The sequence below is a fragment of the Siminovitchia terrae genome (assembly GCF_003605405.2).
Lineage (GTDB): Bacteria > Bacillota > Bacilli > Bacillales > Bacillaceae_C > Siminovitchia > Siminovitchia terrae.
In genome coordinates this window covers 115,344-208,738 of record NZ_QYTW02000005.1, presented here as the reverse complement: position 1 = coordinate 208,738, position 93,395 = coordinate 115,344, and the positions used below count along the sequence as shown (strand labels likewise).

The following is a 93,395-nucleotide window of genomic DNA, read 5'->3' as shown; positions in this document are numbered from 1 at the left end:
CGTTTCGTTTCGTTCAGTTTTCAAAGATCAAACTTTAAGTTGCTCTCTCGAGCAGCTTTTCTATTGTATCGCGTTCGTTTTTGATTGTCAACAACTTTTTTGAATTGTTTTTAATCTCGTTTGAGGCGACTTTTTAAATATATCATTTTATCATTCTATCGTCAACACTTTTTTTCAATTATTTCTTCGTTTGAAAAATAATTAAGTTTGAGTATTGCCAGTAGAGATATACTATCATCATATATTCTTTACGTCAATGCTTTCTTTTTCTATTATTCTATTTAAAAAACAGTCTCCTAATTAAAAGAAAAAACACTGTCCGAAAACAATGTTTTGGTTATTGTTATTGTCGCTGTTTTATCTCTCTTGGATCCAATCATGCACCAAAGGAGTTAATAAATACTGCTTCCTATACTTGAAGTCTCCACCCTTTTGCTTCCAATTGTTCATGATACATCGACGCGTAGCGGTCATTTAATGCTATCAACTCTTCATGCGTCCCTCTCTCTCGAATCGTTCCGTTTTCAAGAAGTAGAATTTGATCCGCATGTTGTATTGTGTTCAATTTATGGGCAATGACGACAACGGTCTTTCCCTCCACTAATTCATCCACAGCTTCTGTAATTCCCATTTCATTATAAGGGTCTAGCGATGCAGTCGCTTCATCAAGCAAAATAATTGGCGCATCTTTTAAAAATGCACGCGCAAGCGAAATCCTTTGCTTCTCTCCACCCGATAAAGTCGAACCTCCTTCTCCAACAACCGTGTCGTATCCATGCTCTAATTTCATAATAAAATCATGACAATTGGCACGTCGGCAGGCTTGCTCCACTTCTTCTCGTGTGGCGTTCGGCTTACCAATAATAATGTTTTGTAGTATTGTATCATTCAACACATATACATTTTGGAACATTATACTCATCTGTTCCAACAGAGCGTCCGGTTTAATCTCTTGAATATTTTGTCCGCCAATGCGGATTGCACCGTCGTCGATATCCCAAAAGCGTGCTAATACATTCAGAATCGTACTTTTTCCCGATCCTGATGAACCGATTAAAGCAGTCATCGTATTCGGCAGCATTGCAAAGGACATATCCCGTAACACTGGCTGCCCTTTTTCATATGCAAACTGCACATGATCAAATTCAATTTCGTAATGCGGAAAGTCTGCAGTCTCTTTTGTATAAGGCGCTGTATCCATTTCGTAGAGTGACACAATATGGTTAATCGTTACAGACAATACTTTATACTCCGTATACAATACGCTAAACGGGCGAAATAAAGTCGAAACCCCTAACGAAATGATAATGAAGATTACCATCGCTTCCATTTGAATCTCGCCTGCCAACAACATATATGAACCTGCAATAAAAATAATCGGCACGATGAAGTCAATGATAATAAAAAATATAAAGTTAAGTGGTACTAACTTCACTTCAAGATGAATACTTTCATCACGATAACGTTTGAATGACTCATTCAACCTTCCAAAAGCCATTCCTGTTTGATTATAAGAACGGAAAATGCGAATCCCATCAATATATTCCATCACACGTGCTAATACATCGCTAACGACAACCTTTTTCTGCAGTCCGCCTTTTTCACCTAATTTCCCAATCCACACGATGAGCGGCAACGAGAGCATTACTAATATCAATTGAATGAGCGCGAGCTTGGGCTCGACCAAAAAGGATACGATCAAAATGTACCCCGTAACAAATGTCACTTTAAGCATATCTCCGATCAAATGAGTAATGACACGCTCAGCTTGTGTCATATCAACAGTACACGTATTAATAATCGTACCGATACTTTCTTTTGAGAAATATCCAAGCGGTAATTCTTTCAAATGATTGGAAATGTTAAGACGTGCATCACGAATTAACATGGCTCCTCTTATTTGGAATAAGTATTGTGAAAAGCCCACTGCCAAGAGACGAATGACATAACCAATCCCAAGAATAAACATGGTAGTTTTCAATGTACCTGATGTAAATTGCCCTTCAATCAAATGAAGTAAAACATAATATACACTACCGAAGATGCTTGCTGTCCCAAACGTATCCAAAATGGTTAACAGAACCGGTAAGTAGAGGCGATTCAATTGTTGATTAAAGACGAGCTGAAGTTTTTGATACAATGAGATCCCCTCCTTCCTCAAATTTTGTATACGCAGCCCACATACCTCGATAACGACCTGTTTGTGCTATTAACTCTTCATCTGTGCCTTCTTCTACAATGCGTCCGTCCTCAAATACATAGATGCGTGTCGCATGTTGAATCGTATGCAAACGATGTGCAATAATAATTGCCATCTTATCTTGTAATAAGTGATCCAACGCTTTTTGAATTTTGCGCTCGTTTTCGACATCTGCATGTGAAGTGGCTTCATCTAAAATGATAATCGGCGCATCTTTTAAAATCGCTCTCGCAATCGTAATTCGTTGTTTTTGACCACCGCTCACTTTTACACCCGCTTCTCCTAACCTCGTATCATACCCTTTTGGCAAGGACGCAATAAACTCATGGATTTCTGCTGCCTTGCATGCACGCTCTACTTCTTCTTTCGAATAATCGCCACCCATCGAAACGTTATTCCACATGGTATCATCCATTAAAAACGTATCTTGAAAAACAAAAGCGATATTGTCCATTAGTGAATGTTGATCAATCTCTTGTAACCTCGTATCATTCATATAAATGGCACCTTCTTCCATATCGAAAAACCGCGCCGCTAATTCAGCTGCCGTTGACTTCCCCGCACCAGAAGGCCCAACAAACGCAATAGTTTCTCCACGTTTAACTTCAAGTGAAATATTTCGCAGGGTATATTGTTCATCATATTTAAAAGATACATTATCAAACCGTAAAGATTGAACCTCTGCTTTTCTCAACTTAACATTTCCTATTCTTTGGGCAGGTGTTGACCAGATCAGCTTTAGTCGCGACATTCCCTCTAATATCATCGATAATCCTCTCCCCAAATCCAACAACTGTTTGAGAGAAGCTAAAAATGTCATACTCAATATAAGGAAAAATAAATACGCACTCACATCCAATGTACCTTGGAGTACACGATATCCCCCTACAGGGATAACAAATAATGGTGCTGCATCTGTCATCACAATGAATAATGAATAAAAAAATGATTGTTCTTTCGTCATCTTGATCCATATTTTTTCATAACTCATAATGGCTTGACGCAGTTTTTGAAAAGAGGCTCCAGTCATATTGAATGCTTTAAAGACGGCCATTCCCCGAATGTACTCAATAAAAGATGAGTTCATCTCAACCAAATGACGATGGTAGAGCTTCATGTTTTCTTCTACATTTCGAAACATCAACATTTGAATCCCATAACTTAAAACTAGAGGAACTAGCAATAATAAACTCAACTTCCAATCCACTGTTAATAGGTATATAAAAATAACTGCAGGCGCAATAAATGCAGCTGATAAATCAGGCAATTGATGTGCCAATGAATTTTCTACTTTTTCAATATCCTCATTAATTGTTTTTTTCAAATCACCTGATGTCGTTTTTGTAAAGTAGCCTAGTGGCAGTTTCCCTAGATGCGCCACCGTCTTGGCACGCAGTTGGTATAAAACATTGTAAGCAGCAATATGTGAGTACACTCCTGACAATCCTAAGAATAAAAATCGCAAGAGAATGAGCCCTGCAACGATGAATGCCCATGATTTCACTTCTTGGAGACGAGGATCAGGTTGTAATAATTCATTTAAAATAAAGTACGCCACTAAAAATGGCGCATACGTCAATATCGTACTTAGCGCGCTAAATATGACTGCTGCTAACAGTTTACCGCGCTGGCCTTTCGTTTCGCCCCATAAAAATGCGAAATTCGACTGCTCTTTCATCTCCAACTCCCCTTTTTCATAACCTATATCCTTTATAATTGAAAATAATTATCAATCGCCACTCTAAAAAAATAAAAACAATCCAAAAAGACCTTTTCAAAAGTATTTTTCTTTTGAAAAGGTCTTTTACTTAATGAGTTGAATCCATAAAATTCTTTTATAAAAAATGCAATATTCACAATCTATGATTGACCCAATTGTGGACTTCGCCTATTTGTTTTTAACAGGATTGCTCGCAGCATGGACTAGGATTATCTAGAAGCAGCCCTTCTCAAAAAACATTTTGTAAAAGCAGGATACATTCAACTTAAGGGGTAAAATCATGTAAAGAATGGTAACGATACTTTCTTCGATAATGAAGAGGTGTCTCACCGTACTGTTTTTTAAATACCGTTGCAAACTTGCTTGGATTATCATAACCAACTTTGATTGAAATGTCTGTTATGCTTTGGTCTGTTGTGAGTAACGCTTTCATCGCAGCGTCCATTCGTCTTTTTTGAATATATCGGTAAACTGTACAACCGTAGCTTTGTTTAAATTGTTTTTGAAGCGTCATTGGTGGAATATTGAATTCTTTCGCCAATTGATTCACTTGCAATGGTGAATCATAGGATGCATCTATTTTTTCTTTCACTTTGCGTATGCGGGCATCAGGACAAAAAGTAATCTCCTCCCCCAACTCATCGTTCACACAATGTGATAAAAACTCCAAAGCTTTTGATTTCAATAGGAAATGATTCATCACATTTTCCTCATATGGCACCATAAGCTGCGTTGTAATAGAACGATGGATGGGTGAGCTTTTTCTTGCATAGACGCGCACATTTGTTTTAAACAACCGCTCCAACAACTGCACCCAACTTTGACTGCCCGAAATTCCATTCGTCAGCAAGTCCATATTTAAATACAGTCCAATACCGTCTGCTTGTTTGCAGCGAAAATCATAGTACTTAAGTGGCTTTGACCAACTAAAATAAATGAGCTGCTGATTGTCGCATTTCGTCCATTCATCCGCTGGGTCATAGCGTACATATAACTCACCTTTGGCAAGTGACGTAATTTCAATCATATTCTTTTGATGATAAGGCAATGATTCTGCTAGTCTTTCATGCGTGCATTGACGGAATATCGCTAGTTCAATTCCAGGTTCTAAAATATAACGTTCAAGCGTTCCCTCACCATAACGAGGTGAATATTCATATATTTCACCTAACCATACATCGCGTATCTTTTGAATGTATACACTTTCGAGCGCTTCGTAGCTCTGATTTAAAATATCATTCTTCAAGTGAAACATCCTTTCTAAATCAAATGCGCCTTGGCGTATTTGCGCCCAGATTTTATCGAACTCTGCTCGATAAATTTTGTAAATCTGTGGCATCCGCCGGAGGCTTTGACTTTATTCAGTCGGGGTTTGAACCCCCACTGAATGGAATACCAATATGCTTTCATCTCACCATTTATAGAAGTGGGAGATTTCTGCTGAATGAAGTTAAACTTTGCGATCCGATTGGATTATTTCAAAATTAATGGAGTAGTTAATAGTAATGATAATCGTTATCATTTGGTTTAGCAATAGAAGAAAAGGAGCTAAACATGATGAAAACAAAGAAATTACTAGCCAAAGATTTCATTACGATTGGTCTATATACGATTTTGATTTTTATCGTACAAACCATTGTCAATATGATCATGACTCCATTCACGGCTGTTGCAATGCCCTATATTTCTGGTACGAGCCTTTTCGTTACGAGCTTAGTGTATATGTTGATGGCGATCCGCGTTGGTAAAGGTGGCACGTTATTTTTTATGGCAATTGTGCAAGGCCTGATTTATACACTTATGGGTGCACCACTGATGCTGCCATTCTTCGCCATTGCCGGTTTGCTTGGCGAGCTTACACTTATCAAAGGCAACGGCTCACAGTACCGCAATGTCTCACGCCAAGGATTGGCGTTCGGTTTATACGGTGCTATTTATGGAACAGGCGGCGTGATGAACATTTATGTCTTCGGGAAAGAAAGTTTAGATACAATGCAATTTTCACCTGAAACAATTGATCGAATGGTAAGTTATGCTTATTCGCCAATATGGCTTTCCATCGGAATTGCTTTTTCCTTCATGATGGCGATGATTGGTTGTCATTTATCGAAGAAATTACTCAACAAACATTTCATCAAATCAGGTTATATCCAATATCACTAACACTTCCGACATCCTATCTCTTTCCATAAAGAGACTTGCGAAGGAATCATTAGGAGAGTTTTTATGTTTGATGTCCGTTTACAGTTTGGTTTGTTACTTATTTGTGGATGTTTGGCAATTTTCGTCAATGAGACAGGTTCACTTGTCCTGGCCGCGATTGCCATCCTTCTACTCGCCTGTCAAAATCAATACCGATTAGGAATCAATTGGTTTCTCATGTACTGCGGGCTGTTACTTGCAAGGTACCTTATTACAAATTATTTGAGCGATACATTTTTGAATGTCTTTTTATTAATGTTATTAATTGCACTTAAAACTTTACCGACAATCATCATCGCTTCTGGCTTAGCAAAAGTACCTTCTGGAAAGCTCATTGCAAGCCTGCAAAAACTGAAGGTCCCTGAAAGTATTCTACTTACCTTTACTGTGGCATTGCGATTTTTTCCAATCTTGCGCGCAGAATCTAAAATAATCGGTGAAAACGCGATGATTCGCGGAATTTCATTCAAGCAAGCCAAAAACTGGCTGCATCCTCTGCAAATGTTCGAGCATTCAATGATTCCACTTCTCATGCGAACCATTCGACTAGCAGATGATTTAAGCGCTTCTGCCACAACACGAGGTATTGACGCTCCTTGTAAAAAAACAAGTCATTATGAAATTGCTTTTCAACCAAAGGATGCTGTTGGCTTGGCAGCAGGACTCGGAATGCTTAGTACATTGTGGATTGTCTAGGGAGAATAACTATGATTACACTTAAAAATGTTCAATTTGAGTATCAACCAGGAAAGACTCTTTTACAAAATATTAATCTCCATATAAAAAAGGGGGAATGTGTTTGTATTACAGGTCCATCTGGATCCGGCAAAACCACGCTTGGCCGCATCATCAACGGGCTGATTCCCCATTTTTATGATGGACATATTACAGGGAGTGTAGCAATCGACGGACAAACGACACAAGCTTTGCCCATTTGGGAATGGAGCAAAAAAATTGGCAGTGTCTTTCAAGATCCGAAGTCACAATTTTTTACATCCATTGTTCAAGACGAGCTAGTCTTTGAACTGGAAAACTACGGAATTGAACGATCACTTATTCAACAGCGCTTGGAGGAAGTGATTGACCAAGCAAACTTACAGCCGATCCGTTACCAAAATGTCATGAGTCTATCCAGTGGTCAAAAACAAAAAGTAGCCATTGCGGCTACACAGCTCATTGAGCCGCCAATCTTTGTAATGGATGAACCCTCTGCCAACCTTGATTTGCCGGCTACACAAATGCTACAAGATGAGCTTTTTGAGCTGAAAAGACAAGGAAAAACGATTGTCGTTATCGAACATCGCCTCTACTATCTTATGGACATAGTGGATCGCATCATTTATATGGAAAATGGTCAAATTACAAAAGTTTTCACACCCACTGAACTGCGAAGTATGTCCTATCATCACATTCAGCAACTTGGGCTGCGCTTGCCTTCTCTTCAAGCAGGCGAGATGAACACATGGTCACTTCCAGAGCCGAAACCAAAAATAAGAATAGACAATCTCTCTGTGCGCCACTCTAGATCCAAAAGCTTTGTATTGAAGAATGTAAATCTCACCTTAAATACACATGAGGTAACTGCACTGATTGGTAAAAATGGTGCTGGTAAAACAACGCTTGCCCGTACATTAATCGGACTTACAAAGGAAAAATCCGGGAAAATATTTGTAGATAACCGCGTGCTAAATCGTAAACAGCAGATGAATCATATTTGGTTTGTTATGCAGGATACAGTCTATCAACTGTTTACTGACAGTGTTTGGAACGAAGTAATACTGCATCAACAAGATAGCGAAGAAGAGGCTTCCCGTTTGCTGAATAAACTTGATTTATGGCATCTGAAAAACCACCATCCTGCTACATTATCAGGGGGTGAAAAACAAAGACTCGTCCTTGCCATCGGCTTAATGCAAAAGGCCTCTATCTTCATATTAGACGAACCAACATCAGGACTAGACGGCAAGAATCTCCAGCGCGTTATTGACATGATTCATCAGCTGAGCCGACGCTCCTGCTCCGTCCTTGTCATTACACATGACCACGAGCTTGTCTCAGGGGCATGTCAGCGAGTCCTCAAACTTGAAGATGGATCAATTACAATGGACGTAGCAACAAACGAACTAAACTTTCAAGAAATTGTTCACCTAATGGAAAAATCATAAAACCTAATTAGAGAGATTCATCAATTAATGAATCTCTCTTTCTACTACAACCTTAAAATAAATTTGATTTGTAAAAGAAGGTGTCATCTAAGTGGATAATCCTCAAACACGAACAGATAAAAAATATTTGTATGTATTTATTTTTCTTGGGATGGGATTACTGATCACAACAACAGGCTTTGGGCGAATGGCCTATGGTGTGATTCTACCATTTATGCAAACTGACCTCGGTTTGACAACGACAGAAGCTGGCATGCTTGGCACGTATTTATTCCTGGGTTATTTAGTTACGGTAGGATCATCTGGTGTGATGACTGGAAAGATTGGTGCAAAGAATACAGTTGTAATTGGAAACATCGCTGTATTAATCGGGCTATTTTGTTTAATGTTCGTCAACAGTTATTTATTCGCAGCAATCAGCGTGTTCTTATTAGGTTTGGGGAGCGCATTAGTATTTACTCCGCTCATGTCTTTGGTCGTCACTTCATTCCCGGATAAACGCGGGATGGTCATGGGTTTTTTAATGAGTGGTGCAGGAATTGGTATCCTTCTCAGCGGCTTAATTGTTCCGAGCGTTGTTAAGGTATTTTCAGGAGAGGCATGGCGTTATGCCTGGTTCATTTTTGCGCTCATAACGTTAGCGATACTTTTATTGACATTATTATTTCTAAAAGACTTATCATCAAAAGAAAAAACATTTGGTTCTAAAGAACCGTCAAATAAAGTCTGGCGTTCAAAACCACTTTATTTGCTCGCTAGCATTTACTTTATTGTTGGCTTAGTTTACTTGGTTCCGAGCCTCTATCAGACAAGCTATCTTATTGATCTAGGTGAAACAGAATCGCTCGCTGGTTCAATATATTCTTTTGCTGGGTTCGTCTCTATATTCGGACCGCCACTGTGGGGATGGATTGCAGATCATTTCGGTATTAAACAAGCATTAGTCACGGTCTTGTTACTATCTGCTTTCGGAAGTTTTATTCCGGTCATCCAGACTGCCCCGCTATATTTTACATTAGCCTCATTTATTTGGGGCACATCATTGGGCGGAACACTCGTCTTAATCCAGCTGCAAGTGGCCAAGCTTGTGGAACAACAATACGTTGCTTTAGCCATTAGTTTTATTTCTGTCTTTTATGGTATCGGCCAGATGATTGGTCCTGGTTTTTCTGGTTGGATCATCGACCACTTTGGCGGATTTAGCGCCGCCTATTTGTTTAGTCTGAGTGGATTTTTAATCTGTGCATTTCTCAGTTTATTTCTACCTTCAAGCAGAAAAAGACATGCTGAAAAACGGGTAGAAAATGTAAACGATGAGGCACTATAAAAGTTTTTAGTTGGCACAATTTTGATTCACCTTTATCAAATGCGCCTTGGCGTATTTGCACCCAGAAAATCTGTGGCATCCGCCGGAGGCTTTAACTTTATTCAGCCGGGGTTTGAACCCCCACTGAATGGAATACCAATATGTATTCATCTCCCACTTACAGAAGTGGGAGACTTCTGCTGAATGAAGTTAAAAACTTTTTACGCACTAGTCCAACATAAAACTATGGTTTGTTTGTGCCAGGACTACTAGACATCCAAAATATCAAACCGCGTTTTTGCTAATAAAAATGCATTTTTATTAGCGGGGGAAGTTGAGGATCATTTGATATTCTATAATGGGATGAGGAAAATGTATATTACAGCACCACAAATATACGGCCAGTAGAATGAAATTCAGATGAGACTATTACTAGTAATTGCCCCCAAATATCTCTCAAGAACATTAAACAGCAGGCTTTTATCAGCATGCTGTTTTCAAATGTAAGTTTATGAATTACTGCCTCGATAGCAGGCTATCCAATCTATTAATCGGGATTAAACAGACAGTATCGGCTGTCTGTTTTTTTTGAAAAAAAAATGACATTTGTCATATGAACTCCTTACATTTACGTCTAATCAAGACCTGAGTAAATCCCTATACTTGATTTATCAAGTGAAAAGAGGAACGGAAGATGAAATTATTATCAATTAATCAATTAGGTGTTAACTATCATAAAAAAGAAGTTTTAAAGAATGTCAGCTTCTCTTTGAATCAAGGAGAAATCGTTGGCTTAGTAGGTTCAAATGGTGCAGGGAAAACAACTCTGATGAAAGCTATTTTAAAATTTATTCCACTAAACTCCGGAAGGATTACTTTTCAAACTGACATTAAAAATGTTGGAGCTTTGATCGAACATCCAGGACTCTACCCGTTCTTAACCGGATATGAGCACTTGGAACTTTTTTTAGCGATACATAGTACTGAACAGGAAATTCAAAAAGTAGTACATCGTTTAGACTTAAATGAATTTATCAATCTAAAAATTAAGGATTATTCTTTAGGAATGAAGCAGCGCTTAGGGGTTGGGATGGCACTGCTCAATAATCCGCAACTAGTTATTTTGGATGAACCGATGAACGGACTCGATCCCCGTGCAAATAAGCTTTTGCGAGAAACAATCCTTACTTATGCGAAAGAGGGTACGACTTTTTTAATCTCAAGCCATATTCTGAGTGAATTAAAGAAAATTATTCATCGTACACTTTTATTAAAAAATGGAACGATTGAACAAGATATTCAAATGAATGAAGTAAATAACGAAGAATTTGAAGATTTATTATTAAGTTATTGGGCATAAGAAGGGAAAGATTCATGATGAAAGAATTGATTAAACAAGAGATATCTAAACAAATCAAACAAAAGAGCGTTTTGATCCATACAGTACTAATTATAATCAGCACAACCATTGTAAGCTTATTTATCAAATATAGCGATACAGAAATTTTATTACTGGAAAAGATACTTCCTGCACTGTTTGGTGTATCTGGTTTAATTGTTTTTTGCTTAGTTTATTTTGCAAGTCAGTTAGTTTCGATGGAGTTTCGTTATGGTACAATCAAAACGATTTTGATGCAAGGCTATACTCGGAAACAAATTCTGACAAGTAAAACTTTCGTTATATTAATCTACTCACTCTTTTTACATGCAGTGGCCTTCATTGCAACGATGATCTTAAAGATGATCTTATTTCCAGAATTCCACTTTGATGGTGCCATAACACAAGGACATTCTTTGTTTGAGATGATGATATTAAACACGCTTGGGAGTTTCATCGCTTCTTGGTTATTTATCAGCGTCGTGATTATGATTACGTGTTTAGTAAAAAAAGATGCGATTGCAAGTCTAATTGGGGTCGTAGCTTATTTTCTAACTTCAATGTTAGCCGGAATTCAATTCTCGCTACTTAAGGAATATTCGTGGTTAAAATGGAATCCGTTTAATATGTTAAATCTCAATAATCAGCTCACAAATTTCGAAATGATGCGAGACCTCACTCAATTAACGACCAGTTCTTTGCTTATTGGAAACTGTGTCTATGTTATAATTTTTCTGTTCTTAGGTTATTTGACTTTTAATAAAAAGCGAATATAAGAATATTTGATCAGTTAGTTTAGAGGTGTGAATAAGTTGATATGATAAGAAAGTTTACTTTGTTCCCAAAAGATCAGGGCTTTACGCCACTGATTTGGTTATGTTTTTTATTAATCCCGTTGTTTAGTATGTATCCTTATGACTCTCTTGATAAGGTATGTATGACAGGATTGATTATTATATTTGCAGTTTGTTATCGCAATAGTCTTTTTGCCGAAAAATATTATCCATTTTGGATCAGTATTCAATATTTAATCAGTTTTATTTATTTGGTTCATTTAGGCTATGTTTATCTATTTATGTTTCCGGCATGGCAAATCGGTTTTTCTAAATTAACGACAAAACGGTTTAATTGGTTTTATAGTGCATTACTTATCTTGATTATGACAGGGTCACTTATTGTTTGGATGAAAGGGTTAAGATTTAACAATGAAAACTTGATTGCATCAGGAGCTTTTACTTTATTCACTCTACTGGCCCCTTTTGGTGGACGTGAATTTTTAAAGCAGCAAGAACAACGTAAACAAATGTACCAAGCAAATGAAAGACTGGAAAGTTTGATTGTCGGCAAAGAACGTAATCGTATTGCCCGAGAATTGCATGATTCATTAGGACAGTCACTATCTGTTATGACGATAAAACTTGATTTAGCGCAAAAGCTATTTGATCACGATCTTGCTGTATCAAAGAAGGAAATCAATGAAGTTCAACAACTATCTCGAGAAACTTTGACAATGGTTAGGGAAATAGTTTCTGATATGCGCCGAAAGACAATAATGGAAGAACTGGTAGAAATCAATCGTGTTCTTTCTGCTGCTAAAGTCATCCTGACTACGGAGAATGAAAGTGTCGTACAAGGCGTGCCATTAAGATTACAAAATGAAGTAAGCTATTGTCTTCGTGAAGCAATTACCAATATTATCCGTCATAGCCAAGCTACCTATTGCAAAATAACTTTTTTATTAAAAGAGGATGTATTTACTTTTTCGATTCAAGATAATGGTATTGGAATAAAAGACTTAAAATTTGGGAATGGGTTAGTTGGAATGCGTGAACGGGTGGAACAACTCAATGGACATTTATTGGTTGCAGATCGCAAGGGGATGTGTTTGACGATTACGATTCCGCTAGAGGAGGATCACCATGATTAAAATTTTGATTGCGGAAGATCAAGGCTTACTGTCTTCAGCGTTGGCAACAATCTTAAATCTTGATCAGGACTTGTCTGTAGTTGGCACCGCAGACAATGGAAAAACGGCTTTGGAACTCGTTGAAAAGCTTAAACCAGATGTTATCCTAACAGATATCGAGATGCCTGACTTATCAGGTTTAGAAGTTGCTGAAAAATTATCGGATAGTGAAATAAAAGTTATAATCTTAACCACTTTTGCTCGTGATGGTTATTTTGAACGGGCAGTGAATGCCAAAGTGTCAGCCTATTTGTTAAAAGATACCCCGAGCGATGAATTGATTGCTTTTATTAAAAATGCCATTCAGGGAAAGACTTATTTTGAACCATCTTTAATTACAGGATATATGAGCAGCCAAAGAAATCCTCTATCCCAGCGTGAACAGGAGATTCTAATACTAATTGAACAGGGATTAACTTCAAAAGGAATTGCCCAAGAATTATTTTTAACAGATGGAACCATTCGCAATTATATTTCGGAAATTATTAGCAAATTAGAAGCAAAAAATCGAATTGAAGCGGTTGCTAAAGCAAAAGAGAATGGCTGGATGACAGAAAGGTAATTAAGATAAATGGCTGTCACCGCGCTACTACAAAAGAGTCTCAAAGTCCTTGATATCAAAGGATTTGAGACTCTTTCGGTATCTACTCTCATCTTACTGAGGAGCTCTATTTTTATCAAAGCCCAAATTTAACGATCTACAGGAATGCTATAGGGCAATAATGACGTTACGCGCCCGTATGATTTATGGTTTTTAGATCAATTGACAGTAAGAAAAGCCGTCTCGCCAACAAAAGCATGATGATCACCCCTTTAAAGTTTTGTTATTATGTTTGATAAGTTACGTTAGAGTTAGAACGCTTTGTGTTGATAAATAAATTGACTAACCATCCAAGAAATAAAATACAGACCAATAGCAATTCCTGCGCCACTAAAGTAAAGGATCGTTGTGGACAAGCTTGTAAGAAACTCCGTAATAGCTGTGAAATGTTTTGCTAAGAATTGAACAATAGGAGGCAGAATCAATACTGAGACTATAAACCCGATCATAACCGCCATTCCTATATAACCAGGTTTTAATATATAAAATAACGGAAAAACTAAAGCCGCAAAGACGAAGAACAGACCTGCAGCAATGGCTATATCCCTTATCATATAGTCATAATTAAATAAATATAGAATAATACCAGCTACACCAATTGATAAAATCATATATACAATTGCTCCAATATATTTTGCAGCAACAATCTCTTTTCGTGTATACGGTAAAGAATTAAGAAGAATATTTGATTCTACCCGTTCATCATATATATATCCATTTATTGGTATATAAGTACTAGCTATCAAAAAAATGAAGGCTGGGCTCATATGCTGGCCAAAAAGAGCAAAGAAAACAATAAATGGAATAAACAGTAAAACTTGTGATTTTTGTATAATGATATCTTTTTTTATCAGATTAAACATGTTGATGACTCGCTCCTTTCACATAAAACATAATATCTTCCAAGGTAGCTTCTTCAATAACGACACGGTCTCCAAATAGCTCCTTCACTCTCTTTACATCATCTGTCAGAGCTTGAAATCCAGTAGAAGAATGCTCTACCTTTATAAAACTTTTTTCTGTATCACGATTGATTAAATCAGTACTTCCCTTGACTAAAGCATACCGCTCCTGCACTTCATCCATAGAATCATTGAAAAGAATTTTCCCCTTTTGAATGAACGTAATATAATTAGCAATATGATTTAAATCACTAGTTATATGTGTGGAAAAGAAAAGTGTTCTCTTTCCACCCTCCATAATATCTTTTAAAATATCTAACAGCTCTCTCCGGAAAACTGGATCTAATCCGGCTGTCGGCTCATCCATCATAATGAATTCGGCATCATGAGATAAAGCCATTGCTAAAGAAACTTTCATCTGCATCCCTTTCGAAAACGTTTTAACTGCTTTATTTAATGGCAGTTCAAACTTCTTGATATAATCATAAAATTGCTCGTCACTCCAATTTTTATAACTAGGTGCTACAATTTGGCGAATATCTTTTATGTTTAAACCTTCATAAAACACATTACTATCGTAGACAAACCCTATGCGCTCCTTAATCTCTTTCTCATGGCTCGCATAATCTAATCCAAATACTTTTATTTCACCTGCATCTGCTTGTAAAAGATTCATCATTAACTTCATTGTTGTCGATTTTCCCGCTCCATTTGCCCCAATAAACCCAGTCACATAGCCTTGCTTAATTTGTAGATTGATATTTTCTAAGGAAAAACCTTTAAAACGCTTCGTTACACCTTTGAACTCCACTATATTTTCCATACTACCATTCCTCACATAATAAATTTTCAGTAATTTGTTTCGCTACAGATCAGCTCTATCAATGCGCCTTGACGTATTTGTGCCCAGATTTTATCGAGTATCGCTCGATAAACTTCTCTGAAAATCTGTGGCATTCGCCGGGGAATTCAGTCGAGTTTGCCCTCATTGAATGAAATACCAATATGTATTCTTCTCACCACTTACAGAAGTCGGAGACTTCTACTAAATGAAGTTAAAACAAGCTACAAACCTTATCCTCCATTCTTTCTGTCACAAACCTACTTCTTTTGTAATTTCATATCCTCCATCTCAATATAGAATATAGTATATAATAACATTATATACTATATAAACACTATATACATTATTGAAACATTATTTTATCATTTTATCAACCATTTCCTTATCTTTCTTTTATAAACAAAAGAGAGACCTTAACGAAATGTTTAAGATCTCTCCTGGAATATTCAAAAGTAAAATTCTTTCAGTCTTCATTATTTGCTTTGTTTCTGCTTTTAACATAAAAATGTATTAATAAAACAGTCAAGGGTATGAACAAAAGTAGCTATACCTTACTTGCGTGCTCCTTTCACATAAAACATAATTTCTTCTAAAGAAGCCTTCTCAATCACAACATGATTACTGAAGATTTCTTTTACTTTTTTTACATCATTTGTTAAAGCTTGAAATCCGCTTTGGGATCGATCTATTTTAATAAAATTCGCTTCAGTATCTCGATCAAGCAAATCGATACTGCCTTTCACCAACGCATACTGATCCTGCAGTTCGTCAATAGACTGATTAAAGAGAACTTCCCCTTTATCAACCAGTACAATGTAATCCGCAAAACGATCCAAGTCGCTTGTAATATGCGTCGAAAAGAAAATACTCCTTTTTTCATCTACCATCTCTTCTTGACAAATGTCTAATAACTCTCTGCGAAAAGTCGGGTCTAATCCAGCTGTTGGCTCATCCATTATGATTAATTCCGCATCATGGGATAAAGCAATCGCTAAAGATGCCTTCATCTGCATGCCTTTAGAAAATTTTTTAATCGGTTTATTCATAGGTAATTCAAATTGATCAATATAAGCTTTGAATTGATTATTATTCCATCGTTGATAAGCTGGTCCAACGATTCTGGTAATATCCTTCAGGTTCAATGATTCATAAAATATATTGCTATCGTAAACAAAGCCGATGCGTTCTTTTATTTCTTTCGCATAACTCGCATAGTCTAGTCCAAATACGTTCACTTCCCCTTTATCTGGCTGTAAAAGATTCATTATCAGCTTTATTATGGTCGATTTTCCCGCTCCATTCGCTCCAATAAATCCTGTTACATACCCTTGTTTTATCTGTAAATCAAGATTTTCTATAGAGAATGCCTTAAACGCTTTAGAAACGCCACGGAATTCTATCACATTTTCCATCCAGATCACTCCTCGTACAACAACTTTAACAATTCCTGCAGTTCTCCATAAGATAGTCCAATTTCTCGACTATTGAAGATAACCGCACTTAATTGCTCTTCAATTACCCTTAACTTTTTCTCACGAATTACATCTAAATTTTGTTCTGCTACAAACGAACCTTTCCCAACAATCGAATAGATAAATCCTGATTTCTCCAATTCTTCATATGCCCGTTTTGTAGTGATTACACTTATTTTTAAATCCTTAGCCAGCTGTCTCATGGAAGGCAATGTGGTTCCTTCCTCCAGTTCTCCTGACAATATTGACGTTTGAATTTGCTTTACAATCTGCTCATAAATTGGCTCTTTCGAACTGTTTGATATAATAATTTGCATGCCGATACCTCTTTTTTATCATTGTATATCTCTATTATACACAGTATAGAAAAGCTTGAATAATCTCATCAAGATAAGCTATTTTCTTCATGTCTTTTTAGAAATAGAAGCGAGGTCATTATGTTCTATTCAGAAACCTTCTTTTGGAAAACTTAATATGATGTGCCACAATCAATAATAAAGTCCTAAAACCCCTATGTTACTAAGGTTATTAGGTTACTGTTACCATTATAAATAATCAAATGCGCCTTAGCGTATTTGCGCCCAGATTTTATCGAGCTCCGCTCGATAAATTTCCTCTGAAAATCTGTGGCAACCGCCGGAGGCTTTAACTTTATTCAGCCGGGGTTTGACCCCCCACTGAATGGAATGCCAATATGCATTCATCTCACCACTTAAAGAAGTGGGAGACTTCTGCTGAATGAAGTTAAAAGTCATTATTCAAAAAGGTGCCCCCTATTTAAATCAGGGCACCTTTTGGAATGCGTCTTGTACAGTTCAATGGATTAACCTTTCCTTTATGTCTTTAATATTCCCGTCCAAATGCTTTGGTGTGAATCTTCTTCTTATCAAGGAATTCTTCTATTTTTTTCTGTTCTTTTCCATTGACCACACCGCTTTTATCAATGAATGATTCAATGTCTATTTCAGAAAAGTTTCCTTCAAGCATTTCATTTAATTCTTGAATATACTCATTTGAAGCTGTAATGTAACGACTAATTCTCTCTGACTCTTCTTGATAGCCTTCAGGCAAGGTATTGTTCAAAATATAATTAGAGAAATTCTCATCATTCTCTTTTACAAGCTTATTAATTCTGTTAAATTTCTCTAATTCACTTTCATTTAGTTCCTCATCTTCATCGATAATCTCTTCAAATGGATAAATAGCATTATCTAATTCTTCGCTACTGTCTAAATATGTTTTTATGCTTAACTTCATTTCCTCTTCGTCAATTGTACTATTGTTTTTTTCAGAGGTGAAAATAGCACTAGGGATTTCTATGTTCGTTGTAAGAGGAGTCTCATCCTCTGTAGCGTCAATATTTTCTTCCTGGGAACATGCACTTAATACAAAAATAATGAAAATGCTATAAAAAATTTTTCTCATAATTAATTTCTCCCCCTTGAAATAGAGATGTTCCATTTCAATTGTTTAATAAATAATCTAACAAAAAACTTCCCGATATAATATCACAGTATTATTAGTAAAGAACCAAAAATAAGACCTTTTACGACCTGAAAAATTTCCCCTACCCCTATTGTATCAAATCCATTAACAAATCCCATTACATATTCCACCAAATAATCCAATTTATAATTTAATTGTTATCGAGCTATTAAAATAGTAATTCCACTAAATACTTTGAAGCCCCCTATTTTATTACTTCTTTGATGTCGAATTTAAGTTTGGTTTAATTCCAAATGAAGTTGATAAAATATTCACTTATTTTAATTCGCGTTTTTTCACAAAAAAATGCTGCACAAAAGTAAAAATCATAAATGCAATGCCGACAAGTATACCACTTATTAAGCCTACATAGTCTATAGAACTTATACTTATTACTCCTCCGCCTATAACAGCTCCTAAACCAATTCCCAAGTATAAAGCCGATGCACTAAAAGAGAGAATCATGGAAGCATGATGAGGGCTTAATGAAATCAGGTACGAATTGAGTGCTGGATTCATACCAAAACCGGGAATTCCCCATAATAAAGCAACAAGAGAAACGAGAGCAATGGACAATGCAGACGGGTTTAATAGGGTTAACATCGAGAAAGCTATTAGTAGCATCCCAAATCCAGCAAGGGTTAGCATCAGTGTTTTAGGCGCGCCTATACGATCTGTGAAATAACCTCCAACAAGATTACCAAAAAGGGCACCAATTCCTAGCAACAGTAAGAAGATACTAATATTCTCAATATCAGTGATGGTTGTTATGATAGGCGCTATATACGTATAAGTCATAAAGCCACCAGTCGTAGCAATAATACTAACACTTAAGGTTAACAATATTGTTTTATTAAAGCTTTTCAATCGTTCTTTTAAACTTATATAAGCTTCCCGTTCAATTTTGGGTAACATGATAAATACGCCAATTGTAGTGATTAAAGAAACTAAAGAAACTAGCGCAAAAGAATAACGCCAAGATATTGTATTTCCAACCCAGGTTCCAATAGGTGCACCTAGTATTAATCCCACAGTAATTCCAGTGATGATAAAGGATAAAGCCCTCCCACGCATTGTAACAGGGACTAAACTTGCAGATGCCGCCATAGCCAAAGGAGTAAATAACGCAGCAGCAAGAGCAGCCACTACCCTTGTGACAAATAACCATCCAAACGAGGGTACTATTGCAGAGAAACCATTAGCAATTGTAAAAATGAGCATAGACACTACCAGCAGTGCTTTTAGAGGTATATTAAATGTTATCGTTCCTAAAACAGGAGCACCAATTGCGTAGGCAATTGCAAAGGCAGTAACTAATTGTCCTGCCATAGCAATAGAAACATTCATATCTTCTGCTAGACTTGTTAATATACCGGCAATGACAAAATCATCTGTACCAATAATGAAAGTCCCAAGTACTAAAATGAAAATACGGTAATTCATTTTACGTCACTGCCTTTACCTTGATTTTCTACATTGGTCCAAAAGTCAATTAAGTTTTCTAATTCTCTTTCAACTTCCTGTAAATTATTTATTTGTTCACGTGTTTTTTCTAATTTTTTTCTGTAAAGAGAAAGTGCAGTAGAAGCACAGTCAGAGTTATTATCGACGGGATGAAAAGATCCACAGGATATAACAGGAGAAATCTCATCCGTATTTAAACCCAACTCTAAAAAAAGTTGAACTGCTTTTACACGCTCCACATCCTTTTCGCCATATACACGGTATCCATTTTCTAATCGCCTTGGATAAATTAAGTTTTTTTCCTCATAGTATCGAATAGATCGGATGCTGACTCCGGTTTTTGATGATAATTCGCCTATTTTCATAATAATTTTCCCTCCCAAGTTACTACGTTATAGCCATATTAAAGTATGACATGGTGTGAGGGTCAATATCTAAACTTAAGGTAAGGCCACCAATAATAAACATCAATAAAACGAATGTTTTGAATCTTCCCCGTCTCTATTAAACAAGTTGGTGAAAATTAATTATTCTAAAGGACGGGTTCTACATTAGAACAAACTATTTTTTAAATTACTGGTGTTATGGCATCTGAAAAATCAACAATTGCGGAACTGCTTGCCTCAAAAATGGGAATGAGTGAGCATCTGCGCAATGATGTGTTCCTCCGAATGATTGTCTCAGGATGTGAAAATATGTCTGTACAACCTTCTAGGGAGAAAATAAGTTACTTTCCTAAAATGTACTATCGGCTTGAAAAAAGATTGCTTCATATTTAAGTAGACATCACGCTCGGAAATATCAAGAACCGATATTAGAAAAGAAACTGTAAAGCAGTTTTGTACTATTGGTTAGCCCTGTCAGAACCTATCGAATATCGGAAAGCGGGGAGTTCTTGCAAAAAGTCAATCGAGTTTGTTTTATCAAGCAATACGGATTTATCGAAGAAATGCGGTGTGCAACAAATAGATCATATCCAGTTATCGCTGTTTTGGAAAATGTTATTGGGGCATTTTCATCAAACAACTGGCTGGATTTTAAAGCCGTGTTGGAATCATTTTAATTTCACCCTATACAGATTTTTTTCATCAAATACCGTAGACTTATGGTCATTTAATGGAACAAAGCGACTTAAACTAAATCATATAATTTTTCAGCTTAATTTTAATGATAATTGGTGGTATTGGCTCAGATTAGTTAAAAGATCAACATGTTGAGGTGAATAAACTTTTTTCATCTGTAAGAGATTAGGCGTATTATTCCCCATGAAATTCGACCTCTTTTTGCAGTTTTAGTCATTTATGCCGTGAGAGTTGGGATTGAAATTAGCTTTTTCCCCAGGTGTTCTTTTTGTATTTGTCCAAGCCCAATATGCATAATTTAAGAATAGATCAAGATAGGAAGGAATTATGGCATGAAAGCCAGTACTTGTGATAGGCACGTCATAGCTTTTCAGATATTTGGCAATGTGCGGGCAAATAATAGCTGTGGCGAAAATTCAAAAAACGGGGGAATCTGGATGAGTATAGATGATGATATTTCACCCAACTTGCACAATTTAACAAGGAACTGCACCAATCCATACTGTAATAATCCAAATTGTCGATGCGGTGAACAATGTAAATGCACATCTGGTAACCAATGTGGCGCGATGGAAGACAATTCTCCCGAAATAGGTCTCTCTAAATTTGTAGACGAACTTCCCATCCCACCTGTTTTACAACCCCGCTGGAAAAATAAGTTTTATACTTATTACGAAGTAAATATGACAGAATTCAAGCAATCACTTCACAAGGAATTAAATGATACAACGGTTTGGGGTTACGAAGGCAGTTATCCGGGGCCTACAATTGAAGTAAACAGCGGAGAAATCGTGTTTATTAAATGGATGAACGACCTTCCAGATAAGCACTTGTTCCCTATAGACTATACAGTACATGGTGCTGGTATGGAGGTGCCGGAAGTACGCACAGTAGTTCACCTCCACGGTGCTTGTGTGGAGTGGGAAAGCGACGGTTATCCGGAGGCCTGGTTTACAAAGGGATTTCAGCAAGTCGGCCCCTATTTCAGAAAACAAATCTATCGATATGATAATTGCAACTCGGCTTGCACACTCTGGTATCATGATCATGCTCTCGGTATTACCAGACTTAATATTTATGCCGGATTAGCAGGATTTTATTTTATTAGAGATCAACGTGAGCGATTATTAAATTTACCATGCGGCAAGTATGAGATTCCTCTTATGCTACAAGATAAGTCCTTAAATAAAGGTGGCTCTCTTTTTTATCCGAAGCAGCCGGACTCACCTGTCCCAGAATTAGAAACATCGATTATTCCTGAATTTTTTGGGAATACAATTGTAGTAAACGGCAAAGTACATCCGTTTTTAAAAGTTGAACCGCGTAAATATCGCTTCAGACTGCTAAACGGATCCAACAGCCGTTTCTTTAGGATTAAGCTCGATTCGGGACAACTTCTATATCAAATTGCAACAGATTCAGGGTTCATGGAATATCCGATAGGTCTCAAAGAAATCTTATTAGCGCCTGCAGAACGAGCGGAGATAATAATTGATTTTACAAATCTCGAGGACAAACATATTATTATGATAAACGATGCACCTACCCCTTTCCCTACAGGAGCCCCGCCTGATGAAGATACTGGAACAGTCATGCAGTTTTCAGTAACCCTTCCCCTTTCTAGTGTAGATACCAGCGTTATTCCGGCTAATATGGCGCCTTTTCCCCAAATAAATGAACAGTTATCTTCAAATTCAAGATACCTTACATTAAATGACACCAGAGACCAGTATGGCCGCGAATTCATGCTGTTGGATAATAAGGAGTGGGGAGCCCCCATATCTGAAAATCCAAAACTGGGATCAACCGAAATATGGTATCTTATTAATTTGACTGGCGATTCACATCCTATTCATCTTCACTTAATCGATTTCCAAATAATAGATCGGAGAAATTTCGATGTAGACAAGTATAACAAAGAGGGAGTGATCCATTATACGAGTCCAACGATACCTCCCGAGCCGCAAGAACGAGGATGGAAGGATACCGTAAGAGCCAATCCCGAACAAGTCACTCGAATTATTATGAAGTTTGGTCCTTTCACAGGACTATATGTTTGGCACTGTCACATCTTGGAGCATGAGGATTATGAAATGATGAGACCGTATATTATTGTCCGCTGACGAATCGAGTGAACTTATAGAATAAGACAGTGTTCCTTTCTTTAATATGACGCGATTGTGAAACGAGGAGAGAAAGAGAATATCCATATCTTGTATAATATCGATGAGATTCACTCACCGCTTCTACCTCTCACCTTTATTAAATAATCGGTCAACTCCTTCAAGTAACCCAGCGGCACACCACGTTCCAGGAAGTTCGTACGGCCAGCGAGCACGTCCTAACCGTTCTTTTAAATCTTCAAGGGTGACTTTTAAAACCTCCTTCAACATGGGAAAGGTCGCCATAAAAATAAACACTATCTTTATTAGAGATAGTGTAGGTTACAGATATTCAAATTCATTATCTGATAATGCCGCTTTCTGTAACACCGCCATGATGGATCTGCATAGATCATGTTGTATTTCACTTTTACCACTCTAAATCTTCACAACTTAAAAACGCTTTTTGGCGGTGATTCTGGCGGAACTTATCTTTTTTATTGCTTGATTACCATTATACGAATGAAGAATCTTTACAATTATTAGCTGGTTCGTAAAAGCTTAAGTATATCTGTTCCTATCTGATTAGGGTTAGTGGCAAATAATCGAGATCGATAATTGGATAAAACAATTACACCTATTTGTTGCGCTGGATCAAAACCTAAAAAACTCGAAAATCCTTGTGTTGAACCATTATGCCAAACTATCTCATCTTCTAGGAACCACCCTAAACCGACATTCATATTTTTGGCAATTTTCAATGTGGCTTTCTGTGTTAATTGATAGCCTTTGTTTTCACTGCTTATATGTGCTTTCATAAATTTCAACATATCATCAACAGTTGATCGTAAAGCGCCGGCTCCCATAAAGTCACTCATATGGAGCGGTTGCTGCTCTCGCCCTTTTACATCATGCCCTTGCAGCACACGTTGTTTTTTTTCTGAAGGAACCAAAATAAATGTATCTTCCATATGTAAGGGATCCGTTATGATTTTTTTAATAGCTGTTTCATAGTCGGTGTTTAGTTTCATGGCTAAAATATGTCCTAACAACCCCATGCCAGCATTAGAATAACGAAATTTTAATTTAGGTTCTTTACGATGCTTATAAAAATAATCAATGACTTCACCTAGGGAAAATAAACAATAGGGATCGCGAGGTGTTTTTGAATCAAAAAGATTGGTAATTGATTTCCATAGGCCTATCCCTGGTATCCCCGAAGTATGATTCGCCAAATGACTTAACGTAACGGGATGATTATCGGATAATTTTGGGATATAACGGCCAATGGAATCGCCCTTGGAGAGTAGATCCTTCTGTATCATTTCCCCCAGAACCGTAGTTGTAAAAACCTTAGAAATAGAACCGATTTCATAAATAAAAGGTTTGTCTTCCTCTTTAAAACTTGTATCAGAGCCAGTATAAAGTAAAGTAGTAGATTGATTCTTGTACACAATTCCAATGGATAATAATAAATATTTCCGAAGTTTAACGTATGGTTGTACAATCCTAAATATTTCCTGTTGTAAAGTATCACTATCCAAAACAAACCCCTCCAATTAATCTATATAAATAATTTATCTATATTAAATATTTGTCGAAGCAAAAATGAAATGAGCTCTATTTATTTTGCTCCTGCACAACGATTTTTTTAAATTTCGAGAAAATGTCTTTTAAATGAATCAGGTCATCCATTTCTAATTTTGAATAATATTTATCGATGATCGCCAGTTCAATCTCCTCTTGCTTGTGAAAATAAGAATGACCCCGTTTATCAAGCTCAATGAGAACTTCCCTTCTATCCTTTAGATTAACAGTTCTTTTGATGTAGCCATCCTTTTCTAATCTATTTACCAATTGGCTTATAGCACTGGCAGAAGTCCCCATCAGTTTGGATAGTTCATAAGTTTGAAGGGCTCCTTTTTGATGCAGAAAATTTAAAAATACAGCTTGTTTATCAGTAATTTTATCGTCTAAAAGCGATGAAAATTCTTCCGTCAACAAAAGGTTTGTTTCATATTCAATCTGATTAATTTCTTTCACTAGCTGAACTAATTGCTGTAACATTTTTCAAATCACCCCAAATCATTAATACACATTAATTATTAATGAAAATGAACTAAAATGCAACCTCATTTTTTCTAATTGCATATAGATTGATTGAATATATCCTCCAAAACACCTAAAGAGACTTAATTGCAAACTGCGGTGATTCTCCTTTACAACTTTTTGGGTAAAAGAATCAAGTAGTTTGTGATGTTCATTCGAAGATAATCTCCAAATGTTCATACGGATACCGAAGGTTCATCCCCTTATAGGCGCGACAAAAAATCAATGGTAAACCAAAAAAAGAATTTGGGTGTTTGGGTTTCTTGTTTCGGGAAGGCAAAAGAAAACCAAACATGTTAGTTTAAAATAATGTTTGATCAAAATGCTGAGTGTCTTAGAAGCCTTGAACCTCAAGGGCTCTAAATTATGAAATTAACTCAAGGATAAAAAAATTGGAAGTCTTGTTGGGGAGGAAGAGGTTCACCCCAACATTTGACATAGAACTTTTTTAAAATTGGACAGTACAGTCAACAGGGATTGCTCAATTTGCTGTATGATTAGCCTTGCCAAGAAGAGTATAGGGCATCTTTACAACATTATAATCCGTTGATTGATAATGAAGTGAAGGAAACGTGGAAAATGCCAGAAGCTTGGATTCTAATGCCTTTTGGAGGAATAGAATCTAAACCAAATGAAAAAGAATTTATTCCAGGTGTAGAGAGAATAAAGATATTTTCATAAAGAATAAAACATCATTCTTTCCATAAATAAATTATGGATAAAAACAGTTTCTTAAGACTTGTAGAGATTCATGGAATTTTATGTTCTTCCTTTTTAAGATAAATAATTATAATCAACTATTTTCCTTGTTCTCTACAAAGTAAAATGCCTTACAACAATGAAACTTGTCTCTATTGGTTTTCTTTTTCAATTTGGATAATCTTTTTCACACATTCAATAAATTTCTCTGTTGCAGGAGACGCATTTTTAATGGATGGTAACACAATGCCTAGTTGACGTTTGCAATAAGGTTCTAATGGTAAAGTTTGAACTCGACAATGTATATAACCCTGAAGTACCATTTGGGGAAGTATACTTAATCCTAATCCCTGCTCAACCATTGAAATAATGGTATAGTCATCTGTTGAAGAAAATTTAATATCGGGAGTGATACCATGTGTTTCAAAAACACTTTGTACTTCCCGATCAAAATATTCCGGCAGAGCAATAAATGGAGATTGATCAAAATGCTTTATTGAAAAATGTTCTGCACTATCTAGCTGAAAGGTCCTAGGAATAACAGCCATGAGGCAATCTTCAAATAAAGGAATCCAATCCACATTAATCTCTGTCGGGCGAAGTCCAAAACCTATATCAATCAAGCCGTTTTCTATTCCATAAGATAATGATTGACCCCCGCCTTCAACCAACTCAATCACAATATTAGGATACTGATTTTGAAATGCTTTTATAACTTTTGGAATCCAATGCACAGACATACTTGTGAATGTTCCTACACGAACTTTTCCTATGGTTATTCCATTTATGGAAGCGATAATTTGTTCAAGTTGTTCATTCCAATTAACCATTTGCCTTAATGTAGGTATCATTCTTTTACAATCATCCGTTGGTTCTACTCCTGTTCGATTCCGTTTCAGAACAGGAAAGCCGAAATCCCTTTCAATAGACTTAATCATATGACTTATACCTGATTGTGTATAACCTAAATCTTCACCAGCCTTTGTTATACTTCCGTACTCAATTACCTTAAGCAGAGTTTCAAGTTTTTTAGTGTCCATTATCATTCCTCCGATAGTGAGATATGCAATTACGTCATATCCTTCATTAAAAACTTTCGTTTTACAAGTGGCTGTATAATAAATAAAATTAAAACATGAGAAATTGTCATGTCAATTACAAAATAAACGTTTTTTTTAATGCGTAACTAGGATAAAATACCATATTCTCAAATCTATAACAAAGGTGAAATGATATGAATCAAGTGGAAATTATAGATATGTTGAACAAATTACAAATGAAATATAGTGTGGTAGAACATCCACCTGCTAATACAATCGATGAAATTGATAGCTTCAGACTACCGAAGGCCGACTTGATTGTGAAAAACCTTTTTCTTCGTGATGACAAGAAGAAAAATTATTATTTGTTGGTTATTAGCAAGGATAAGGTAATAAACTTGAAAGACTTACGTTTGTTACTTGGCTCACGGCCACTTAGCTTTGCATCAGAAAATGATTTATTTCGCTATCTGGGTTTAAAAAAAGGATCAGTTACTCCTTTAGGTATACTGAATGATATGAAACGAAAAGTTGAAGTTTTCATTGACGAAGAATTGATGAGGTTTCATACTATCGGAATTCATCCAAATGAAAACACAGCTACTTTATGGCTTTCTCCACAAGACTTACAAAGTATTATAGAAAAGCATGGAAATACTGTTCGTTTTCTAAAAGTATAAATAATAGGAAACATATTAATGAGCTTAACTGGAGTATTTGGAAGCCTTTTGAAGGAAAGTATCTCGGAGAAAATAAAGAACACATTGATGATGGGAGTAGGACTTTGCGTTCTCTATATAGGTATCAGTGGGATTTCAACCAACACCAATATTATGATACTTATTATTTCTATTACAATTGGTGCAATTGTAGGAGATATTATTGATATTGATTATAAGCTCAATCGGTTTGATACATTTATTCAGCAGAAAGTAACCTACAAAGATGATAAAGTACGTCTTTCCTCCGCCAGTACCACCAACAATCAATATATGAGGTAATTCATCGAATTTCCATTCAATATGTTCCACTAGTTTCATAGAACCATTTTGAACTGTCACATCATCAATGCACAGTGGAAACTGTGATAGAAGTAACCGGTAAGGGATGGTTGAAAATATAGTTAGCGAAGTAAAGGAGAGTAGTGGAAGGACAACATGTAAAGTTCTCCGAATAATTCTTCTTGAGCTCCGTCAAATAAAAGGACTTTATTCCAACTTTGAATTCTGGCAAGTCAATCTTAAAATTTATAAAAGAACAAATTGAGACACACATAAATCACCTTTTTAGGCTACTTGCTCCCCATATTCGAGGGGGTATTTTTCTTGTATTCGTTCCTCATTATACTCTCTCATAACATGTAATTTTGTTCCCTCATTTGTAAAAGAAGGGTGCTTCATTCGCAAAAATGCTTCTGTTTTAATAGTCAATTTAGATTCATTGCCTTTAGCACTAACTGAATATCTCTGGGGCTTTTGATGGTCGGATACTGTAGTTTTCAATTTACTGATTCAATGTTGTAACAAAGTCTATTTTTTTTGCAACAAAACGAAAAATCATCGTAAGTTCTGAGAAGTGTTGCTACGATATAAACAGAAAGGAGATCAACATGAAATTCAACTATATTTGGAAAAACAATAAACCATCTTCTGAAATTGAGATTATTAGTAATCCATCGAATAAAGAATTGCTTTCGACATTTGAACAGCATGTTTTTCAATCTATAACATTAAGCGCAACAGATTTCAAAACAAATCGTCAGGTTATGATTGAACTCAATGACATCGAAGCAATTGAAGCATCTGGTCATTTTACCAAAATCTTTTTAATAGATGGTACAGAGCTATTGCTGAATAAGATTTTAAAAGAATTATCTTACTTGGAATCATTCGGATTGGTTAGAATCAACAATTCGATGATTTTGAATTTGAATCAAATACGCTCATTTGCTTCGGGAAGTCATGCGAGATTGGAAGTTATTACAAAACAACAAAATAAGTATATTGTCAGTAGACATTATGCAAAGTCTATTAAGGAGAGATTGATATGATAAAAGACCTAAAAAATAACTTTTTGCAGGTTTCATTTTTAGGGATGATTTGGATTGTTTTTTTAATTACTATTTTTAATCTTCATGAAGAAATAGTCCCATTTCTTTATATTTGGAATTTAATTGGAATCAGTATTCTAATGGGGATTGTTTTTGGTATAGCTTATCCTTATTTGTGGAACTACTCTACATTCAAAGTAACAACTAAAATTATTATTAGTACTTTTTTGAATTTCTTCTGTGGTATAGAAAGCGTATATCTTTTTTCACCGAAAGTATTTGAATTTGTCAAACCCTATTTGTTCCTAATTTTATTGATAACGTTGATCGGTCATATCATCGGATTTTATTTTTTCTCAAAATATGAAAATAAAAAAATAGCGGATAGTTTGAATAAAGCGCTAAAAAATTAAGGAGTCGGAAATGAACATCAATACTAGCTTACAAGTGTTATTAAATGATATTGCAAAGAAGCAAAAGAAGGGTCTTCCTTTTATTATGGCCTCGATATTTATTTGGGGAGTTATTACAATAATCACTTTGCTGCCTTTAGATTTAATAATAAAGAATATTGGCATTTTATCTTGTGGTGCATTGCTGTTTCCTGTTTCAATTCTTTGTGCCAAAATATTAAATGTTGATTTATTTTATAAAGAAAATCCATTAATTAATGGACTATTGATTGCAACAAACAATCAAGTCTTATATTTAATTATTTGTATTCTTCTATTAGTTAAAGCACCTATGTGGTGCTTACCTGTATATGCAATAATTTACGGTGCACATTTATTACCATATTCATTCTTTTATCAATCAAAAAGCTATCGATATAGTTCAATATTTATTTGTATAGCCATTTTGATAAGTGTGATTTTCCTCCATTTAAATATTATTTTTGTCCCGCTGATCGTAGAAGTCGGTGTAATTTTCTTATTTTTAATGCTGAAAAAGGAAATTAAAAGCTAGTCTGAAAAAAATTAGACTGGCTTTTTGATTGAGGCAAGCTTAAATACATCAAACAAGGGAATTACTCCCACTCCATTTCGGAGTGATTTTCTTTCCAGCCACTTGAAAACTTTGCCCTTCTTCTCCTTCATAATGCTTATCTAAGATATAAAGTTGATTTGTTAAGTCGCGTTCTAATTTTTGAAACCAGTATAGTTTCAGTCATCAGAGAGTAATTTACTTATTCTCTTGAAATTGCTCTGTTCATTGAATATATCTTCCTTTTTGGCTTTCCTGGATTATAGTTAGATAACCTAATTAAATGACTATAAGAGAAACTGTACTATCATTGCTACAGTTTAACGCTCCACTCCAAGTCTTTTTTGCATAGATTTTGTTAGTTTTTTTATTATTTTCTCAAATACTTTACGCTCATCAGAATTCAAATCTATCATGCTAGAAGCACAAGATGACCAATAAGTTGGCAAAACTTTGTTTACAAAAGTATGCCCTTCTTCTGTTAAACTTACATAAATTCTCCTACGATCTTGCGTACTGTGGTTTCGGATGACTAGATTTTTCTTTTCTAACCAGTCAATCATAGAGGTTGCCGATGCTCTTGCAATTCCTAAGCGTTCTGCTATTGCGGATGGCGTCGCTCGTCTTTCACCATGTAAAGTAAGTAATATTAATAAGTCCAATTTACTTTCAGTAATTTCAAATGGAGCTAACTCCATATCCACTACATCTAAAAAGTAGTCACTTAACCATAGCAACATCAATCCGATCTTTGCATCTTCAGTATTGGTATCAATTGATGATGATTTATTAATAAGTTCTACATATGGCTCTAATCCCAATTTAGGTAAAGTATCTTTATCTATGAATCCTCGATCAAATTTAGACATTTTATCACTCCAATAATTAGATAATCTAACTATATAAGAGTCTAACTATAAAAAGATGTTTATGCCTTCTCTCTGATTTCCACATAAGATGCTTGTAATTCAAAGAATGCTCAACAATTTTAAATATTTCATAATACGGTACAATAATAAAAAAAGCGCTTCTTTCTACCGTTAAAGCGCCCATTAATGGAACATTGATTGAGTATTTACCAAGAAAATATTTTGTCTCTATTAAACTGACACATCAAATGATAAAAACTCAGGCAGTTGATCTTCACGTTTGTCGAGCATAATCTGTTCCGGCTTGATGCACTGCTCACGCAGTACTTCAATGTTCTGCATGAGGAATTCGTCACTGCCAACAATATAGAAGAGTCCTTCCTTGTCTGCAGCAAGGTTTTTCACTTCGTCATAGTAGTCTTTTCGGTTATCGACAAACTGTGATGTGAATTTTTTATCAGGTGCGGATTCAAAAATATTAGTGAATAAGAAGTTTTTGGATGAATCGATGTTTAGGGAATGAACTTGATTGACGTTGTCAGCACGTTCGAAATAATCAAGTACAAGCGGTCTGAAAGTGGCTAGGCCAACACCTGCTGACAGCAGATAAACATTTTTGTCTTCTCTTTTAAGCGGTACATTCGAATGAGTTTTAAATAATGCAACTTCACTGCCGACTTCAAGATTTCTTAAAATCGTTTTATACTCAGAGCACTGCTCTCTTATGCGTGTTGTGATACCAATTGAATTTTCATTCGGTAATGTGGAGATTGACATATGTCGAACCAGGCTGCGATTTGGTTTATCCCCTGCATTAAAACCTTCCAGCGCGAAGTGAGTGTGGGAACCTTCTTCCCATGTAAAGTCTTCCGGACAGTCGAGCAGGTACGTTTTAACCTCAGGTGCTTCTTCAATAATCTTATTTATTTTAGTCCAATATATTTTCATTATCTATTCTCCTCTACTCAATTATATTTATCGTTACTATCTACTATACAATAAGTGACAATGATTCTCAATTAGGTGGTATCAACACCTTTTTTACGTCCAAATTGTGCATAATAAAATGTGACCATCACAACAACTAGAACGGCTAGTAACAGCAAAATATTGCCATATACAAAAGTAATGCTATTTTGATTTATCGGATTCAAGCGAATGGTTGATGTGCCAAAATCAAGTACCTTGCCGATTGAAGCTGTTGATACAGCTGCTGAAATAAAAGTGATCATGGTAAACAACCCCATTCCTACTCCCGTATGTTTTTTTGATAGCGTTTGTGAAACAGTGTTCGACATAGCGATTAGCATGAACGATTGACCTAGGACAGCGAAAATAAGAAAGATTGCAATAAGGACCGGCGACATGCCGACGACTGAAGACAAACAGATAAAACCGATAATAAGAAGTGTTGCTGCAGTATACACAAGAAACGGATTTCCCTTTTCATCAGCCAACTGTCCTCCCCTCCGTCCCAATAATGCAGCCACAAGGGCTGCCGGGGACATAACAATTCCAATGAAAGCCGCTGACAATTGGTTTATAGAAGAGAGTAACTGAGGTGTAATAAATGGAATAGCAAAGCTAACTCCAATCATTACGAAAGCAATAATAAGACTGAATGAAAACGATTTGTTTCGAAATATAGCCGGATCTATAAATGGCGCTGAAGCGTAGAAAATACGTAATAAGAACAAAATAAAGAAAATGGTCCCAGTCGTAACAAACAATATATTCCCATTTGTTAAAGCCAGTAACAGGGTGGCTACTGTACCTGCCAAAAGTGTTCCGCCGATAAAATCCATTTTGCCGGCACTCCGCTTTTCATCATTTAAATATTTACGATACATTGGCAACGTCAGCAACGATAGAAGGGAAACCACAAATAAAACTCTCCAGTTCCACGTACTGCTTGTCACCCCGGCAATAATCGGACCTAATGCCGAACCTAGCGCGAACCCGATTGCAATGGTACCCAAAGCACGTCCACGCTTTTCGGGTGAAAAGTAACGAACCGGAACGATCATTGAAATCGCCGGAATGACTGATGCACCAGCTGCCTGTACAATTCGTCCCACAATAAGCATCCAAAATTTAATAGCCACCAAACCAACAACTGATCCAATTGCAAAAAGTAATAGACCAAAGGTCAACAAATTCTTTAAGCTATAAATGTCTGACAATTTCCCGTAAGTTACTGAGCCGATTGCATAGACAATCATATAACTCGTGACGATCCAGCCTGCTTGTGATAGTGAAAGCTGAAACTGTTTACTGATATCTGGAAGTACAACATTAAACATGGTTAAATTCATGACGGCGATAATGAGCGTAAAGACAAGAACGCCTAATAACAACTCTTCATTATTCCTTTGAATTCTATGATTGGTTTGCATTAAGAGACACCTCATTTCTTTAGTTAAGCATTGTTGAAGCAACGCTCTTTTATTTCTTTGATGATTAATTTATCGCTCAGATATGTCTGTGATACGAAAAACATCGCCGTCATTTAATGTGGCGATGTTTTTCTGCGATTCCGCTAGACAAACTTCAAAATCTACTGTTCGAATTTTTTCGCTCCTCTTCCGGCAATATGGTTTCGATTACGTCCCAATGCTCGGCGATTTTTCCATCCTCTACGCGGAACAAATCATAGAAAGCAGTTTGTTGACCATTAAATATACCTTCACTCACCACAAGAACAAAATCACCTTGTCCGATAATCTGATGAACTTGAGTGTATTGAAATTTAATACCTTTCTCCTCGAGCTCCTGCATTGCAGCGTGAAGACCGGAAAGGCCATCTGCAATATGTGGACTATGCTGAATGTAGTTATCCCCATCAAAGTAAGAGGTAAGCAGATCTGGGTTCTTCCCAATTAAGATATTCTCCACAAAACTTTTAACATATTCTTTGTTTGCATCAGTCTTGTCTATATCCTTAATTGTGGTCGGTCCATCAATCATCGTATGATTGCTTGGTGTCTTTTCTACCTTTTCTTGCAAATTATCCCAATGTTCAACGATCAGTCCATTCTCAAAACGAAATATATCAAAAACGATTTTGGGGCCGAAAAAATCATATTCAGAATGAAGTGCAACATAATTTCCGTCGACTAACGCACGCTTAACACTTACCTTTGTACCTATTTCCTTTAAATGATCAAGTGCGCCAAGCATGGCATCACGACCATCGAGTAAGGACTGATTGTGCTGAATATATTTGTCTGGATTAATATAAGCGGTAATAGCTTCAGGATTACCGTTCTCTAAACTTTCTATGACTGCGATTGCTTTAAGAACAAGCTCATTTTTAGTATTTATTGTCATTTCAAAAACCTCCGTATTTATTAAATTTCACATTATTTAAGTTAGATAAGTATAATCCCTGATTGACCAATTCCTAACTATTAACTTTTACTTTATTTCCCCTCCTTCAAATTTATAGGCATTAATGAACAATATGTTGTTTATTTATCTAATGCCCATTATAATAAGAGGAAATACCATATACAATATCCAATATTTTTGTTTTTGATGGATAATATACAATTCGTAGAAATTTGTCGCTTAACGATCTAAATTTTTTTTGAGAGGAAACGAAAAAATGAATAAGAAAACCGATCTAAGGGTATTGCGGACGAACCAATCGATTCGAAAGGCATTTTATGAACTTATTCAGGAAAAAGGCTATGAAGCCATAACGATCCAGGATATTGCCGATCGCGCAATGATCAATCGAAACACTTTCTATCTCCATTACCAAGATAAGCCTGATTTATTAGATAGATGTGTGGAAGAGTTATTGGAGGAAATAAAAAACGCCATCGTTCAATGTCCTATCAGCATGAGACCTTTTAGTATTTCTACACTTGAGACCGTCATGCAGACTATATTGGAACACATTTCGCATAATACCTCTTATTATCAAGCGATGTTAGTTGGAGAGAATAAAATTTATTTGTTTCAGTCAAAAATGGAGAAGATTATTAAAGATAAGTTAAATGAGGGCTGGACTTCTTCTCAGGGAAAATCTACTTTAAAAATATCGAAAGAATTGCTACTCGAATATCTCGTATCAGCTTTTATGGGGGTCATCATTTGGTGGATCAAAAACGATTTGCCCCTTCCTGTGGAAGAAGTTTCATCACAATTTAGTAAAATCGTTGCCTATGGACACTTCAAAGCTGCTGGAATCGCCGTCGAAGAATAAAATTAGTAAGAAAGAAATAGCCTAAGTACTGAGTATAAATATTTTGCCGTATAGAAATATACTAGCGATAAACCATGTTGGAACTGAGCTCATTGGTAATGACTCGCTAATTCCAGTTAACTCGATGGATGTAAGCAACACGCGGCCTGCAACATCAAAAGAAACATGAACGCCCTGTTTACTTATCAACTGAATATTGCAGATGAATTGAGCCACATGTGCGTACTTTTGAGCCGGTCATTGCGGAAAAAAGAGCCACCTCTTGCGGACTGGAGAGCCATCACGATAAATAGAATAACCTCTTGTGTAATGAAAGCTGCATGCAAACAGGCATGACACTATTATACAGGAGGTTTTTTTATGGTTAATTGCCGTAAAATAAAGATCCTTTTAGTGTTGCTGTATTAAAACGAATAATTCGTCTGATGAAAGTAACTCTCTCAATCCGACTCCAACCCAAAGATAGAAGTAAGTTAATAATATACAGGAGTGTAACGGTGTTTCGTAAAAAAACAATGAAGCCTTATTATATCAATCCTTTAATTACTTCTACTCATCTCCCCTTGACAGCCACGATACATACTCCACATGCATGGGATTGGTTGCACAAAATAGAATATACATTTTATATGACTCATAAATTTCTTGCCACACCTCGTCCTTTATTTTGTCGATATTGCCATAGATAATGTTATATTTCCTCTTCTACCACTCCAAGGTAGGTTTAACCATACCCAATAAAGTACCCTTTTGGCGGAGATAAACCTTGAAAGGACGTTTAGATATGTTAATAAAATTTTTAATACTTATCCCACCTTCTAATAATTAATGTGAAGAACCTTGATAATCAGTGAGTTCAAGAAAATTAGAAATAAAAAAAGAGATATTGCTTTTACACAATATCCCTCATTTTTCTCCGTTTCCCCTGGCGGAATCTTGGCGGAGAACCTATTCATTTTTAATTGTTTTATCCATTCTACGTACCATCGAAATGCAGTCAAATCAACGTTTTCACTTCAAATGCTCTTAGTGAATTACTCCCACTCAATCGTCGCAGGCGGCTTACTTGTAATATCGTATACCACTCTGTTGACATGCTCCACTTCATTAACGATCCGTCTAGAAATGGTTTCAAGAACTTCCCATGGTATACGTGCCCAATCGGAAGTCATTCCGTCAATGGAAGTAACAGCTCTGATTCCGATGGTGTGATCATATGTCCGAGCATCCCCCATTACTCCGACGCTTCGAATGTCAGGCAGCACTGTGAAGTATTGCCAGATGTCTCTATCAAGACCAGCCTTTTTTATCTCTTCACGTAAAATATAATCGGATTCTCGAACGATTTCGAGCTTATCGTCTGTGATTTCTCCTAGAACCCTGATTCCAAGACCAGGTCCCGGAAATGGCTGACGCCATACGATTTCATCAGGGATTCCCAGTTCTGTACCAAGTGCTCTTACTTCATCTTTAAATAAGGTATTTAATGGTTCAATTAATTTAAATTCCATATCTTCTGGCAATCCGCCGACATTATGGTGGGACTTAATAGTTTGTGCAGTTGCTGTTCCACTTTCAATAATATCGGTATAAAGGGTTCCTTGAGCCAAGAAATCAATGCCTTCCAATTTTGCCGCTTCATCGTCAAAGACATAGATAAATTCGTTTCCGATGATTTTTCTTTTTTTCTCTGGATCAGACACACCCTCTAATTTAGATAAAAAGCGGTCTTTCGCATCAACTTTGATGACATTCATGTGGAAGCCTTCGCGGAATGTTTTCATGACGCTGTCGGCTTCGCCTTTTCTAAGTAAACCATGATCGACAAAAATACAAGTCAATTGATCACCGATTGCTTTGTGAATAAGAACCGCTACAACAGAAGAATCCACACCGCCGCTTAGTGCACATAAAACTTTCTTATCTCCGACTTCTTGACGGATTTTTTCCATTTCAACATCAATGAAACTGCCCATTGTCCACTCGCCTTTACAGCCGCACACATCAAAAACAAAGTTTTTCAACAGTTCATTGCCATATTCAGAGTGTTGAACTTCCGGATGGAATTGTACGCCGAAAAACTTTTTCTCTTCATTACTGATGGCAGCAATCGGGCAGGAAGAACTAACAGCATCCACAACAAAACCTTCAGGTACTTGTTTGACCAGATCGCCATGGCTCATCCATGCCACTTGCTCTGCAGGAAGGCCTTTGAAAAGGGGAGCCCCTTCTCTTACTTCAATAGAAGCTTTTCCGTATTCTCTTCCCTTCGCTCTTTCGACAATGCCTCCAAAATGCATCGTCATTAGTTGCATTCCGTAGCAGATCCCAAGAATAGGAATTCCCAATTCAAAGATTTTCTCGTCAGCACGAAAAGCATTTTCTCCATACACGCTATTCGGTCCACCGGATAAAATTATACCCGCCGGTTTAATAGCTTCAATCTCTTCAATAGTGATGGTGTGCGGATGAAGCTCGCTGTAAACACCGAATTCGCGGATTCTTCGAGTAATCAACTGATTATATTGACTTCCGAAGTCCAATACCATAATCATTTCTTGATTTTGCAGTTCTGTTTTTCCTGGCATGTAGGCACCCTCCATATCTAAACTCCGTCCTTGCAAACATTCGACAGAGTCCTTCTCCACTCATCATATCATGATTTCCAACCGTCGTGTTCCCACCAAGAACGGTTCATATGATTGTCAATTTTTTTCATTTTATACTCGTTTTTCTTCATGGTCAACCAGTTCTCTTTATGATTTAATTTTCCATTAAATCACTTATGCTTCATTCAAAAAAGCTTGCAGATAAGAGAGACCTTACTCTGCAAGCTGCAGCCGATATTATTTTATAAATATGAAGTAAAGAACGAAGATCACGAAAAAGAAATACATAATTGGGTGAATTTCTTTCGCTTTTCCTTTAACGATCATTGTAATTGGATAAAAGATGAAGCCTATTCCGATACCGGTAGCAATGGAATACGTCAATGGCATGGAAACAATTGTAAAAAATGCCGGAACAGCAATTTCAAATCTCTTCCAATCAATTCCACCAATTCCGGACACCATCAATACTCCGACGATGATCAGCGCCGGTGCAGTGACAGATGCAGTGATAACACCCAACAATGGGTAGAAAAACAGGGATAGCAAGAATAAAATCGCTGTAACGATATTAGCAAAGCCTGTCCTTGCACCTGCAGCCACTCCAGCCGTTGATTCAACATAAGAGGTTGTCGTGGAGGTTCCCAAAATGGCACCTGCCACAGTCGCTGTAGAGTCAGCCAATAGAGCCTTGCCAGCACGCGGAAGCGTATTGCCTTTCATCAATCCAGCCTGCTGCGCAACAGCTACAAGTGTACCTGCTGTATCAAAGAAATCAACAAATAAGAAGGTCAATACAACAACAAGCATTTGAAGTGTAAATACCTCGCCCGGCGTGTTAAAAATTGGTTCCAATGCGACCCCGAATGTAGGAGCAATGCTTGGTACGGAACCAACAATTGCATCCGGCTTAGGAACAACACCTGCTATCATACCGATGATTCCGGTAATTAAAATCCCGAAGAAAATCCCGCCTTTGACACCACGTGTCATTAAAATCACCGTAATAGCAATTCCAACAATCGCCAAGATGACATTTCCGTCTCTCAAGTTTCCAAGACCGACAAGAACGGCATCATCATTCACAATCAGGCCTGCATTTTGCAGTCCGACAAAGGTGATGAACAATCCGATTCCGGAGCCGACTGCGATCTTTAATTCAGGTGGAATCGAGTTAATTAGCATTTCCCGGATACCAGTTAGTGTTAAACATATAAATATGATTCCTGAAAATAGTACGCCGGTTAAAGCCGTTTGCCATGGGATTCCCATTGTTAAAATTACAGTATAAGCAAAGAACGCATTTAATCCCATTCCCGGAGCAAGAGCAATCGGATACCTTGCAATAAGGCCCATCAGAAGTGTACCAAGGGCAGCAGCCAAAGCAGTTGCGACGAAAACTGCCCCATGGTCCATCCTCAGAGCATCTGGAAGATCTTTTACGGTTTCAAGGGATAGTGTGATTGGATTCAAAATCAGGATATAAGCCATGGATAAGAACGTTGTGATTCCGCCAATCGTCTCCCTGCGGTAATTTGTACCTAAATCATCAAACCTAAAATAATTCTTCAATTATTCTTCCTCCAAAATGAGGTTGATTGTCAAAACCCCATAATATAATCTTTCTCATTAAATAGCTTTTTATAATTCAAAGACTGTGAAACCAGCTTGATTCCAAATCTTTCTAGTATGAACACACCCTCTTTCAGAACACAGAAAAACGCCTAAGCAACTACGACTTAAGGCGTTGACTGAGATTGATCTACAATAATAAGGGATTATATGACAATGAAGGAAAATCCCCAACTTTATCTCGTAGTCAAGCTATTTACGGCAGCCTGGTAGAAACTTGCGGGCCATATTCCCGCGATTATACGATATAATACGACAAAATTCTGTTTACTTTACTTTATCAAGATTGGAACAACCAGTCAATATTTTATCACTGAAGCAAGATGCTTTGCGGTTTCTTCTCATCTATATAAGTAAAATTAAAGTTCCTCATGGAACTGCTACACAAGATTAGATTCAGTTACGTAATCAATCAAAGATTTTTCGTTCAAACTATATTGAATATGACAGTACTGTCCGATGTTCGGCTTTACTGTCCAAAATACAAAGATACTGTCCGGAGTTCAGCATTACTGTCCAGATTACGAAGATACTGTCCGTAATTCTGCTTTACTGGCCAGAATACAAAGATACTGTCCAATGTTCAGCGTTACTGCTTAAAATACGAAGATACTGTCCGTAATTCAGCATTACTGTCCGGATTACAAAGATACTGTCCGAAGCGCAACATTACTTTGCACATGTTTAAATTCGCTCCGAAATAAATCACAAATTTATCGTTCAGCTTATCTATTCTTTCTTCACTCTATTCATGGTCTTTTTAATTAAATTTTCCCATAGCTCTTTGCTATATTCCCAATTTGTCGAGTTTTCATTTCTGGCGTAAGCCAGCCTCTCGTACCGTTCCGTCAAATGGCTCATATCGGTAGTGTCAAAGTGATTGTCAACATCAGCCGCATAACTGCGGAGCGTCTGTCCCGGATGTCTCTTTAAACCAACACTGTCCAGCCTATTGAGTAATATTTCGTACGCACCGGTAAAAGCCTCATCTTCCTGTCTATTTTTATATGTCCATATCACAAGGCGCGGTATCCAATAATTCCGGCTTAATATTAACCCACCAACTGCTAGACCAATCAAAATGACCGCAAACCCAACACCAGCCCAATACTTATAAAAGAAGTTGCCCGCTTTAGCGTCTTTTTCAATTACATTGTCTGGATTTTCTTTTTCTTCCGCTTCTTTTTCATCCGGCTGGCTTTCTTTAGTCTCCATAGACTCTTCTTCAAAAGCGGCCGCAGATGCTGATCCTATCTGTTCATCATGCATGATGTTGACAGGGTTGTTAAAGCCTTTGGTCGGCTCGAACGGAAGCCATCCCAATGAAGGAAAATACACTTCAACCCATGAATGAGCGTCGTTGTTCGTTATTTCATAAATCCGGTTATCATCGCCGGAAGTCCCTTTATATTGACCGGGAGCATATCCTTTTGCCCATCTTGCGGGAATGTCCAGCGATCGTAGCATGACAACCATGGACGTGGAAAAATTATCACAATATCCCCTTTTGGTATCAAAAAGAAATTGATCAACATAGTCCTGACCAGCCTTTGGAACTGCTACCCGTGTTTGATCGTATGAAAATTCGCCTGTCTGAAAATGACTTTCTATTGCCAGAGCCTTATCGTACCAGTTATCATATTCGCCTGTCAGTTCCAGAGCCAAGCTGCGGACCCGCTCCGGGAGTTTTTCCGGCAATTGAGTATACTGTTCACGAAGTATGGAAAAATCTGCTCCGCTAGGAATGCCTTTCGTTGCTCTCAATTCCTGCAAGCTATATGATGGCGCCCTGTATTTAATTGTATAGCTTGGTAAACGTACCTCATTCATATCACCAGTGTAAGAGGTCAGCTTGTCCAAACGCGGGTCATAACGAAGAAAACCTGATGCTTCGCCTTTTACGGATAAAAACCCATAGGGCCTGACAACATGAGGATAGCCGATTTCAAAGTTGAACATTGCTTCCTGTATCTCATTGCTGATAGATCCAGTGTCATCAAGGAGTCGCTCCTCGCCATATTGGATGTCCTCTACTTCCTTGCCTGCTTGATCGGAGGCAATCCATCCTTTTCCGGTATAAGTATCTTTAGTTTCAATCTTCCAATATTGTCTTGTCGAGGTTGTGACTGTGAAAACGAGCCTATCATCGTTGAGGAAGGGTCCACCCAATTGAGAATCGTCTACCCCATATCCGATTTTTGAAATTCCGCCCCTTCCCATATTTTCTGCCTTCGACTCAATAAAAGGAACGGGGTCGGGCCAAATTGGGGCAGCTTTAGGTGACAGATAACCGATCACCACTCCAAAGCAAATCATAGAAGCTAGCGGAATCATCCAACGCCGCAACAGCAAATGCTGACCGTCCATTTTCTCCGCTTCAAGCACCCTTTTGAAAAAGAGTAAACCCAATAGGATGAATCCGATGAAAACAATCCGGACAATAGCATGTTCTCCATTATATTGCGTAAATGTATCCAGCAACGTGATATAAAAAATGGTCATGAAATAAAAAACAAAGATTTTCCTTTTAATCATCAGCCAATACCTAAGCAAATACGTGATTTGCCAAAGAAGCAGAAAAAAGAGCAGACTTCTGTATAAAGGAGAAAGGTCGAGCCAATCCCGTGAGAGAACCATGGAGGTATTAACCCTGATTTCCCCCAATAATTGAGATAACCATAAAATAAATTCGATACTTTCAGAAAATATCGCATAAAGTGCATACAAAATAAAAGCTGACTTGAGCGGCCATGTGATATACCAAGGAGAATGAAAGAAATTCAGGAGCAAAGAAGCGACTACAAAGATAATAAAATATTGGACTTCACTCGTTTTTGTCACTTGCTCAAGCGGCAAAAGCCATTCCCAGAGCAGTAAGAAACCGAGGGCGTAAAGGATGAATGAAAACATTTTACTCCTGCCCATCATGCCTGTTTCACCCCCGCAAAAGCCATTTGAAAATCGTGTTCAACCGGCTGGACGATCAGTCCTTTTCTGACCGCTGCAGCTATTAGCTCCGTTTCCTCTATCGACCATCCCTCCCCCTTTATGAGAAAAAAGATGACCCGATTTTTCTTTCCACGCAAACGCTCCGCCCCATCTATCATTTGTTTCGTTAATTTGGAGGTAACAATCATATAAACAGCGGATTGTCCAGAAAATCTCGGATCTTCAAAGAGATTTTCCACTGATTGCGATCCATCCTCACTTACTTTTGCCAAATGGTAAAATATAGCTTGCAGTTGGTCCGCTCCACTGCTTGGTGGAATGAACAAACTCTCTTTTCCACCAAGTAAAATCCCAGCTTTCTCACCGTTCTTGATGACAGTCCTTGCAGCCGACGCAGCAAACTTCACTAAAACTTCGAATGTTTCCGTAGGCATCGTATCTAAAACAATCAGAAAATCATCAGACTCTCTCGTATCAAATTCCTTTGTCATCATTTCGTTTACTCTTGCGGACGCTTTCCAATCTATCCAAGAAAAGCGATCCCCCGGCTCATATTCCCGGATTCCCGCCACCAGAGAAGGATCATGGCTTGATAAGGGCGATACGATTCCTCCCTGATCGAACATATTGCGGATGGATCTGTAAAAAATAGCTTCATGCGGAGGGTAAACCAATATGGCCTGTTTGCAGGGAATCCTTTTTTCTTTTTCCAGTAGTCCGAGTGCATCCCCCGTCTTCAGCCTGACATTTTGAAAAATGTGCTCTCCGCGGGAAGCATTTCCGATTGTATACGTCATCTTGAATTTCTTTTTAAATCCCGGAAAGAACATCTGCTTTATTTCTTTTTGCTTAAGTGAACCTGGTATGACATCTTCGACTACAAGAAATAGAAGGGGAAATGGAAACCTCCTTGTCAACGTCACATTCACTTCAATATCGTCACCTGCATTGTAAGTTCGTGGGGAAATGGTTCTTTCTGCCGTGAAGTTCACAGGGTAATAGAAAAGGAGAATGGGGTACAAAGCAAATGGCAAGAAACTGTAAAATAAAAACCAACTGACGAACCCGCCTTGAAACATAGCATAGGCGAAAGCAGCGGCGAGTAAGATCAAAATACCGGCGAAAGAAATAAATCTTTTTATCTTTATCCACTTCGACAGACCCCTAGGCATGTTATTTCACTGCCCTTTTCACTGGTACATGAACATTCGGAAGGATGGTTTCCAGTATATCACCCGCTTTGGTTCCTTGATATTTTGCTTCCGGCTTTAAAATAAGACGGTGACCAAAAACAAATGGAGCCAAATATTGAATGTCGTCTGGAAGGACAAAATCGCGGCCTGACATGAATGCCAGTGCTTGAGATGCTTTCAGCAAAGCAATGGATGCCCGCGGAGAGACACCAAGCTGAACCTGTGAATCCACCCTGGTTTTATTCGCAAGCTCTACAATATATTGTTTCATTGCCTCTTCGACGAAAACATCCTTCACATAATCCTGAAGGTTCCTTAGGTCATCCAGGGAAATCACCGGCTGCAATTCATCAATCGGGGATGTTTTTTGACTCAGCGTCAACATTTCCACTTCTTCTCCCTCACTTGGATAACCCATTTCAAGCTTTAACAAAAAACGGTCCAGTTGGGCTTCAGGAAGCGGGTACGTTCCTTCATACTCAATCGGATTTTGGGTGGCCATTACAAAAAAAGGTTTCTCCATTTCCAAAGTGACTCCATCAATTGTTACACTGTGCTCTTCCATGGCTTCCAACAAGGCAGACTGTGTCCTTGGCGAAGTCCTGTTAATTTCATCTGCCAAAATGATATTGCCCATGATTGGGCCGGGACGGAACGTGAATTCCATTTCTTTTGGGTTATAGATAGAGACACCGAGAACATCTGAAGGCAAAAGATCCGGGGTAAATTGAATTCGCTTGAACTCAGCGTTAACAGACTTTGACAAAGCTTTGACCATCATCGTCTTGCCTACGCCCGGGACATCTTCCAAGAGCACATGCCCTTCAGCCAATAGAGCTACCAGGCAAAGTCTGGCCACCCCACTTTTACCAATCATGACCTTTTCGATATTTTGAATAATTTTTTTAATATGCTTCTGAGTGATTTCGACCGTCATGTTCCTCACCTGCCGCTCAAATTTTTCTCAACCAATCTATCAAATGCGCCTTGGCGTATTTGTGCCCAGATTTTATCGAGCTCCGATCGATAAATTTCCTCTGAAAATCTGTGGCATCCGCCGGAGGCTTTAACTTTATTCAGCCGGCGTCTGAATCCCCACNTAAATTTCCTCTGAAAATCTGTGGCATCCGCCGGAGGCTTTAACTTTATTCAGCCGGCGTCTGAATCCCCACATACCAATATGCTTTCATCTCACCACTTACAGAAGTGGGAGACTTCTGCTGAATGAAGTTAAAACTATTGAAATTATCTTTTAATTTAAGATAGTCAAGAGAAAGTGAACAAGAATCATCCATCCCTGTTCACTTCCATTTTATTTCCAAAAATCGTCGAACACTGTAATCGGCATATGCCGCTTGTGCTCCGATTTCCGGTATAAAGCTTCGATTGTATTCTTTGCTGTTTCCGAAACCTGCTTTCCTTCCAGATAATCGTCTATATCGTCATAGGTCACACCGAGAGCCACTTCGTCCGCAAGCATTGGACGGTCATCCTCCAGGTCTGCCGTCGGAACTTTTGTATATAGATGCTCTGGGCATCCCAATTCTTGAAGCAGCATTCTTCCTTGTCTCTTGTTTAGCCTGAAAATCGGCACTACATCAGAAGCACCATCTCCGTATTTAGTGAAAAATCCCGTCAGGGCTTCAGCAGCCTGGTCCGTCCCCAATACAACACACCCATTCATAGCGGCAATGCTGTACTGTGCTTTCATCCGTTCACGTGCTTTCTCATTTCCTTTTGTAAAATCGGAAATGTTGACTCCTGCTTTTTCAAGTGAAGCCACACTAGCATCCACCGCTGGCTTAATGTTCACTTCATACGTAACGGAAGGCTTGATGAATTCGAGTACATCATCCACATCTGACGCATCGCTTTGAATCCCATACGGAAGTCTGACAGCGATGAACTTATATTTGTTCGTACCGTGCGTCTCGTTCAGTTCATCAACGGCTATTTGAGCAAGCCTGCCTGCAAGCGTAGAATCCTGTCCGCCTGAGATGCCAAGTACAAAACCGTTAAAAAAATCGTGCGCTTCTAAATAATCCTTAAGAAAATCCACACTTAAGCGAATCTCTTGCTTCGGATCAATTGTCGGTTTCACTTTTAATGCCTCAATGATTTTCTGTTGCAAATCCATGATGAGGTATCCTCCTTCATGAGCCCATATCTACTTTTTCAACTGATCAGTCTTTTCTTTTACTGCCGCTATATTTTTCATTTTATTGTCCCAGCACTTCTGGCTAAGGTCAACTGGATATTCTTCCGGATTAAGCATACGCCGATATTCGTCCCACAAAACATTGAGGCTTTCACACGTGTATGATTTAATCTGTTCAAGCTCAGGAAGCTCGTAAACCATTTCACCCTCCACAAAAATGTCATGAAGTAGATTTTTCGCTTCAAAATTTTTAACAAACTTGCTAATGAATGTATGGACAGGGTGGAACATTTTCAACTTTTTTTCTTCTTGTGGATTTTCATCCCATAATGTAATGTAGTCGCCTTCTGATTTATGATTTAACCTATTCATGATCCTGTAAACCTTTTTACGGCCCGGTGTCGTAACTTTTTCTGCATTTCCGGAAATTTTGATTGTATCCTGCCAATCGCCGTGTTCATCTTGAATGGCGACAATTTTATACACAGCTCCAAGGGCCGGCTGGTCGTATGCTGTAATCAGCTTAGTTCCGACACCCCAAGAGTCGATTTTTGCTCCCTGTGCTTTCAGGTGAAAGATGGTATACTCGTCGAGATCGCTTGACGCCACAATTTTTGTGTCGTGGAACCCTGCTTCATCAAGCATTTTTCTCGCCTCTTTTGATAAAAATGCCATATCCCCGCTATCAAGCCTGATCCCTTCAAACTTGATCCGGTCCCCCATTTCTTTTGCCACTTTAATGGCAGCCGGCACGCCGGACCTCAACGTGTCGTATGTATCGACAAGAAAAACACAATTATAGTGGCTTTCCGCATATTTTTTGAATGCGGTATAATCGTCTTTATAAGATTGTACTAGAGAATGGGCGTGTGTCCCGGCAACAGGCATACCGAACAGTTTTCCCGCTCTGACATTGCTCGTTGCATCGAAGCCCCCGATATAAGCAGCACGCGTTCCCCATAAAGCGGCATCCATTTCCTGCGCACGTCTTGTTCCGAATTCAAGAGCGGCTCCATCGCCGACAATCTCTCTAATACGGGATGCTTTTGTCGCTATCAAAGTTTGGTAATTGATTATATTTAAAAGCGCAGTTTCAATCAGCTGTGCTTCAGCAAGCGGAGCTTCTATCTGCATAATCGGTTCGTTGCCAAAAACAATTTCACCTTCCCGCATCGAACGAACCGTGCCGGTAAAACGCATATCAGCCAGATAGTCGATAAACCTGCTATCATATTCCAGTTCCTCACGTAAATATTTGAGATCACTGTCCGTGAACCGGAATTCTCTTAAATAATGGATCGCCTTTTCAAGCCCTGCAAATATAGCATATCCGTTTTTGAACGGAAGCTTTCTGAAATACAAATCGAACACTGTTTTACGCTCATGTATTCCGTCCTGCCAGTATGTTTTAGCCATGTTGATTTGATATAGATCGGTATGAAGCATCAAGCTATCATCCGGATAATGATATTTCATTTGTTGTCCACTCCTCTACTAAACGACCTCTGCACCAAGCGTGTTTTCAAAATGGGACAATGCCCATTCATGACCCGCTTCATTGAAGCTAGCTACAGCCGCTCTATAAACCACGATTTTAAAGCCCTTATTATAGGCATCTACGGCTGTGTGCAGCACACAGATATCCGTGCAGACACCGCATATATGCACTTCTTCTATTCCGCGTTCACGCAATTTGATTTCCAGATCCGTCCCCGCAAAAGCGCTGTACCTAGTTTTATCCATATAATGTACATTCGCACCATCTTTATGTTGTTCATACAAATGTTTCAAGGAACCATAAAAATCGCGTCCTAATGTCCCCTCTATGTTATGTGGAGGAAAGAGCTTTGTTTCCGGGTGCAGCTTGTCCCCCTCAACATGCATGTCAACAGCAAACACGACAAAGTCGCCCTCTTCCAAAAATTGTTTCGTTAAACCGACAATCGCCTGCTCAATATTCTGTCCTGGCTTCCCGCATGTGAGCTTTCCATCCTCCGCCACAAAATCATAAGTATAGTCGACATTCAGCAAAGCTTTTTTCATCTTGATCGAAACCTCCATATTCACATTTTTTCACAGGATGACTTTTTCTATATGCTTTAAGCCTTCTTTTCTCGCCAAGTTCGATAAACTCTGGGATTCAATAAATCGGCCAACATCAGCCGGGTTCGTCTTCGAATATTCCCTCAAGGCCCAGCCAATCGCTTTTTGAATGAAAAATTCTTCAATATGTTTTGTCCGTTCGATGATAGAAAATAATAATTCCTTGTCGGTCTTTTCCTTGTATTTCAGTTGAAAGAGAATCATCGACCTTTGGAGCCAGATATTTTCAGAGTTTACCCAGTCTGTTCCTCTTCTTTGAACCAATGCCGGACTTTTCGAAAATATCGCTCCGACTAAATGCGAGGCAATCGGATCTACTGTATCCCACCATGATTTTGTAAGGATTAAACTTTCAATCAGATCAACATGACTTTCATCCAGAAGCTTTTTCTTTTTCACTAGAAAATCAACCGCAACATATTGATACTCTCTTTCAGGCAGCTCCCACAAGTTTAAAACATACGATTCAAAGTCTTTAATCGCACAAAGCTCTTGGATGAAAGTCTTCGACAGCTTTTTGCGCTCCGACGCCTTTATTCCAAGAAAAGGGAATAGATTTTTCATATATTTTTTCATAGCTGCAGCATTTTCAGGATTACGGCTTTCTTCCATCTGCATCAAAAATGAAGATACCATTTTTTTATCACCTATCATTTTGTCTCCCTGACTGTTATTCCAGGACTTTCAAGCCTACCGCTCCTGCTATAATAAAGGAAAGAAACAGCATACGCTTCCAACTCGCAGGCTCCTTAAAAAACAAAATGCCCATCAAAACAGCCCCCGCAGCGCCAAGCCCAGTCCAAATGGCATACGCGGTTCCAAGCTGAATCTCCTTCATTGCTAACGATAAAAAATAAAAACCGAACCCGAAGGTCAATATCATGATAAGAAGCCAGAAAAACGACTTTCTTTCATTGTAAATATTAATTGTCATGACGCCAAAAATTTCTCCAAAACTTGCAATGACAAGAAATAGCCAAGCCATTTTATTTTCCCTCCGCTGATGGAGTATTAGTCTTCGATTCTTCCTGTCCGTCTGTTGTTATTTTAATTCCCACTACACCAACGATAATAAGAGCAATTAAAAACACTTTAGATAAAGAAAAGCGCAAGGCGCCCGTCTATCGGCGACAAGCACAAGGCGAATTGCGAGGAGGCAGTTCCTCAGCCACCACAGCAATTTGACTTGTGACCTCGAGCCGATGGCGCCTGTAGCTAGACATATTAAATCTTAATTCGAAAAACATATTTCATCTGTTTTTATATTTTCTTACTCTTTAAAGAAAAGTCAGCTCCGAAAAATATAAAATCAATGAGGACAATCACCGCTGCCCCGGAACCCGTAAATATTGCATACACCGTGCCGGAGGGCAATCTTTTACATGCCTTAATAATAAAATAGAAACTGAAAATGATTGCAACAACTGTTCCAAGCCACTCCCATATTGTTTCGGAATATCTTAAACCGATTACCCAGAACACTTCCACGATTGCCGCACAAAGGACATAGATCCAGGCCATTTTCTTCCCCTTTCATTATGATCTCCCAACTATATATTATCACAGAAGCCGCGGCTATGTTACGTTCTGCACAATATACACAATCGAGTTAGAATGGTGAGATGAAGGATTTGTTGATACCTGAATTAAGAAAGGGATAGACGAGCATCATTCTTATCAGCTGGAAAAAGAGGATATCACGAAAGAAAGCAGCCAAGGCACCTGAAGCGATTGCCGCAAAATGGAAGGTGGAGAATCAACTCCCTCATCAGAGCATCAACTCCACATGCTTGAACTGGCTGAGTTTGTGACAGTGGAAATAAAGAACGGAGATGGGAACGCACGGTATAAGCTGGAATGGAGAGAAGAATAAGAGCGGAGAATGTAATAATCGATTGAGTAACGGCCCTGCTACTCAATCGATTCAGTTTTCCTGTAAATCTGATACATCTGCTGAAGGCAGGATCACCTCAACAATAGTCCCTTTTCCGATTTCACTTTCGAAAGTAACGGTCCCTTGGTGGTTTTTGATGATCTGTCGGCTGATCATAATTCCGAGGCCTGCCCCTTCCTCTTTGTTCGAATAAAAGGGTATGCCCAGACGGGACAATTTCTTAGGTGAAATTCCTGTACCTTCATCTTTTATCATGATCGAGACACCCTCATCCACCTTAGCTACTGAAATGTACAACGTTCCACCAAGCGGCATAGCTTGAATTGCATTTTTTATCAAGTTCAAGAGAGCTTGCTTGATTTGTTCAGGTGAACCATTCACCGATGGAAGATTCTTACCACCGGTCATGAAAACTTTGATGTTGCTTTCCGAAGCTTGTGGATTGATCGTAAGGAAAATGTCACCCACGATGTCCTTTACATTAATCAAAATAAAATCCTGTCCTGGATAAGGCTGCGCAAGCATTAAAAACTCATTAATGATGGATTCGATTCTTTCCGTTTCCTGAATGATCATTTGTTGATATATGTCCGATTTGTCCTGATACATCAACTGCAGGAAACCTTTAATCGTTGTCAGCGGATTTCTGATTTCATGGGCAAACCCAGCCGCAATTTGGCTGCACAGATTCATCTGATTTGTCTTTTCTGCATATTGGCCTCTTTTTCTCCAATAAGTGATTTCACGTGTAAAATTAAGGACTTTCAATACATTTCCAGAAGGATCAGTAATAGGGATAAAGGTTGTCCTTAACCATCTCTCTTCCCCTTTAATCTGATAGTCCATTTCACAAGGGGATGAAGAGGGAGACTCAAATAGCTGAAAAAGCCGATCAGCATCCTCTGGATACAATTTTTCCCTTATAATTGAAGGATTTTTAATAATTTCCTCCATATCTATTCTCCTGTGTCCAGGGAGGGGCGGACTAATATACAGAATTTTTTTGTTCAAAACGTCATATAAACTAATTATTTCACTAGTCTGCTCGGGCACATTCATATCGTTACTTCTATCTTTGGACTCCTTGGCAACCATTGTGATCCCTTCTTTCAGGAAGCTCTTCCTATTTGTTCATTTTAACAGAAAAGAAGGAAGAAAATAACAAATATTGTTTATGTATCGGGAAAAATGATATTCGAAAGTTAATGCTTTTGGTAGTTAATTTTTTAACAAAAATATAATGCGGAGGAAGAAATTCAATTTGTACATATTCTGATCCCATCGGCGTCTGAATGACAGGGAGAATAAGGGAAAAGAGCGTAAAATCCTCAAGAATTTACGCTCTTATTTTTCAATCAAATGCGCCTTGGCGTATTTGCGCCCAGATTTTATCGAGCTTCGCTCGATAAATTTCCTCTGAAAATCTGTGGCATCCGCCGGAGGCTTTAACTTTATTCAGCCGGGGTTTGCCCCCCCACTGAATGGAATACCAATATGCTTTCATCTCACCACTTACAGAAGTGGGAGACTTCTGCTGAATGAAGTTAACTGTTGTCAGAGAAGCTTTTATAAAAACCAACAGCGGAAGAATGAATATTCATATTTACTACTTTCGTTTCTGTGTATTCCAATAAACTGTTCTTACCAAGGTCTCTTCCAAAGCCGCTTTGTTTAAATCCACCCCATGGCAATTGATTATTAACAGAATGGTATTTATTAATCCACACAGTACCTGCCTTCATGCTTTTCGTGACCCTTAAGGTTCTAGAAAAATCATTTGTGAATACTGCTCCAGCTAGGCCATATTTCGTACTGTTTGCTAATCTTACAGCTTCTTCCTCCGAGCTAAACGTTTGAACTGTAACAACCGGGCCAAATATTTCTTCCTGAACAACACTCATGTTATTAGAAACATTTGTGAAAATAGTAGGCTCTATAAAATAGCCTTTACCATAATTCCCTTCAACAATCCGCTTTCCGCCAGTTGCTAAGGTCGCCCCTTCTCTTTCTCCTGTTTGGATAAAGTCAAGCACCTTATGCATATGCGCTTCAGATGCCACAGGTCCCATTTCTACCCCTTCATCCAGCCCATTTCCTACAACAATTTGTTCAGCGTGTGCCGTCATTTTTCCGATAAACTCCTGATAGATATCCTCATGAACTAAAATTCGTGAGCCCGCTGAGCATACTTGCCCTGCTCCTAGGAAAATTCCAAATAAAGCATATTCCACAGTTGTATCGATATTAACATCTGAAAAAACGACAACGGGTGACTTTCCACCAAGCTCCAGTGTTACTTTTTTCATCGTCTCAATGCTATTTGCCATAATCTTTTTCCCAGTTACAGTGCCGCCCGTAAAAGATACCTTATCCACATGTTCATTGGATGTGAGTTCATTTCCAATCACTCTTCCAGCTCCAAGAACCAGATTGACAACACCTGGAGGAATATCTAATTCGGACATAAGTTCAAAAAGTCGTATCGCTGACAACGGTGTAGTCTCTGCAGGTTTAAATACAGACACATTACCGGCTGCAAGACATGGAGCCAGTTTCCAAGCTGCCATTTGAAGCGGGAAATTCCACGGGACAATTTGCGTGCAAACACCAATCGGCTCCTGAATAACGATGCTATCTATTGTTGAATCAAATGTTTCACCTAATGAAGTTCTGACTAAGCCAGCATAATAACGAAAGGCATCGGAAGCCGTTTCAACATCGGAAAGAGCCTCTCTGAGAGGTTTTCCGTTATTCATCGTTTCTAGTTTAGCCAGTTCTTCTTTATGTTCGTCTATAAGACTAGAAATTTGCAATAATAGACTTGCCCGATCCTGTGCGCTAAAGCTTCTCCATGGCCCTTCATCAAACGCTTTCCGAGCTGAGTGAATCGCATGTTTGACATCTTCAACTGTACCTTCAGCTACTACAGCAATTACCTCTCCGGTTGCAGGGTTCAAGATTTCACGTGATTGATCAGCTTGGCTGTTGACCCACTCGCCGTTGATATACATTTTTTTAACGTTAAATGGCATGTTATTTCCTCTCTTATTCTGTTTTGGCCTTAGTAATGTCAAATGCGTAAATAAACTCATCCATTCTCGCTTTGAAATTCCATGCACTATTTAATCCATAGAGGTCAAATTGTTGAAACAACGGTATCCAAGGAAGTTCGTCCCTGAAAATGCTAAGTGCCTCAGAATATAGTGTTTTTCTCTTATCCTGATCTAATGATAAGCTTGCTTCTGTTGCAACCTCGGCCAGTCTCTCATGATGGAAATGTGTAGGATTCCAAGGCTTAGGATGGATAAAAGCATTTCTATATACTTCATCAGGATCAAAGGTGAAATTTCCCCATCCTACATAATACATTTGATCGTACTTATGATCTCTGAAGCGTGATATAAATGGTCCCCAAGGCTGGACATCTACTTCCAATTCAATCCCAATTTCCTTAAGCTGTTCAGCTATGCTCCATGCAATTTCTTTATCCTGTGTAAACCGGCCATCGGGAACTTCTAATTTTACTTTTACTCCGTTCTCATAGCCTGCCTCTTTTAATAATTCCTTCGCTTTTTCCGGATTGTATTCAATTGGTTTTTGATCCTGATCCACTCCAAAAGCTTGTGGATAGACTGGGCCATTAAGCGGGTAACCGCATCCCAATAGTTCTTCGTCTATAAACTTATTTACATCAATGCCGTGCGCAATAGCGTGGCGCAACGTTTTGTTTTTCAATATTTCATGGTTTGTATTAATTCCCATATAAATAACCCCGACACTCGGTGTGCCTGCAACTGTCAGATGCTCATATTGTTGAACGTTTTCCTGCTCGGAAGGAGGGAAGTTTGCGGTCAAATGAATATTACCTTCAATCAATCCCGCTATTCGATCTGAACCATGGGGAACTGCATGAAATTCCAGTACTTCAATATCTGCTTTTCCACCCCAATAATCAACGTTTCTCTCCAAATAGACTTTCCCTGCTTCTCTATCCCATTGCTTGAATTTGAATGGGCCTGTACCACTTGGCTCCTTTGAAAAGCGTTCTTCACCAATGGACTCAAAGTAACCTTTTGATATGATCATTAATCCTGCCAATTGCGCAAGTATATTAGGGTCTGGCCTGTTGAAATTCACTTTTACTGTGTATTTATCCAATATATCTACTGATGTCATGGAGTTGAATCTGCCGGAAGGAGGAAATCTCTCTTCATTAGCAGGATCTACCATTCTCTCAATGGAGAACTTCACATCCTCAGCAGTCAATTGATCGCCATGATGGAATACTGCATCCTGACGTAAATGGAAGACTAATTCTTTACTGCTTTTTTGTTCCCATTCAACCGCGAGATGGGGAACTATTTCCATATCTTCATTCCGTTTAACAAGAGAGTCATACACCTGCAATAAAATATTCGATGTTGTAGTTTCTGAATGAGCAAAAGGATCAAGTGTGGATGCATCTGTCCCTTGCGCAATAACAAATTTTTCCGACATAAGACACACTCCTACATATTATTTATTTTTCAAGAATGACTAATTGCTTATCAATTGCGCCCAGATTTTATAAGCTCCGCTCGATAAAATTCCTCTGAAAATCTGTGGCATCCGCCGTAGGCTTTGACTTTATTCAGCCAGGGTTTGAACCCCCACTGAATGGAAAACCAATATCCAATCATCTCACCACTTACAGAAGTGGGAGACTTCTGCTGAATGAAGTTAAAAAATGAAGGTTGAGTCAATCTCCCATGTAGCATAAACTTCATTTCCTTCTGTAATTTGGAGGCGGATAAATTCCTCTGGGGAGAGTGAGCACATAAAAATTTTATCTTGAACAGCCGTTTTAATACCAAAAAGGTATTTGTCTCCAATAAAGTGGATAAACTCGACTTGCCCTTTAATGCTATTTTTCTTCTCCACAGCTTCAGACGTTTTGGTTAATGCAACATCTTGAGGTCTAACCATTACAATGCTGTCTTTAATTTCTTGCCCTCTGTTTTTAATAGATATCTTTGTATCGTCTGCTAATACTCCGCTTATAATATCGCCATTGTTTTTAACGTCATTTATTTTCATCATATTTGTTTCTCCGACAAAGTCAGCTACGAACGAATCTGCCGGATTACTGTATATTTCAGTTGGCGTACCAAGTTGAGCAATTTTTCCTTTGTTCATTACCGCTATCCGGTCTGATAAAACCATGGCCTCTTCTTGATCATGGGTAACAAATATTGCTGTAAATCCATGTTTCTGCTGTAGTTGTCTTATTTCAACTCTCAAAAACTGCCGCAGCTTAGCGTCCAAGTTACTTAACGGTTCATCAAATAAAACCATGGGTGGGCGTAAAACCAGGGCTCTTGCCAAAGCAACCCGTTGTTGCTGGCCTCCTGATAACTGTGTAGGAAATCGTTCTTCCATTCCGGATAACTGAACGGACTCCAATACATCAGTCACTCTTTGTTTGATTTCAGATGCCGGCACTTTCCGTCTCTTCAACCCAAAGGCAATATTATTAAAAACAGTTAGATGTGGAAAAAGTGCATAGTTTTGAAATACCAAGCCAATATTCCGTTTATGGGTCGGAATGCTGCTTAATTCTTTTTCTCCCAATTTTATGGAGCCGCTCGTTGGTTTTAAAAGTCCGGCAATCATTCTTAAAGTGGTTGTTTTTCCGCAGCCACTCGGACCTAGTAACGAGATAAATTCGCCTTCTTTAATGCTTAAATCCAAATGATCCACGATGACATTTTCTCCGTATTGTTTGCAAAGCTTGCTAATTTCAAAATGGCTCATTTAAAAACTCCTTCCTACCCAAAGAAACTTTTCTTATCAATAAATTTCATACTAATAAGCCCAAGGATGACCGTCCCAATAATTAAAACCGAAGAAATCGCGGATATAGATGGATCTAAGTTAAATTGAATATCTGAATAGATCAGTATCGGTAAAGTAACCACATTTGAACTAGTTAAAAACAGGGCTACAACAAGCTCATCGAACGAGATAATGAATCCAAAGAATGCTCCCGAAATCAATGCTGGTCTGATTAATGGCAAAGTGACTAAGAATGTAGTTAAAAACGGGGAAGCCCCCAATACCCGCGATGCCTCTTCAACTGAAGGGTTCAACTTAGACAAACCTGCCGAAACTGCTCTTATCACATAAGGTATTGTTAATACTGTGTGAGCCAGTATCAACCTGACATAAGCATTGGTAACACCGAGATTGCTGAAAAGAATTAACAGCCCTATTCCCAATAACAAAGTTGGCACGATCAGCGGGGATAAAAACAAAGAACTGATCAAACCTTTAAATTTAAAGTCGTATCTTTTTATGGCCAATGAGATCATGATCCCTAACACCAGTGCAAATCCTGTAGAAACAATCGCAACAATTAAGCTATTAATAAATGGTTGTAAATAACGGCCGTCAGTAAAGACATGTTCATACCAGCTGAGTGTGAAACCTTTCGGCGGAAACACCAAGTATGAGCTGTCACTAAACGACGTTAGAATAACAATCAACAAGGGAGCTGCGAGAAAAATGTAGAAGAATATATTTAATATTTGAAACACTTTAATGGGACGCATTTTTACTCAGCTCCTTGTGGTGAAACTTTTTTCATTGCTTTATTGTAAAAACTGATAATAATTAACACAGTGATAAGAAGGATGACGGAAACGGCTGAAGAAAACGGCCAGTTCAACAGATTCATCGTTTGATTGTAAACTTCTGTCGCCATCACTTGTACTCGTGGACCACCGATTAATGCCGGAGTAATATAGAAACTGATTGACATTGAAAACACCAATAATGTACCAGCCAAGATTCCTGGAATTGAGAGCGGTATCGTTACAAGCCAAAAAACTTTTCCTGGTGAAGCTCCCAAGCTTTCTGCCGCAGACTCTACATTTAAATCCAAGCCATCCAATACAGGGTAAAGAATAAGAACCATAAACGGCAGCATTACGTGTGTCATGGCAATGACTACACCAGTCGACGTATATAAAATTTCAGCTGGTTCTGAGATGAGACCTATTCCCAAAAGGGCTTGGTTAATCAAACCATTTTTTCCCATAATTACCATCCAACCAAAATTCCTTACCACTGCACTCGTTAATAACGGAAGGATAACGAGAAGCAACAAAAGATTTTGATATTTAGGATTTGAGCGAGAGATTCCATAAGCGATGGAATACCCCATAATTAAACAAATGATGCTTGTTGCTAATCCGATCCAGATTGTTCTCCACAAAATTCCTAGATAGTGGGGATCTGATAAAAATCGGAAATAATTCTCTAGTGTAAAGGCCGCTTCCATTCCCGCGCCGGGTTGGGATTTAAAAAAACTGAACAGTACTATTTGTCCCAAGGGGAAGAGAAAGAAAAAGAATAGAACTAGTAGACCTGGAGCCATTAAAATCCAATAAGGGGGTATTTTTTTAGACATCCATTCACCTTCTTACAAATATTAGAAAGGGCAGCACCTGCCACTGCCCTTAGTGCTATTACTGGCTGATCATTTTATTCCAACGGTCTGTCCAATCATCTTTATTATTATTTGCTACTTCCCAATTCAGGTCGACAAGGCTATTTACAGCTTCTTCTCCGTACGGCATCACTTTCGCTAATTCCTCAGAGATTTCCACATTTTTATTTGTTGGTGCAAAACCAGTTTCTTCTGCAAAAGCCTTTTGAACTTCCGGTCTTAAAGAATAGTTGACGAATTCTTGCGCCAATTTTGGACTTTCTGTCCCTTTAACTACTTGCATATTAATGAATACCGCCATTGCTCCTTCGTCAGGAATGACAAAACCAATAGGCTGACCTTGTTTGCTAAAGTTAAAGGCATAACCAGCATCATATGGTGCAATCACGACTTCTTCCTGTGCGAACAAATTCCCCATGTCTGGTGTTGTAGCTACAACTGAAGCTGTATTTGGTAGTAAAGTTTTAATTTTTTCAAAACCCGGATCAATATTTTCTTCATCGCCACCGTGAAGCTTTGCCATCATAGCGAGGAATTGTAATCCATAGGTGTTGGAGATATCAACTAATCCCACTTTTCCTTTATATTCTTTTTTCCATAAATCTTCCCAAGAGGTTGGTGCTTCTTTCACAAGTTCTGTATTATATAGTAATCCCAGCGCATCGAATGCAATGGCAGGACCGTAATTTGTTTTCTTTGCATTGTCATAAAGCTCGCCTGTATTCTTAACGATATCGGAGTCTATCTCTAAAATTAAATCCTCTTTAGCAGCTTGAATTTCCTGTCCGCCGGAAAATTGAACGACGTCGATTTCAGGTGCGTTCTTCTGTGCTCTTAGCTTAGCCAGGGCATCAGCGGAATATAATGTAACCACTTCCACTTCTGCGTTAAACTCTTTCTCAAATGGTTTGATCAGATATTCCATTTGGGCTTTTTCATAATCACCGCCAAAGGAAGTGACTACTAATTTATTAGGCTCTTCTCCTCCACCATTATCGGATTTTTCCGGTTTTGCATCATTGCCGCATCCAGCTAACACCAAACTGCCTGCCAATAATAGACTACCTAAAGCTTTTTTCATACTCTTGTCCCCTTTTATATAAATTTTGTTTTGCTTCATTAATTAACCATTTAAACAAACCTATTCCTGAACTCTTTTCTTCCTTCATCATTTCCGGATGCCATTGAACAGCAAGAATGTCGTTTCTTCCTTTCACAGCAATTGTTTCAATAATGCCATCTTTGGATTTACCGATTACTTCTAAACCCTCTCCCAGCTGTTCAATTGCCTGATGATGAACACTATTAACCTTTAGCTGATGGTGAGAAAAAATCTTTTTTGTAAAATCGTTCATCACGATTTCTACTTCATGAACAGATTTTTCTCTATCATCTACCACCCAATGATTGATGGGTGTCGAAGTGGAATCATGTAAATCAATGTATAAAGATCCCCCTTTGTAGACATTTAGTAATTGCATTCCTCTACAAACAAATAAGATGGGAATTTCTTTAAGTAGTGCCTCTTTAATTAAATTGAATTCATATTGATCTCTAGCATCTGAAGCCGGAGGATAATCATTCTTATAATCCAAATAATATTTCGGGTGGATATCTTCTCCTCCGGCAAAAATAATGGCATCCAAATCAGCTAATTGATCTTTTATTGTATTTGGATTTACGATTGGTAAAAGAATGGGTATCCCGCCAGATTGTTCAATTGATTGAACAAAATCATAACTGAAAATTGAAAGAGCTTGTTTCGGTAACCCTTTTTTAATTCCTTCCTTGTTCTCAATACTGGAAAGGCTATAACCAGAGATTCCAACTCTGATTTTTTTATCCCTCATCATAACACCTCATGGAGTTTTTCTTATGTTCGTTTTCATTCTCTAATAATTTCTTCAAGCTTATTAGTTGTGCCGAAAATATGATCATACATTACTTTTTTAGCTGTACTTTTATCTTGTTTTTCTATTGACTCTATGATGAACTGATGTTCCTCATAGGTTTTCTTTCTGACACCCTCATTAAAAGGCAGAAGATCCAAAGCTGGGTTGATTTTGGTCCTAATCATGCGAACTGAATTTTGGAAGTAGATATTATTAGCTATTTCCGATATTTTCAAATGAAATTTCACATCGTTCGATCGGAATTCCTCCCGTTCACAGGGAGCAGATATTTGATTATTTAATTGATTGAGTTCCTCAATCTTTTCCTCGCTAATATTTAAAGCAGCCATTTTAGCTGTATATGGCTCTATAAAGTTGCGGAATACAAAGATATCTTGAAATTCATCCCACTGGTTAATCAAGCTTTCCTTTGTTTTCTCATGTATCTTTGCTGTTAAAGGAAGAATAAAGGTCCCACCTTTAGCGCCTCTTATCTGCTCTACCAATCCCTCCTCCTTCAATCTTTGAATAGCTTCTCTAACAGTCAGTCGACTCGCATTAAATATGCTGCACAATTCTCTTTCTGGTGGTAATTGCTCTTCAGGCAAAATTTCCTTCAGAATAATCGACTCTTTTAATTGTTCAAAAATGTGATCGCTTACTTTTTGAGCAGAAACATGCTTTAAACTAGATAAATCCGGATAATTATTAGAAGTCACTATATACCTCCTTATCAAGTGCGCCTTGGCGTATTTGCGCCCAGATTTTATCGAGCTCCGCTCGATAAATTCCTCTGAAAATCTGTGGCATCCGCCGGAGGCTTTAACTTTATTCAGCCGGGGTTTGGACCCCCATTGAATAGAATACCAATAGGCATTCATCTCACCAGAGACTTCTGCTGAATGAAGTTAATGGTTTAACGTTTGAACCTTATACCAAATAATAAAACATAGGAAAATATTTTGCAAGAATTTTTTTTACTTAAAAAAAACATAATCAGTTCCAAGATTACTTTTATGTGCAAATGATCAATAAAAAACCCGAGTCCATATTAACAAGGACCCAGGTTGTATAAAAAATTTTCCCTTTATTCTACTGTTTGGTAATCATTGTCTTTAGCCAGCAGTTTGGCTTCCTTTCAACAGCTTAGCCCATTTAGTAACCATTTCCCTGCATAACTGCGTTGAATATAATAGAGATGGCTTAACCTTTCGATCAATGTTACCTAAAAAACTAGGGCTCTGCTTTAATATCCATTCTTTCTCTTTATCCACCCAGCTATCCAAAATGACTTCATTTACTTCTGGGTGAAATTGAAACCCGTAAATATTATCTTTAATACGAAATGCTTGATTTACACAATCAGTACCTGATGCCAAAAGGGTTGCTTCCTCAGGCAATTCAAAATAATCTTCATGCCATTCCATAAATGAAAAAGTGTCTGGAAATTTGTTAAATAATGGATCTTCCCTTCCATCGTCGGTCTTTTTCAACTCCGTTATCCCAAATTCCGGCTTGGACATTTTCCTAACCTTTTTATTAAAAGAGCTTGCAATCAGTTGGGCACCAAGGCAAACACCCAGAATCGGCCTATTGCTCTTGTAAAAAATTTGAATGGCTTTTTTGGCTTCTGTAAGAAATGGAAACTCTGCATCATCATTGGCACCCATCGTTCCCCCAAGTATGATTAAACCGTTGTAATTGCTATATTCTTTCGGAAGCCTATCGTTTTCCTCCATCCGGAAAATCTCATAAGTTTCCCCAGTCGAATCTAATGCTTTAATAATTTCTCCAGGCGGAGCAAGATTGACTGGTTGGATGACTAAAATACTCACTACACTCCCCCTTCCTTGAAAAATATGTTCAATTTTCAATCACTGATATATTGCGATAATTTAATAGACTTCCCTAGTTACTCCTTTCTTTGTGGCAACATTATTTAGCTGAAAAACTATTACATCTCATTTCTCAACATCTATTCTAAGTTTACTGAATAGTCTTCCAAAGACACACTTGCAGACTAGCACATTCACTAAATTTGGAGTTTCAGATAAATTTTAATTTACGCTTTTATACGGGACCATATTCTATAACAGATCAATCACATGACCATTATTAACTATTCCGCTATATCTTTATCCAGTTTTTTCAGTCATATTATAATTTCCTATGGAATATAGCAATCTATCGAGATAAATTATGTACCCCATTTATTATTCCACTTTAATGTTGTAGCAATTAAAACTTTTATTGTTTGAAAATATGATTCAATATCCACACATTCATTAACCCCGTGAATTCTTTCAGATTTTGGACCATAAATAATCGCAGGAATTCCCTTTCCGGCATAAAAAGCAGCATCTGAAACAGCAACAAACCCTTGGAAGTCTGGTTCAATATTAAATTCTCTATGAGAACTACTGCATGTTTCAACTAGTAGGTGATCTAGAGATGTATCTACTGGTGGGAAGGAAATGCCTCTGATTCCCCATTCAATCGTAGGAACATGATCCCTCAACCAATCATCCGTCAGAGAAACTTGTTTAATGAAATTTTCAAATTCTTCTTTTACCTCTTTTTCGCTTTCATTAGGCAAAAATTTAAGGTCAAACTCAATGATACAACTATCGGGAGTGATAGCAGGATTAGTAGTAATTTCCGGACCTTCCTGGCCTTTGCTAGCCCCTCCAATAATAACACCTGGATTTATAGTGGTAACTCCATAAGGTAATAGAGGATGCGACTTTTTCCGAGCCCAAGTTCTTTCAAGATCTTGAACAGCTGCTATAATCTTCGTTGCTTTTTCAATTGCATTAACTCCTTCTCCGCTATACCCTGGATAAATATCACTATACCTCCAGCCCGCATGGGATGAGACACCTTCAATATGAATCCGAACCCATTCTAATCCTCCTTCCGTAGGATTAATGATATTATCAGTTGGTTCGGTTACAATTACACCACCCCCACTTGAATATTTTTCTAGGACTGCCCTTGATCCGCTACCTCCTCCTTCCTCATCTACAACAACATGGATTTGTAAATCATTCTCTAGATAAATTTGATGATCATGTAAAAACTTTGCGACAAGTAAATTCGCGGCGACTCCAGCTTTCATGTCTCCTGATCCACGGCCGTATAGCTTACCGTCCTGGATTACTGGATCCCATGGATTCGTATTCCATTTATTTAAATCCCCTGGTGGGACAACATCAATATGACCGTTTAATATTAAACTATTGCAGGGACTTTCACCTTTTAGTATGCCGACCACATTCGGCAAATCTTCTTCAACTTCCCAGTAATCTACTGTCATTCCATGTTTAATCATAAAATCTTGAACATATTTTTGTAACTTAATGGTTTCTTTTCTGTCAGCTGTTTTTGAAAATTTCGGATTTATTGTCTGAAAACGAACCAAGTCTTCTAATATCCCTATACATGTTTCCCTCTGACTCTCTAACCACTGCTCAATGATTGTTTTCATTTAAAATCATCTCCGCTATTCATTTTACAAATATGAAAATTCAATACTTACCATATATCCTATAATCATAGTTAGAAAAACATCAAATGCGCCTTGGCATATTTGCGCCCAGAATTTATCGAGCTTAAGCTCGATAAATTCTGTGGCATCCGCCGGAGGCTTTAACTTTATTCAGCTGAGGTTTGACCCCTCATATGCATTCATCTCACCACATACAGAAGTGGGAGACTTCTGCTGAATGAAGTTAAAACCTATCCGAAAATACTTGCAGTTCCCAATCACTAATATATTGCGTGAATTTTATTGATTCTGTTCTTTTAACTTTAATAAACTCTTCCCAAATCTCTCTTCCAATAGACTCCGCAAGAATCGTATCTTCCTCCAAAGCATCAATTGCCTCATCAAGAGTACGTGGAACCCAATTCACTCCTTTTTCCAACAACTCAACCTCACTAAGGCTACTTACATCCACATCCATTGGCTCTCCAGGCTCTATTTTATTTTTAATCCCGTCCAATCCAGCTGCCAATAAGCATGTGGTTAATAAATATGGGTTACAGGTTCCATCTGCTCCTCTAAATTCAAATCTCCTCTCTCTTCGCTTTTCCGGGATTCGAACTAAAACTGAACGGTTGGCAGATCCATAACAAATATGAGCTGGGGCCCAAGAACCAGGTTGCATACGCTTATAGGAGTTGGCGCTGGGGGCACCAACGGCGATCAGTGAACGAGCGTGTTTTAATAAACCTCCAATAAAATAATACGCTTCTTCAGAAAGATCAAATCCTTTTTGGTCTGTAATATCCTTAAATAAATTGTCACCTTCCTCATTATAAAGACTTATATGAACGTGGAGGCCACTCCCTGCCAGGTTGGAAAACGGCTTGGGCATTAATGTCCCGATCAAATCTTGACTTCGTGCTACTTGCTTAAAGACATGCATAAATGTTACTTGATCATCTGTCGCCTTTAGCGATGGAGCATATTTAAGATTAACCTCCACTTGTCCGGGGCCATACTCACTCGAAATTTGCTCCGTCTCAACTCCCATCGCTTCCATTGAATAAACAAAAGACTGTATAAATTCCTCTTGTATGTCAATGCCATCAGAAGAGAAACAATGACTGTTATCAGCAGGAACTCTTTTTCCATTCTCTTCTTTTAATAAATAAGCTTCCTGCTCATATGCCATATAAAGCTTTCCACCTAAAGCAGTTTCCAATTCTTTTAAAAGCCTTTTTAAAGCGCCTCTCGGACACCCTGGCCAAAGCGAACCATCTACATCTACCAAGTCACACAACATTCTGGCTGTATTTTTTCGATAGGGCAGGATAGCAAATGTTTCAGGATCCGGGACCGCAAAAAAGTCACCGTCATTCGCCCCATACATTGGATTGGGTATATATTCATCAAATACGTCAAAGCTCATAATAGCTGTGCTAAAGTTTACTCCTTTTTCCATTGCAGCCCTGAGTCTATTTTTCCGAATCGTTCTTCCCCTTGTAACACCTGCATAATCTAAAAATTCAATTCTAATAAACTCAATATTATTTTCTTCTACTTGTTTTAATACATTTTCTATTTGTGAATTCTTGTTTGCTGTCAAGTTCATTTGCGCTCTCCTTTTTATCTGATAAAAGCATACTCGGTGAGTATCTTTGCACCTATTGGGATTACTTTTTCTTTAAAATGAAACTTCGGATGATGTAAATCAAAAGCTTCCTTATGCATTTCCCGAATACCTAAACGAAAATAACAACTGGAAACTTTATCTGCAAAAAAGCCAAAATCGTCAGCGCCCATAGAGACGTTACTCAGTTCGTTGATATTCCCGGTGCCGATGATTTTTTCCGCCGCCTTCCTAACTTTTTCAACGGCAATTGTGTCATTCATGATTGAAGGAATGCCATCATCGTAATGAATATCCGCTTCTCCCCCATACTGTTTTGCCATTTCGGTAACAAAGGAGATGAACCTTCTTTTTATTCCTAGTCTTGTCTCTGGGAGAACAGAACGTATGGTACCTTCCATTCTTATTTCATCTGCTATTACATTCCGGGCGTTCCCGCCTTCAATTTTTCCCACATGAATAACTAGTGGATCAGCCGGATCCTTCCATTTTGCTGTAAAATATTGAAGGGAGCGTATGATTTCAGTACCGATCGAAATAGCATCTATTCCTTCATGAGGCCTGGCCGCATGGCCGCTTTTTCCTTTGATCGTAATATCAAAATCATCACATGCAGCTGTAACCGGTCCTGTTTTTATTCCTATTGATCCAAGTGGAAGCTTTGGCCAAAGGTGGAGGGCCACAACCTCTTCAATTTCAGGCTGCTGAAGTACCCCTTCGTCTATCATGAATTTTGCCGCACCATCCGCCTCTTCTCCCGGCTGAAAAATACACCTGACCATCCCCTTTAAATTGTGCCTATATTTCCATATATGGTAGACTGTGCCCAACAAGATCGTTGTATGGCCGTCGTGTCCGCACGCATGCATGACTCCTTCTCGTTTTGAGGAAAAAGCAAGTCCGCTTTCCTCATGTATAGGCAGTGCATCGATATCGGCCCTGAGTGCAAGATTTGGACCATCTCCGGCTTCCCCCAATATGTCAACAACAACGCCTGTATCTGCCATCACTTTAAACGATATGCCCCAGTTCTCAAGGCACGACTGGATATATTTGCTGGTTTCATATTCCTTGAACGATAATTCCGGATATTGATGAAGATGCTTCCGGATCTCAAATAATTCCTCGTCAAGATTCTGATCCCACTTCCATGATGTATGTTCTTTCATGTCATTCATCCTTCCTGCATAATGCCTATATCTACTAAATTATCAAATGCGCCTTGGCGTATTTGCGCTCAGATTTTATCGAGCTTAAGCTCGATAAATTCCTCTGAAAATCTGTGGCATCCGCCGGAAGCTTTAACTTTATTCAGCCGGCGTTTGAACCCCACTAAGTGGAATACCAATACGCATTCATCTCACCACTTACAGAAGTGGGGGACTTCTGCTGAATGAAGTTAAATATAGTCACTATATACCCGTTCAAAGTTTTTATACATCATGTGTTCAGCAATTTCGACCGCCATATCCTTATCGGTATATCCCTTTTCGATCCAGTCCGTAAGCACCCGTTCAAAGCATTCCTTGAATAATAGAACCCCAAGCCAGTTCATTTCCGGTACAGTGAAAGCGTCTGATCCGTACATGACTTTATCGAATGGGGCCAATTCATACACTTGCGATATGATTCGTTCCACTCCATGCCCGACAAATGGATTCTGTAATGAAATATCCAGATATACGTTTGGTAAAATGCTCGTTATGAACGCAGCTTCCTCCATCCATGGATATCCTCCATGTACAAGATGTACTTTCGTTTCAGCATATTTTTCCTGACGCAGTAAATCGATCAAGAACGATGGGCTTGCTTTTGGAAGTACAACTTCCCCGTCACCGAAACCCGTGTGTATATGTAAAACTTTATTGAAATTCGTACACTCCTCCATTGCCACATGGAGGCAATAATCTCTCAACTCTTTCGCTCTGGCACGGTCGTTTAGACGGAATTCTTCATACTGATCTTTTGCCATTTGTTCATTTTTATCTCCAATTTCCAAACCGCTCCGGTAGGCAATAATGGTTTTTAACCCAACAACATGCTTTCGATTTAAGGCTTCCTTAAGGTCTTCCCGGTAAGCCTCGATAAAGGCGCCAAAAGTTTCGTGGCTTTCACGGAGTCTGACCATGACGGGCTCGATTCGATATACTTCCCATATAGGAACTCCCGTTAAGCGTTGATAATCATCTTTGGATAACGGCGGAGTGGGATACCCAAAGTCAACGACCATTCCTTCAAGCTTTGCATTCTTGAATAGATTTTGTGTAAAGGCGGTAAAGTCTTTGGCCTCCTCGTTTCTTCTGGCAACCACTTCCTCAAGTATAGGTTGGCATCCAAAATACCTGGCAAGCCGCTGTATAGTTATCTGCATATACATGTTCATGCCCGGAAAAATTTTTGTGGATGAAGCTTCTTTGGCTTTTTTAAACATATTCGGCAACACAGACAACGACAGTTTCCGCAAATACTCTTCGGGTGAGTATGGTTCCTCATTCGCAATATAGGGGTGGCAATGCACATCAACTGCTTTTATAGAAGTCAAATCAATTTTGGTCATCATGTTCCTCCTCTTTGAGAACTATATTTTACTTCCTACCAGCCGGCATATTGACGGACTTTATCCATGTTGACATTTCCTCGTTCAACATCTGCCATTGCCTGATCAAGAATGGCAACAGCTATGTCAATTTCTTTACGATTGATAATAAGGGGCGGTGTAACTTCAATGACATTGCTATGTACACCTACATAAAACACAAGTAATCCAAGCTCAAAAGCACGATAGCATACAGCAGCAGTTTTTTCAGATGCGGGCTTTTTCGTAACCCTGTCTTCTACAAGCTCAACGCCCAAAGCCAGACCTTTCCCACGAACATCTCCGATGATCTCGTGCTTGGTTTGCAAATCGAACAGTTGCTTCTTGAAATACTCGCCTTGTTCTATCACATTCCCAATCAATCTTTCTTCCTCAATAATCGATAGATTCGTCAAGGCTGCTTTTGTACTGATTGGGTTCCCGCTTGACGTAAATAAATGAAGAGCATTTCCGCAATCCAAAATTTCTTTTCTGGCAATAACAGCACTGATCGGAACCCCGCCTCCGAGTGGTTTCCCCAAAGATACAGCATCCACTTCTATTCCACTATGTTCAAATGCAAACCACTTGCCCGTTCTACCCATTCCCACTTTCACTTCGTCAACAATTAAATAAATACCGTGCCTGTCACACAACTTTCTAAGTTCAGGGAGAAAATCATCCGGCGGAACGATTACGCCGCCGTCACTCTGGATTGCCTCAATAATGATGCCGGCTGTACTCTCTGGCGGACAAATCGTAGTAAACATTTCATTTTCAATATAATCAATGACTTGCTGGGTCAGACTTTCCGTTCTGCCAAAAGGCGGGCGATATGGATTGGGATATGGGGCCTTAACAACGTTTGCCCCGCTGACAAAGCGTGCTTGGGCCGTATGTCCAGATAAGCTCAAGGAACCCATAGTCTGCCCGTGATAGGAACCCATGAACGAGATCATCCGGGGACGTTTGGCACTTATCGGAATTAATTTTGCTATACAGTCATTTGCATCGGAGCCGGTCAAACCGTACCACACTTTCTTCTTAAATTCTCCTGGAAGCATACCAGCTAGCTTTTCCGACAGTTGAATCATTTGATTATCCGGGATTGTAATATTAGAAGAAAATGAAAGAGTCTTATATTGCTCCTGAAGCGCTGAAGCCATTTTCTCGTGGCCATATCCTATATTTGCAACGGCCCAACCAGCGGAAATATCAATATATTCATTGTTTTCGAAATCACGCAGCACCACACCTTTTCCACTTTTTACAGCAAGTGGGTAAAAGCGGATTTTTAATGCATCACTTACGTACTGGCGATCCTTTTCCAACCACTTTTCAGTTTGGCTCATCATGATCCTCCTTCGCTAACCATGAGATGGACTGTCGTTGTATTAGAACCGGCGGCTTAGTTCTACCCTTTCCCAATCAGTCACATGACGTGCTGCTTTTTCAACTTCAGTCCTCTTAACCTTGATAAATTCTTCCCAAATATGCCTACCAAGCATTTCTCCCAATTTTTTATTTCCTGCTAGTTCTGTAATTGCTTCATCCAAAGTACTTGGTATCCACTCAATGCCCTGACGTTTCATTTCCTCTTCAGTCAATATTCCGGCATCCGAACTTAACGGCTCTCCAGGATCCAGCTTCTCCTTCACACCATCCAACCCAGCGGCAACTAATGCGGCAGCCAGCAAATAGGGATTGCACGTACCGTCAGCCCCGCGAAATTCAAAGCGGCTTCCCCTGCGTTTTTCCGTAACACGAATTAAAGTAGAGCGGTTTCCTGCTCCATAACACACCTGTGCAGGGGCGAAAGATCCCGGATACAGTCGCTTATATGAATTAATGCTCGGCGCTCCTATTGCTACCAATGAGCGGGCATGTTTCAATAATCCTCCGACAAAGTATCTTGCCTGTTCTGTTAGTCCAAGCGGGTCGGCAAGATCTTCAAACACATTTTTTCCGTCATTATTAAACATGCTTATATGGACATGCAGGCCGCTCCCTGACAAATCTTGAAAAGGTTTTGGCATGAGCGTTCCAATCAAACCATTTTCAAGCGCAATTTGTTTAAAAAGCTGCATAAAGAGTACCTGTTCGTCGGCTGCCCTGACAGCGTGAGCATATTTCAAGTTAATTTCAAATTGTCCAGGCCCGTACTCGCTCGATATTTTTTCAATTTTTACCCCAGCTTCTTCCATGGCTTTAACAAATTCATGCAAAAACTTTTCCTGCATTTGGATGCCTTCTATGGAAAAACAATGGGTATTGTCTGCTGAAACGAGCTTTCCGCCTACTTCGTTCAACAAATAGGCTTCCTGCTCAAATGCCAAGCTCATATTACCGCCAAACTCTGCCTCAGCTTCCTTCAGCACTCTCTTAAGAGCCTGTCTCGGACACCCGTGCCATGGCTCACCATTTTCATCAACAAGATCACAAAACATACGAGCAGTATTCTGCCTGTGAGGTAAAATGGCAAATGTAGAAGGATCAGGGATGGCAAAAAAATCCCCGTCTCCGATTCCATACATTGGGTTTGGAATATATTCATCAAAAGCATTAAAGCTCATCATTCCTGCAAAAAAATTCAGTCCCTGATCAAATAAGCTGTCCAGCTGATCCACACGAACCGTACGTATTCTCGAAAGTGCAGCGTAATCCATGTAGCCAATATCAAGAAACTCAATATCATTTTTTTCAATCAATTGTTTAACTTTTTCTTTTGTATCCAAGATTGGACCTCCAGAACTCTTAGTTTATTTGTACGATAGATCAAATGCGCCTTGGCGTATTTGCGCCCAGATTTTATCGAGCTCCGCTCGTTAAATTCCCTCTGAAAATCTGTGGCATCCGCCGGGGGCTTTGACTATATTCAGCCGGGTTTTGAACCCCCACTGAATGAAGTTAAATGGTCCCACTTGTAACAATAATAAAATTCAAGGGGAGAACAGTTTATCTCCAGTCAAATGACTAAATGACTTTCTCTTGATCGCTACTTTTATTCTGATCGGCCTTATAGTAGATTTTATAGAAGATGAATAGCGCTACGATCCAAACTAGCCCTCTGACCAATGTCATAGGTGTTCCCAGGAATGTTCCGTAGAAAACAATCCCAATACCGATAAGCCCTAGGATTGGGAATAATGGAAATAAAGGCTGTTTCCAAGCAAGTTTTTCCACTTCGTTCTTGCATTTTTTTCTATAAAGGATTGCAGCAACTACAGCCAGCGCCCAAGAAACAATCCATGCAAATGTCAACTGCAGTGAAAACTCGACATAAATCAAATCGGGATTAACACTCCCAATCAAAATAAAGACAACCGAACAAATCCAAATGAAAACAATGCCGTAGACAGGTGTGCGGGTTTTCGGATGCAAATAACCAAAAAACTTCGGTAAATACCCTCTTCTTGCCTGCGAAAAGAAAATCCGAGACGCCGTGTAGAACGTCCCCATTAAAATACATGTTGCTGCAGCAATCCATGCAACTAAATTAATGATAAAAGCACCTGCATATCCAAAGACGATGTTGGCGGCTTCAGTAAAGGGCGAGCTGTCTATTGTCACTTGATCCCATGGGATAATTCCTTGAAGGACAATTTGAGCAACTGTATAAATGATAAGAAACGTAACACTCGACCATATTAAGGCTCTTGGCAAGTCTCTTGGGTTAACAACTTCCGACCCTGCGGTCACTATTGACACTGCTCCTAGATACGCATATGTACCAAGAGGGATCGCACTTAAGAATCCGGAAGTGCCATAAGGCATCCATTCTTTGAAATTATCCACATTAATATCTTTTATCCCAATTAAAGCGAACAATAGCATTCCTGCTGTCAACAGCAACACAAGATATAATTGGGTTTTTGCAGCAATTGATGTTCCATAGATGTTTAAGATTGCAAATATGCTTACAAAAATAATTGCAAATATGGTTGTCCATACTTTTCCAGTCAACTGAGGGAAGAACCAGGAGGTAATCGTCCCTAGGGCCATACTTACACCACCGCCCGCAAGGACCCAGCCAGCTGCAAAAGCAAATCCGGATAAAAATCCCCACCACTTTCCTAAAAACCGTTCAACCCATACAGACATTCCCCCGGCAAACGGCATGCCAATCGCTATTTCTGCCAATGCGATCATTAAAAAGAATTGAAACAGCCCAGCAATAAAATAAGCCAGAACGGCACTCGGTCCAGCCGTAGCAATTCCTTCTCCAATCAAAAGAAAAATCCCATCACCAACTACTGCACCGACACCCAATGCCCAAAGATGCCGGAACTTAAGATTCCTTATTGGTTCAATTTCCAATAATTGTACTTTTGCCATGTCCACACTCCTCCCTTTTTGAAAGCGTTCACAAATATATAATCAACAGACAATCACTTTCTAATATTTCATATTGCAAAAGTTATGCCAGATATTTTTCTCTTATATTTAGCGGTATTTATATGAATAGCTAGACTTTTCACCGAAAAATTCTTTTCGTAGAAAGATATTTTTCGAAAAATATTTGTCTTTCCTTTCGTATTATTTACAATTGAAAGATAAATATTAATAATTCGTCATTCATAATAGATTGGAGAGATACGTTGATATGGAACAAGTGGATCTCGAGAATGTATGGAACGTTTGCTTTGACAGCATGTTGATTATTAATCATGAGGGCCAGATTAAAAAAGCAAATAGATCTGCCCTTCGCTTGTTTGAACTCAGCTCAAAAACCTTGGGAGAAACATCTGTTTTTGAATTGATTCCACTGGAGTATCAAAAGTTCTTGATGACAACTGATGAGATGACCGGAATATCATTCTCATTCGGCACCAAGGAGTTATTGATGAATATTGTTCCTTTTAATGATCGTTTCCTTTTGATCATTAAAGACATTACCCAGCAACAGCTTTTAAAGTATAAACTGCAGCAGGCAACTGAACAAAAATTCCTGTATCATTCAATTCTCGATATGCTCGAAGAAGGAGTATGCGCTATTAATATGGAGGGTAAAATCCTTTTCTATAATAAAAAGATGGGGGAGATTGACCTTCGTGAACCAGACTCTGTGAAACAGAAACTGTTCCGGGAGGCCTTTCCAGATATAGACGAGCACTCCACCATCCTATTAAAGACCTTAAGACTCTCGAAGTCATTGAACTATCGGGAAACCCATTTCACAAATAGCGGGAAAGCTATTACCACACTCTCAAAATCAAAAACTCTAAACATAGGCTCAAAACAAGTCGGAGCTGTTGAAATTTTGAAAGATATTACGGAACAGAAACAATTGGAAGAGACTATCCGTAACTTTAAAAATGATCCTGTCAGGGAAAATACATATAAATCAAAAAACAAAAACAACAATACCCGGTTTCAATTCAAGGACATTGTTTTTACAAGCAGAGTGATGCGCCAAACAGTAGATCAGGCCAGGAGAGCCGCCCGGACATCATCATCCACCCTTATTATCGGGGATACAGGAACGGGCAAAGAGTTATTTGCTCAAAGCATACATAACGACAGTCCCAGAAAAAACTTCCCTTTTATCGCCCAAAATTGCGCTGCACTCCCTGAGCATTTATTGGAGGGGTTGTTATTCGGTACTTCTGTCGGCAGTTTCACTGGAGCTATCGATAGAGAAGGGTTGATAGAGCAGGCTCATAGCGGCACTTTGCTTTTAGATGAAATAAATTCCATGGGAATTAATCTGCAAGCTAAACTTTTGCGCTTTTTACAAGAGAAGACAATACAACGCCTTGGAGCAAAGAAATCCATTGACGTTGATGTCAGGGTGATTGCCACAATCAATGAAGACCCTTACGTAGCCATAGAAAATGGAAGATTGAGGGAAGATCTGTTCTATCGTTTAAGTGTGGTTAATATTATTATTCAACCCTTAAAAAAAAGGAAAGAAGACATCCCAGTATTAATTGACCATTTCCTTCAAAAACACAGTGAAAGATTACAGATCAGGGTCGATAAAGTGGAATCGGAGGTCATGGATATTTTTCTGAATTACGAATGGCCCGGAAATATAAGGGAATTAGAACATACAATTGAAGGCTGTATCAATATGCTGGATGGAGAAAATGCTATTGCTTATCACCATTTATCAGCAACCTTCCAGGCAAGAGCCAATGAATATGCGCAAATAACTGTAGACCGGGACATTCCAAAGCTTTCATTGCTTTCAGGAGGAAGTTTAGAGGAGCAGAAAGAAAAATTGGAACGTACTCTTATACAGCTTGCTTTAGAAGAGGAAAATGGAAATGTGACAAGAGCTGGTAAACTTTTAGGAATCTCCAGACAAAATCTAAATTATAAATTGAAGAAATACGACCTTACCTAGATGTCATATTACACTGCTCCTTTGGAGTGGTGATTATTTTTTGGGAAGAACATAAGCGCAAGTGCCTGCTTATCGGCGCAAAGCTAGGCGAACGCTGAAGAATGGTAGTTTACCTTCAGCAGCGTTTGACTTAATCCTAGCGTCGATGGCACTCGCCAACCGGACAGCACGGTGACGAAAGCCGCATTATAGCACGACTTTCTGTACGTCGGAGCTGAATTCAACATTTAGGTGACCATAAAAAAAATCGCACCCGAAACCGGGTGCGCAAAATGAAGGTAGAGGTTATTAACAATTGAGTAAACAAATGACTTAGTTAAAATTATTCAACGAAGCGTCCACGTTGGCGCATCAATTCGCGGTTTAAGTCAGGGTTTACTTCGAATGCTGCACGTCCGTGCATCCAGAACAAGTTGTTAAGTACAACAAGGTCTCCGACTGGAAGTTCCAATTCAAGTACGCTATCGTCTGCTTCAATAGATGCGGAAAGATCTTCCAAGTATTTTGCTTGTTCAATTGATTCAGGATATACGAACTGATCGATAAAGCAGATGCATGGCTTGTCGTTTACGTTGAAGAAAGTAGCACGATCAACTGTTTGTGTTACGTTTTTGCTTGGAGGAGCAATATATGTGAACTTATGCTTTCCAAGCGGATTGTTCGCAAATTTATCAAGCTCTTTCCAGTCATCCAAGTGAAGAAGTCTTGATTCACCGCCGACTGCATTTTCTTCAACCATTTTCATCATAAGCAACCAGTCAGTTGGCTCGTCAACGAATGTTCCGTCAGTATGCATTGTGAATAGACGGTATGCTTGACGAAGGAAAGAGTCACTGTTGTCAGTGTGCTTAACTGTGAAGCGTGCATAATATTTACCAGTCATCGCATCAAAGTTTGGCATACCAACCAAGTGAGAGATTGCTGTTCCGAAGATGACAAACTCGTCAGTATCTTCTGTTACACCTTCCAAACCAACTGTGAAACCACCGGACTCACGGTCGTGAACAATGCTTCTTAGAACATCGCCAAGGTCTTCGCCAACGAAGTCTTGAAGAAGAGAAGAAATGATCTGACGTTGATATGGTGTGTATTCCAATGTTTGAACAGTGATGCCCTTTTCTTCAACAGCTGCTAAGAATTTAGCAATGGCTTCTTTAGAGACTTCAACGTGATACAAACGCTTGGATTGTGGATGTTCCTTTACTTCATAAGCCTTTCCTGTTTTAAGGTATTTCAATTCTTGTGTAACGCCCATTAGAGATTCCTCCTGTTTAATGAAAAGTATAATTTTAGTCGTGGAGAAAAGAAAACATAAAAAGCCAGCTGTTGATACACCTATCCTGTTAGGAAAGGTCGTATATCAACAACTGGCTTATATTCACTTCACCGCTCTATGGTTGTAGAGTCACAGCGAATATTGCAGTCTGCATATTTTATTTTTTCCGTCTCCAAAAATCTATACTATTCACGGATTTTGAAAAGGCATTTTTCAAAAGGTGAATATGTTTTATTATTGCTTGATTTAAGAATACCACCGTGTACAAAATATGTCAACAAAAATTCACATTTTATTCTTTCCAATTTTTCTATTCAAAAAACGCCTTAAATATTTCCAATCAAATGCGCCTTGGCGTATTTGCGCCCAGATTTTATCGAGCTCCGATCAATAAATTCCCTCTGAAAATCTGTGGCATCCGCCGGAGGCTTTAACTTTATTCAGCCGGGGTTTGAACCCCCACTGAATGGAATAACAATATGGATTCATCTCACCACTTACAGAAGTGGGAGACTTCTGCTGAATGAAGTTAAATATTTACATTTAAAACCTAACATGCAATGCCAATTCTAACGCTCAGTCGCTCAAGATCATAGAGCAGAATCATGAAAAATGTGTTCCGTGTGCTACAGATTTTACAAGGAAGGCTTGTTCATCTCGTTGTAAAACCGCACGAAGTACATCAAGTCAGAGGTAAAAACCATAATCGCCAATATTTTACATAAGTGAATTTTCCCATAAATCAAATAAATGAAGATCAATTATTTTACTTATTTAAGAGATGTCAAAAATCTCCATTTGAACCTCTCATGACTAAAGTCACGAGATTCTTGGGAAGAGAGCATACTTGTTGGCGTATTTCTTTACCAACAGCGGTTTCTCTTATGGACCAAGCTATCCCCATAGTTCCTACGGTTCTTTGTTTAGCTAGCCTAGGCTTAAAGCGTGTACTCTCAGACCTTCGGCCAAGACATTTTTACTGGCATTAATATCACGGTCATGGTGAGCTCGACATGCTGGACAAGTCCACTCTCGAATGTGGAGAGCTTTCTTTCCTTCTTGGTGTCCACATCCAGAACAAATCTGACTGGATGGAAACCATTGATCTACTTTAATGATTTCACGACCGTACCACTCAGCCTTGTATTGTAATTTCGTGACAAAGCTAGACCATGATACATCCGATATGCTTTTGGCTAGTTTATGATTACGCAGCATCCCTTTTGTGTTTAAGTCTTCTATACAGATGATATCGTGGTTTTTGATGATCTCTGTACTGAGCTTATTCAGAAAATCGGTACGCTGATTCATGACTTTCTCGTGCAATTTTGCGACTTTACGCTTTTGTTTCTGATAATTTTTCGCTTCAAAGAGATTTATACCCTTTTTCTTAGCAATGAGGGCACGTCTGGACAACTTACGTTGTTCACGTTTGAGTTTCTTTTCCATTCTGGAAGTGAATCGATTATTATCAACTTTACGACCATCAGAAAGAATCGCAAAGTCAGTGATCCCCAAGTCAACGCCAACAGGAGAGCCTGTTTTAGGAAGCTCGTGGATGTCTTCTTCGCATAACAAAGACACGTAGAATGTTCCGCTCGCATGTTGGCGAATCGTGGCATTCAGGATACGCCCTTTCGGTTCTTGACTTTTAGCGCAAGCCACTAGACCTAGCTTAGGCAGCTTCACGTGTTTCTCTTTCAGTTCGACACTATTATTCACATTTTTGGTTGTATAGCTTTGAACCGGATTCTTTTTACTTTTGAATTTTGGTTGATGATTCTGTTTGTTGAAAAAGCGTGAAAAGGAATCAGCCAGATTTTTTAGAGAGGATTGAAGGGCCGTGCTATCGACTTCTTTTAGCCAGCAAGTGGCTTCTTCCCTTTTCATTTGAGGAAGTAAGGCAGAACAAGCCTCATAGGACAAACCTTTTCCAGTTTGAGCATACGTCGTACTCCAACGATGAAGAAAGTGGTTATAGACAAACCTGGAACAACCGATGGTTTTAGCGATGAAGATTTCTTGTTCTTTCGTTGGATAGATACGAAACTTGTAGGCTTTGTGCCGCAGCATTGGACTCACCTCACTTCATTGCTTTGATAGACAGACACCTCTATACTATTTTAACATATGAATGAAAAATCTCACTTATCTAAACAAAAGCCGATTCATTTACACGACTGAAGTCGCGAGTATTCTCGGTTGGATGATAAAAAGGACCCTTTCAGCGTTCACACGCCGAAAGGGCCTTTTTATTACCAAACGAATATTATTTTTCAGCCGCCGTGATTTGTTTGTAATGGAGATCAAGGTCCTTCATTGCAGCAATGAGTGCATTCGTTGCTTTTCCACGGTAGTACGTCTGGATGGCTTCCATCTGTTCATCGATTCCATCCTTTAAGCTCGTCCCGCGTAAAAGACGCCCGATAAAATCACTGCCATGTTCTGTTGCAAGCGTAGCAGAGGCTTTCAAAATAACCCCGTACTTCACATCTACTTCAGCTGTAATCGTCAAAGTTTCATACACACTTTTTGCAGCCATTCCCTGTGGCAAGCGTGCATGACCGGCTATAAACATTGTCTTGGCATTGAACTCCATGGATTTAATCTCCTCTTTCAATCATTATAATGTTACAGCTGCTTCTTTCAGATGTGCTTGTTCAGGGATACGTCTAACCACTTCTTTCCCTATTTCAATGGATGCAGTCGCAGCTGGTGATGGCGCGTTACATACATGAATCGTTCTATCCCCCATGATGATGTTGAAGTCATCAACCATTGAACCGTCGTCCTTGAGTGCTTGAGCACGAACACCGGCCGGTGCTGGAATTAAGTCATCCTCCTGGATTTCAGGGATCAAAGCTTGGAGACTTTTTGTAAATTGTGCCTTGCTGAAGGAGCGGACGTATTCATCCAATCCTTCTTTTGCGAACTTTCCAGCCATTTTCCATAAGCCTTTGAATGCGAGGCTTTCTGCTAAATCCCTTGCACTGAAATCAATCTTTTTGTAACCTTCACGCTTAAATGCCAACACAGCGTTAGGACCTGCATCAACTTCCCCGCTGATCATGCGCGTAAAGTGAACGCCAAGGAACGGGAATTTTGGATTAGGAACCGGATAAATCAAGTGTTTGACCAAATGACGTTTTTCAGGTATTAATTTATAATATTCCCCGCGGAACGGAAGAATTTTCATATCTGTTTTATACCCTGCGGCCGCAGCTACTCGGTCACTGTGAAGTCCTGCACAGTTGATGACCAGGCTAGCTTTAACCGTTCCGTTAGTAGTTTCAATAACAACAGAGTCAGAACCTTCGTTGATTTTCTCAACTTTTGTGTTCAAGAGAATATCGCCGCCGCGCTCTTGAATAATTTCTGCGAATTTTTCACTTACCTGCTTATAATTAATGATCCCAGCCATTGGAACACGAATCGCACCAAGACCAGCAACATGTGGTTCAATTTCATTTAATTCTTCTTTACTGATTTTTGTAATAGCAAGCTCGTTTTGCAAGCCTCTCTCATACAAGTTATCAAGGAGAGGAAGCTCTTCCTGCTTTGTTGCAACAATGACTTTACCGCAAATATCGTGAGCGATGTCATATTTTTCCGCGAATTCTCTCATTGACTGACTGCCTTGTCTAGCAAAACGCGCTTTGAAGCTTCCAGGCTTGTAGTAGATTCCAGAGTGAATAACCCCACTGTTATGTCCAGTTTGATGTTCAGCCACTGAACCTTCTTTTTCAATGACAACGACTTTTGCATTTGGGAATCTGTCGTAAATGGCCATACCTGTTGATAAACCTACAATACCGCCGCCTACAATTGCGAAATCATACATAATTTTATGCCTCCATTTAATGCTTTTTTGTTTTGTTTAACTCCAGCAACTAGCCCTTGAGGTCATAAGCCCATTCCCTGTAGTCGGCGTGAAGTACAGCCTTCTCGGGAATCGTCTTATTTGCCCACGCTGATTCATGTCTTCGTATTTCTGTCCAGTTTCCGTCGCTAATGGGCATTTACGCTTTTCTGATGCTTTCCATACAATCTATTAAATTATTTTTTGTACGCAAAATATGATACTCCACTGCAGCTTGCAGTTCAGCCGGATCTCCTCTTAAAGCAGCCTCATAGATGAGCCTGTGCTCCTGCTGTGTCTCCTGGTAATAATCAATCAGGAGATTTGGTGCTATGGGTGAAATACCTAGAGTTTCAACCATTTTACGAAGCCTTGGCCAAGGACAGCCTCTCATAAGGATTTGGTGAAATGCTGCATTCAGACGGATATACTCTCCATTTGTCTCATCTGTCAAATCCAGCGTTTCCATCTGAACCACGATATCATGCAAATCCTGCTTGTCCTCATCCGTCAAATACGGAAGTGACTTTTCTACTGCGAGCCCTTCCAGCATAGACCGAATATAGTATATTTCCTCTATATTCTCCTTTGTAATAGGGGTGACAACTGCGCCCTTGTGAGGGACGATTTCTACGAGCCCTTCCATTTGCAGTTGTGTAAGTGCTTCTCGAATCGGCATTCTGCTGACTTCCAGCTTCTCTGCCCACTCTTCCTGAATCAACCGGTCACCCTTTTTCAAAGTACCGTCCAAAATGACTTCTCTCAGGCGTTTCGTGACATTTTTAACAACTGTCGACTTATGTTGTGCCAATTTCTCTGGCAAAATATCCACCTCAATTCACTTTGGATACAATTTAGAGTTTATCATACAAAAATATGGCTTTCAAGGGAGAAAAACAAAAAAATTGAATCCAATCTTCGTGAGATTGGATTCAATTTCATCAATATTAGGGTCAGTCCCCCACTGCGTTAATATGCTACCACTTTAACGTGCTGGGGGTCTGACCCCGTCGTTTTATTCTTTATCAATATATTTCAGTTTTTCTTTAGGGAAGTTTTCCCTCATTGCAATCATGAGAATAATACCAAGAATTGTCCATCCAGCGAAAATAGCCCACTCATATGGCCATACTAGAGCTGCTGGCATACCTGGCATGTAAAGAATAACAAAGAAAATACTCAAGATGATCGCAATCCATCCGACAATACTTGATTTTCCAGCTCGGAAAGGCCGCACCATATTCGGCTCATTTTTACGAAGCTGTACGAAAGCAACAGCTGCTAGTAAATAACCGATAACAATAGCGAGTCCACCTGCATCTACAAGCCAGACAAGCATAGGTCGGCCAAGCAATGGAGCTACAGTAGCCAATGCACCAATGAATAATACGGAATTTGTAGGTGTACCATGCTTAGCATCAAGTTTACCGAACCAGGCAGGAATCATCTTTTTATCTGCCATTGCATACAAGATACGGCTTCCCCCAATAATAAAGGCGTTCCAGCTTGTGAGAATTCCAGCGATACCACCAAGAATCAATACAATTCCCCAAATGTCACTTCCAAAAATAGCAACCATGGCATCAGCAGTTGGAAGTGTTGAAGCAGCCATAGAATCCTTGTCTAATCCCAAAGCAACAGCCAGTATGACCGCAACATACCAAATAACAGCCAAAACAACCGACAAAATCAGGATTTTTCCAATAGCTTTAGCAGGAACATTCATTTCTTCAGCAGTTTGAGGAATAACATCAAATCCAACAAACATGAAAGGTGTCATAATAGCAACAACCATGATACCGCCAATACCGCCAACAAACAATGGGTCTGAATTGGCTGCTTCTCCATTGAAAACCCCACCAAAGATAAGCAATAAACCGATAAGTGCAATAATAATAGTTAAAACCATTTGCAGGAAGGCTGCAGATTTTACACCTAAATAGTTAATAATTGTTACAAAAATAGAGGCCCCAACACCAACTAATACCCATGAAGCGTAAACTTCATAATCATTGATTGTATACATATAGCCTACTTTATAATTTGGGAATATATATTCAATAACTGTTGGAAGCGCTACGGCTTCAAAAGCTACAACTGAAATGTACCCAAGTGCGAGCATCCACGCTGCTATAAAAGCTGATTTTGGCCCGACACCCCTAAAAACATAAATAAGTGCTCCACCTGTAGTAGGCATAGAAGATGCAAGTTCGGCATAAGTTAGACCAACAAAAATTACAAGTATTCCACCTAAAACGAATGCGATCATTGCACCGATTGTACCAGCCCCAAGAATCCATTCTCCGGACATAACGACCCAGCCCCATCCAATCATGGCGCCAAAAGCTAAAAATAGGACGTCCCAACGGGATAATACCTTTTGAACCTCTTGCTTATTATTGTCCATTTTCTTTCTCCTTTGTTATATTCTTCCTTCTAGTAAAAAGCACTTTCTCACAAAGCAGACTTGGTGCCAACAAGTGCTTTGATTGTTGTCCAATATTAAAAAAAGCTTACGTTTTTCTCTATAGCTCTGAAAGTCTTGATTTTCTTGTCCCGATTTATTTATCGGATATAGACATGTTGCGTTCTGGGGTGGCGTTCATATGCCACCGACGCACAGGAAGTACTCATGCAAGCGAAGCGACAGGATGCCCTGTCTAAGCCTCCCAAATCCAAAGTAGTGCGGCGTTGTTTAGACCAGTGTCAATCGACTAACAGGCTTTCCCCTAGTCAATCTGATCATTTCATAGCCGTGCTTTTCCAGATTGCTAGAGATGCCTACAGACAGATGCTTGCTCTTTAATTGAAGGTTCCTGCCGAAAGACTGTCACTTTCGGCAGGTAATTGATTTCATTAAAGAAAATGATAAAAACTTCATTATCATTGATACAACATTTAGCTGCAACACCGATTTCCACAAGGTTAAGTCAATTCTCTGTTGCAGTTGTGGAACAACGGCGCTTTCGCTTATGTCATTACTTGGTATATGGATTAATAGTTACAGTCTTATTTGTTGTAAAGAACTCAACTGCTGACTGTCCTTGCTCTTTCGGGCCTTGGCCTGAAGCTTTTGTTCCACCAAACGGAGCCTGTGGTTCCGCACCACCAGTTTCACCATTGATCTGAACCATTCCAACTTCACTGTTTTCCATGAAGTGGAAGGCTTTTTCAAGGCTATCTGTGAATACAGCAGCACTTAATCCGTAAATTGTATCATTGGCTTTTTGAAGTGCTTCGTTATAATCAGCCACTTTCATCAGTGCTACAACTGGGCCGAAGATTTCTTCATTCACAATCGACATTTCGTGAGTAGCATTTCCAAAAATTGTTGGTTCGATGTAATATCCTCCATTGATATCTAAAGCGCTGCCTCCATATAGAAGTTCAGCCCCTTCATCTTTACCTTTTTGGATATAGCCAGTAACTGTGTCAAACTGCTTTTTGGATGCAACAGGTCCCATTGTGATGCCCTCTTGGAGACCATCTCCAATTGTGATTTGCTTCGCATTTTCAATTACTTTCTCAACAAACTCATCGTAAATGCTCGCTTCGACATAAGCGCGGCTTGTTGCAGTACAGCGCTGGCCAGTTTGCTTCATAGCACCTTCCACAACAAGGCGTGCAGCAAGATCAAGGTTTGCATCTTCAAGAACAACGGCAGGGTTTTTACCGCCAAGCTCAAGTTGGAATTTCTTTCCATTAGCAGTCGCTAATTTTGCGATATTTTGACCAACCGCATTTGACCCCGTGAAAGTAACTGCCGCTACGTCTTTATGCGTTGTAAGTACATCGCCGATTACAGAGCCTCTACCCAATACGAGGTTAAGAACTCCGGCAGGTAGCCCTGCATCTTCAAATACTTTTGCCACTTTTGTGGCTGTAATTCCTGTTTCTTGCCCTGGTTTCCATACGACTGGGTTTCCAAAAACAAGAGCAGGAGCCATTTTCCAAATTGGAATAGCAATCGGGAAATTCCAAGGTGTGATCGCTGCCACAACTCCAACAGGTACACGTACTGCAAGCAAAGTAGTTCCGTTAGCCGCTGAAGGAAGAACTTCGCCCTTTTTGCGCATTCCTTCTTGAGCATAGTACCTTAGGATAGATGCCCCTCTAAGTGCTTCACCTTTAGTTTCGATGAATCTTTTACCCATTTCTTGAGTAGCTGTTTTTGCAATATCATCAGCGCGCTCTTCTAAAATATCAGCTGCTTTTCGGAGGATTTCACCTCGATTGACTGAAGACATGGCTTTCCAGCCTGCTGCGGCAGCTTTTGCAGCCTCAATCGCTTTTTCTACATCTTCTACAGTTGAAACTTCAGTAAATCCAATGCTTTCAGATGGATTGGCAGGATTAAAGTGTTCATGTTTTTCTCCAGAAGAAGCACTAACCCATTCTCCATTAATAAAGTTCAAGTAATTTGTCACAATATTCACTCTCCCTAAGTGTTCATTCGTTCTTTTGATTAAGCTTTTATGACTCGTTCTAAGATAGCTAATCCTTTGTCGATTTTTTCGTCCATTGTCAAAGGAGGAAGGTAGCGTAAGCCACTGTAACGAAGACCTGATCTTAATATAATCGGGCCTTCCTGTACGCTATTGGGAGTAAGTCCTTTTCAGGCTGTTTTTGTCCATGACAAGTTCGATGGCACACACATCGGCCTAAACCGCATTCATCACCGATTGTTTCACATTGACCCTTTAATCCGTTAAAGACTGATTGAATTTTTATCCATTCACACGCTACAATCCAACAGATTTCTCTTCAATCCCATCTCAAACAGCGTCCACTTCAAACTAAAAGAAGTTTGCAGGTAGTTTCATCCAAGTAACCGATCACTTCTGTAGCAGGGATGCTGTAGTGACCCGAGAAGGTTTAAGTTTTCTTGTCAAAAACACCCGTCAGTGAAAGGACATAGTCAAACATTGCGATTTCTGATTTGCTCATTTAATTGCGTTTTCATTTGCCTTTGCACCACTGGTTGCAAGCATTGTCTTTTTTGAAAATCTCCAGGTTTCGGTTGGATGTATAACCATAAGGCGTCACAACACTGGTGTATGAACTTAGACAGTTGGTCTTAAATAGCATTGACGATTCGCGGAGATGATGGACGCTGTTTTGGATCCAATGCCTCCAGCGAAATTAATGTATTCATTCCCCTCTGGCACGGCGCCTTTCACAAGCCATTCGGCCTACTCCCTAATGAATAAACCTCCCCCTCTTTCGATCGAAAAATGCAAAGCACAAAGAAAAGCACAAGACAATTCCTGAACTTTTATTGTCCCTTATTGTTTACGCTTTCCTAACCAATAGAAAAAGCCAGTTCTACTTTAAATGTCCTCTTGACAGTGAAGCTGTACAGTACGGTCATTTATTAAGTAAACTGGCTCTAAATCTACGTTATGCTTTGCTTCTTCAACAAAGTCCGGTTAGATTTGACAGTCCTTCTTAAATAGTATTATTCAGTCATGAATTATCTATGACGTTATAACTATAGCAACTATGTAAAGTGACTGTCAATCTAATTATCTTCAAGAATTCGACATTTTTTCTTGTTAACCCGTTAAAAGGTGATAGCCATCGCGACTTCATCACATGCTGGAAATTTTGGACAATGGATACAATCTGTCCAAACCTTTTGCGGCATTTCTTCCTTTTGTATAATATCAAAACCGCATTTCTTAAAAAACGCGACTTGATAGGTTAGTGAAATCAGCTTGGAAATTCCCAATTTTTTTGTTTCTCCGACAATTTTTTCTACTAATATTTTTCCAATTCCGCGTCCTTGTGCCTTCCCATCAACAGCAAGAGACCGAATCTCCGCCATGTCCTGGCCAAGTACAGCAAGACAGGCAACGCCGAGAACTTCCTCCCCTTCTTCCGCTACAAAAATGGACTGTATATTAATAATTAGAGATTCACGCGTTCTCGGAAGCAGCAGCTCCTCATCGGCATACTGGTTGACAAGCTCGTAGACTCTATCAATATCCTTGAGAACTGCTTTGCGGACTTCGATCATTTCCATCACCTTTTGATTCAATATATATTGTTAATCTTACCGATTGAAAACGGAAAGTCAATATATTTTTAAATAATTATTCATTTTTTCTAATAAATATTCAATTATCCCTTTCATTTTATGAAGACCGCTGTATAATATCATTAATACAATTTAATTATGATAGGAGAATTTTCAATGGAACATACCTTGCTTCCGAAGGGTTTTTATTCTTGTGCCAAAAGACTCGGCATAAAGGACGATACACCTGATTTTACTGTCATTTACTCCGAAGCGCGTGCAGCAGCGACTGCCATGTTCACAAAAAACCAGTTTTGTGGTGCGCCCGTAACAGTCGGAAAGGAACATATTAAAGACGGATACCTTCAAGCTTTTGTTATCAACAGCAAAAACGCAAATGTTGCAACTGGAAAACAGGGCATTGAAGATGTTCATACGATCATATCAGCGGTTGCTGACGAATTAGACATTAGCTCGGCAGATATCCTCCCCTCCTCAACAGGTGTAATCGGAGTTCCGCTGCCGGTCAAAAAAATTATCGAGGGGATACCAGGATTAAAAAGCGAAATGAAGAAAGATGGCTTAAAGGATTCTGCTGAAGCCATTATGACGACAGACACTTTTGCCAAATATCGTTCAGAAACAATTGACGGCGTCACTTTGTGTGCCATCGCCAAAGGTTCCGGGATGATTGAGCCGAACATGGCAACGATGCTCAGTTATATCATGACAGACGCACAAATTGAACCAGAAACACTGAAGGCCATGTTAAAACAGGCAGTAGATGTCTCCTTTAATGTGGTATCCATAGACGGTGACACGAGTACAAGCGATACAGTTGCTGCTATGGCAAATGGTCTTGCAGGCCCGGTTGACCTTCAAAAGTTTGAACAGGTTCTGACGGATATGCTAATTAGTCTTACGAAAGACCTAGCCAGAGACGGAGAAGGAGCAACAAAGCTTGTCGAGGTACAGGTTGGCGGAGCCCAAAATGATGAAGAGGCCATAGTAATGGTGAAATCAATCATCAACTCACCATTGGTTAAAACAGCCATTTTTGGAGCCGATCCCAACTGGGGAAGAATTATCTCTACTATCGGCAATGCTGAGTATCCTATTAATGTGGAAATGGTATCCGTGGCATTCGGCGATATTACAGTATTCAGTAACGGTGAACCAACCGACTCAAACTTGGAGGAACTTTCAAATTACCTAAAAGGCGATGAGATCACCATTTCGGTCTCACTTGGAAACGGTCAGGGGAAAGCGACCGGATGGGGATGCGATCTGTCGTATGATTATGTAAAAATCAACGGGGAATACACAACTTGATGTAACAAGAGCCCGAATCAACATTTCGTGTTACTATCTGATATCACGGACATGCAGCATAGCGTTGTAGGTCCGTTTTTTCTTCTACTGATTGTAATATATATATTACAAAATGTAATGTATATGTTACAATCAGTGTTAAGGAGGTCGTAAAGTGAGTAACAAAGTGAAACTTGCTCGTGTTCAGGCTGATTTAACCCAACAGCAATTGGCAGAAAAAATTGGAGTTACCCGCCAAACAATCAGTTTAATTGAAAAAGGAAAATATAATCCAACATTAAAATTATGCCTTGAAATCTGCTACGCAGTTAATAAAACCTTAAATGATTTATTCTGGGAAGAAAGGTGAAGAGTAAATGATGAAAAAAATTACTGATGAAAGATTAATGATAAAGAACTTGAAAAATATACGAATAGCTTTTTTTATTCAAAGCTTAGGAGTGATAGGGATATTGCTGTATACAGCTATAAAGCACGGTATTTCAGGTATGACGAGTCAACCTTTATGGATAGTATTTATGCTGACTGCAATCGTATTAGGTTATTTACAAATGAGCATTTCCATCGAACACGAAAATCCAGATAAAAAAATTAAAAAGGGTTCCTACTTCAAAACTGTAATGATCATACTACTTATCACCATAGGTCTTGGATTTTTAATCACACTGTCACCAGAAAGCGGGCCAAAAGATGGTTTTGTGGTAGGTGGAGTTATTTTCTTGTGTACTCTGGCTCCCTATTCATATATTTACTATTTAAGAAAAAAGCATTCTGAGGATACAGACGAAGAGTAAAAAGAGCACCTTCAAATGCTCTTTTTACCATTCCCTATCTATAATGAACATTCAGGATTCCTCGCCCACTTGTAGGGTCAGGATGCCGCCTCTCCCTCAATCCGCTCCTCATAACGTCTCATTCTCTTTTCAGCCATTACAAACAGCACTTCAAACACCCAAGAGATGATCCAGTATACAAGAGAAGCAACCAGATACATTTCCAGGAATCTGTAACCATCATTAGCAATAATTTTGGCTATCGCCATGATCTCAACCACTTTCACGGCAAAAGCCAACGAAGTCGCTTTGATTAGACCGATAAAAGTGTTGCCGAGATTGGGAAGGGCCACGACAAAAGCTTGCGGCAATATAATCCTCCAAAGCCCCTGTGCCGTTGTCATTCCAACTGAATGCGCCGCTTCCATCTGTCCAGCGCTGATCGCATTGATGGAAGAACGAAAAATTTCCGCCTGATAAGCTGAAGTGTTTAATGTATAGGCAATAAAAGCATAGATTAATGGAGATATATTGGAAGCATCGAAATTTGTACCCACCTGTTCATTCAAAAATTCTAGAAGAACAGGTACGCCGTAAAAAAATACATATAACTGTACGAGCAGAGGCGTTCCCCTTATAAAGGAAATATATACGATAAAAAGCCGGTTCAATACCGGAAGTTTATAAATTCTGCAAAGGGCGATCAACAGTCCAAAAATCAGGCCGAAGATCATGGCAACCACTGCAATGGCAAGGGTCGCAGGCACCCCTTTTAATACTTCCGGAATTTGCTCAATCGCAAATTCCAGATTGATAATAGACAAGAGCAATGTCTCGCCTCCCCTCTATTGCCTTGATAAACTGACGCGGCCTTTTTTAAATACTTTTTCCAGGTAGCCGATAATGGCTTCTATCAAAATACAAGTCCCCCAATAAACCAAGGAAATCACGACATAGATCTGGAACATTCCCATTCCGTGGTTATTTCCAAGAATGATCCTCACCTGTCCCATAATGTCGATAATACCAATTGTAAAAGCCAGGGATGTATCTTTTAAAAGTTCAATAATATTGTTGCCGAGATTAGGCAAAGACACAACAAATGCCTGTGGTAATATAATCCTGAACAAGGCCTGCGGGTAGCTCATTCCAACACTGTATGCGGCCTCCAACTGGTCCCTGCCTACAGCAAGGTACGCTGACCGGAACACCTCAGATAAATAAGCAGCGGTATGGAACGAAAATGCGATCACAAGGAATACAAGCCGGTCCCATCCATTAATATCAATGCCAAAAGCTAAAAGCAGCTGCGGCAGTCCAAAATAAACAAGGAACAACTGAACAAGCAGCGGTGTACACCGGGTAAATGACAAATAAAACGTTGCGATCTGATAGAGTACAGGCTGCTTTTGAATCCGGATAATGGCAACAAACACTCCTAGAATAATAGAAAAGAATAATGATAGCCCCAACATCAAAAGAGTGAGCGGAAGCTTTTCAAGTACTTTGATAAGTAGATCAACCCAGCCTGCGAGCCCGGAAGTCATATTCATTCACCACCTAATGAAAATCCGTATTGAGTTGCTGAGCAACCCAATACGGAAAGTCGGATTATTTCTCAAAGTTAAAGCCTTCTTCGTTGATGTATTCAAGATCTTGGAAGAAGTCTACTCCAAACCATTTTTCAGCAAGCTTTGATAAGGTTCCATCTTCAATCAGTTCGACAGTGGCTTTATCCATCTCTTTCGCAAGCTCTGTGTTATCTTTATTGTAAACTGTCCAAATCGGCTCTTTGGAAACGACCCCTCCGACCTTCAAATCAAGGTTCAATTCCTTTTGGATTTCGTTAAATGTCGTGACATTGATGAACATGGCATCAGCTTTCCCCTTGTCTACCATTTTCAAATTCTCCGCATTTGATGGGGATTCCATGCTTTCTAAAGTCAATGGATTGTCGGAATGCTGTTCATTATATGCATTTAAAATGGCACGCAAGCCTCCGCTTGGCGATACTGGAGGAAATTTTTTACCGACCATGTCATCTAATGTTTTAATATCATCTCTGTCTGTTTTCGTTATCAAAGAAGTCAATGAATACCCAAACTCATGCTCCGAATATAAAAACTTTTCCTGTCGTTCTGGATTTTTGAAGAACCAGTTGATGGCGAAATCATATTTCCCTGTGTCCACACCAACGAGATTGGATTCTTCCTCTCCCCAAATGTATTCGAACTTATAATCTGGAAGCTTTTTTTCTATTTCCTTCATATAATCTATATCATAACCAATCGGTTCATTCTTTTCATCGGCATATAAAAATGGCGGATTGACTTCGTCACTGATCGCCACTTTGATCACTTTTTTTCCATCCGATTCTTTTGTCGTACTTTGAGAGCAGCCTGAAATAAATAAGATAAGTCCAAACAATGCAACTGCTCCTGCCCATAACTTCTTCATTCACATTTTCCTCCCTAAATCATATAATCCGGTTCTTTAACCAGTCTTTTTAAAAATCTTTTCGTCCGTTCGTGCTTCGGATGTATCAATACTTCTTCTGGAGAGCCTTGCTCAATGATATGTCCCCCATCCATAAACACGACACGATTGGCCACTTCCCGTGCAAAATCAATTTCATGAGTGACGACAACCATGGTAATCCCTTCATTGGCAATCTGTTTAATTATGGCCAATACCTCGCCAACCATCTCAGGATCAAGAGCAGAAGTGGGTTCATCGAATAATATGACGGACGGATTCAATGCCAGCGCCCGGGCAATGCCTACACGCTGCTGCTGTCCCCCCGAAAGCTGCAAAGGATACTCATTCAATTTTTCTCCCAAACCGACTTTTTCCAATAAAGAGACACCAATCTCCTTCGCTTCCTTTTTGGGGATCTTTTTAGCCACAATAAGACCTTCCATTACGTTTTCCAATACCGTTTTATTTTTAAAAAGGTTGTAATGCTGGAAAACCATCGCTGTCTTTCTTCTTAAAGCAAGCACGTCACGTTTTAAAGCATGCTTCCCTTGGACAGTGAAGCCGTCAATGGTTATGGAACCTTCATCAGGCCGTTCCAAATAATTGATACACCGGAGCAAGGTGGTCTTCCCTGATCCACTCGGACCCACAATGACTAAAACATCCCCCTTTTCCACGTCGAGATCAATTCCTTTTAACACACGGTTCTTTTGAAATTGTTTGTTAATATTTTTTAACTTAATCATATTGATCCCTGCTTTTTATTTCTTAAATTTAACCCAAAGATTATCATAACTATTCTTAGTTGTAAAGTAAGGATTAAACCTTTTATTCCCACTGAATTGATAAGGCTTGACGCTTAAAATCAAGTTCGATAAGATTAAAACCAATCAAACTAATGGGATTTGTTAATTTTAAGCATCTTATGCATATACAATATTAGAGGTGAAGAGATGAAAGACTTATTTATAAAAAACGCTATTCAAAAGCAATGGCTGGATAATTTATATACAAAAGAGGCGGCATTTAAAAGCATATCTGCTGAAACGGATGAGCAGGCTAGATTTCCCAAAGGGAACATTCAAGAGCTGGTTGAGATGGGCTATACAAGCTTGACTTTGACCAAGGAATACGGTGGAGAAGGATTAAGGGTATATGACATGGTGCTTTTTCAAGAGACAATCGCCAGCTTTGACTCGGCTACTGGGCTTTCCATCGGCTGGCACCTCGGAACGGTTGGCGAGCTTTACGAGAAAAAGCTCTGGAGTGAAGATCGATTGAATTTTTTTGCAAAGGAAGTACTAGACGGAGCACTCGTCAACCGTGCTGTAAGTGAAGCCCAGACAGGCAGCCCGACAAGAGGTGGACGCCCAGGAACAACAGCAGTTCAAAAGGATGGACACTGGGTCATTAATGGAAGGAAAAATTTTACGACGATGTCACCTGCATTGACCTATTTTCTCACCTCCGTCTGGATTGAAGAAAAACAAGCGATTGGTTTCTTCTTGTTGCATAAAGATACGGAGGGCCTTTCTATTGAAGAAACTTGGGATGTTATCTCCATGCGAGGTACGGAAAGCCATGATTTGATTTTGGAAAACGTCAAAGTGGATGATTCCATGCTTGTCGAAATCAATGACGGTCCGCGTGGAAACAAAATCAATGGATGGGTAATGCACATTCCTGCTTGTTATCTCGGAATTGCACAAGCCGCAAGAGATTATGCCATCCAATTTGCCAATGAACATTCGCCAAACAGCATTAAAGGAACAATCAGTGAACTCCCGAATGTGCAGCGTTTATTGGGTGAAATAGAACTTGAGCTGATGAGAGCAAGACATTTCCTATATAATGTTGCCGAAGCATATGATGATGAGAAGAGACGGCCGTTGATTGCCAACGAACTCGGAGCAGTGAAGCATACTGTAACCAACTCGGCAATTTCGATCATTGATAAAGCGATGCGCATAGCCGGTGCCAAAAGCCTGCAACGCTCCAACCCGCTGCAAAGGTATTATCGTGATGCCAGAGCTGGCCTTCACAATCCGCCAATGGATGATATGACGATTCAAAAGCTGGCACTCGCTGCTATAGAACAAGGAAAGAAAAAAGCAGAAAGCTTCAATTAAAAATGGATATATTTAGAAACCCGGTAACACGGTTTCTTCATTTTTGAAAAAAAGTCACGAAACACAAAAAGAGCAGGGATCATTTCCCTTGCTCTCTTTGTGTTTGGCTCCTCACTTTTTCTTTTCGTTTTTTGCCGCTTTAGAGCCTTTGCAGTTGCCGCATAGTTTACAACCTGATTTAGCGAGACACATGTTCTTTTCCTCCTAAGAATCATTTGTCCGTTGAATCAGAAAACCGGTGTAAAAAAACCAGCCGCCATCAGCCCAACAAAAAAGAAGGGTTAGATGTGCGACTGGTTTATTCTGCGTTTGTCCCGCGGTTAGAGCCGCTGGCTGACAGATTCGGCAGTCTTCTTATTTAACGATGTGATAAGGTTGCGCACTATTTTACCTGAACCGAAAAATGGTAATTAATCCGGAAAGTAAATTTTGTACGTCTTGAATTCATATTACCTATATATTAAACGTATGTCAATATATATTTGTAAACCGTTTTCTTTTATTTTGAACTACTCCCGCTTAACGCTCTTACGAGCTGTTTGAAGTGGGAGATTCCTAAGAACACCTTCGTAACCGAAAGTTTTGATTAGGCTATCCCCGTAGTTCCTACGGTTAGAAGTCTTATAGCTTCGTTTCTAAGGTTTTGTCCTGCGTTAATATCCCTATCGTGATGTGTGCCACAAGATGGACAGTCCCATTCACGAAGATTTAGATTCTTAACGTCTTTATTTTGGTAACCACAACATGAACATAGTTGAGAACTTGCGAATGTGTTTGACACAGCCACTACTTGCTTGCCATACCATTTTGCTTTGTATTCAAGCATCGTTCTAAATTGTAACCACGATACTTCACTAATCGCTTTCGCTAATTTGCGGTTTTTCAATAGATTTGATACTTGCAAATCTTCAATACCAATGATGTCGTGGTTTTTGACAATATTAGTAGAGATTTTATGTAAGTAGTCTGTTCTTGCGTTTGTGACTTTTTCATGGAGGCGTGCTACTTAACGTTTTTGTTTTTGAACATTTTTTGCTTCATCTAATTTACATTTTCGTTTGATTGCTAATTCTTGGCGTCTGGAAAGAATACGTTGTGCTTTCGCTAATTTTTCTTCCAGTTTANTTGACAATATCAGTAGAGATTTTATGTAAGTAGTCTGTTCTTGCGTTTGTGACTTTTTCATGGAGGCGTGCTACTTTACGTTTTTGTTTTTGAACATTTTTTGCTTCATCTAATTTACATTTTCGTTTGAATGCTAATTCTTGTCGTCTGGAAAGAATGCGTTGTGCTTTCGCTAATTTTTCTTCAAGTTTACGAAACCATTTAGGGTTTTCGTATTCTGTTCCGTTAGAAAGAATCGTAAAGTTCTTTAAGCCAACATCAACGCCAATAGAAGAACCTGTCTTAGGCAACTCATGTACTTCTGTTTCAACCAAGACGGACACAAAGTATTTGCCACTTGGATTACGTCTAACAGTTGCGTTAAGAATACGACCTTCTATATCACGACTTTTTGCAAAACGAACAAGACCAAGTTTAGGCAATTTAATTTTGTTACCTTCAATGGCGATATTACCATTCGTGTGCTTGGTTGTATAGGATTGCACTTTGTTCTTTTTAGATTTGAAGCGAGGTGCTCTGTTTTGTTTCTTGAAAAATCGCGAATACGAATCAGCAAGGTTTTTAAGTGAAGATTGAATCGCAGTGCTGTCAACTTCTTTTAACCATACTAATTCCTTTTTTAGTTGTGGTAATTCAGCAGAACAAGAATTGTAGGTTAATCCTTTGCCTGTTTCCTTGTAGGCATCCTTCCACTTTGCTAAAAAATGATTGAATACGAAACGTGAACAGCCGATTGTTTTAGCAATGAGGATTTCTTGTTTTTGGTTTGGATATATGCGAAATTTGTACGCTTTGTTGACTAACATTAATTCCACCTCAACAAGAACGTTTGTTTCCATTTTATCATAATGATACCCGTTTCGGCTATCGCCAACTGACATTCATCTCCCACTTACTCATTGGGCTCCGCCCTTTATATTCCTTGAAGTGGGAGTCTTCTGTCAGGAAATGATAAACAACTCGGAAGGACCATCATCCACTCAACATAAAATTCAAGCCATTTGTCAGTAGAATCTCTAAGAGCATTATTTTATTTTTAGTTTCTTAAAAAACACCTTTTCCCACACCGTCCAAGGGAGTATATTTTTTAGAAACAACGCTGTTTTCACCCCACTGCCGATAGGATACCGGAGCTTCCTTATATCTTTTTTCTTGCATAATTTTACTACTAGCTGGACAACTTCTTCGGGATCTCCTAGTTTGTTTTGCCCTTGTTCCAGTTCGCTTTCTATGGCATTCATATATTGGCCATAAGGAGAATCATCGGCTTTGGACTTCTCGGCTATTTTTTTGCCAGTAGACCAAATCGAAGTTTTAAACGATCCCGGTTCAATTAAAGCAACATCTATTCCAAATGGCTTTACTTCCAGCCGCAAACATTCACTCCAGCCTTCCAATGCATTTTTTGAAGCAGCATATGGAGACAATCCCGGAAATCCCACTCTCCCCGAAATACTGCTCACATTAATGATTTTCCCTTTTTTTCGTTGTCTCATATAAGGAAGAACTACTTGTGTAACAGAGATCACTCCAAAAAAATTCGTTTCAAATTGTTCTTTATACTCTATTAAACTGACATCTTCGCAAAAGC

86 protein-coding genes, 2 pseudogenes and 1 riboswitch (1 of these 89 only partly in view) are annotated in these 93,395 nt (G+C 38.9%); of the genes and pseudogenes, 21 read left to right on the top strand and 67 right to left on the bottom strand.

The window, feature by feature from the left end; all coding sequences use genetic code 11:
• Positions 1–409: 409 nt before the first annotated feature.
• From D5F11_RS08080 to D5F11_RS27325, 4 genes are all read right to left on the bottom strand, one after another.
• Positions 410–2,140, bottom strand: a complete 1,731-nt coding sequence (locus D5F11_RS08080; RefSeq protein WP_126646522.1) for an ABC transporter ATP-binding protein — start codon at positions 2,138–2,140, stop codon at positions 410–412.
• Positions 2,112–3,878 carry an ABC transporter ATP-binding protein gene (locus D5F11_RS08075; RefSeq protein WP_120117462.1) on the bottom strand — a complete coding sequence of 589 codons (1,767 nt, stop codon included), beginning with the start codon at positions 3,876–3,878 and terminating at the stop codon, positions 2,112–2,114. Before D5F11_RS08075 ends, D5F11_RS08080 begins: the two co-directional genes overlap by 29 nt.
• Positions 3,879–4,185: 307 nt before the next feature.
• Positions 4,186–5,250 carry an AraC family transcriptional regulator gene (locus D5F11_RS08070; RefSeq protein ID WP_245998142.1) on the bottom strand — a complete coding sequence of 355 codons (1,065 nt, stop codon included), beginning with the start codon at positions 5,248–5,250 and terminating at the stop codon, positions 4,186–4,188.
• Positions 5,181–5,330 carry a hypothetical protein gene (locus D5F11_RS27325; protein WP_245998138.1) on the bottom strand — a complete coding sequence of 50 codons (150 nt, stop codon included), beginning with the start codon at positions 5,328–5,330 and terminating at the stop codon, positions 5,181–5,183. The genes D5F11_RS08070 and D5F11_RS27325 overlap by 70 nt, the downstream gene beginning before the upstream one ends.
• Before the next feature lie 147 nt (positions 5,331–5,477).
• On the opposite strand from D5F11_RS27325, the gene D5F11_RS08065 reads away from it, so the two are divergent.
• From D5F11_RS08065 to D5F11_RS08050, 4 genes are all read left to right on the top strand, one after another.
• Complete coding sequence (locus D5F11_RS08065; RefSeq protein ID WP_120117464.1) at positions 5,478–6,083, top strand: MptD family putative ECF transporter S component; 606 nt, start codon at positions 5,478–5,480, stop codon at positions 6,081–6,083.
• Between the two features lie 63 nt (positions 6,084–6,146).
• The gene (locus D5F11_RS08060; protein ID WP_120117465.1) at positions 6,147–6,818 is read left to right on the top strand and encodes an energy-coupling factor transporter transmembrane component T; all 672 of its coding nucleotides are present in this window, start codon (positions 6,147–6,149) and stop codon (positions 6,816–6,818) included.
• 11 nt (positions 6,819–6,829) lie between these two features.
• Positions 6,830–8,287: an ABC transporter ATP-binding protein gene (locus D5F11_RS08055; protein WP_120117466.1), complete on the top strand. Its 1,458-nt coding sequence runs from the start codon at positions 6,830–6,832 to the stop codon at positions 8,285–8,287.
• Positions 8,288–8,378: 91 nt separating this feature from the next.
• Complete coding sequence (locus tag D5F11_RS08050) at positions 8,379–9,614, top strand: MFS transporter (protein WP_120117467.1); 1,236 nt, start codon at positions 8,379–8,381, stop codon at positions 9,612–9,614.
• A gap of 6 nt (positions 9,615–9,620) precedes the next feature.
• Here D5F11_RS08050 and D5F11_RS26165 read toward each other — a convergent pair whose 3' ends face one another.
• Positions 9,621–9,764 carry a hypothetical protein gene (locus tag D5F11_RS26165; RefSeq protein WP_185830573.1) on the bottom strand — a complete coding sequence of 48 codons (144 nt, stop codon included), beginning with the start codon at positions 9,762–9,764 and terminating at the stop codon, positions 9,621–9,623.
• Positions 9,765–10,287: 523 nt separating this feature from the next.
• Between D5F11_RS26165 and D5F11_RS08045 the strand changes: the two genes are divergently transcribed.
• Genes D5F11_RS08045 through D5F11_RS08030 form a run of 4 tightly spaced genes read left to right on the top strand, consistent with a single transcriptional unit; the run spans position 10,288 to position 13,499 of the window.
• A complete protein-coding gene (locus tag D5F11_RS08045; protein ID WP_120117468.1) occupies positions 10,288–10,953 on the top strand; it encodes an ABC transporter ATP-binding protein in 666 nt (221 codons plus the stop codon).
• Positions 10,954–10,967: 14 nt separating this feature from the next.
• The gene (locus D5F11_RS08040) at positions 10,968–11,747 is read left to right on the top strand and encodes an ABC transporter permease (protein WP_120117469.1); all 780 of its coding nucleotides are present in this window, start codon (positions 10,968–10,970) and stop codon (positions 11,745–11,747) included.
• Between the two features lie 41 nt (positions 11,748–11,788).
• Positions 11,789–12,898, top strand: a complete 1,110-nt coding sequence (locus D5F11_RS08035) for a sensor histidine kinase (RefSeq protein ID WP_120117470.1) — start codon at positions 11,789–11,791, stop codon at positions 12,896–12,898.
• Positions 12,891–13,499, top strand: coding sequence for a response regulator transcription factor (locus D5F11_RS08030; RefSeq protein WP_120117471.1), 609 nt, complete (start codon positions 12,891–12,893; stop codon positions 13,497–13,499). The genes D5F11_RS08035 and D5F11_RS08030 overlap by 8 nt, the downstream gene beginning before the upstream one ends.
• Before the next feature lie 290 nt (positions 13,500–13,789).
• Here D5F11_RS08030 and D5F11_RS08025 read toward each other — a convergent pair whose 3' ends face one another.
• The 9 genes from D5F11_RS08025 to D5F11_RS07995 form a co-directional block, all read right to left on the bottom strand.
• Positions 13,790–14,401 carry an ABC-2 transporter permease gene (locus D5F11_RS08025; protein ID WP_120117472.1) on the bottom strand — a complete coding sequence of 204 codons (612 nt, stop codon included), beginning with the start codon at positions 14,399–14,401 and terminating at the stop codon, positions 13,790–13,792.
• A complete protein-coding gene (locus D5F11_RS08020; protein ID WP_120117473.1) occupies positions 14,394–15,263 on the bottom strand; it encodes an ABC transporter ATP-binding protein in 870 nt (289 codons plus the stop codon). The genes D5F11_RS08025 and D5F11_RS08020 overlap by 8 nt, the downstream gene beginning before the upstream one ends.
• Before the next feature lie 58 nt (positions 15,264–15,321).
• Positions 15,322–15,444 (bottom strand): hypothetical protein, encoded by a 123-nt coding sequence (locus D5F11_RS27725; protein ID WP_280519786.1) that lies wholly within the window; start codon positions 15,442–15,444, stop codon positions 15,322–15,324.
• A gap of 391 nt (positions 15,445–15,835) precedes the next feature.
• A complete protein-coding gene (locus tag D5F11_RS08015) occupies positions 15,836–16,696 on the bottom strand; it encodes an ABC transporter ATP-binding protein (RefSeq protein ID WP_120117474.1) in 861 nt (286 codons plus the stop codon).
• A 5-nt stretch (positions 16,697–16,701) separates the two neighbouring features.
• Positions 16,702–17,073: a GntR family transcriptional regulator gene (locus tag D5F11_RS08010; RefSeq protein ID WP_120117475.1), complete on the bottom strand. Its 372-nt coding sequence runs from the start codon at positions 17,071–17,073 to the stop codon at positions 16,702–16,704.
• A 249-nt stretch (positions 17,074–17,322) separates the two neighbouring features.
• Positions 17,323–17,460 carry a hypothetical protein gene (locus tag D5F11_RS26160; protein WP_185830572.1) on the bottom strand — a complete coding sequence of 46 codons (138 nt, stop codon included), beginning with the start codon at positions 17,458–17,460 and terminating at the stop codon, positions 17,323–17,325.
• 139 nt (positions 17,461–17,599) lie between these two features.
• Positions 17,600–18,181, bottom strand: coding sequence for an NDxxF motif lipoprotein (locus tag D5F11_RS08005; RefSeq protein ID WP_120117477.1), 582 nt, complete (start codon positions 18,179–18,181; stop codon positions 17,600–17,602).
• 336 nt (positions 18,182–18,517) lie between these two features.
• Positions 18,518–19,684 carry an MFS transporter gene (locus tag D5F11_RS08000; protein WP_120117478.1) on the bottom strand — a complete coding sequence of 389 codons (1,167 nt, stop codon included), beginning with the start codon at positions 19,682–19,684 and terminating at the stop codon, positions 18,518–18,520.
• Complete coding sequence (locus D5F11_RS07995; protein WP_120117479.1) at positions 19,681–20,070, bottom strand: MerR family transcriptional regulator; 390 nt, start codon at positions 20,068–20,070, stop codon at positions 19,681–19,683. The genes D5F11_RS08000 and D5F11_RS07995 overlap by 4 nt, the downstream gene beginning before the upstream one ends.
• A 530-nt stretch (positions 20,071–20,600) precedes the next feature.
• On the opposite strand from D5F11_RS07995, the gene D5F11_RS07990 reads away from it, so the two are divergent.
• Together D5F11_RS07990 and D5F11_RS07985 are read left to right on the top strand one after the other, a co-directional pair.
• Positions 20,601–20,768, top strand: coding sequence for a hypothetical protein (locus D5F11_RS07990; RefSeq protein WP_245998137.1), 168 nt, complete (start codon positions 20,601–20,603; stop codon positions 20,766–20,768).
• 609 nt (positions 20,769–21,377) lie between these two features.
• Positions 21,378–22,910 (top strand): multicopper oxidase family protein, encoded by a 1,533-nt coding sequence (locus D5F11_RS07985; RefSeq protein WP_120117537.1) that lies wholly within the window; start codon positions 21,378–21,380, stop codon positions 22,908–22,910.
• A 123-nt stretch (positions 22,911–23,033) separates the two neighbouring features.
• Here the strand turns inward: D5F11_RS07985 and D5F11_RS26155 are convergent, their stop codons facing one another.
• From D5F11_RS26155 to D5F11_RS07970, 4 genes are all read right to left on the bottom strand, one after another.
• Positions 23,034–23,180 (bottom strand): hypothetical protein, encoded by a 147-nt coding sequence (locus tag D5F11_RS26155; protein ID WP_185830571.1) that lies wholly within the window; start codon positions 23,178–23,180, stop codon positions 23,034–23,036.
• 251 nt (positions 23,181–23,431) lie between these two features.
• Positions 23,432–24,433, bottom strand: a complete 1,002-nt coding sequence (locus tag D5F11_RS07980) for a serine hydrolase domain-containing protein (RefSeq protein WP_185830570.1) — start codon at positions 24,431–24,433, stop codon at positions 23,432–23,434.
• A gap of 76 nt (positions 24,434–24,509) precedes the next feature.
• Positions 24,510–24,956 (bottom strand): MarR family winged helix-turn-helix transcriptional regulator, encoded by a 447-nt coding sequence (locus D5F11_RS07975; RefSeq protein ID WP_120117482.1) that lies wholly within the window; start codon positions 24,954–24,956, stop codon positions 24,510–24,512.
• Between the two features lie 893 nt (positions 24,957–25,849).
• Positions 25,850–26,737 carry a LysR family transcriptional regulator gene (locus D5F11_RS07970; protein WP_185830569.1) on the bottom strand — a complete coding sequence of 296 codons (888 nt, stop codon included), beginning with the start codon at positions 26,735–26,737 and terminating at the stop codon, positions 25,850–25,852.
• Positions 26,738–26,931: 194 nt separating this feature from the next.
• Here D5F11_RS07970 and D5F11_RS07965 point away from each other — a divergent pair, with 194 nt between their 5' ends.
• The 5 genes from D5F11_RS07965 (at position 26,932) to D5F11_RS07945 (ending at position 29,753) form a co-directional block, all read left to right on the top strand.
• A complete protein-coding gene (locus D5F11_RS07965) occupies positions 26,932–27,417 on the top strand; it encodes a prolyl-tRNA synthetase associated domain-containing protein (RefSeq protein ID WP_120117484.1) in 486 nt (161 codons plus the stop codon).
• 18 nt (positions 27,418–27,435) lie between these two features.
• The gene (locus tag D5F11_RS07960; protein WP_120117485.1) at positions 27,436–27,738 is read left to right on the top strand and encodes a DUF554 family protein; all 303 of its coding nucleotides are present in this window, start codon (positions 27,436–27,438) and stop codon (positions 27,736–27,738) included.
• A 608-nt stretch (positions 27,739–28,346) separates the two neighbouring features.
• On the top strand, positions 28,347–28,787 hold the full coding sequence (locus tag D5F11_RS07955) for a LytTR family DNA-binding domain-containing protein (RefSeq protein WP_120117486.1): 441 nt from the start codon (positions 28,347–28,349) through the stop codon (positions 28,785–28,787).
• Positions 28,784–29,200: a hypothetical protein gene (locus D5F11_RS07950; protein ID WP_120117487.1), complete on the top strand. Its 417-nt coding sequence runs from the start codon at positions 28,784–28,786 to the stop codon at positions 29,198–29,200. The genes D5F11_RS07955 and D5F11_RS07950 overlap by 4 nt, the downstream gene beginning before the upstream one ends.
• Before the next feature lie 10 nt (positions 29,201–29,210).
• Positions 29,211–29,753, top strand: coding sequence for a DUF7010 family protein (locus tag D5F11_RS07945; RefSeq protein ID WP_120117488.1), 543 nt, complete (start codon positions 29,211–29,213; stop codon positions 29,751–29,753).
• A 338-nt stretch (positions 29,754–30,091) separates the two neighbouring features.
• Here D5F11_RS07945 and D5F11_RS07935 read toward each other — a convergent pair whose 3' ends face one another.
• The 4 genes from D5F11_RS07935 to D5F11_RS07920 all read right to left on the bottom strand — a co-directional run bounded on the left by D5F11_RS07935 (position 30,092) and on the right by D5F11_RS07920 (position 33,970).
• Positions 30,092–30,640 (bottom strand): MarR family winged helix-turn-helix transcriptional regulator, encoded by a 549-nt coding sequence (locus D5F11_RS07935; RefSeq protein ID WP_120117489.1) that lies wholly within the window; start codon positions 30,638–30,640, stop codon positions 30,092–30,094.
• A 231-nt stretch (positions 30,641–30,871) separates the two neighbouring features.
• Entirely contained in the window at positions 30,872–31,588 is a 717-nt protein-coding gene (locus tag D5F11_RS07930) for a ferredoxin reductase domain-containing protein (RefSeq protein WP_120117490.1), read from the bottom strand.
• Between the two features lie 71 nt (positions 31,589–31,659).
• Positions 31,660–33,036 carry an MFS transporter gene (locus D5F11_RS07925; RefSeq protein ID WP_120117491.1) on the bottom strand — a complete coding sequence of 459 codons (1,377 nt, stop codon included), beginning with the start codon at positions 33,034–33,036 and terminating at the stop codon, positions 31,660–31,662.
• Between the two features lie 154 nt (positions 33,037–33,190).
• On the bottom strand, positions 33,191–33,970 hold the full coding sequence (locus D5F11_RS07920) for a nuclear transport factor 2 family protein (protein ID WP_120117492.1): 780 nt from the start codon (positions 33,968–33,970) through the stop codon (positions 33,191–33,193).
• A gap of 277 nt (positions 33,971–34,247) precedes the next feature.
• Here D5F11_RS07920 and D5F11_RS07915 point away from each other — a divergent pair, with 277 nt between their 5' ends.
• Positions 34,248–34,853, top strand: a complete 606-nt coding sequence (locus D5F11_RS07915; RefSeq protein ID WP_120117493.1) for a TetR/AcrR family transcriptional regulator — start codon at positions 34,248–34,250, stop codon at positions 34,851–34,853.
• Between the two features lie 1,034 nt (positions 34,854–35,887).
• On the opposite strand, the gene guaA is transcribed toward D5F11_RS07915, so the two are convergent.
• The 30 genes from guaA to D5F11_RS07765 all read right to left on the bottom strand — a co-directional run bounded on the left by guaA (position 35,888) and on the right by D5F11_RS07765 (position 70,799).
• Positions 35,888–37,441: a glutamine-hydrolyzing GMP synthase gene (gene guaA, locus D5F11_RS07910; protein ID WP_120117494.1), complete on the bottom strand. Its 1,554-nt coding sequence runs from the start codon at positions 37,439–37,441 to the stop codon at positions 35,888–35,890.
• Positions 37,442–37,699: 258 nt separating this feature from the next.
• Positions 37,700–39,034, bottom strand: coding sequence for an NCS2 family permease (locus tag D5F11_RS07905; RefSeq protein ID WP_120117495.1), 1,335 nt, complete (start codon positions 39,032–39,034; stop codon positions 37,700–37,702).
• A 224-nt stretch (positions 39,035–39,258) separates the two neighbouring features.
• Positions 39,259–39,360: riboswitch (purine riboswitch) on the bottom strand.
• Positions 39,361–39,823: 463 nt separating this feature from the next.
• A complete protein-coding gene (locus tag D5F11_RS07900) occupies positions 39,824–42,004 on the bottom strand; it encodes a transglutaminase TgpA family protein (protein ID WP_185830568.1) in 2,181 nt (726 codons plus the stop codon).
• A gap of 14 nt (positions 42,005–42,018) precedes the next feature.
• On the bottom strand, positions 42,019–43,215 hold the full coding sequence (locus tag D5F11_RS07895; protein WP_120117497.1) for a DUF58 domain-containing protein: 1,197 nt from the start codon (positions 43,213–43,215) through the stop codon (positions 42,019–42,021).
• 1 nt (position 43,216) lies between these two features.
• The gene (locus D5F11_RS07890; RefSeq protein ID WP_120117498.1) at positions 43,217–44,173 is read right to left on the bottom strand and encodes an AAA family ATPase; all 957 of its coding nucleotides are present in this window, start codon (positions 44,171–44,173) and stop codon (positions 43,217–43,219) included.
• 375 nt (positions 44,174–44,548) lie between these two features.
• On the bottom strand, positions 44,549–45,373 hold the full coding sequence (gene nadE / locus D5F11_RS07885) for an ammonia-dependent NAD(+) synthetase (protein WP_120117499.1): 825 nt from the start codon (positions 45,371–45,373) through the stop codon (positions 44,549–44,551).
• 30 nt (positions 45,374–45,403) lie between these two features.
• Positions 45,404–46,870 (bottom strand): nicotinate phosphoribosyltransferase, encoded by a 1,467-nt coding sequence (locus D5F11_RS07880; protein WP_120117500.1) that lies wholly within the window; start codon positions 46,868–46,870, stop codon positions 45,404–45,406.
• 18 nt (positions 46,871–46,888) lie between these two features.
• On the bottom strand, positions 46,889–47,437 hold the full coding sequence (locus tag D5F11_RS07875; protein ID WP_120117501.1) for a cysteine hydrolase family protein: 549 nt from the start codon (positions 47,435–47,437) through the stop codon (positions 46,889–46,891).
• A 30-nt stretch (positions 47,438–47,467) separates the two neighbouring features.
• Entirely contained in the window at positions 47,468–48,133 is a 666-nt protein-coding gene (locus D5F11_RS07870) for a DNA alkylation repair protein (RefSeq protein ID WP_120117538.1), read from the bottom strand.
• Positions 48,134–48,167: 34 nt separating this feature from the next.
• Entirely contained in the window at positions 48,168–48,482 is a 315-nt protein-coding gene (locus D5F11_RS07865) for a DMT family transporter (RefSeq protein WP_120117502.1), read from the bottom strand.
• Between the two features lie 275 nt (positions 48,483–48,757).
• The gene (locus D5F11_RS07855; protein ID WP_120117503.1) at positions 48,758–49,018 is read right to left on the bottom strand and encodes a DMT family transporter; all 261 of its coding nucleotides are present in this window, start codon (positions 49,016–49,018) and stop codon (positions 48,758–48,760) included.
• Positions 49,019–49,421: 403 nt separating this feature from the next.
• Entirely contained in the window at positions 49,422–50,345 is a 924-nt protein-coding gene (locus tag D5F11_RS07850; RefSeq protein WP_185830567.1) for a PAS domain-containing sensor histidine kinase, read from the bottom strand.
• Between the two features lie 397 nt (positions 50,346–50,742).
• Entirely contained in the window at positions 50,743–50,895 is a 153-nt protein-coding gene (locus tag D5F11_RS26150; protein ID WP_185830566.1) for a hypothetical protein, read from the bottom strand.
• Between the two features lie 40 nt (positions 50,896–50,935).
• On the bottom strand, positions 50,936–52,423 hold the full coding sequence (locus D5F11_RS07845) for an aldehyde dehydrogenase family protein (protein ID WP_120117505.1): 1,488 nt from the start codon (positions 52,421–52,423) through the stop codon (positions 50,936–50,938).
• A gap of 13 nt (positions 52,424–52,436) precedes the next feature.
• Positions 52,437–53,888, bottom strand: coding sequence for an ABC transporter substrate-binding protein (locus D5F11_RS07840; protein WP_120117506.1), 1,452 nt, complete (start codon positions 53,886–53,888; stop codon positions 52,437–52,439).
• Positions 53,889–53,938: 50 nt separating this feature from the next.
• Positions 53,939–54,133, bottom strand: a complete 195-nt coding sequence (locus D5F11_RS07835) for a hypothetical protein (RefSeq protein ID WP_126646521.1) — start codon at positions 54,131–54,133, stop codon at positions 53,939–53,941.
• Positions 54,111–55,184, bottom strand: coding sequence for an ABC transporter ATP-binding protein (locus tag D5F11_RS07830; protein WP_120117507.1), 1,074 nt, complete (start codon positions 55,182–55,184; stop codon positions 54,111–54,113). Before D5F11_RS07830 ends, D5F11_RS07835 begins: the two co-directional genes overlap by 23 nt.
• Positions 55,185–55,198: 14 nt before the next feature.
• Positions 55,199–55,981 carry an ABC transporter permease gene (locus D5F11_RS07825; protein WP_120117508.1) on the bottom strand — a complete coding sequence of 261 codons (783 nt, stop codon included), beginning with the start codon at positions 55,979–55,981 and terminating at the stop codon, positions 55,199–55,201.
• A gap of 2 nt (positions 55,982–55,983) precedes the next feature.
• Positions 55,984–56,841, bottom strand: coding sequence for an ABC transporter permease (locus tag D5F11_RS07820; RefSeq protein WP_120117509.1), 858 nt, complete (start codon positions 56,839–56,841; stop codon positions 55,984–55,986).
• 58 nt (positions 56,842–56,899) lie between these two features.
• The gene (locus D5F11_RS07815) at positions 56,900–57,961 is read right to left on the bottom strand and encodes an ABC transporter substrate-binding protein (protein ID WP_185830565.1); all 1,062 of its coding nucleotides are present in this window, start codon (positions 57,959–57,961) and stop codon (positions 56,900–56,902) included.
• The gene (locus D5F11_RS07810) at positions 57,942–58,730 is read right to left on the bottom strand and encodes a gamma-glutamyl-gamma-aminobutyrate hydrolase family protein (protein WP_185830564.1); all 789 of its coding nucleotides are present in this window, start codon (positions 58,728–58,730) and stop codon (positions 57,942–57,944) included. The genes D5F11_RS07815 and D5F11_RS07810 overlap by 20 nt, the downstream gene beginning before the upstream one ends.
• A 35-nt stretch (positions 58,731–58,765) precedes the next feature.
• Positions 58,766–59,653, bottom strand: a complete 888-nt coding sequence (locus D5F11_RS07805; RefSeq protein ID WP_120117512.1) for a FadR/GntR family transcriptional regulator — start codon at positions 59,651–59,653, stop codon at positions 58,766–58,768.
• A gap of 234 nt (positions 59,654–59,887) precedes the next feature.
• A complete protein-coding gene (locus D5F11_RS07800; protein WP_185830563.1) occupies positions 59,888–60,607 on the bottom strand; it encodes a type 1 glutamine amidotransferase in 720 nt (239 codons plus the stop codon).
• Between the two features lie 362 nt (positions 60,608–60,969).
• Complete coding sequence (locus tag D5F11_RS07795) at positions 60,970–62,259, bottom strand: M20 family metallopeptidase (RefSeq protein WP_120117514.1); 1,290 nt, start codon at positions 62,257–62,259, stop codon at positions 60,970–60,972.
• A 244-nt stretch (positions 62,260–62,503) separates the two neighbouring features.
• Entirely contained in the window at positions 62,504–63,871 is a 1,368-nt protein-coding gene (locus tag D5F11_RS07790; protein ID WP_120117515.1) for a glutamine synthetase family protein, read from the bottom strand.
• A 14-nt stretch (positions 63,872–63,885) separates the two neighbouring features.
• A complete protein-coding gene (locus tag D5F11_RS07785) occupies positions 63,886–65,058 on the bottom strand; it encodes a M20 metallopeptidase family protein (RefSeq protein ID WP_120117516.1) in 1,173 nt (390 codons plus the stop codon).
• A gap of 230 nt (positions 65,059–65,288) precedes the next feature.
• Positions 65,289–66,446, bottom strand: coding sequence for an amidohydrolase family protein (locus D5F11_RS07780; protein WP_120117517.1), 1,158 nt, complete (start codon positions 66,444–66,446; stop codon positions 65,289–65,291).
• A 35-nt stretch (positions 66,447–66,481) separates the two neighbouring features.
• A complete protein-coding gene (locus D5F11_RS07775) occupies positions 66,482–67,816 on the bottom strand; it encodes an aspartate aminotransferase family protein (RefSeq protein WP_120117518.1) in 1,335 nt (444 codons plus the stop codon).
• 42 nt (positions 67,817–67,858) lie between these two features.
• A complete protein-coding gene (locus D5F11_RS07770; RefSeq protein WP_120117519.1) occupies positions 67,859–69,199 on the bottom strand; it encodes a glutamine synthetase family protein in 1,341 nt (446 codons plus the stop codon).
• Positions 69,200–69,437: 238 nt separating this feature from the next.
• Positions 69,438–70,799, bottom strand: coding sequence for an APC family permease (locus D5F11_RS07765; RefSeq protein ID WP_120117520.1), 1,362 nt, complete (start codon positions 70,797–70,799; stop codon positions 69,438–69,440).
• A 268-nt stretch (positions 70,800–71,067) separates the two neighbouring features.
• On the opposite strand from D5F11_RS07765, the gene D5F11_RS07760 reads away from it, so the two are divergent.
• The gene (locus D5F11_RS07760) at positions 71,068–72,813 is read left to right on the top strand and encodes a sigma 54-interacting transcriptional regulator (protein ID WP_120117521.1); all 1,746 of its coding nucleotides are present in this window, start codon (positions 71,068–71,070) and stop codon (positions 72,811–72,813) included.
• A 322-nt stretch (positions 72,814–73,135) separates the two neighbouring features.
• Here D5F11_RS07760 and glaH read toward each other — a convergent pair whose 3' ends face one another.
• The 8 genes from glaH to D5F11_RS07720 form a co-directional block, all read right to left on the bottom strand.
• A complete protein-coding gene (gene glaH, locus D5F11_RS07755) occupies positions 73,136–74,068 on the bottom strand; it encodes a glutarate dioxygenase GlaH (RefSeq protein ID WP_120117522.1) in 933 nt (310 codons plus the stop codon).
• Positions 74,069–75,016: 948 nt separating this feature from the next.
• A complete protein-coding gene (gene tnpB, locus D5F11_RS07750; protein WP_120117523.1) occupies positions 75,017–76,162 on the bottom strand; it encodes an IS200/IS605 family element RNA-guided endonuclease TnpB in 1,146 nt (381 codons plus the stop codon).
• Between the two features lie 196 nt (positions 76,163–76,358).
• Entirely contained in the window at positions 76,359–76,688 is a 330-nt protein-coding gene (locus D5F11_RS07745) for a DUF3870 domain-containing protein (protein WP_120117524.1), read from the bottom strand.
• 24 nt (positions 76,689–76,712) lie between these two features.
• Positions 76,713–77,930, bottom strand: coding sequence for an L-2-hydroxyglutarate oxidase (lhgO, locus tag D5F11_RS07740; protein ID WP_120117525.1), 1,218 nt, complete (start codon positions 77,928–77,930; stop codon positions 76,713–76,715).
• Between the two features lie 178 nt (positions 77,931–78,108).
• Positions 78,109–78,780, bottom strand: coding sequence for a GntR family transcriptional regulator (locus tag D5F11_RS07735; protein WP_245998135.1), 672 nt, complete (start codon positions 78,778–78,780; stop codon positions 78,109–78,111).
• 183 nt (positions 78,781–78,963) lie between these two features.
• A complete protein-coding gene (locus tag D5F11_RS07730; RefSeq protein ID WP_120117527.1) occupies positions 78,964–80,355 on the bottom strand; it encodes an APC family permease in 1,392 nt (463 codons plus the stop codon).
• A gap of 571 nt (positions 80,356–80,926) precedes the next feature.
• Positions 80,927–82,384 (bottom strand): aldehyde dehydrogenase family protein, encoded by a 1,458-nt coding sequence (locus D5F11_RS07725; protein ID WP_120117528.1) that lies wholly within the window; start codon positions 82,382–82,384, stop codon positions 80,927–80,929.
• A 1,127-nt stretch (positions 82,385–83,511) separates the two neighbouring features.
• Complete coding sequence (locus tag D5F11_RS07720) at positions 83,512–83,967, bottom strand: N-acetyltransferase (protein ID WP_120117529.1); 456 nt, start codon at positions 83,965–83,967, stop codon at positions 83,512–83,514.
• A 177-nt stretch (positions 83,968–84,144) separates the two neighbouring features.
• On the opposite strand from D5F11_RS07720, the gene argJ reads away from it, so the two are divergent.
• The 3 genes from argJ (at position 84,145) to D5F11_RS07705 (ending at position 86,093) form a co-directional block, all read left to right on the top strand.
• Positions 84,145–85,299 (top strand): bifunctional glutamate N-acetyltransferase/amino-acid acetyltransferase ArgJ, encoded by a 1,155-nt coding sequence (gene argJ / locus D5F11_RS07715; RefSeq protein WP_120117530.1) that lies wholly within the window; start codon positions 84,145–84,147, stop codon positions 85,297–85,299.
• A 154-nt stretch (positions 85,300–85,453) separates the two neighbouring features.
• Complete coding sequence (locus D5F11_RS07710) at positions 85,454–85,648, top strand: helix-turn-helix transcriptional regulator (protein ID WP_120117531.1); 195 nt, start codon at positions 85,454–85,456, stop codon at positions 85,646–85,648.
• A gap of 7 nt (positions 85,649–85,655) precedes the next feature.
• A complete protein-coding gene (locus D5F11_RS07705) occupies positions 85,656–86,093 on the top strand; it encodes a hypothetical protein (protein WP_120117532.1) in 438 nt (145 codons plus the stop codon).
• Positions 86,094–86,170: 77 nt separating this feature from the next.
• Here the strand turns inward: D5F11_RS07705 and D5F11_RS07700 are convergent, their stop codons facing one another.
• The 4 genes from D5F11_RS07700 to D5F11_RS07685 all read right to left on the bottom strand — a co-directional run bounded on the left by D5F11_RS07700 (position 86,171) and on the right by D5F11_RS07685 (position 89,296).
• The gene (locus D5F11_RS07700) at positions 86,171–86,902 is read right to left on the bottom strand and encodes an amino acid ABC transporter permease (protein WP_244862107.1); all 732 of its coding nucleotides are present in this window, start codon (positions 86,900–86,902) and stop codon (positions 86,171–86,173) included.
• Between the two features lie 15 nt (positions 86,903–86,917).
• Positions 86,918–87,619, bottom strand: a complete 702-nt coding sequence (locus D5F11_RS07695; RefSeq protein ID WP_120117533.1) for an amino acid ABC transporter permease — start codon at positions 87,617–87,619, stop codon at positions 86,918–86,920.
• A 64-nt stretch (positions 87,620–87,683) separates the two neighbouring features.
• Entirely contained in the window at positions 87,684–88,529 is an 846-nt protein-coding gene (locus D5F11_RS07690; protein WP_120117534.1) for a transporter substrate-binding domain-containing protein, read from the bottom strand.
• A 14-nt stretch (positions 88,530–88,543) separates the two neighbouring features.
• A complete protein-coding gene (locus tag D5F11_RS07685) occupies positions 88,544–89,296 on the bottom strand; it encodes an amino acid ABC transporter ATP-binding protein (protein WP_120117535.1) in 753 nt (250 codons plus the stop codon).
• A gap of 207 nt (positions 89,297–89,503) precedes the next feature.
• Between D5F11_RS07685 and D5F11_RS07680 the strand changes: the two genes are divergently transcribed.
• On the top strand, positions 89,504–90,679 hold the full coding sequence (locus tag D5F11_RS07680) for an acyl-CoA dehydrogenase family protein (RefSeq protein ID WP_120117536.1): 1,176 nt from the start codon (positions 89,504–89,506) through the stop codon (positions 90,677–90,679).
• Between the two features lie 586 nt (positions 90,680–91,265).
• Here the strand turns inward: D5F11_RS07680 and D5F11_RS07675 are convergent.
• The 3 genes and pseudogenes from D5F11_RS07675 to D5F11_RS07665 form a co-directional block, all read right to left on the bottom strand.
• Positions 91,266–91,802 (bottom strand): annotated as a pseudogene (locus tag D5F11_RS07675) (RNA-guided endonuclease TnpB family protein); the annotation flags it as partial.
• A gap of 4 nt (positions 91,803–91,806) precedes the next feature.
• Positions 91,807–92,610 (bottom strand): annotated as a pseudogene (locus tag D5F11_RS07670) (RNA-guided endonuclease TnpB family protein); the annotation flags it as partial.
• A gap of 219 nt (positions 92,611–92,829) precedes the next feature.
• On the bottom strand, positions 92,830–93,395 hold the 3' portion of the coding sequence (locus D5F11_RS07665; protein WP_120119308.1) for an SDR family oxidoreductase. The gene runs 283 nt beyond the window's last position; 566 of the gene's 849 nt are visible here — the last part of the coding sequence; its start codon lies off the right edge, out of view; the stop codon is at positions 92,830–92,832.

Bases quoted from the DNA above. Each gene is read 5' to 3' on its own strand.
- D5F11_RS08075 (WP_120117462.1), bottom strand. From the start codon at position 3,878: ATGAAAGAGCAGTCGAATTTCGCATTTTTATGGGGCGAAACGAAAGGC.
- D5F11_RS27325 (WP_245998138.1), bottom strand. From the start codon at position 5,330: ATGAAAGCATATTGGTATTCCATTCAGTGGGGGTTCAAACCCCGACTG.
- D5F11_RS08065 (WP_120117464.1), top strand. From the start codon at position 5,478: ATGAAAACAAAGAAATTACTAGCCAAAGATTTCATTACGATTGGTCTA.
- D5F11_RS08060 (WP_120117465.1), top strand. From the start codon at position 6,147: ATGTTTGATGTCCGTTTACAGTTTGGTTTGTTACTTATTTGTGGATGT.
- D5F11_RS08055 (WP_120117466.1), top strand. From the start codon at position 6,830: ATGATTACACTTAAAAATGTTCAATTTGAGTATCAACCAGGAAAGACT.
- D5F11_RS26165 (WP_185830573.1), bottom strand. From the start codon at position 9,764: ATGAATACATATTGGTATTCCATTCAGTGGGGGTTCAAACCCCGGCTG.
- D5F11_RS08045 (WP_120117468.1), top strand. From the start codon at position 10,288: ATGAAATTATTATCAATTAATCAATTAGGTGTTAACTATCATAAAAAA.
- D5F11_RS08040 (WP_120117469.1), top strand. From the start codon at position 10,968: ATGATGAAAGAATTGATTAAACAAGAGATATCTAAACAAATCAAACAA.
- D5F11_RS08035 (WP_120117470.1), top strand. From the start codon at position 11,789: ATGATAAGAAAGTTTACTTTGTTCCCAAAAGATCAGGGCTTTACGCCA.
- D5F11_RS08030 (WP_120117471.1), top strand. From the start codon at position 12,891: ATGATTAAAATTTTGATTGCGGAAGATCAAGGCTTACTGTCTTCAGCG.
- D5F11_RS08025 (WP_120117472.1), bottom strand. From the start codon at position 14,401: ATGTTTAATCTGATAAAAAAAGATATCATTATACAAAAATCACAAGTT.
- D5F11_RS08020 (WP_120117473.1), bottom strand. From the start codon at position 15,263: ATGGAAAATATAGTGGAGTTCAAAGGTGTAACGAAGCGTTTTAAAGGT.
- D5F11_RS08015 (WP_120117474.1), bottom strand. From the start codon at position 16,696: ATGGAAAATGTGATAGAATTCCGTGGCGTTTCTAAAGCGTTTAAGGCA.
- D5F11_RS08010 (WP_120117475.1), bottom strand. From the start codon at position 17,073: ATGCAAATTATTATATCAAACAGTTCGAAAGAGCCAATTTATGAGCAG.
- D5F11_RS26160 (WP_185830572.1), bottom strand. From the start codon at position 17,460: ATGAATGCATATTGGCATTCCATTCAGTGGGGGGTCAAACCCCGGCTG.
- D5F11_RS08005 (WP_120117477.1), bottom strand. From the start codon at position 18,181: ATGAGAAAAATTTTTTATAGCATTTTCATTATTTTTGTATTAAGTGCA.
- D5F11_RS08000 (WP_120117478.1), bottom strand. From the start codon at position 19,684: ATGAATTACCGTATTTTCATTTTAGTACTTGGGACTTTCATTATTGGT.
- D5F11_RS07995 (WP_120117479.1), bottom strand. From the start codon at position 20,070: ATGAAAATAGGCGAATTATCATCAAAAACCGGAGTCAGCATCCGATCT.
- D5F11_RS26155 (WP_185830571.1), bottom strand. From the start codon at position 23,180: ATGTTGAAGGAGGTTTTAAAAGTCACCCTTGAAGATTTAAAAGAACGG.
- D5F11_RS07975 (WP_120117482.1), bottom strand. From the start codon at position 24,956: ATGTTACAGCAATTAGTTCAGCTAGTGAAAGAAATTAATCAGATTGAA.
- D5F11_RS07970 (WP_185830569.1), bottom strand. From the start codon at position 26,737: ATGGACACTAAAAAACTTGAAACTCTGCTTAAGGTAATTGAGTACGGA.
- D5F11_RS07965 (WP_120117484.1), top strand. From the start codon at position 26,932: ATGAATCAAGTGGAAATTATAGATATGTTGAACAAATTACAAATGAAA.
- D5F11_RS07960 (WP_120117485.1), top strand. From the start codon at position 27,436: ATGAGCTTAACTGGAGTATTTGGAAGCCTTTTGAAGGAAAGTATCTCG.
- D5F11_RS07955 (WP_120117486.1), top strand. From the start codon at position 28,347: ATGAAATTCAACTATATTTGGAAAAACAATAAACCATCTTCTGAAATT.
- D5F11_RS07950 (WP_120117487.1), top strand. From the start codon at position 28,784: ATGATAAAAGACCTAAAAAATAACTTTTTGCAGGTTTCATTTTTAGGG.
- D5F11_RS07945 (WP_120117488.1), top strand. From the start codon at position 29,211: ATGAACATCAATACTAGCTTACAAGTGTTATTAAATGATATTGCAAAG.
- D5F11_RS07935 (WP_120117489.1), bottom strand. From the start codon at position 30,640: ATGTCTAAATTTGATCGAGGATTCATAGATAAAGATACTTTACCTAAA.
- D5F11_RS07930 (WP_120117490.1), bottom strand. From the start codon at position 31,588: ATGAAAATATATTGGACTAAAATAAATAAGATTATTGAAGAAGCACCT.
- D5F11_RS07925 (WP_120117491.1), bottom strand. From the start codon at position 33,036: ATGCAAACCAATCATAGAATTCAAAGGAATAATGAAGAGTTGTTATTA.
- D5F11_RS07920 (WP_120117492.1), bottom strand. From the start codon at position 33,970: ATGACAATAAATACTAAAAATGAGCTTGTTCTTAAAGCAATCGCAGTC.
- D5F11_RS07915 (WP_120117493.1), top strand. From the start codon at position 34,248: ATGAATAAGAAAACCGATCTAAGGGTATTGCGGACGAACCAATCGATT.
- guaA (WP_120117494.1), bottom strand. From the start codon at position 37,441: ATGCCAGGAAAAACAGAACTGCAAAATCAAGAAATGATTATGGTATTG.
- D5F11_RS07900 (WP_185830568.1), bottom strand. From the start codon at position 42,004: ATGTTTTCATTCATCCTTTACGCCCTCGGTTTCTTACTGCTCTGGGAA.
- D5F11_RS07895 (WP_120117497.1), bottom strand. From the start codon at position 43,215: ATGCCTAGGGGTCTGTCGAAGTGGATAAAGATAAAAAGATTTATTTCT.
- D5F11_RS07890 (WP_120117498.1), bottom strand. From the start codon at position 44,173: ATGACGGTCGAAATCACTCAGAAGCATATTAAAAAAATTATTCAAAAT.
- nadE (WP_120117499.1), bottom strand. From the start codon at position 45,373: ATGGATTTGCAACAGAAAATCATTGAGGCATTAAAAGTGAAACCGACA.
- D5F11_RS07880 (WP_120117500.1), bottom strand. From the start codon at position 46,870: ATGAAATATCATTATCCGGATGATAGCTTGATGCTTCATACCGATCTA.
- D5F11_RS07875 (WP_120117501.1), bottom strand. From the start codon at position 47,437: ATGAAAAAAGCTTTGCTGAATGTCGACTATACTTATGATTTTGTGGCG.
- D5F11_RS07870 (WP_120117538.1), bottom strand. From the start codon at position 48,133: ATGGTATCTTCATTTTTGATGCAGATGGAAGAAAGCCGTAATCCTGAA.
- D5F11_RS07865 (WP_120117502.1), bottom strand. From the start codon at position 48,482: ATGGCTTGGCTATTTCTTGTCATTGCAAGTTTTGGAGAAATTTTTGGC.
- D5F11_RS07855 (WP_120117503.1), bottom strand. From the start codon at position 49,018: ATGGCCTGGATCTATGTCCTTTGTGCGGCAATCGTGGAAGTGTTCTGG.
- D5F11_RS07850 (WP_185830567.1), bottom strand. From the start codon at position 50,345: ATGGAGGAAATTATTAAAAATCCTTCAATTATAAGGGAAAAATTGTAT.
- D5F11_RS26150 (WP_185830566.1), bottom strand. From the start codon at position 50,895: ATGAAAGCATATTGGTATTCCATTCAGTGGGGGGGCAAACCCCGGCTG.
- D5F11_RS07845 (WP_120117505.1), bottom strand. From the start codon at position 52,423: ATGCCATTTAACGTTAAAAAAATGTATATCAACGGCGAGTGGGTCAAC.
- D5F11_RS07840 (WP_120117506.1), bottom strand. From the start codon at position 53,888: ATGTCGGAAAAATTTGTTATTGCGCAAGGGACAGATGCATCCACACTT.
- D5F11_RS07830 (WP_120117507.1), bottom strand. From the start codon at position 55,184: ATGAGCCATTTTGAAATTAGCAAGCTTTGCAAACAATACGGAGAAAAT.
- D5F11_RS07825 (WP_120117508.1), bottom strand. From the start codon at position 55,981: ATGCGTCCCATTAAAGTGTTTCAAATATTAAATATATTCTTCTACATT.
- D5F11_RS07820 (WP_120117509.1), bottom strand. From the start codon at position 56,841: ATGTCTAAAAAAATACCCCCTTATTGGATTTTAATGGCTCCAGGTCTA.
- D5F11_RS07815 (WP_185830565.1), bottom strand. From the start codon at position 57,961: ATGAAAAAAGCTTTAGGTAGTCTATTATTGGCAGGCAGTTTGGTGTTA.
- D5F11_RS07810 (WP_185830564.1), bottom strand. From the start codon at position 58,730: ATGAGGGATAAAAAAATCAGAGTTGGAATCTCTGGTTATAGCCTTTCC.
- D5F11_RS07805 (WP_120117512.1), bottom strand. From the start codon at position 59,653: ATGAATGCCTATTGGTATTCTATTCAATGGGGGTCCAAACCCCGGCTG.
- D5F11_RS07795 (WP_120117514.1), bottom strand. From the start codon at position 62,259: ATGAAAACAATCATTGAGCAGTGGTTAGAGAGTCAGAGGGAAACATGT.
- D5F11_RS07790 (WP_120117515.1), bottom strand. From the start codon at position 63,871: ATGAACTTGACAGCAAACAAGAATTCACAAATAGAAAATGTATTAAAA.
- D5F11_RS07785 (WP_120117516.1), bottom strand. From the start codon at position 65,058: ATGAAAGAACATACATCATGGAAGTGGGATCAGAATCTTGACGAGGAA.
- D5F11_RS07780 (WP_120117517.1), bottom strand. From the start codon at position 66,446: ATGACCAAAATTGATTTGACTTCTATAAAAGCAGTTGATGTGCATTGC.
- D5F11_RS07775 (WP_120117518.1), bottom strand. From the start codon at position 67,816: ATGAGCCAAACTGAAAAGTGGTTGGAAAAGGATCGCCAGTACGTAAGT.
- D5F11_RS07765 (WP_120117520.1), bottom strand. From the start codon at position 70,799: ATGGCAAAAGTACAATTATTGGAAATTGAACCAATAAGGAATCTTAAG.
- D5F11_RS07760 (WP_120117521.1), top strand. From the start codon at position 71,068: ATGGAACAAGTGGATCTCGAGAATGTATGGAACGTTTGCTTTGACAGC.
- glaH (WP_120117522.1), bottom strand. From the start codon at position 74,068: ATGGGCGTTACACAAGAATTGAAATACCTTAAAACAGGAAAGGCTTAT.
- tnpB (WP_120117523.1), bottom strand. From the start codon at position 76,162: ATGCTGCGGCACAAAGCCTACAAGTTTCGTATCTATCCAACGAAAGAA.
- D5F11_RS07745 (WP_120117524.1), bottom strand. From the start codon at position 76,688: ATGGAGTTCAATGCCAAGACAATGTTTATAGCCGGTCATGCACGCTTG.
- lhgO (WP_120117525.1), bottom strand. From the start codon at position 77,930: ATGTATGATTTCGCAATTGTAGGCGGCGGTATTGTAGGTTTATCAACA.
- D5F11_RS07730 (WP_120117527.1), bottom strand. From the start codon at position 80,355: ATGGACAATAATAAGCAAGAGGTTCAAAAGGTATTATCCCGTTGGGAC.
- D5F11_RS07720 (WP_120117529.1), bottom strand. From the start codon at position 83,967: ATGATCGAAGTCCGCAAAGCAGTTCTCAAGGATATTGATAGAGTCTAC.
- argJ (WP_120117530.1), top strand. From the start codon at position 84,145: ATGGAACATACCTTGCTTCCGAAGGGTTTTTATTCTTGTGCCAAAAGA.
- D5F11_RS07705 (WP_120117532.1), top strand. From the start codon at position 85,656: ATGATGAAAAAAATTACTGATGAAAGATTAATGATAAAGAACTTGAAA.
- D5F11_RS07695 (WP_120117533.1), bottom strand. From the start codon at position 87,619: ATGACTTCCGGGCTCGCAGGCTGGGTTGATCTACTTATCAAAGTACTT.
- D5F11_RS07690 (WP_120117534.1), bottom strand. From the start codon at position 88,529: ATGAAGAAGTTATGGGCAGGAGCAGTTGCATTGTTTGGACTTATCTTA.
- D5F11_RS07685 (WP_120117535.1), bottom strand. From the start codon at position 89,296: ATGATTAAGTTAAAAAATATTAACAAACAATTTCAAAAGAACCGTGTG.
- D5F11_RS07680 (WP_120117536.1), top strand. From the start codon at position 89,504: ATGAAAGACTTATTTATAAAAAACGCTATTCAAAAGCAATGGCTGGAT.